Raw genomic sequence first — 115,343 nt, forward strand, 5'->3', positions numbered from 1 at the left:
CACGATCTTTCAGCAGGAATATTCTACCATAGACAACAAGTATATTCCCATCCAGAAAAAGATCGCGCAAGACAGCGCGCAAGCTGAAGCAAGCACATCTTATCCGTATATGCTCGCCAGCGATACCACCGTCCACTGCAAAACAATGTACAAGACCAAAATTGCGAAATCGACTCCTTCGAGTTTGTGCGAAACTTACTCCGAAGGATTCTATTTCAAATGCAAAGACGGCAACAACTACGAATGGGAAGAAATGCTCCGAGGCGAGAACGGACTTATTGAACGTGAAAACCCGGATGAATAATCGGCCATAAATCAAATTACTTATAAGAAAAACCGCTGGTTTAATGACCAGCGGTTTTCTTTTACACTTGTATTGGAATTAACCGAGACGGTTGTTGATGACGTTCCAATCCACAATCTGCCAGAGTCCCTTGAGGTAATCGGGGCGGCGGTTGCGGTAGTCAATGTAGTAGGCATGTTCCCACACATCGAACGTGAGGAGCGGCTTGAGACCCTTGGTGAGCGGGTTCTGAGCGTTGCCTTCTTGCGTGATGATGAGCTTGCCCAAAGCATCGGCAGAGAGCCATACCCAGCCAGAACCGAAGAGGCCTGCGCCCTTCGCCTGGAATTCTTCCTGGAACTTTTCGAAGGAGCCGAAATCGCGAGCGATGGCGTCGGCAATTTTACCCGTCGGAACGTTGCCGGCTGACGGAGCCTTGAACTGCATGAAATACATGTAGTGGTTCAAGAACTGACCTGCGTTATTGAACACGCCGCCTTCGGCCGTTTTGACGATTTCTTCGACAGTCTTGCCTTCGAAAGCGCTACCCGGAAGGGCTGCGTTCAAGTTATTGAGGTAAGTCTGCAGGTGCTTACCGTAGTGGAATTCGATGGTTTCCTGGCTGAGAACCGGAGCCAGGTCGCCTGCGGCATACGGGAGTGCCGGCATTTCAAATTTTCCGTTAGATTGTTGAATCATACTTTCCTCTTCTTTGATGGTTAAATGCTACTTTCGATAAATTCTTTGCGGAATGTGCCGTTGCCAAGCAGAATGTCGATAGGCAATTTCTTGAATTCATATTCGTAAGGCGGCTGTTTCCAGGCAAAATCCTTCGGATATTCGTTAAAGATGTACTGCAACAGCTTTACGGCCATATCAAAGCTGCGGAACTTGTCGCGGTCGAGCACATGAATCTGCGCACCGCCACAGATTTGGCCAGCACCCTTGTGGAATGTGGGCTGGAAGTAATTTTCACGGAAATACACGCCCGGAAACTTGAGGTCGTTCATGTACTTGCAAAGTTTGACAGCATCGATAAACGGAGCGCCAAAAATTTCGAAGGGACGCGTCGTGCCGCGGCCTTCGCTCACGTTGGTCGCTTCGAAAAGGCACATGCCCGGATAAACGATGGCGGTATCGAGAGTCGGCATGTTCGGGCTCGGCAAAATCCACGGAAGTCCCGTCTGATCGTACCACATCTTTTTATCGTAACCTTCCATGCCGAGCACGTAGAGTTCGCACTTGGGGAAGCGTTCTTCCTTGAACTGGACAGCAAGTTCGCCAATAGTCTTTGCATGGCGCGTACGGATGCTGTGCAGACCCACGAAACTCGTGTAGTTCAAATCCAGCACCGGGCCTTCCTCGTCTACGCAGTTGATGGGGTTCGGGCGGTCCACCACAATCACGGGGATGCCCGCCTTCTCGCAGGCTTTCATACAAAGGAACAGCGTCCAGATAAACGTGTAGTAGCGGGCGCCCACATCCTGCAAGTCCACAAGCATCATGTCTACGTGACTGAGCATTTCGGCAGTGGGTTCGCGGTGTTCGCCATAAAGGCTATAAACGGGAATGCCCAGTTCGGGGTCTGTGTAACCTTCCCATTCGATCATGTTATCCTGGGTGTGTCCCTTAATGCCGTGTTGCGGTACCGCCTGAACGAGAGCAGTGCCCCGCCCAGGTAAATCCAGACAGGCATCATGTGTAGCATCATGAACGGGATGATAAATACAGCCGCCTTGTCCGCCTGATCAGACGAAAACGCTGCCCCGATGAAAAACATATCAAAAAGGCCCCAAACAATCGCAAACGGAAGCAGCGGATTGAAGATACATTCAAAGATAAAGCACCTTTTGTCCGGCTTACCGGCATAAAGGATCTTTTCCCCCTTCCCTATCAAAAGTGTCAATTCGTTGTCCATAAGTCACACCTCTTGAAAAATGGATAAACATTTCCCGGATAAGTAGAACTTTTTTGTTGTTAATGGAATGTTGACAAGAACCGTGCTTTTAAGTGTCATTGAATCCTGTCGAATCACCAAAAGCCCTTTTAAAGTCCTTTTTGTTTAAAATTTTAAACATCAGACGGTGCTTCAACATTAAAGTTCTACATAGCCAAAATTAATTTGCCCTAATGTGCAGTATCAAGAATTTTTATATATTTGATCTGGCTTTATGGTTATAGTGAACCCAAAAGTCGTTTGCTATATATGGAATTGAATTTTAAAGAGATTGATTAATGGCAGCTACGAAATATACAGAAGACAGCATCAAATCCCTAGAGTGGCATGAACACATCCGTCTGCGCCCCGGTATGTACATCGGCAAGCTTGGCGACGGACAGAGCCCGGACGACGGCATTTACGTGCTCGTCAAGGAAATTATCGACAACTCCATCGACGAATTCGTGATGGGTGCCGGCAAGAAGATTGAAATCAACATTGACGACCATGCGGCTCGCGTGCGCGACTACGGGCGCGGCATTCCTCTCGGCAAGGTCATCGACTGCGTGTCGAAGATCAACACGGGTGGTAAGTACGATTCCGAAGCGTTCCAGAAGTCCGTCGGTTTGAACGGTGTGGGTACAAAGGCTGTGAACGCCCTTTCTACCAGATTCATCGTCAAGAGCTACCGCGACGGCCGCATGAAGCAGGCAGAATTCAGCCGCGGCGTGCTTGTGCAGGATTACAAGGAATGTGCAACAAACGAAAAGAACGGTACCGAAATTTACTTTGAACCGGATGCCGACATTTTCAAAAACTACCGCTTCCTCCCAGCCTACATGGAAGAGAAGGTCTGGAACTACGCCTACTTGAACAACGGTCTCCAGCTCGTGATGAACGACAAGGTCTATACAAGCCCGAACGGTCTTTTGGATCTTTTGAACAAGCACGTGGACGATTCCATCCGCTACCCGGTAATACACTTCAAGGGCAAGGATATCGAATGCGCCTTCACGCACGGCAACCAGTACGGCGAACATTACTACAGCTTTGTAAACGGTCAGCACACCACTCAGGGTGGTACGCACCAGCAGGCATTCCGCGAAGGCCTTGTGAAAGGCGCCCGTGACCACTTCAAAAAAGACCTGGACCCGCAAGACGTGCGCAACTGCGTCATTGGCGCCATCTCCGTACGCATCCAGGAACCGGTTTTCGAATCCCAGACAAAGACAAAGCTCGGCTCGACAACGGTCGCTCCGGGTGGCGCCCAGCTGCGCTCCTGGGTCGTGGATTACGTGGCAAGTGAATTCGACAACTTCTTGCACAAGAATCCCGAAACCGAAAAAGCGCTCCTCAACCGCATCACGCAAAACGAACGTGAACGCAAGGAAATTGCAGGCATCAAGAAGCTTGCAAACGAACGCGCCAAGAAGGCAAACTTGCACAACCGCAAGCTGCGCGACTGCAAGATCCACCTCACCGACGTGAAAAACGCGCTCAACCGCGAATCGATGATTTTCATTACAGAAGGTGACTCCGCATCCGGCTCTATCACCAAGGCCCGTAACGTGCAGACGCAGGCTGTGTTTAGCCTCCGCGGTAAGCCGCTCAACAGCTTTGGCATGACGAAGAAGGTCGTGTACGAAAACGAAGAATTCAACTTGTTGCAGCACGCGCTCGACATCGAAAACGGTCTCGAGAACTTGCGTTACGACAAAGTGATTATCGCGACCGATGCTGATGTGGACGGTATGCACATTCGCCTTTTGCTCATGACGTTCTTCTTGCAGTTCTTCCCGGAACTCGTGGAACAGAAGCACCTGTACATCTTGCAGACGCCGCTTTTCCGCGTGCGTAACAAGCAAGTGACCAAGTACTGCTACGACGAAGCGGAACGCGACAAGGCAGCCAAGGAAATCGGCAAGACCGGTCTCGAGATTACTCGATTCAAAGGTCTTGGTGAAATCAGCCCGGAAGAATTCGGACAGTTCATCAACGAGGACATGCGCCTTGAAACGGTGAGCATTCCGCCCGACGCTTCGCTCGGCAAGATGCTGGAATACTACATGGGCAACAACACGCCTATGCGCCAGGAACACATCGTGCTGAACCTGAGAGCAGAAGCCGTGGAAGAATTGTAGTTGATTCAGTAGACAGTAGGAGAAAGAAGCCCGCGAACACAAAAATCGCGAGCTTCTTCTTTTTTTAGGTCCAAAAATTAAAAAGGCAAATCTGCATCCTTATCCATCTCATCAATGTCATCGTTGAAATCGGGACAAGAATCCGGATCCATTGAGGCGAGTTCCACAAACCATTGAGGGAGACGATCTTCCAATTCCAAAACGGAATTATCAAACATATCCCTTACCTGCTTGGGATCCGTGATATTCCATTGTTCGAGATTTCCCTTAAACTGCGATTCGCAAAACATACAGTTCAAATCCGTTTTTTCAGAAACATTCCATGATGAAATATCCCCATTGAATTCGGATCGATAAAACATGTTCGACATATCCCTTGCATGCGAAACATCCCAGCCGCTAATATCGCCATTGAACTTGGAAGATGCAAACATTCCGTTAAAGTCTTCGACCTTAGAAACATCCCAACCGCTAATATTGCCATTAAACACAGAAAGATTGAACATGTAGGACATGCAAAGGACATGAGAGGTATCCCACAAACTGATATCGCCGTTAAATTGGGAACGTTCAAACATAAAGCCCATATCACTCACGTTAGAAACATCCCAATGTCCTATATCGCCATTAAATTCCGAATCACAAAACATCAAACTCATACACTGCACTTTAGATACATTCCACTGGCTGATATCGCCATTGAATTTTGTGGCAGAAAACATCATATCCATATCTACCACATTGGAAACATCCCACTGGCTAATGTCACCCATAAATTTTGAGCAATGGAATGTACCTTTCATGTACTTTACGTTGGAAACATCCCAGCCGCTAATATCGCCATTGAACTCAGAATCGCTAAACATAAATTCCATAGTTTCCACATGAGACACATCCCACTTACTAATATCACCATTGAACTTGGAATTAGAAAAAACACCGTTCATATTCCTTACGTTGGACACATCCCATTGACTGATGTCGCCATTGAAATTTTGGTTGGGATAAGAGAACAGGTCATCCAGTTCATACAAATCCGAGACATCGATAAAATTCAAATCGCAATTAGGACCAAGCTTTTCCATGTATTCATGGACGAGCTTTTTCAGATGTCCCAAATTTCTCGCTACAACTTTTTCCACTTTATAATCTCCTTTATATCCTTATTATCGTATGAACGTCTCGTATTGTAAAATCTGCGGAATTTTCGGCAAAAGAAAAAGCCCCGATTAGGGGCTTTCCTCACTTTTTTGAGATGCAACTTCGAGCTCTACACTTTGTGGAGTGTCTGCGTCTTGGGGCCTTTCACGCCGGCAGGGAGAATCATCATGACCTTTTCCATGCGGGTGCCGTCCATGCGCAGAACGCGGAACGTGTAACCCTGAATCTTGACTTCGGCGCCTGGCGACGGGATGATGCCAAGCGTTGCCTGGATGAGTCCGGAGAGCGTTTCCACGTGGGAATTCTCAGGCGGCTTGAGTTCCACATCGAGCTCGTATTCCAAATCCGAAAGCGTCATTAACGGGTCGAGAATGTAGCGTCCGTCCTTCAACTTCTGCACGTCCTCGTCTTCGTCCATGTCGTCTTCATCGCGAATTTCACCGACGATTTCTTCGAGAATATCTTCAAGCGTCACAAGTCCAGCCGTACCGCCGTATTCGTCCACGACAATCGCGAGCTGGTTACCCGTCTTGCGGAGTTCCGTCAAAAGATCATCAATCTTCTTGTGGTACGGCACATAAACCGGCGGCATCACGAGCTTCATCAAGTCAAACGGCTCGTCATGATGTTCCGTGTACCATTCCAAGAAATCGCGGTTCGAAAGGATACCGACAATGTTGTCGACCGTTTCCTTGTAAACCGGCAAACGGGAATGGCGTTCGTTGTTCAACACCTTCACCAAGTCCTCAAGCGACGTGTCCACATCAATCGCGCACATGTCCACACGCGGAGTCATGATTTCGCGCACCGGAGTTTCCACGAAGTCGAAGATGTTGAGGATCATCTGGCGTTCTTCTTTTTCGAGGCCTTCGCCTTCAGAGAGCGAAGCATCCGAGAGGTCCGCCTGCACAGCGTCACGGCGTTCTTCGGGCAAGAAGCTGAGCTTAGCGTCGTAACCCAAGGCGTTCAGCAACTTGAGGTAAATGGTATGGCAAACGCGTCCCACCGGCACAAACGGCATACGGATGAGCCTGTACAGCGGCACAAGCACCACAGACAAAGTATCCGGTTTCAAGTTGCCAATCAGGTTCGGGCAGAAGATGGTCACTATATAAATCACGGCACAGGCGCAAAGCATGTACGCCATGATTCCGAGCAGCCAGAAGTCGTGCGTCCACTGCCACGGCGCATTCGAGAACAAATAAAATCCGAACACGCCAATGCCCACGTCCGAAAAGATTCGGCCGATGGAAACGGTTTCGTTGTAGCCTCGGTTTTCGACAATCTTTGCAATCTTCGATTCGCGGTCCGTGCGGTCGTGGTCTTCACGCTTGGCATAGATGGCGGCAAAGACTGCCTTGATTAAAGTAAACGATGCCGAAACTAAAAGAAAGAAAACGAGAAGAACAATCGCAATGGTGTTCGTATCACCCATTTTCCATGCTCTCCTTGTCCTTGTACGGATCCAGTCCCAAGAACTCGCATTCGCGGGCGCGCATCACCTTGCGGTCGGCAGCCTTGATATGGTCGTACCCCGACAGGTGGAGTAGTCCGTGAACAATCACGCGCTTCATCTCGGCAAAAAAGCTATTGCCGTACTGCGGGGCCTGGCGCTTGACCTGATCCCTTGCGATGTAGATTTCGCCGAGCATCTCTTCTTCGCCCGGGATTTCTTCGTGCCATTCGAACGAAAGCACGTCCGTCACCTTGTCGAGCCCGCGGTAGTTCTTGTTCATCTCGCGAACGAACTCGTCGGTGCAGAGCACGATGTTGACGTTGTTCTCCGTGCCTTCTTCGGCAAGGAGCTTGCGGGCCATAGCTTCGAACTTATCCTTCCACGGGAAGGACTCGATATTCCCCTCGCACAGGAAATCGATAGTGTAGTCTTTCTTTTTACTAGCAGGGTCTGGCATTAAATGTTATACCACTTTTTTAAGACGTTGATAATGGCTTCGGCTTGCGCCTTGCCTGTAATCTTGAACTTGCCTTGGGGCTTGAACGTGCCTTGCATCTTGCGGTAACGGCGCAGAGAGACCTTCGGTTCGCTGAACTCGCCCGTTTTCGGGTCACGGTCCTGGTAGAAGAACATCACGGTCGGCCAGGCGCCCTTCGAAAGGACTTCCTTGCTCAATTCCTTGATGACGACTTCGCCGGTTTCTTCGTCAGTGTATTCGACGGTCAAATCTTCAACTTCTGCACTCATCTTTACCTCCAATGAAACACAAGTACTATACAATTATAACATTATTCTTTGAGGTGATATGGGCAGGAGTTAGGATTTTAAGGTTATTAGTCACTAGTCAATAGTTATTAGAAACGCCCCCATCATCCAGAACGAGAAGCGACCCCAAAGACGCAAAGCGCCGAGCCCATTCCCCATCGTTACAGTCATAAACAGATCCAAAGCCAAAAACTAATGACTAAAGACCAATGACTAATGACCAGTATGATGATGCTCGCAGCAGCCACCGTGGGTATGGTCGTGGCTCCCGAGAACACGATGCGGCACCCCGTGAGCAATCAAATCGACCTCGCAGCCATAAGTGCTATGCAACATTTCTTCGGTCAGGTTCGCCCCTTCATGGTAATGCACAGAATGGTTCACGCAAACGACGCTTTTCACCTTATGCGAAAGAGCCATCAAGTCATGCGTCACGATCACAATCGTCATCGTCTCGCTGAATTCCGCAAGCATGTTGTAAAGCGCTTCAATCCCAGCGACGTCAATATTATTGGATGGTTCATCCAAAAAGAGAATCTTCGGATTGCAGACAAGAGAACGTGCAATGAGTACGCGTTGGCGTTCACCGCCACTCAATTCGCCCAGACGACGGTCCAAATAACCACCAATATGCACGCGTTCAAGCGCTGCCTTCACTTCGTCCGACTTGGGAGAAAGCCCGGTCTTGCCAGTGGCAACGCACTCGCCCACCGTAATCGGGAAGTCGATATTCTTGTTCGTGTTCTGCGGCACATAGCCAATAGCCACCTTCTTCGTCGGGACCTTTTCGCCAAAAACGCGCACCGTCCCAGACGTCGGTTTCAAGAGCCCGACCATCAGTCTCATCAGTGTAGACTTGCCACCGCCATTCGGTCCGATAATAGCAACAAAGTCATTTTCGTCAATGGACAAGTTCACGTCCGTAAGCACGGGCGACTTTCCATAGCCAAAACTGAGATTGCTTATATCGATAGCAGACATTACTTCTTGCTAGCCTCTTTAAGAGCTTCGATGAACTTACGGGTATTGCCAATGAAATCAGCATCGAGCGGATCCGTTTCAACAACGACGGCATTCAAGTCCTTAGCAATAGTTGCAGCGGCGCGCTTGCTAAACTGCGGTTGCACAAATACTGTCTTCACGCCATTCTTGCGTCCCATCTTGATAAGTTCAGCCAAATCCTTCGGCTTGGGTTCCTTGCCATTGACCTCGATAGCGTACTGCTTGAGCTTGCAATCCTTGGCGAGATAACCGTATGACGGATGGAACACAATAAACGAACGACGGGCAATAGGCATATTGATAACGGTTTCGTTCAGCTCGCGTTCAAGCTTGCTCAAAGTTTTCTGGGTTTCCTGGATTCGGGAAATGTAGTACGTTTCATGTTCAGAATCTATCTTTTTGAGTTCCTGATAAACATTCTGCGCTAAGATTTTCACGCGATACGGAGAGGTCCAAATATGCGGATCGAGTTCTTCTTCATGATGATGACCATGAGCTTCGTGTTCATGTTCTTCCATCTTCATCCATTCCATATTTTTTGCAATATTAATGACCTGAACCTTTTTGTTGGCGCCCAGGAATCGAGGCAGCCAAGCCTTGTCCAAGCCGGAACCATCCGTGAAATAAATCTGAGCGAGCGAGAAAGCCTTGATAATCGCAGGCTTCGGTTCGTAATTGTGCGGATCAGCACCCGGAGGCAAAAGCGTCACCACATTCACGCGAGAACCACCGACCATCTTTACGAGAGTTGCATACGGCTGCAACGAAACCGCAACCGTAATGTGTTCATCGCCGGCAAATACAACGGCGGGAATCACGACGAGCAGGAACAAAAGACGTGCAATATGACGCATTATTTTTTTCCTTCTAAAAAGGCGTTGAAATCAATTTCACTAACGTTATTGACAATAAATTCGGGTTTCACATCGAGATGATCGACATCCGACATTTTCGATTCGCCACACAAGGGCAACACAAAACGGCAGCCGGAACGCTTTGCCAGTTCAAAATCCGTATAGAGGCGGTCACCCACAAACAGGATTTCTTCGGGGCGGTAAAGCTTCAAAAGTCCAGAGAGCATCGCCGGATTCGGCTTGCCAAAACTCATCTCGGGTTCGACACCGTAAGCGGTCTTGAGGAGAGCCATGAAGCTTCCGATATCGGGCACCGGACCGCGTTCGTCAGGGCAGACAAAATCCGTATGCGTGACCCAGAACGGGATACCGCGCTGCACTCGGAAAGAGAGTTCGCAAAGTTCTCGGTAATCAAAGCTGTTGTGGTAAGCGACAAGCACCAGCTCGGTTTCTTCGACCGAAGGGCGCAAATTAAGGCTCGGGTCCTGAGCCGCAAACCATTCGTACACTTCCGGGTTCGCAAAGAAAAAGACGTTCTTGATCTTGCGTTCGTGAATCGCATCGAGCGAGAGGTACAACGCCGAGATGATGGAATCATCAGCAAGCGGAAGCCCCATGACCTTGAGGCGGTTCTCGTAAAAGACCGGAGACTTGCTCGTGTTGTTGCTCAAATAATAGACCGGCACGCGCTTAGAGACGCGATTGACCGTTTCGACCGCACCCGGGTATGGGCGGCCACTCAAATAGAGAGTTCCGTCTAAATCGAAGACAACAGCTTTTACTTTTTTCACGGGATGTAATATAGAAAATTAGTTACTAGTTACTAGTTATTAGTTACTAGTCTATACAGTCTTAGAGAGTGCATAACAAACAACCAATGACTATTGACCAACAACTCACTCTTATGTTTGCTATTTTTACTGTTATGAAAACTCCTGATAGTCGTTTCTATTGCCCGCTCATTAGCGTTGGCACCATTATCTTGGACGAAAATGAAAGCAGCCATGCCGTGCGCGTTTGCCGCGCCGCAAATGGCGATACGCTACAACTCTGCGACGGCCTCGGGCATTACGCCGATGCAACAATCACCAAGGCAGACTCCAAAGCCTGCGAAGTCCGTGTAGACACAGTCGAAGACGCTCCGTTCAAGCGCCCGCGCCTGAATCTCGGTATCGCCTGCCTCAAGGATGACGCCCTCGAAGAAGTCGTTTTCCATGCGGCACAGACCGAAACGGATAGCATCATCTTTTTGCGTACGGACTATTCACAAGAGCCCAAGAACTCCGACTTGAAAAAGACGGTTCGACGCGCCGAGCTCAAATCGCTCGTGAGCCTCAAGCAATCCAAGAAGCCCTGGATGACGCGCATCGAAGGCCCGATTGAATTCGACAAGTGGCTCAAGGATTATCAGGGAGACTTGATTCTCTGCGATATCGATGGAGAACGTAAGTTGGATTTGGAAGACGGCTCCGAGAACACCGCAGACGGAACGCCAGTCAAGCCAGTTACTTTACTTGTAGGACCGGAAGGCGGATTTTCACCTCGCGAAATCGAAGCGATAAAAGCGTTCAAGAACGGGAAAGTCCATTTGCTGAACTTAGGCAACACGCGCCTTCGCGCCCGCACCGCCGCCATAATCGCATTAGGAAAAGTGCTATAACGAAAAGAGCCGCGCAACCGCGCGACTCTTTTAACATTTATCGAACATTCACGATTCTATTTCGTCCGGCAACCCGCAGGAGGTAACGACCGGACTTTGCCACTTGCAACATGACCGTAGAACCGTTTGCATAGCCGCGCTGTAACAGTCTGCCCTGCAAGTCCATGAGCGCATAAGATTCGCCCATTCGCAAACCGCTAATTTCAACCATGCGGCCCTGCGTACGGATCGCTATTGGCGATGCAACAAAAGCAGACGCAATTGAGACCTTGCCGGAACTGCTTGATTTCACAGAACTACTACTGGATTTCGGCTTGTTCGACGAGCTCGAAGATTTCACTGAACTGCTACTGGATTTCACCTTTTCGCTAGAAGACGACGACTTCACAGAACTACTACTAGACTTCGGTACGCTTGACGAGCTAGACGACTTCACAGAACTGCTGCTAGATTTCACCATTTCGCTATAAGATGACGAGGACTTCGGCTCACTCGACGAAGACACTTCCGTCGCACTTGAAGAGCTTGAAGAACTCGAAACACTCGAAGAGCTAGAACTTCTCGGAGCAGTCACGACAGCGAGCAGGCTATCGATAAACTTATCCGAAACTTTATTATTCAACACCGGATACTTATCGCTATCCGACTGCGTCCAAGCAGAACCATCCAAGCCATGATCCCTGTAAGACTGCAAACGCTTCAGAAGATTCTTGTTGGCGAAATCTTCGGCAGCAACAGCTGTACCGCCAAGTCCCTCCGGCAAACCTTCCAAATAGTAGGCAGCATCCAAATGAAGATCTACATAATTTTTCTTGAATCCGCAAATACCGCCAATAGAATCCGAGCCCGAAACATTACCCATGTTGTACGAATTGTATACAAGCGTCGAATCATTCTTAAGGTATCCGACAAGTCCACCAATTCCACCCTTTTTAGAAGACGAAACTGTAGCCACATTATAGGAATTACTCAAATGCAAGAAATCCGTTATTTCGCCTCCAATTAGCCCACCAACCGCTTGAGTTGCACTGACAGAGCCTTCATTGTAAGAATACATCATCGTAAGAGAACCTTTGGTTTCATACGAAAGTCCAATAAGTCCACCCACATCAGCAGCACCTTCAACGGGACCTCGGTGGAAACAAGAAAGTACCAAGGTCTGTGTACGATCCGTGTAGCCAATCAAGCCACCAACATCTTCGTAACCTTTTACAACACCTTCAAAATAAGAATTGGCAATAACTAAAGACTTCCCATACATCGCTCCGACAAAACCGCCAACACTGTTTCCGCCAAAGACATACGAATCAACAATTCCCAAATTCTTGATAACCAGATTTCCCGATTCAATCCTGCCAAAGAAACCACACGCAGCATGCGAAGAACTATGGCAATACAGCTCCGACAAGATCAATCCAGAAATCGTATGACCATTTCCGTCAAACACACCTTGATAGTTATTCAACGGGAACCACGGCTCAAACGAAGATATTTTCGACGAATCCAGCTTTCCATCGACAAGGACATTTTCGTTCAGAACAATATCATCAGTCAACTTTGCACAAAGAGGAGTCTTCAAACTATCCACAATGTCCCTGAACAGATTCAATTCACTTACATTTGCAATTTCATAGCAACCATCTTTCTGCAACGGGTAATGGATCCACTTTGCGTAGAAAGTCTGTGGGCCCTTCGCCTCGGCAGGAATAGCCTTCATGGCTTCGCCCGAGAAATTCGCACTAGCATACCAACCGCCAAAGACATCACCATCCTTTACAGGAATCGGAAGCGTCGTGGCAATACCCTCTTTATACTTGTTGTAATATTTTACCGTATCTTCCGGGAAGGTCACCAGTTTCAAGTCCGACAAGGCAACGCTCGCCGAAACAGAGCCACTAAAAATCGGATAACTATCGGAGCCAACTTTCTGTCCCCAAACGAGTCCGTCGCGCCCGGCAGTCCGGTAATTGTGGAGCAAAGTTGCAACAGTTCCATCAGAAAAAAGTTCAGAATCAACATTGGAAACCACAACAGAATCTACAGTACGATAAGTTTTTTCTATTTGCTTTTTAGTTGTTTCCGTGAACGTATTCTCAAATTCAGGAGCTAAACGCGTTTCAAACGAATAAATAGCAGGCCTCACCTCTAAAGACTTTTCTCTTGCATAGGGGTCTACTCCATACGAATTAACAACAAAAAGTCTATAATCCTGAGTATAACTATAACCAACGCGCCCCACCAAAAGCCCGACATAATTAGAAGAAATCAGCTTTGCAGCACTATAAGAATTTGCAATCAGAGTTTTCCCATAAGTTTGACCAATCAAGCCACCGGATAAAGAACCATTAACAATACCATCATTGTACGAAAGCTCTAGCGTCAAAGAATCTCCATGATGATGCCCCACAAGACCCAAACCGCTTCCACCAACATACGACGACGAATAGCAGTTCCTTATGTGGACTGCCTTACTTGAATCACGAACAAGCCCCACAATCGCGCCTACGCCACTAGCGCCATGGAAATACGAATCCATAACGCCTACATTTTCGATTTTCACTTCGCGTTCGGGATCCGGATTCATGACAGACCCAAACAAACCGATATAATAATATCCGTCATTGAAATAGAGACCCGATAAAACATGACCCGCACCGTCAAAATCTCCGGCAAAATTCCAGATAGGAATCCAAGGGAGGAAGTTTTTTCCATCCCCATTAAGGGTATCATTCAACAACACATTTTTATTGACAACAATATCCTTTGTCAATTTTCCACAAACGTAATTACCATTATAAGAAACTGCATTTGTAATCAAGGCAAAGCCATAAAGTTCCTCGGCAGAGCCAATCTGATAACATCCATCGGCTTTTTTAGGATACTTGACATCGAGTTTTTTCGCAGGATTTTCATACGTTCCCACGGAGCTTACCAAGACGCTACCCGTCAGATTCGGGTACAAGTCAGCCCCCAACGTCTGTCCCCACATAGAGCCTTCAACACCATTTTTATTATAGTTGCGCAACCATTCGAGGATTAGGCCAAATCTAAAGTCATCCTTTTGCAAAGCCATTCCCAACTCGATGGGTTCTCCAAATTCCGGCAACAAATAAAAGATATTATCGGCAACCAAATCATCACTCTTATACGAGCCCACAAGAGGAAGCGGGTTGTCCGTGAATCCCCGTTCAATATAACTGAATGAATTGTAAATGCTCAATTTTCCAAGTGAAGTTCCAACAAGGCCACCAGCAACATCACCAGAAGCCGAGCCTACATTATACGAATTCACTATAGTCAGATCACCGTCGTTACGACCTACAAAACCTCCACAACCTGTAGAGTCTCCTTCATAATATCGGGAAACATACCCCTTATTATAGGATTCGCTAATTTTAAGAGAACTGGCACAGCCTACCAAACCGCCTGAAACCCAACGCGATTCAACGTTGCCACTTTGGTAGCTATTCGTTATTTCTGCTGCATGAGCTTTTCCTGCAATGGCGCCGTTACAACCCGCACCAGAAAAATAGTTGCCAGCGATACCTAGGTTCTTGACAATCGCAAGTTTTTCAACGCTACCATCGGCGTTCGTAAAGCCACGGAGTTCACCAAACAACCCTACACTTGATGTAGAATCCTTTGAAAACTGGTATGCACTGTAATAAAGATTTTCAATGGTATGGTTTTGCCCATCGAAAACACCCCGGAAAAGCTCTATGGGAACCCAGTAATTCGTGTAATTCCAACTCTCCCAATCCACGTAAATATCAGCCGTCAGCTTACCACATTCGTCGTGCGTTTTGGAAGCATTTACAATATCGGCAAAGCCATAAAGCTCTTCAGCGGTCGAAATGGCGTAGCAGCCATCGGAATCAAGCTTAGGCGCCGAGGGGACAATCGGATCAGCAGCAAAAGCTACAGCCGCCAAAGCAAGAATTAAAAATCGTTCCATAAATTTCCTCCTTCTTTTCAACAAGAAAAGCACCCCGACTTAAAAGCCAGGATGCTGTATAAAATACAAATTTTTCGAAAAAATTCAGTAATTAGTCATCAGTCATTAGTCAATAGTTACTGTTAGGCACCAAAGGTGCGACTATTCAACCAAAAACTAAAGACTAGCAACTACAAACTAATTTTCACTTTTTCGCGCATAGCCATGACAGTTGCCTTGGCTTCTTCGACAGTATCGCGGCGAGCAAGGAGAACGCCCATACGGCGGTGGCCCTTGAGTTCCGGCTTTCCGAACAAGCGAAGGCCCGTATCCGGTTCTGCAAGAACTTCTTCCAAGCCGCTGAACTTCACATGGTCAGAATTGCCATCGACAACGATTGCCTTCGAGGCGCTCGGACCGTGGAATGCGATGTTCGGAATCGGGAGACCGAGAATAGCGCGTGCGTGCAATGCAAATTCGGAGAGATCCTGAGAAATGAGCGTCACCATGCCCGTATCGTGCGGACGCGGAGAGACTTCGCTGAACAAGACTTCGTCCTTGCAAACGAAAAGTTCCACACCAAAGATGCCGCGACCGCCAAGAGCGTCCGTGACCTTCTTTGCAATCACCTTTGCCTGTTCCAAGAGTTCCGGCTTCATCGGCTGCGGTTGCCAAGATTCCTGATAGTCACCGCCCACCTGGTGGTGGCCAATCGGTTCCAGGAAGCTGGTGCCGCCCACATGGCGGACCGTGAGCAAAGTAATTTCGTAATCGAATGGCACAAAGCCTTCGACAATCACGCGGCTGGCAGCACCAGTGCGACCACCCGTCTGGGAAATGTTCCAGGAATTTTCAATGTCGGCTTCGGTCTTGATGACGCTCTGACCGTGACCGGAAGAACTCATCACCGGCTTTACAACGCACGGGATGCCGATTTCCTTGACCGCAGCCTTGAAATCTTCGTAGTTATCCGCAAAGCGGTACGGGCTCGTCTTGAGTCCGAGCTCTTCGGCTGCCAAGCGGCGGATGCCTTCGCGGTTCATCGTGAGCTTCGTGGCCTTAGCGGTCGGGATGACGTTGTAGCCTTCCTTTTCAAGTTCCACGAGCGTATCCGTTGCAATCGCTTCGACTTCCGGCACGATGTAGTCCGGCTTTTCCTTTTCAATGACAGCGCGGAGTTCCTTGCCATCGAGCATGTTGATCACGTAGCTGCGATGAGCCACCTGCATGCCCGGAGCGTTAGCGTAACGGTCCACAGCAATCACTTCGACGCCAAGTCGCATCATCTCAATGATGACTTCCTTGCCCAATTCTCCAGAACCGCAAAAGAGAACCTTCGTTGCGGTAGAACTAAGAGGTGTACCGATCTCTGCCATAAAAACTCCTTGTTGTGACTACAAATATATAATTATTAGGCAACCATTAACAGAGACGCCCACGCGGTGGCGGGCATGAATTAGAACTTCAAATCAACCGGATTGAAATTGAATTTCACGCCTGAGCGGATCCAGGCGTCAGAGCCATCTTCACGCTTGTCATGAGCAAGATTGCGATACACGCGAAAGCCTCCGCCAAAGTAGAATCTAAACCAGTCTTGCACTTTTCTTTCATAAAGAACATCAACGACAAACTGTTTTTCCACAACGCCCGAAAGCGCACTTTCCGGTTTCAAAGCAACATCGTAGTCCGTATAAAGCTCCTTATCGCCTTGACGCAGCCAAGCAAGCGTAAGCGTTGCCGAATGAACGCTCCATTTCCAGTTCATGTCAAACCAGAGATCAAGTGCATCGCAGCCTCTGCGGTAACCAATGGGATAATCGACAAAGTAAGCATCGGCGTAATCAGGTTCTCCCTGCTCGCGATAATTACTGCGATAATTGCGACGACCCGTGTATTTCAAAAGCGGAAGTCGGCTGTTGTTTGCCGCCGGGTCTGTTTTCACGACATCCAAGCGCCAAGAGAACTTGCCGTAGTTGCGGGTTTCAAGTTCATGATAGTATCCGACCATGTAATTAATGATGGAGCGGTTCGTACCCTTCTTTTTATCTTCACCCACTGGGCTTGCAATATCTTCCATATTAATTTGGCTATAGAACTTAGCACCATTGGAAGTCTTGTAACCAAATTCTACAGAAGTCGCGGCAGACGTATATCCCGTAGCGTAGTTATCATGCCAATACATAAACGGATTGAAAGAGCGGAATTCTAGAGACTTGCCGCCAATGACACTTTGTTCCACAAGGTAAATCCAGAATTTCTTTGTATCGACACCGAGCCTATGGAATACCATGTTTTTCACATTTTCGGTATAAGTACGATTGCGCTGGTTACTAACCTGACGACCGAGCTGCGTACATTTTTGGACATACGCTTCGCTACCCTCCGGCGGGCAGCCTGTTTCGTGATCAATCACATCATTAAAAAGCCAGGCGTTCAACGAACTCAGCAAAAAGTCATAGCGGAAAATGCCAATATTCAATTTCCAGTGAATACCATCATGGTACGGCAAACCACCCAGAAAAACATCATTCTTGGAAACTTTCAAATCTTCGGGATTAAAACGACCAAACTGCACAAAGCCAACTTCATTATCCCACTTGGCATAGGCATTGATCGGCACATTGATATCAAGTTCACTCGGCTTGTAGGTAAAGTTCGTCTTGAGTTCGCTATTGTACCAAGCTTCCAAATCCTTGCGCAAAGGAGCTTCTATCAAGAAGTGGAAATCCTTGTAGCCCGCGCGGAAACTCAGCGTAAAGAAAGGATTGATGCGTTCCTCGTAACTACGAGCCGTTTCTAGTGGAATCCTGATACCATACCAGTTATCACCAATTTTGCTGGTTTTATAGTTTTCGAGTTTTTCAACAGAAAACATCGGGTCGGTCGGACCGCCGTTAAAGCCGAAATTGAAATCCGTCCCAATCTGGAAATAGCCAACCTTTTCCGCAGGCTTTTCAGAAACATTTTCAGTCGAGGCAAGCGCCGCCCCCGCCATCAAACAAGCAAACAATAAAGCACGAGATAACATAACATAAATGTATTAAAAAAGGTGATTCCGGCACGGAGGCCGGAATGACAAATCAGGCATGAAGCAAGCACGCCGTGAGCCCCAAGCGCCTCGTATCAACGAGGCATGGTGGCGAGAGCGTATCGCCGACGGAGCTTTTCTATTGATTCAGAGCGGAGCGGACACGATAAGGACCACCCAGGCAGGGAGACCCGGGTGATCCCTTGTGTTGTGGTGGGTGCGCACTCACGCACCCGTGTGTGTGTATTCGTTCTCGGAGGCGCACTCGAAAACATTCGAACGCACCAGGTCGAATTTCGTTATTGCAATGTAGAGCTAATCGTTATGCACGATTAGAACAAGTCTGTCATACGCATAAAGGCCGGCAATTCGTAATCGACATCGCGGTCCTTGAGAGCGTCTTCAGAAGCCTTCTGGCTACGCATGTAAGCCGGAGTAGCATAATCAACAGTGTTCACCTGTTCGGTCTGAGCCGGACGGGATTCCTGCTTGAAAGTGCTAGTGTAGTTGCCGTTAGAAAGCGGATCTGCTTCGGCGGCACCCGGAAGTTCTTCGGATTCACGAGCGTTCTTGGACGGAGCAACAGTTTCTTCCGTGTAGCTAGCCTTAGCATCGAAGCTCGGGGAAGCGAAAGAAGAAGCCGGAGCAAACATGGCAGCAGCAGCGTTCACCGGAGCAGCCTGGCGGGCTGCAGCGGGCTGAGCATAAGTGTTCTGCGGAGCCGTGTAAGACTGAGCAGAGTAAGACGGAGCAGCCGGAGCTGTTGCCGGAACAACGCGCTGAGTAACAGCCGGAGTAGCAACCGTCGGAGCGGCAGGCATAGCTGCGGTCGGCATAGCAGCAGTCGGCATGGCAGCCGTGTTACGGCCAGCAAGAGCGAGGAAGTTCGTGGTCGGACGCGGAGTAGCAGCCTGCACCGGAGCAGCCGGGGCCTGATACTGAGCCTGTGCCTGATTCATCTGGTAAGCAGCAGTACCGATACCAGCGTAATTCACTGCAGCGGCATTGTTAGAGCCACCGCAACCCGTTGCGATGATGGTGATGCAAACCTTGTCGCCAAGTTCCGGAAGAGTGATATCACCGACGATGATGTTCGGGTTGCCTTCTTCGCCCACGGCGTCGTAAATGTGTTCCATAGCTTCGTTGTGTTCGAGCAAGGAGTAGTTTTCGCCGTGAGAAACGTTGATGAGCACGCCAGAAGCACCCTGGATGTCGATATCTTCGAGAAGCGGAGAAGAGAGAGCGGCATCGGCAGCGGCAACACCGCGGCCTTCGCCTTCTGCAGTACCCGTACCCATAAGAGCGGAACCACCCTTGAGCATAACCTTGCGGATATCAGCAAAGTCAACGTGCACAAGACCGTGACGGAACATGATGCTGCAGATGCTCTGCACTGCGTTACCGAGGATTTCGTCAGCCATCTTGAAGGCTTCGTCAACAGTAGCGCTCTTGTTCGTGTTCTGGATGAGGTTCAAAAGCTTCTTGTTTTCGATAACAATGATCGTATCGGCAGCTTCGCGGAGAGCGCGAACGCCATTCTGAGCCAAGGAATTACGGACGTTACCTTCAAAGCGGAACGGCTTTGTAACAACGGCAACCGTAAGGATTCCAAGTTCACGTGCAACAGTAGCAACGATCGGAGCAGCACCCGTACCGGTACCACCGCCCATGCCTGCGGTCACGAACACGAGGTCCGCACCCATCATGGCCTTCTTCAAGTCGTCGATGTTTTCTTCGACAGCCTTGCGACCCATTTCCGGATCCATGCCAGCACCGAGATTTCTCGTGCTCTTTTCACCGATAAGGATCTTGTGGTCGGCGAGACTCTGGTCCAGAGCCATAGCATCGGTATTGATGGCATAGTATTCTACACCTTCAATATTCATCTGCTTCATACGGTTCACAGTATTGCCGCCAGCACCGCCGACGCCAAAAACTTTCACCTTGGCATTTCTGGTTGGAGTGTCATCACCCGTGATACGAGACATAGCCTCGAAATTGATATTTGCAAAGTCACTCATAGTTTATCTCCCTGATTTGAGTGGTTTATGGTTAGAAGTAAGTCTTGATGATGTCGCGAAGGCGCTGCATACCCTTCTTCACAGTTACAAGCAACTGGGTATCCGTGTCACGCTGTTTTCTTTCGCGATGTTTCTTGTTCGCGTAATACAAGAGGCCAATGCCGGTTGCATAAGACGGATTCTGGTATGCATCCTGAATGCCACTCATGCCCTTCGGCTTTCCGATATGGACTGGCTTCTTGAATATTTTAGTCGCAATTTCTTCAATGCCGGCAAGGTTGCAGCAGCCACCCGTAAGGACGATACCGCCATCGATGACCGTATCGAGGTGGTGCTTTTCCAAATCCTTAGCCAAAAGCTTGAAGATTTCTGCAACGCGAGCAGTAATAATTTGAGCCAAAAGCTTACGAGAACAAAGAACTTCTCCACGGTCGCCCACACCAGGGACCGGGAAGGTTTCATCTTCAATCAAATTGTTGAGCGAGCAGGTGCCGTACTTTTTCTTGAGTTCTTCAGCCTTCGAAAGCGAGACCGGAACCTTGAGGCACTTGCTAATGTCACTAGTAATAATGTTGCCTGCAATGTCGAGCGAAGCCGTGTAACGCACGGAATCCTTGACAAAGACAGCGACGTCGGCAGAACCGGCACCGATATCGATCAGCGCCACACCGAGTTCACGTTCGTCATTAGACAAGACTGCAGATGCAGCGGCAAGCGGTTCAAGCACAAAGCCTGCCACATTGAGGCCAGCGCGATTCACGCACTTGGCAATATCCTGGAGAGCGTTCGGGCGTGAGGTAACCACCTGAACTTCAACTCCGAGGCGACGGCCAGAATAGCCTTTCGGATTGCGAATACCCGTTTCGTCATCCAGCGTATATTCACCCGGGAAAATATGGATGATTTCGCCCGCCTTGTCCGGCAGCGTACTTGCCTGTCTCTGGACGTTGATGATATCTTCTTCACGGACTTCGTTCGTCGGAAGCGTCACAAGACCTTTGTAGCTGAACGAAGACACATGCTTACCCGCAATGCCCACATAGACATCGCGCACATCGACTCCAGCAATCGATTCCAGCGTATGAACGGCCTTCTGCAATGTTTCCACAACGGAATCGTATTCATCAGACGATTCAAGCGGAAAGTCACCGCATTCTACCACTCGGACGGAATCCCCTTCCGAGATGCCAACGAACAAATTCACTTTCGAGGCGCCAATATCAAGCCCGAAAATGTAGTCCTCTTTTTTGACTATTTGCTTATTGTCATCCATTGATACACCTCTTATCAAAGTTTTTTATATACGCAAATCCATGAAATCTCATATCTACCTCGCCAGCGCAAAGGAGGTCTCTCCGAAAGCCCTTTCCGACAGCATTGTACAAAGTAAACAAATCCTTATCCCAGTTCGATTCCGGGAACATCACACGGAACCCGGCATCCTTAAAGAACACTTCATAAGCCCTATCTTGCTCGGACCAGCCCACCTGCGATACACGATCGTAAAGGGACTTATCTTCCTTGCGCATCGCCGACAAGAACTGAGCCACCTGTTTCAACTTCCCTACAGATTCGTTTTCAAGAATCGGCAAGTGTAGTGCCGTCATCATCGACATGGGAAGCGAAAGACCTCTTTCGGAATACACAGTTCCTTTGCCATCTTCAAGCACAGAAAGAATCGGAGACGCTTCCTGGAGCTTGATGTAAAGCGACGACGGGAACTTGCTTTCCACTTCTGCCGAATGGATCAGCGGAATCTGCAAGAGAGACTTCTTTACAGAGTCAGCATCCAGTTCCGACATAAGCATGCCCGTTTCCACCTGAGCGCTCTGCACTACGTCCTCCCACGAAAGCATACGATTGCCTTCGATTTCGATGTACTGCAAGTGCCTGAGTTCAAGCGGATTGATTTGATGCAGATAGAAACGACTTTGCCACAGCGCGACAGTAGCAACGACAACGAGCAAAGCAAAAAACCAGCCCTTGCGTTTGTACCAACGAACAGTTTTAGCAACACGCATGCGCCTCATACGGGAGCGCTTGCGTCTACGCTTGCGTTCGTTGTATCCGATCCGTCGACCGAACATTGTTGTTTCTTCTAAAGTCAAATGCTCTTCTCCAAAATCGTCTGGCCAAGCTTCCAAATGTTACCGGCACCCATCAGAACAATCACGTCGTTCGGCTGGAGCAAATCCTTGCAAACCGGAATCAAGTTGTTCACATCGCCAATGAAGCGAGCATCGCGGTGACCACGGTCAGCGGCGCTGTTGGCTACCATCGCCCCGGTCACACCTTCAATCGGCTTTTCGCGGGACGGATAGATGTCGGTCACCAAGAGCACATCGCAGTTCGAGAAAGCGCTACCAAATGCTTCGTGTTGGTCGCGGGTACGCGTAAACAAGTGCGGTTGGAAAGCGACAATGATGCGCTTGTCCGGGAACGCTTCGCGGAAACCGAGGAGTGTTGCAGTCGCTTCAGTCGGGTGGTGGGCATAGTCATCAAAGACCATGACGCCATTCTTTTCGCCGATGAATTCAAAGCGGCGCTTGACGCCTTCGAACGCAGCCACAGCCTTGCGGGCAACTTCAATCGAAATACCTTCTTCGACAGCGAGGGCTACAGCAGCCGTCGCATTCAGCACGTTGTGGCGGCCAGGAATCTGAAGTTTGAACTGTCCGAGGCTCTTACCATCGCAAACAATTTCAAACTGCGGGTAACCCTTCACGAACGTGAGATTTTCAACGCGGTACTTAGCCTGGCGAGTAAAGCCGTATGTAATCACCGGCTTCTTGAGGTGCGACAGAATCTGCTGCACGTTCGGGTCGTCGAGGCATACAATTACCTGACCGTAGAACGGAATCTTGTTTGCAAACTGAGTGAATGCATCCTTGATGGCATCGATGTTCTCGTACGTATCGAGATGGTCGGCATCGATGTTCGTGATGATAGCCGAAGAAGGCATCATCGAAAGGAAGCTGCGGTCAAATTCGTCACTTTCGGCAATGAGGTAGTCGCCATGGCCCACCTTGGCACCACTGCACTTACCCTTCACAATGCCACCCACGATAATCGTCGGGTCAAGTCCGGCTTCTTCCCAAATGGCGCCAACGATAGACGTCGTCGTGGTCTTGCCATGTGTACCGGCAATGGAAAGCGTGTACTTGAGGCGCATCAGTTCACCGAGCATTTCGGCACGGCGGATCACCGGAATGCGGCGGGCACGAGCCTCAACAAGTTCCGGATTGTCAAACGGAATGGCAGAAGAATAAACGACCAAGTCCGCATCAGCAACATTCTTTGCTTCGTGCTTCGGGTCAATGCGGATGCCAAGACCTTTCAAATAGTCAATGACAGTACCCTCGCCCATATCGGAACCCGTCACCACAAATCCGTTTTCATGGAGCACTTCTGCAATACCGGACATACCGGCGCCACCGATGCCCACAAAATGAAGGCGACGAACACGTTTACAATCATTAATCTGCATTACGTTCTCTCCATATCCAGGATAATTTTTGCAATCTGGTCAGCGGCATCGGGCATGCCAAGCGATTTAGCGGCTTCGCCCATCTTCTCCAGACGTTCAGAATCGTACAGGAGAGATTCCACCTTGTTCCAAAGATCATTCGGTTCATCATCAAGTTCCACGAGGGCTGCGCCAGCCTTTTCGACTACGCGGGCATTGTGTTCCTGATGGTTTGCAGTCGCATGCGGGTACGGGAGCAAAATAGACGGCTTGCCAAAAGCAAGGATTTCTGCAAGTCCCGATGCGCCGGCGCGGCTAATAATCAAGTCGGCATGCTTCATGTAAGCATAGATGTTGTCCAAGAAGCCACGGACAGCGACATTCGGCAAAATGCCAAGGCGGTTGTTGATGTCATCGACATTCTTTACGCCCACCTGCCAAACCACGCTAATATCTTCGTGGGCGGCAATGCGGTCAATGCTTTCTTCAATCTTGTTGTTGATGCCAGAAGCGCCCTGAGAGCCACCGACAATAAACACAGCCTTACGGCCTTCACGGAATTCCACCGGACGTGCCAAGGAATCCGCAGCAGGCAAGTCACGAATCGGGTTGCCGAGAATGCGAGTTTTTTCGATCGGGAATCCCTTCATTGCTTCTTCGGAGGTCACAAAGACCGTCTTTGCATAACGGGCACCGACCTTGTTGGCAATACCAGCCACAGCGTTCTGTTCCTGCAAATAGACCGGAATACCCATAGAACCTGCAGCAAGCACAATCGGAAGCGAAACATAGCCACCCGTTGCAATCACGACATCCGGTGCAACCTTCTTTACAACGCTCTTTGCACGGATCAAGGACTTCGTCAAGTTAAACGGCAAAGCCAAATTCTTGAGGAACGGTCCACGATGCAGAGGAACTGCCGAAATGTATTCGTACGGCCAGTTCTTTGCCACAAGGCGTTCTTCCATAGAATCCTTACGACCAGCAAAAGTAATCTGGGTAACACCCATCTTCTTCAAACTCTCGGCAATAGCCACTGCCGGGAAAATATGGCCACCAGTGCCACCGCAAACAAAGAGGAACTTTTTCATATAGAACTCCTTCTTGTCCTAAAACTCATAAAGGAACTCGCATCAAACGAAACCGTGTTGTTCATATAAGGTTCACGAATGCTCCGGCCACTCGTCGGGCGAGAAATATTCAACATAATTCCAATAAAAGCAGACGACATCAACAGATTCGTACCACCAAAACTCAAGAACGGAAGCGGCTGACCCGTCGTAGGGAAAAGCCCTACACACACGCAAACGTGAATGGCAAAATTCAAGAAAAGCGAAGTCGTGAGCGCCACTGCCATGTACCTGCCAAATCGGGTCGTCGAAGCTTTTGCAATATTGTAGCCCTGCGAGAAAAGTATTGCAAAAGCGACAAGCACGAGGAACGTTACCACAAATCCAAATTCTTCACCAATGGCGGCATAAACCACGTCCTTGTGGGCTTCGGGCAAATAGCCGAGTTTCTGTTCACCCATGCCTGCACCCGTTCCAAAAAGACCGCCATTGCCAAGCGCTTCAAGAGAATGTTCCAACTGGCGCTTCGATTCCTTCATAGTTCCATCATCGCCCGAGAAGAACGCCTTAATGCGCGTGCTTGTATGCGCCTTGCAAAGCAATACGATAAGTCCCAGCGGAATAGAAGCACCCAAACCCGAAAACAAATATTTATAGTTTGCCCCTGCAATAAAGAGCAAGGTGAAAAGCAAAGCTGCAAACATAATAAGCATCGAGAAATTCGGTTGGAGCGCAAGCAAAAGTGCAGAAATCGCAAACGGAACTGCGGGCTGGACAATCGTACACTTGATGGACTTGATTTCGTCCCCTGCATTCGAAAGCTTCGCACAGACCCAGCAGATAAAGCCAAACTTCATAATCTCAGACGGCTGGATGCCGAAAATCCAGCGGGATGCACCCTTCACCTCACCACCCGAAACAATAGCAGCTAGCGTAAGGACTGCACCAACACCAAAGACAACGCGGGACATATCTTTCCAAAGCGCATAATCAATCTTGTAGAACACGCCCATGATAATGACCGATGCCACGACCTTGTAAAGGTGCTTCATGAGGAAGTATTCAGGCGGCAGGTTTTTCGCCAAAGCCACAGGCGTAGACGTCGAATAAACGACTACGATGCCAAAGCACATTAATGCTAATGCGACAAATAGCAAAAGTTTGTTCATTCCTGTGGACTGAGTGTTCGACATCTTAAATTCTAAAAACCAACCTTAAACCTTGAATACCGGCACCATGTGGAGGAGCGCTTCCACCACCTGTTCCATGTGCATACCGCGACTGCCCTTCACCAAAAGGATATCCCCTTCGGCGACAATTTCGCTCAATTCGCTGATGACTTCCGGAACCGTTTCAAAATACTGCACGTTCTTCATGCCGCGAGACTTGGCACCTTCCACGTACTTCTTTGCTTCCTTGCCGACAGCGAGGAGCATATCAAAATTCATTTCAGGCACGAGAGCTCCAATCTGCTTGTGCAAATTGCCACTTTCCTTGCCAAGTTCGAGCATGTCGCCAAGAACTGCAATGCGCTTGCCTTCAACACGCATGTTGCCAAGCGTCTGGAGAGCCATCTTCGTCGAAGACGGGTTAGCATTGTAGCAGTCCGAAATCACCTTGAAGCCGTTAGCGTTCTTGATTTCCATGCGCATGCTTGTGGAGGTAAAGCTAGCCAAAGCCTTAGCGATATCGCCCTTCGGGATGCGGAGAGCCTGACCCACAGCAATTGCTGCGAGAGCATCATAAAGGTTATGGTCACCAGGGACGTTCAACACAAAATGCGTACGACCGATGTAGAAATCAGCGCAGAGGTTTTCGGTCCACTTGAGCTTTTCAGGCTTCACGACACCACGACGCACACCGAAAGTCACGACCTTGTAATGCTTGGTCGCCTTTACCTTGCAAAGGCGTTCGTCATCGGCATTCACAATCAGCGTGCCGTTTTCCTTGAGACCTGCGACAATGTTAATTTTTTCATTGAACACGCCGTCCAAATCGCCGAGGCGTTCCAAGTGGCTTGCGCCAATGTTCGTAATCACGGCAATATCCGGTTCCGTAGCCAAGGAAAGCGGGCGGATTTCATCCGGACCACTCGTACCCATTTCGACAACGGCAGCTTCGTGGCTGTGCTTCAGCTGGAACAGTGTCATCGGGACACCGATATGGTTGTTGAAGTTACCCTTAGTCGCATGGGTGTTGTACTTCATCGAAAGTACAGCCTTCGTCATTTCCTTCGTCGTCGTCTTGCCGTTACTACCGGTAATAGCGACCTTCTTCAACTTGAAAAATTTCTGATAGCCCTTGGCAAGCTTCAAGAGAGCCTTCGTCGTATCATCGACCGGAGCGTACATCTTGAAATTCGGATCGATAGCGGTTTGGTTTACTACGCTCATCAGAGCTCCATCCTTTTCCATTTGAGGTACAAACTGGTGGGCGTCAAAACGTGCGCCCTTAATCGGCCAAAAGACAACACCTTTGGCACTTTCACGAGAATCCATGCAGAGATTCACCTTGCGTTTCAAGGTACGGGCAGGAACGCCGACAGCTTCGGTTTCCAGAATCTCAAGCATTTGTCCAATAGTCAAATCAAGCTTCAGCATCAGTCATCGCCTTCACCGCGATTTCGCGATCGTCAAAATGATGTTTGGTCTTACCAATGATCTGGTAATCCTCATGACCCTTGCCCGCAATCACAAGCCAGTCACCGCTCTTGAGTTCTGCACAAGCGCGGTTGATAGCTTCTTCGCGGTTTTCGACCACTTCAAACTTGTCCGTCGTCATGCCGGCGCGAACGTCAGCGATGATGTCAGCAGGCTTTTCGGTGCGCGGATTGTCCGATGTGAGCCAAGCCTTGTCCGCAATGCGTTCGGCAATGCCACCCATAATCGGGCGCTTCGTCTTGTCACGGTCACCACCGCAGCCAAACACGGTCGAAAGCTTGCCGCGGCAGAGGCTACGGGCCACATTCAACACGCGTTCAAGAGCATCCGGCGTGTGGGCATAGTCCACAATCACATGCTTACCGTTCTTGCTCCAGACCTTTTCAAAGCGACCCGGAACACGCACAGTTGCAATCGCCTTGCGCATGGCATCTTCAGGCACGCAGAGAGCATGAGCCCAGGCAAGCACCAGGAGCAAATTGTCCACGTTAAAGTCGCCGCAGAGCGGAGTTTCAAACTTTTCCGTCGCAATCATCGGGAGCGCAAATTCGAGACCGTCTTCGGTGCTCTTGATTTCGCCAAACGGCTTCACATCAGCCTTAGCCTTGCCAAGTCTCGATACAGCCACCTTGCGGCAGTCCAGCACGTTAAAGAGCTTTTCGCCATGAGCATCGTCAATGTTGATGACAGCCACGCCATTTTCTGCGAGGTACTTCGTAAAGAGCAACTTCTTTGCTTCGAAATAGGCGTCCATCGTCTTGTGGTAATCGAGATGGTCCTGCGTCAAGTTGCTAAAAAGACCGCTTCTGAACTTGATACCAGCAACACGACCTTGGTGGAGAGAATGCGAAGACGCTTCCATCACGAGGTCGGTGCAGCCTTCAGCCACAGCGCGAGATGCAAATTCATAAAGGTCCAAAAGACCCGGAGTCGTTAGCGAAGCCGGCACAGACTTGTCGCCAATCTTATTCTTGATGGTGCCGAGCAGAGCCGTCTTGCGGCCTTCCGCTTCGAGCATCGCATTCATAAGGAACGCACTTGTCGTCTTGCCGTTCGTGCCCGTAATGGCATGGCAAATAAGCTTGCTGAACGGATCCTTGTAGAAAATCTTAGCAGCTTCGAGGCGAGCCAGCTTCACATCTGGTACCTGGATCCACTTGGACGTCAGTCCTTCGGGAGCCATAGTCTCGCCAACAACAGCAACGGCACCCGCCGCAATGGCGCTGCGGGCAAAAGCCTCGTAGCCATCCGCCGGAATGGAGAAGAACAAATTCCCCGGTTTCACACGGCGGGAATCATCACAAAGCCCCGTCACGGACAACTTTTGCATCAGTCCTTCCGAAATCATCAGCTTTTCTCCTTTAAGGTCAGTTTGCAAATCGCACCTTTCTGCAAGGCTTCTTCTGCCTTGGGTTCCTGAGCGACAACGCGGCCTTTTCCTGTATATTCAACATTCATGCGGATGTTCCCCATCACTTCGAGAGCATCCTTCAACGATAAACCCTTCAAATCCGGCATTTTCTTTGCCACGGCATCGCCGAGCAAAAGCGTCTTGCCATTGACAAGTCCTCCGTCCATGCGTTCCGAAATCACGCGGAGTCCCTTGCCTTCAAAGCGAACCGGGCACTTATTCCTCTTTGCGAAATCCTTAGCCGCAGACACCATCATCCCGGAAAAGTCCTTATCGCACGGAGAACCAAGCTTGACCTGTTTCAAATTATGAGCGAGCGGCGAAATTGCCGGGTGGTAGTAAATCCCTTCCATGATGCGGCGGAAAATCGGACCTGCAGTAAGACCACCCACAGTCTTTCCATGCGGTTCATCCACAAGCACAAGGCATACATAACGCGTATCTTCGAACGGAGCAAGCCCGATAAACGAAGCCACCTGCAAATTGCGATCGTAAGAGCGAGTTTCCTTATTGTACTTTTCAGCCGTACCCGTCTTGCCGCCAAACAACACGTCGGTAAGTTTCTGCGAAGCCACCTTCTTTGCCGTACCGCTATTCACCACACGATAGAGCATTTTACGGATGGTTGCAGCCGTCTTTTCAGAAATCACACGGCGAAGTTCCATCGGTTCAATCTTTTTCACGACTTCACCCTTGGAGTTACGCCATTCCTTCACAATTTGCGGGCGCATGAGCTTGCCACCGTTTGCAATAGCCGAATAAGCCATCACCATCTGGATCGGCGTCACAGAAACAGCATGACCAAAGCCCATCGTCTTGAGCGTTCTATCGTCGCGAGTAAGTTCAGCCGGCTTCAAAAGTCTTCCACTTTCTTCGCCAATGTAGTTGTCAAAAGCCCTTTCGCCAATGCCAAAAGCACGAGCCATTCTGTACATACGCATAGCCCCCACTTCAGAGGCAATCTTTGCAAACACAATATTCGAGGACTGCACCATCGCTTCGCTCATGTCCATATCGCCATAGATATGGGTATCGCAAATTCTTTCGGACTTCGGGTTCCATTTCCAGCATTTGCCTTCGTTGGCATAAACCTTCTGCGGACTGACAACATGGTTTTCAAGAGCGGCCGCAGCCGTAATCACCTTGAACGTTGAACCCGGTTCATACGACAACGAAACAATTTCATTCTTTGCAGCGCGATCGACACCCTGATTCTTGGAATTCGGGTCAAATGTCGGGTAGCTCGCCATCGCAAGGATTTCGCCCGTATACGGATCCACGACAACAGCACTTGCGTTTTTCGCCGAGAATTCAGCGACACCGTCCTTCAAAGCCTTCTCTACAATTTCCTGCATGTTGCGGTCAATCGTCAGCACGAGATCCAATCCTGTCCTGGCTTCAATCACATTCTTAGAACGGTTGTAGACCTCTTTCTGGTGCGCATCCTGGACACTTACGCGAATGCCTTCGTCACCACGGAGACTATCGTTGTAAATCTGTTCCATGCCCATGCTACCCGAGCCATTATAGCCCACCTTGCCCACAATCTGCGATGCAAGGGTCCCCTGCAAGAACAAACGGCTATAGCCCAGATTATCACTCGTATCGCGCATGCTTTCGGCAAACACGACTCCGTTTCTATCCATAATAGAGCCACGTTCCGCATACAAGTTCTTTGTACGCGTCACAATCGACCTCGTAGTCGCCTGGTAAACACCACGGTTCATCACCTGGATGTCAAACGTCTGCAAAATCAGCCCGCCCACAACGCAAAGCACAAAAACCTTCAAGAAAAGCAGAGGATCCCAATTTCGCTTATTCATGCGAACCCTCCGTTATCATGATTTTTACCGGAACTTCATTCAATCCAAGTCCCGTCTTTTCTGCAAACTTTGCAAGATGGTTAATCGAAGTGAGCTTGTTGATTTCGAAATCCTTCAAAAGGATTTCACGCTTGAGCAAGCTAGACTTCTCCCTCAAGCCGTAATAATTACCATAAAGGCGGTTGATACTATTCTGCATGTACACCGGGCACATGCAAGCCACAGTCACCATGAAAACCAACAGAAGCACAAGCCCCATAATAACGTTCTTCCCGGACTTTACGGGTTCATTCTGCACATTATCGATCATACTCTTTCATAGATCCTTAACTTCGCAGAACGAGCCCGGCTGTTCCTGTTGATTTCTTCGGCCGAGGGCAAAATCGGCTTACGGTTCACTTTCTTCAAACGCTGGTGGTTGCCACCGCACATGCAAACCGGCAAGTTTTCCGGGCAAATGCATGCTTTTTCAAATTCAGCCGCCGTTTCCTTGACGCAACGGTCTTCGACGGAGTGGTAGCTCATCACGACCAAGCGACCGCCCACCTTGAGACAATTGACTGCGGCACGGAGGCTATCTTCAATCTGCTTGAGTTCGCCGTTCACTTCCATGCGGACAGCCTGGAATACGCGGGCAAGCAAACTATTGGCATCACGGCGCTTATCCGGGAATACGGCTTCGACAACAGCCTTGATATCGCTCGGGAGCACTTCGCGACCTTCGGTGGTAATTTCTCCCACTTTTTCCTTGATGCGAGTGGCAAGCTTGAACGCACGATCCATATCGGCATTTTTGCGGAGAGCGGCTGCAAAATCATCTTCGCTCACAGAGCGGAGCCATTCCTGCGCAGAGACGCTTTCACGACGGTCCATGCGGAGATCGAGCGGATTATCGCCTACAAACGTAAAACCACGGCTAGAGTCATCTACCTGATGGCTGCTGATGCCGAGATCGTAAAGGACACCGTCGAGTGTATTCGGTTCAATTTCGTTTCCGAGTTCGCTAAACGGAACCGGATGGACAATAAACTTGGGGAGAACGCCTGCAAGGCGCTTCGTTGCAAACTGGACCGCTTCATCGTCGCGGTCAAACGCGTGGAGCGTACCATCGGAATCCAGCTTTTGGGCAATAGCGTAAGAATGGCCGCCACCGCCAAGCGTGCAGTCCGAATAGGTGCCGTTCGGCTTGATATTCAAGCCTTCAAGGCATTCCTTGAGCATCACCGGATCGTGATAGAATTCTCTCCCTTGAACTCCAGCGACCGCAGCTTCCGAAATTTCATTTACATGTACTGACTTGCGGAGATTGTTATCTGCCATTATCCCCCTCCGTCAAGCCACCACCATAGAACGCGGCAGAGAAAGCATCGATTGCTTCATTTGTCTGCAAACCATACTTTTCGTTATAGCGTTCAGGATTCCATAATTCGAGAGCTTTACCGCGAGCCGTAACATAAAGAACTTCGTCTTTAAGGCCGGCATACTCCAGTAAAATTTTGGGGAGTAAAATGCGATTCTGGCCATCCATCTCCACAACTGTGGGGCAGAGGCCTCTCCGAACTAAGTCGGCTTGACGGCGGTCGGACCAGCTGTCCAAGTCCGCCATGAATTTCTCAAACTCAGGAAGGACAAACAACCGGAGGGTGCGGTCCGGGCCACGGGTGACCACGAACTCATTCCCTTCGGACGCCGAAAGCTGACGACGGAATTCCCTAGGGAAGGAGGTCCTTCCCTTTCCATCGATAGCCGTTTGGGCTTGTCCTATGAAAGAAGTGAAATTCATATTATTTGACACATTTTACCACAACACATATCACACGTGGAAAATATACCCACTTTCAACCACACTGGCAATACAAAACCGAAACCGAGATTAAAAAAAGCATACTTTTTGGCTTTGTTAAGAAAATTTTTACATAAATTTTCATTCCTCCCAGCAATTTTCAGCCGACGCAAGGTAATATTCGCGTAAGATTTTTGTTACAAGTAGTTATCGGTTAGTGATTAGTGGTTGGTGGTTAGTAGACAGTAGGAAGTAGGCGGTAGGAAGCTAACAGAGGATGACAAGGCGCTATTTTCTAAATTTTCTAGTAACTACTAACTATTAACTAGTAACTAAGTTTCCATGCTTCTCCGTGTTCCAGAATTCTACGATTCGTTCCATTGCATTGCCGGCAAATGCACCGACACCTGTTGCATCGGTTGGGAAATCGACATCGATGACGAGAGCGCCAAGCGCTACGCCAAAGTTCAAGGCGAATTCGGCAAAAGGCTCCAACAGAACATCGAAGACGGACATTTCAAACTGTTCCCCGGCGACCGTTGCCCATTTTTAAGAGAAGACGGACTCTGCGACATGATTTGCCACCTCGGTGAATCTAGTTTGTGCGACATCTGCCGTGAGCACCCTCGATTTGTGGAAGTCTACGGAGACATCATGGAAAAGGGCGTTGGACTCTGCTGCGAAGAAGCCGTACGCTTACTGCTAGAGAGCAAAGGTTCCGCCACCTCGCCCATTGCGTTTGTCGAACGCGAAATCGACGAAATTCCAGACGAGATCCCCGATGACGCCATCGAAGCTCGCGACGCTATTTTCGAAGAACGAGAACATTTATTCAAAATCCTTGCCGACCACAGCAAGCCACTGAACAAACGACTCGTCAAACTGCTCGACTACGCCATCGAAACAAGCGGTTTCGAATTTTCAGAAACACGCCCATCCGAAATCAATGCCACCGATAAAATTTCGGACAACGCCCACCAGACGTGGATCGAGATCCTCGGCAAAGGCGAAAGTTACGGCCCCGCATGGGACACCGCATACAAGCAGCTAAAAGAAAACGGTTGGGCAAAAATCGCCCGCCAAGATTCGCCCCAACCACTTTTCACAGACAGCGATGGCGAAAAAATCATCGCCTACTTGCTATTCCGCTACTATGAAAAAAGCCTGTTCGACGGCAACAGCCTCACCAAAGTCGAGTTCGCCATTTACTTCTGGGTGATGGTGCAAAAGTTCCAAGCCACCAAAATCGACGCCATCAAATTGCTCAGCAAGCAAACCGAATATTCCGAAGAAATCATGGAACTTTTCGAGCAGGAATTCATGGAAAATCCAGCATTTTTCCCCGACAGCATCAAGAAGATATTAATGGAATAGACGAGGGGCGGCAAAACCTTTCAAAAAACGCAATTTTTACATTATTTTTCCCGTTTTTTGACAGAAATCACAATCCATCCCTTTATTTTTTGGTATTTTACAACTGTTTAAAAGGGATCCCCTTCAGGATCAACGAAAAACGTTTTTAGGAGTATGTGTATGCTTAGTCGCATTTTCAGTTTGGTAGCTTTTGTAGCCGTCATGGGTTTTGCGCAGTTCGCACCGGAGCCGCAGGTTGCCGATATCAAATTGATGATGGATACCACAACGAATCAGCCCATGAAGATGGACTTTTCCAAGCATCTTTCGGGCATCAGTGATCCGGGCATTATTTTCGCCCACTTCAGCAACCGCCCGCTGCTCATCTATTACTTCAGCCCGAAGTGCCCGCACTGCCAAAAGCACTTCCCCGAGATCCAAAATCTCATCAAGGAATATGAATCCAAGGGACTCACCGGCATTGCTATTGGTTTAAACGGCGGCATCAAGAAGAACGACATCCGTTTGTTCATCGACCAGTACCACGCGGTCATTCCGGTATTCCAGGACACCGACAGCAAGTTCGGACCGGCTTACGGCACGGGCTACATCCCGGTGGTCTACCTCGTGCAGAAGGACGGCACGTTCTACCGCTACGAAACACTCAACGAAGCGAACATGAACCATTTGCGCGCTACGCTGAACAAGATTTTGAAGAAGTAACTCAAAAGCACCAAGTATGAAAAAGGCTCCCTCGCGGGAGCCTTTTTCATACCGTCGGCGGGAGTCGAACCCACGACCCGTTGCTTAGAAGGCAACTGCTCTATCCAACTGAGCTACGACGGCGTTTGTGAGCACACAATATAGTAAATAATTTGATTTTTCGTCAATTTTCGCACGAATCAAAACCCATCTCTCCAAAAAATTTACGCATTCCCCGTTGCCATTGTCGGGAATTTTATCTACATTTATGCATGAATTCAAATATTTGCATAAACAAAAAAAAAAGCGTAACATTCGACATTGCACTAAGGATCCAAAGCCCAATGCCGACCGTTGCACGGAGATACAATGAAGATTATCGACATCCTGAAGCAAGACAAGATGAGCCTCTCCTTCGAGGTGTTCCCGCCGAAGAAAGAAACGAGTTTTGAAAATGTTAAAGCAGCCACCGAAGCGATTGCAAAGCTTAACCCCGCATTCATGAGCGTCACGTACGGCGCAGGCGGCGGCGTGAGCCAGTACACGCTCGAAATTGCGAAGAATCTCAAGTACAATTTCAACATTCCGATGCTCGCCCACCTCACCTGCATTTCGAGCACCAAGGAAACCATCCACCAGCGCATCGAAGACATGAAGGCCGCCGGCATCAAGAACGTGATGGCCCTCCGTGGCGACCTCACGCCGGAACTCATTGCAAACGGTCGCGGTGATTGCGACTACCACCATGCTGTGGAACTCATCCGCGAACTCAAGGCCACTGACGCTGATTTTTGCATTGGTGCCGCCTGCTACCCGGAAAAACACCCGGAAAGCGCCAACCAAGCCGAAGATATCAAGCACCTCAAGGAAAAGGTCGATGCAGGCGCCGACTTCCTCACGACGCAGATGGTCTTTGACAATAATCTATTCTTCAGCTTCCTTTACAAGCTCCGCGATGCAGGCGTGAACTGCCCGGTGCTCCCCGGCATTATGCCCATCACGAACGCAAACCAGGTCGAACGCGCCATTAAGCTTTCGGGTTCATTCATGCCGCAGCGTTTCAAGTCGCTCGTGGACAAGTTCGGTAGCGATCCGGACGCCATGAAGCAGGCTGGCATCATCTACGCCACCGACCAGATCATCGACCTCTACGCGAATGGCATCACGAACGTCCACGTTTATTCCATGAACAAGCCGGACGTCGCCGAAGGCATCCTCAAGAACGTCTCTGCCATTCTCGGCAAGAACTTCGCAGGGTAAAAACGAGAGAAGCCCGCTTCCACGAGCCCATTTAATTCAACGAAAAAGACCTGGCTCTCAGCCAGGTCTTTTTGCAATTCTATTTTTTTAACTCTTCGACAGCCTTTTCAGCTTTTTCGCGGAGAGCTCGTATTTTCTTAGCGCCCGCCTTCGAAGCAGACCTTACCTTTTTATTCGGATCCACCTTGAGCTTTACCTTGGTTTCAGGTTTTGCTTCGGGCGCCACCTTAGCTCCCTGATTTGCTGTTCCATTCACGGCGGCACTGTCGACATTTGCCCTAGTGCTGTCGTTCAACAGAGAATCAGACGGTGCAGCCACGGTGCTATCGCCTTCGGTGTAGTAACCGAACGGGATGAGTTCCACGCGGCGGTTCTTGGCACGGCCTTCGTCCGTTACGTTATCAGCAACAGGTACGCGAGTACCAAAGCCAATGGCGCGGAGGCGTTCAGCAGCAATACCCTTCGACTGGAAGTAATCCGTCACAGAGTGGGCGCGGTCTTCAGAAAGCTTCTGGTTGTAATCTTCGGTACCCACGATATCCGTATGGCCCTGGACTTCAAGCTTCACTTCCGGAATCTTTTCCAGGAGAGCGATGATGTCGTCCAAAGTCGGGTAACTGGACGTCAAAAGCTTTGCCGAGTCGAATTCGAACTGGATGCCCTTCTTGAGGTAATCCAGGTCTTCCTTGCGGCGCAGCGGGCAGCCACGCTTGTTCACCTGAATTCCCGGGAGCGTATTCGGGCACTTGTCCTTGTAATCCGGCACGCCATCCTTATCGGTATCGAGCGGGCAGCCGTCAGCATCCACGGCGACACCTTCCGGCGTATCCGGGCACTTGTCCGGCCCATCAAAGACTCCATCCTTGTCGGTGTCGAGCGGGCAGCCAACAGAATCAACCTTGACGCCCTTCGGCGTTTCAGGGCACTGGTCCTTGTAATCTGGGACCGTGTCTTCGTCCGTATCCAGCGGGCAGCCGACAGAATCTACCTTGACGCCCTTCGGCGTTTCAGGGCACATATCCTTGTAATCCGGGACCGTATCTTCGTCCGTATCCAGCGGGCAACCGACAGAATCCACGGCGACACCCTTCGGCGTATCTGGGCACTTGTCGAGACCGTCAAAGACCTTGTCTTCGTCAGTATCGATGCCGCAGCCGTCTTCGTCCACGACTATCGGCGGGAACGTTTCCGGACACTTGTCCTTGCGGTTCTTTACGCCATCGTTGTCGTCGTCGCCGTCAAAGCCAAACGTCCACGTGAGCTTTGCGATACCGGCAATAAGCGGCTGGGCAACATAGCAGTAGCTAGCCCTGTAACCCGTTTCGCCCTTGAACTTGATCTGGAAATCCTTGCAGTTGTCCATGGCGTCTTTGCGGTCATAGCCATCCACGAGGTTTCCGATACCGATATCGATACCAGCAGCAAAGTCAATGTTGAAGAACGGAATCTTCACATTGATACCCGGCGTGAGCACCATCGGGTCGGTAATCGGGCTGAACGGATACGCATCGTTGCCAAAGCGCATTTCGCCACTGAATTCGAGGAACGGCTGGATGTAATCGTTGATTTCCAGGTTCACGCCAGTGCTATACACGAGCGTATTCGAGGCATCGCCAAAGCCGATCATCAGTCCAAGGGATGAATTCCACGTCAGCGGAACTCCCTTCTTGGTATAGTCTACGGCGACAACGCCCGTAAGGCCGAGCATCACGCTGTTTGCCGTGTAGGCATACGTCGGGCCGCCTTCGTTATCGAGGAACCAGGCGTGACGCGGGCGAATACCCACGCCCCTCCAGCCAGTCGGGACCGTCAAATCCACAACAGCGGCCGTCTTCATGTAATCCGGGCCAAAAAAGTGCGGCGTGCGGTACTTGGCATAGAACTGCAAGTCGCCGAGGCCTCCCTTGCCCATGTGAGCGCGAATCGCTTCGCCAGAGTAATCCTTTGCGTGGTCGTAGTAAATCGGGAGGCTCACGCCGATATCCAAGTCATCACGGAGGCCAAACGCAAAGTTAAAGTTACCGGCCAAAGCGCCGTCAATGCGGCCCTTTTCCATACGGGCATCCCACACATCGAGTTCCTGGGTACGACCATGTTGGTCCGTAAACAAGGCGCCACGGGTGTAACCCCAGTTATCGGTCGCAATTGTACCGCCCGTCCCTAAACGGAAGTGAAAAAATCCAAGCGTATTCGCATCTTGCTGGTGGAGGCCGGTTTTACCCCCCAGGAGGCCGGTCTGTGCAAAGACCGCCGCCTGCGCAAGTGCAAGTATAAGGGTAAGTTTTTTCATATTCTAGTACAATTTCTATCAGCGGGTCGGGCACCACCCAGCCCATTTATTTAAACCTTCGCAATAAATGTAAACTGCAAAATTAAATATGCAGGTCTTATTATGTTCCGGATTAAACGCATCGCAATATTCTTCCACAGTTTCTGCTTTCTTATAAACTTGATTTGTCTTTACGTAGTATTCCGTTTGTTCGTAATACCTAAGAGTAGACTCAGTTATATCTTCACCTACATGATTGACAAATTCACAGGCGGAACCTGTAGAATGGTCTTCGCAATATTCTGCCACAGATTGCCACATGCTCTCCAATTTGACGAAAGACTCGGTACCGACATGGCAGATTTTCTTGTCGGTTTCCGTTTGACATTCAATATATCCACCACAGTGAGACATACTAGAAGAACTACGCGGATTGTTATGATACCCACCGTAAGTCAAATTTTCACCATGAGTTTCGCAGTACTCATCAGAAGTAATCCACTGATACATGGATGATTCATCCTTGTACGCACAGACATAGGTTACGCTTTCTTTGGTAACAGTTGCTTTTTCGTTATCTCTGTTGCAAATCTTGTCGAGAGCAATGTCTGTGGAGGCGTCAACCCACTTACCATCGCCATTTACGACTTCTTTAGCTATAGAGCACTTGAAACTGAGGCTTTCACCATCCTTGAGGGTTTCGCTCTTAATGTCTGTAATATTTTTAGTATCACCTCCATCGGTATCGCAAATACCAAGCTTGGCGTTAAGGTACTCTTTTTCATCAATTACTAGCCAATCTGTGGAGGAAGAACTTGCGGGGATTCCTTCTACGTTATTATTAGAAAGACATCCATAGTATGCGTCACCGACTATAGCGACATCTTTTTCGTTCATTCGATTACTCGTGCAAATTCCAAGCGTTGCGTTTTCATCCAAATCGCTTGCTTTAACCCAAGAGTATCCGCTGGAAACTCCAGAAATGTAGTTACACTTGTATTTTTCCCCTCCGTAAACAGCTACTTTGGTTTGATTTTTCATCTTATCTTCATCGCATTCGCCATAGATATCCTCAAAGGTAGGTTCGTGCCAATCATCTCTCTTGGCACTAGCGACAAACGTCTTCGGATTTTCGCCACTCTTTAACGTTACGTTGACTTCAAAGGCAATGCCGTCGGCGTAGCCACTAGCACGCTTGTAATCGCCATAGTTGCAAAGGACATTAATCCATTTCTGTTTTTCGACTTCTGGCATATTCGAGGCAATTTTACTCTGCACGGTTTCTACAGAATCAGGCTCACAGTAGATGTTGACCCAATCGTTACAAGCGTAAATTATATTATCCTTATAACCATTCAAGAGCAAGAGGGCGCTGTTTCTTGTGCTTTCGTTGGTAAAATTACCGTAGTACACCCATTTCTTGGCCCCGCTAGCAGTATTGTTTCTCGCATAGGTAGAACCGTGGTAGCTACACTTTTCGTTGAAGGTCGATTCGCCGAGGTCTTCGTCTTCAACCTTCTGCACTGTAGCCTCGACGCGATCACCCACGCAATATTCATCAACAGTCGTTTCACGCCATTCATGGCTATGGTTACCCCAGTTGTCTGTATATTCAGAATTTTCTTCACAAACATATTCATAACCGGATTCAGTAACCAATTTTTCATTGACATAGCCATAATGGCAAGCCTTTTTAACAATATACACTTCTTGCCAATCAGCAGCGATCCATTCGTATTTTTCCTGTTTATCAAGGTAATCGCACTTATAATAATCGGAACCAGTTTCTGCCTTGACTTCGCCCTTTTCCATCGTAGTTTTTGAACATATTCCATATTTCTCATCATGATCATCTTTCTGTCTCCATTTGGAGCCATCACATACAAGGGTTATTTTGCTCGTTGTCGTGGCTAGTTCCGCATTTTTGTAGTCGAACAGCTTTTCTTTGCCTTCGTTTACTGTAGCGCTGCATTCACCGAGGTAAAGCTTGGATTCCGGATTGTTGGCCAGTTCTTCCGGAGTCATGCCACTTGCAGCGCTAGAAGAGGATGCAACAGAGTTCGAAGAGTTCGGAATACCTGGCACAAGAGCATCGCAAGTAGAAGAAGCTGATAGATCACATTCGCACTCATACTCTTGAATTTCCCCGTCAAAGAACGCCGATCCCTTATCTCCTTTATTACGGCCCAAGCATACATTTTCAGTATCTTGCCAGTAGCATTTTCCATTGTCGCATTCACAAACGGCATTTTCATCAAGACCTTCAAAGCTATAGAAGAAGGTCGAATTAACTGCGTCAGCATCGCAAACTTGTTCCACCGTTGCAACACCTACAGCCCAAAGTGTTATAGGATACCAAACTTGTTCGTTTTCGATATATTCAAAGTAACGGAAATATCCCCCTTCGACATCAGACTTATACACCTTGCTGCTATAGCCAGACGGATCATTGAAAACCTTTGCGTCTTCGACTTTAAGCTTATAGGCTTCCACAAATCCATTCTGCAAAATCTTGTAATAGACGGCATCCGTACCACTCCAGACATTCGTTTCAGCAGTATAGTCGCCATGCTGCATTTGGTTCCACTTGAAGAAGTTCGCGTCGATAAGCAAAGCGAGGTAATCAACAAAGAACATGCTGTGTTCCTTGCCTGCGTAAGTCGTATTGACGGCGGTGTTAAAGTTGCCGTTTTCAGCAAAGACATTGCGGAAAGCGTTATAGACCGAGTTAAAACCCGGAGTCTTGTCCTTTTGGTCAATGAGGGCCATCACCCACACGACGCTGTTGAAGTTTTCGGCCAGGCCAATCTGATCGGGGGCATAATGTTCGAAAGACGGATATTCTTCGCTGTTTTCCAAATAAAGGGCGTGGGCAAGGTCCTTGTTTGCCTGCTCGTTTGCAACACCAAAACCGTTACCATCGTCAACCAACTTCTTTACGCGGGCGGCCTTGTAGTCGGTCAAGAAGTCGATGACAACCGTATCGGACGCATCGGACAAGTCTGCATAGGCGTTGTAAATGACATCCGTTGCGTTCGAGCCAAATCCGCCAAAGGCGCCGAAAGCGTTGTTACTCAAGTTCAGCTTAACGCGGAGCTTCACAACCGGGGTCGTAAGGTTCGTGATGTCGAGATCCCCTTCGAGGCGTGCAACCTTGTATTCCACCGCTTTTTCGTTGGTTTCTTCGATTGTCACAAAGGATTTATTGGCAGAGGCGAACAAGTCCTGCATAAACACCTTGCCGCTCGGGGCGAACTTTTCGTCAAGATCCGTCACGGTAAGTTCTGCATTGTCGCCACCCTTGAGGTTCTTCCAGATTTCTTCATAGATGTCGTTGGTTTTTGTTTCCTTGTTGGCCTGCACCGGGAAACGCACGACAACATGCTTCTTGTACACCTTGGCGAGATTCTCGTTCACGGGCGTGAACGGGATTTCCATCTTGGTTTCGGCTTCGCCGCAACGGATTGTCACGGTGATAATAGCCTTTTCGTTGTCACGAACCGTATCGACGATGGCGCAAGACTTGTCTTCTAGTTCTGCATTCCAGCTGCTGTAGGCGTCGTTGAACTTGCTGTCGATATCTTCGCCGAACTTGTCCGTTGCAGAACTCAAGTTCTTGAGGGCGTCATCGACGTCCTTCTGGTTCTTGGCAGAAGCACTGCTCAAATTCTGGAGAGCTTCGTCAATTTCGCTCTGGCTCTTGGCAGAGGCGCTGCTGAACTTGGCGTCAATATCCTTGTTGATGGCGTCCATATCGGCATCCTTGCCATCCTTACCATTAGTGCCGTCCTTGCCGTTTTCACCCTTCAGGGATTCAAGCCATTCCTTTTCGGTACCTGTAAAACCGTTATCCTTCGCGATTTCGTAAGCGGACTTACCATTCGTTCCGCTAGATCCGTTCGTTCCGCTGGTGCCATTCGTTCCATCGACACCATCTTTACCATTCGTGCCATTGGTGCCGTTCGTACCGTTTTTGCCGTCGGCACCATCCTTACCATTCGTACCGTCCTTACCATCAGCACCATCCTTACCGTTGGCGCCATCTTTACCATTGTGGACAACACCAATCGTATCGCCACCATCGCAAACAATGGCAAAGCCGGACTTATCTTTCAGTTCCTTGGATTCGCAACGGTACTGAATAGCTTCGTGGTCGTTCATGGCGACCCATTCGCCTTCAGAGCACACGTACATCGTAGCCTCGGACTTCACAAAGGCCATGGAGCCTTCGGTCTTTTCACTACAGTCATCGTCATTCAAGGAAGAAACCGTGGTGAACTGGTTGCCATCCTGAGAATACAACAGGTCATCGCCGCAACCGGCGAAATAGAAAGCCATTGCAGAAATTGCAAGACCAAGCTTGATGGATTTATTTTTCATTTTTCTCATTTCCAATTCTTTACATTTTGAAAAACGTGGCAAAATCTAGTTTTTTTGGGCAAATTGTAAAGAGATTATTGCATAGTCCATTTGGGCGATGGCAAATCCAAAAACGGCGAAAAAAAGCGAAAAATCGACTACTTTAAGGTCTTTTTGCGTAAAACAGGTGCTTTTTCGACCCATTTGCAAAAAAGGGACGCTTTTTTAACTAAGCTTTATGTATATTCAAATCATGGGCATCAACAATGCTCGAAGTTTTTAAAAAAAGGTTAATAATGCTTTCTTATCAAGACGCCTACAAAATTGCAGAATCCGTTCACCAAGGTCAGCAAGACAAGGCCGGTGGCCCATACATCGATTTCCTCCAGAACGTCGCCGATTATCTTAAAAACAAAGGCGAATCCGAAGATGTCCAGGTTCTCGCCATTTTGCAGGATTCCATTACATCCGCCACTAAAAAGACTCCGGACGACATGATCCAGATGGGTGTTCCTGCCGATATGGTCGACCTCATCCAGAAGATGACCTACCACAAGAATCAGGCTTGGATTGACGAATACAGCTGCCACCTCATGGAAAAGGGTGTGCCGGCCGAAGACGCCACCTATGACGCCCGCGAAAAGGACTTTGTACGCTTTGTCGAAACACTCAAGGACAATCCGACTGCAGCAAAGGCAAAGAGCGCTATCTTGAACGTGCTCATGGACGACAAGTACATCCACCGCCAGGAACGCCGCGAACTCAAGACGAAGTTCCGCCTCAAGAAGTACAAGGCAGCCATCCAGGCACTTGGTGTGTAATTCAGTATAGAGAACGCCGCACGCGGCTACTGACTAGAGACGAGAGAAATCTCGTCTTTTTCTTTACCTCTCACCTATAAAAAAAATCTCGGATGTTCTCCGAGATTTTTTCGCTTGAAATCGCCAATCCTTACTTCAAAACAACGCTCTGGACAAGTCCATCAACACGCACAATATAGGTGCCCGCTTTTTCCAAAGCTATGTTCGCATTTCCAGACGCATCAACATGTTTCGACGCCACAAGATGTCCAAGAGCATCAAAGACCTGGACACGTTTGCCACGCGCTGTCGAAAGCACAATCATGCGACCCAGCACCTGAACACGGAAGGAACGCTGCACAAGAGTCTTCAAACTTGTTGCCGAACTCGAAGAGCGCTTCACAGAACTGCTCGATTTAGCCTTACTAGAGCTTGACGATTCAACAACCGAGCTACTCGATTTAGCCTTACTAGAGCTTGACGATTCAACAACCGAGCTACTCGATTTTGCCTTGCTAGAACTCGACGATTTCACAACCGAGCTACTCGACTTTGCCTTGCTAGAACTCGATGATTCAACAACCGAGCTACTCGATGCAGGCTTTGACGAACTGCTAGACGAGCTTTCAATCTTGACAGAAGAACTGCTCTTCACAGCAGAAGACGAAGATGCCACAGAACTCGACGAGAGCGGTTCATAACTAAACGACATACCCAGAGCCTCTTCGTCAAACACCGGATAAGTCTCGCTCTTTTTCCACACATGGCTATTTTCAGCCGTATTGCCAGACGTATTCAGCAAGTCCACAAAATCATCGGATTGCATATATTTTGTGCTAAGCGGACTCGTATAGACATAGAAATTTTGCAAGGTTTCATCTTCCAAAAATGTTTGAATTTGCTCGCAGCTCTTTTCGCGAGAATAAGAGGAATCATAGTAAACAAGCGCCGTAAAATCAGGATAAACCTCATCTGGGCATTTCGGAGAAACGCCTACAGGATTTGCCTTGGATGCATTGACCGGAGCAGCATTATAAACGTTCCTTATAAACTCATTGAGGTCAGAAGAATAAGGTATTCCAGACCTTTCTGGAAAGAATTCATTTATATGCCCATAAAGTCCGCCCGCTTCGCCATCCGTCGTAACCGCACCCCAGTTATAGGCATCGCGGAATTCTTCAGTTGAAAGCAAAGCCACAAGGCCACCACCAATCACCTTTTCACTTTCTCCTAGAACCGTCACCGGGGCCACATTGGCAACCATCTTCAAACGTCCACTCGCATAGCCCGCAAGACCGCCCACAGTGTTATAGTAGGTATCGTCTTTTGACTTTTTCATGGTCACACTGCCCAAATTTATAGACTTTTCAATATTATGGCATGAACCGCAAATTCCACCAGTAGAACCGTCTTTATGATTGACTCCCAAAACCTCTATACGGCCGTAATTGACGACGCGGGCAATCGAATCCTGTGAATTCGCAACAACTCCGCCGACAACGCCTAAACCATAAATGTTTCCCTTGTTGACGCAATCAAAGGTATTTCTCGAATCCGCGGCAACACCACCGACCATGAAATCTTCAACCATGCCATAATTTTTAGAAGAATCCGCTAAAACTATTTTCACGTCACCTTCGTTTCTGCTAGAAGAGACATTCGCTCGGCCAGCCACTCCACCAAGCATTATAGTTTTAAGTATCAATGATGTAGAATCAACAAACGTGATAGCACCTGTATTCAAGGAATGATCAAGCTTTACATCCTTAAACACATACGTTCCGGCCGACACACCACCTAAGATGAGCCCACCCTTGAAATCATCCATAGCAATTGCGGTAATATCACCATGGTTTTCACACGAATCAAGGTCAGCATCATCGGCGACAACGCCAGCAACATGAGAAGGAGAGAATAAAGATGCTCTAGGATCAATGCTAATGCCATCATAACTCCCAAGCAACCTGACCGTGATTTTTCCAAAATTCTTGGAACCTTTAATCATACCCCAACCATTGTCAGCCACAAGACCGCCAAGATTCATGTTTCTATAACCAACGTATTCAATATCACCTTCGTTTATGCAATTTAAAATAGAGCCCTTATCACTATTTGACGCAACAATACCAGCAACACGCGTAGACCCGTTCGCCTTTATGTTTCCAAGATTGCGGCTATTGCGAATAATCCCGTCATTGAGGCTTGCAAAACCGGCAACCACTTCATACGAGCCCGCTGGCACATCAAAATCACTGTAATTGACACAGCTATCAATAATTGAAGCATTATAATTTTGATAGACAAAGCCTGCGACCGTGCGCAAATTTTCGCCATTTTCAAGGACCGCTCTCCGAAGAGACGAATTCAGAATTTCTCCGCGATTCAACTGAGCAAAAGCCCCATGCCCTCCCTTGAGAAGAGAATTGACGAGATGCAAATTCTTGATCTGACCATAATTGTCTCTAAACAAGGAACCGTTCAATCCGTATATCTTATGGTTGTTGCCGTTAAAAACACGTTTAACATATCGGCCAAACTCGCCTAACGTTTTCAGTTCGCGCGTCATCACCGATAACGAATCCTTGCCCATGACAATATCATTGACCAAAGCCGCCCTAGTTGTATAATTAGCGCCTTTCGACAAATACCAAGCCAATTCCGACGGCGTGAAAATCGCCCAGTAGAGCGACGTGTCCAGATGCATGCGCAGTTTGGGGATGCTCAGCTCGCCATTCCAGCCAATGACAGTCGGATCAGGACGGTACACGACCAAAGAAGGATCCTTAATCGTCTTGGAATACTTGGCATAAATAGTAGCGGGACCATTGAACACGGTCGATTTCGAAACCGTTTTACCCGTAGAATCGACCCAGCCTTCAAAATAGCGACCTTTCGTAGAATATGCCGGAGGCAAGTCTACAAGATGTCCCTTGTAATCCGTAAATCCATAAGACACAAAAAGGCTATCGTCTAGATCAATCCTAAAAAGCGGCAAATGCGAAGAATCACTAAAGTGCGGATAACCGCCATCGAAACTCCAGTCCAACCTTGAATAACGGCCCTCTTCATACATAATCCGCCCCTTAGCCTCGTCTCTCAGGGCTTCGTTCAACTTGTCCACAAATTCAGCCGATTGCATTTCTTTTGTCGATAGAGCAAAGGACTCTAAAACCGATCCATCCTTTTCTTGGAGCGCCACAATTTCAACAGACGGAAGCAAAGTCGAATCGTAAGCCGAAGTGACAATCCGGCCAGGGTTGACTGCGGCAATTCCTCCAATCAAGTCCGTCGCTGAAGCGGATGCATAAGAATATGACGAAATTACCAAGTCCTTGTTTCTTCCGCAAATTCCACCGACAGAATCCCCCGCCAAAACACCGCGGTTGATTGACTGGCGAATACTGCTGGTATTCATGCCTGCGATACCGCCGACGCATTTCCCATTCACTTTACCTTCATTGACGCTAAAATAGATAGCCCCGCCATCTCCGACAATTCCACCGGCATAATTACCCTCCACGCTCCCCTTATTAGTGCACCAACTGATATCCGTACCACGTACAACGATACCCGTACCATTTCCAATAATACCCCCAGCATTTCGTCCGCCATAAATGCTCCCTGTATTTTCGCAATAGTAGGCATGTTTTCCATTCCCCGAAATGCCCCCCGCATCGCCATAATCAATTGAAACCGAACCAGAGTTACTGCAATGGACCACGAATGCCTTAGCAAATCCCACAATTCCACCAGCTTCACTTGATTGATTAGTCGATTGAGACTTAGAAACAATTTTTCCCGTATTCGAACAATAAGAAACCGAATCTACAAGTACGGTAGTCCCAGGCGACGTTATGAAACCAACAACGCCACCTATCGTCTGATCAGAATCAAAATGAACCTCAATGTCACTTGCATTAGAGCAACTGTCGATGAGCCCATCCATCCGCCCAACTACATTGCCAATAGTCACATGGTTAACACCCACAACACGTTCATCAACCATCTTCCTTGGAAGAGCCTCAAACTTAATCAAGCCTCCACGGGTATGCACATTGTGAATAATGGAAGAAGACGTAAATCCAACAAGGGCAGCCCCATAAAAAGAACTAACATAAGCGTTCGAATCAGCCCCAAAAGAAGCTCCGTAATTGGCTATCGTCACATTTTTAAAGAATCCATTATCCACAAATCCAAACAATCCAAAAACAGAATCCTTTTTAGACGCTAGATTAAGTCCATAAATTGTGTGGTTCTTGCCATCAAAGAGCAACGCGTCAATAAAGCCTTCCGCATTTCCAATAGGCTCCCAAGGAAATTCCGAGACAGAAGACATGTCACTCCCAAAAACGATGTCGTTGTCTAGCACGATACAGCCCCGCCAAGGCTCTTTGACCGTCGGTTCCTTGGCATTTTCATCCGCATCGGGATCTTCAGCAGGATCTTCGGACGGAGTTTCCACGAAATTTATCATTTTCGCAAGACCCGCCAACTGTTCCGGCGTGGAAATATGGTAAAGCGGAAATGTAACATCGATAATTTCATTATTGCCCGCTTCAATTTGTAAAACGGTATCGCGAGCCTCAGGCACCGTAGCACTACCGTCCCAGGCGGCAAATGCAAAAGAAGCCCCCAAACACGACATTGCAAAATAAAACGAGGTCAAAGAATAGACCGATTTACCTTTATCAAACACAGCATCCTCCTTTTTATGGACTAAATAATAATTTGTATTGGAAAATCTGACAACCTTTTTTGCATTTTATCACTCTATAACGACCCTTAAAATCTTTTTATGACCACCGATATAGCCGAACGGAACGGATTTTGCTATTTTTACGGCGTAATTTTTACATGGGTTCACGCCCAGGAATAACCCCTAAAAAGGAACACAACAATGGCAAATAAAGTCTATAACTTTAGCGCAGGACCGTCGGTCTTGCCGGAACAGGCACTCAAGGAAGCATCTGCTGCATGCATCGACTTCGAAAACAGCGGCATCAGTATCCTCTCCATGAGTCACCGTTCAAAGCCGATTGAAAACATGTTCGCCCAGACGGAACAGTACCTCCGTGAATTGATGGGCATCCCGGAAGATTACGACATCGTGTTCCTCGGTGGTGGTTGCTCACTTTTGTTCTGCATGCTCCCGATGAACTTCTTGGACCAGAACGCTACGGCCGACTATGCTTTGACCGGCGTTTGGGCAAACAAGGCTTACAAGGAAGCTAAGCAGTTCGGTAACGCTCTCGCCGCTTGCGATACCAAGTCTGAAACTTACAGCCGCATCGACAAGAACTTGAAGCTCAGCGACAACGCTAGCTACCTCCACGTGACCGCCAACAACACGATCTACGGTACGGAATGGCACAACTTCCCGAAGCCGAAGTCCGGCTTCCTCATGGCTGACGTGAGCTCCGACTTCCTCGCCCGCAAGATCAACGTGTCTGACTTCGGTGTCGTCTATGGCGGCGCTCAGAAGAACATCAGCTGCGCTGGCGTGACCGTGACGATCATCAAGAAGGGCCTCCTCGGCAAGGTAAACCGCACCATCCCGACCATGCTCAACTTCCAGACCCACATCGACGCAGCCAACATGTTCAACACTCCTCCGGTCTTTGCCGTGTACGTGATGAACCGCACCCTCAAGTGGCTCAAGGACTTCGGTGGCGTGGACGCTATCGAAAAGGTGAACCGCAGCAAGGCCGCTCTCCTCTACAGCGCACTCGACAACTCCAAGGTGTTCGTCGGTACGGCTGCTAAGGAAGACCGTTCCATCATGAACGTTCCGTTCGTATTCAACAAGGACGTCGTCGCAGCTGACAAGGCTGACGATCTCGCCAAGGAATTCCTTGAATTCGCTAAGGCTCGTGGCCTCCAGCAGCTCAAGGGTCACCGTTCTGTCGGCGGCTTCCGCGCTTCTATCTACAACGCCATGCCGGTCGAAGGCGTGCAGGCTCTCGTTGACTGCCTCGGCGACTTCGAAAAGAAAGTTCTCGGTTAAGAACTGCGCCGCGCCCCGCGCGGTATAACGCATTTGGGAAAGTCCCGACCATAGGTCGGGGCTTTTTCGTTTACAATCGTCATCCCGTCGCAAACGTAGTTACGAGAAATAATGGATCCCCTACGCTTCGCTTCGAGGATGACTGGTCATGACAAAAGAAGAACCTCCTCATGGAGTATGAGGAGGTCCTATTTTTTGTGTTAGGAGTACGCCATTACGGCGCCTTGGAGGAGGATTTCGTGGCACGTATGTCCCCGTGCCGGGTGTTTCACAAGGTCCCAACAACCAAACACGACCTTGCAAAACTTGCGAGATAAGTTTAGAACCTTCTTTTTGTTCTCAAAATTACTAACCCATATACACCCAAAGGCTTTCACTTTCTCGTTTTTACATGAATAAAGATACTCTTTTAAATAGCGAATGTCAATAGAAAACCCCATTTTTAAACATAATTTTGCAAAATATCACATTCAGTCCGCTCCCAAAATGTTCTCAAATTTTCAGCAAAGTTTTCAAAAGTACAAAAACAGAGAAAAAGACCAATAAAATTCTATTTTCAACCAAAGTACAAGACGGAAATTCCCGGTCAAGCCGGGAACGACACGCAAGGCGGGAACAGCCACACAAAAAAAAGCCGGAACAAGTCCGGCATGATAAAATCGAGAACAGCGATTTAGAAAGGGCGGTTAATTGTCCACAGGCTTCTTTGCAAATTTATTTGTAATATCAGGTACGATATCCATAATCTTAGAGACGAGCGAGCTATCCTTGGTAATCGGCATGATGCGCACGTCGTCGCCCTTGATAACGAGGAATGCGACCGGATCGACCGAAGCGCCACCGCCAGATGCAGATGTATCGCCCTTATTCTGGTGACCTCCAAAGCCAAAGCCAACGGACACGCGGCTTACCGGCACAACTGTTGTTTCGCCCGCCTGGATGGGTTCACCAATGACGGTTTCCGCCTTCGTGATGAAGCGGAGCTTTTCTAAAAGAGTTTCAGCAAGTTTTTCAATAGCCATGTTTTGAATATAGTAATTAATATCTTGCGCCGTAAACGCGGTCGCTCGCGGTAAAGAACTTACGTTCCAAATCCGTCCAATCGAGGTAACCCCACACCGCCACAACGCGCCCACCCGGGAGCCTTGTTGCCATGCCGTTCACACCCTCGCCCGCATTAAAATAAAGCGTCGAAGTCTCGCGATAAATGCCTTTAGGCTGCACAATGTTCAACTGGCGCCCCCAAGCGATAAAGTCATTTTCTTCCACGAGATCCCAACTGCGGGCGACATTCCACTGCAAGTCGGCGTCTCTATAGACCTGTGCCAGCACCGGGAAATAAGCTTTCACGCCAATGAAATACTTCGTCAATACGGACGTATGTCCCGGTTCGCGATGTTCAAACGGAAGGCTAAGGAATTCCTGAGGGAACCCACCATGCCTTGCGTTCGGGAACTGGTGAACATAACTTTCCAGATCGCTTCGTTCATAACGGCGGAAGCTATCGTGCTTAAAGATGAAGATTCGCGAAGCAGAACGGATACTTTGTTCTAGGAAAGAGCCGCGCAGAATCGGCACAATTCCCTGAAAACGCCCACTATTCATGTAATAATCAAGCGCATACACATCGCTCTTGAATTCAAGAATAGTCACATCCAGCGTATCCCCCGTCATATTCATCGGGTAACGCAAATCGACACGTTTCACAAGAGCCTTGATGTTTTCGTTCGGATTATCGTCGATACGAATATCATCCATCGGCCACCTGTCGTTGTAGCACAGCTCCGTATAATCAACAGTTTCTTCTTCTTTCGGTTCGCATGCGCACAAAACAAGCGCCGCAGCGCAAAAGCAGACAAACTTAGGCAACACCGAAAGGAAACGATTCATACTCATAAAATTTAGCATACATCAATCGCGTTTGCGGACTTCGGCATAATTACAATACTCATAAAGCGGGCACTTCGCGCAATGCGATGTCAGCTCGCGGCAAATAAAGCCCTCGCTCCCATTCTCCAAAAAGAACTGGAGGGAATGCGCAGCGAAATACGGGTTCTCCGGAGCAAGTGCGATAAAATATTCATTCGCGAGTTTTTGTTTTTGAGCGGGTTCCAGTTCCGCAAAGCTAGATTCCTTCGCGGGCCCAAGCATCGCAAGGAACCGGCGAGCGCCCATCGTGAGCGGCAAGTGAGGCATTCTAGAACTGTCACGACACGCAAGGCCAAGGCCAAGCGGTTGCGGGGCAAGCAAGCGGTAAATTGCGGCACACGCTTTAGGGCGCGGATTCGAACGGCCCATAAAATAGATTTCGCCCAAGTCCCGCCACATCTCTTCGGGAGTCCGTTCACGCATCCAAGCGACCAAATCCGGATGATGGCGCACAAAAAGTCCGACGCTCCAAAAAATCCCGGAGACATGCTCAAAGACCGTCCAGTTGCGACTATTGAACGTCTGCTCGACAACATCTTCGATTTCGCCACCTTTCGGCACGGGGAGCGACCAAAGCTTATCACCCGGGAAACGCTCGTGCAACTTCACGAGGAGGCGCAAGATATCGGGGTAAGAACGATCCTGGAATAAGACCGTACCAAGCAATGTCCACGCAATTTGTTCATTTGCCGTGGGCATTTTTTGAGCAACATAAACTACGGGATCAGCGCACTTGAAAAGAAGCGCTACAAAAGCTTTCGAAGCCTTGAATAGCGCTGGTTCATCGTGAATAAAACGCTTTACCGAGACCAACTAGAGAGCCTCGCCCACCTTCACCGCCTGTCCAAGACGAGACTTGAACAAGTCCGGATGGCGTTCGCGAATTTTCTTGTCGACCACGAGAATCACGGTACTGCCCATTTCAAAGCGGCCAAGTTCATCGCCACGGTCAAACGAGTACTGCTGATTCGGAATCCAGTCCAAGCGCTTTTTGTCGCGCGGGAGCTTGCCTGCGTTCGTCAAGATGGAATCGTTATACACGACGCCAATGCGGCCGACGTTTGTCGCACCGACCTTGACCACGAGCACTTCGGAACCGTCCGCCAAGCGGAGTTCACTCGTCAAGCGTTCGTTGATGCTGAAAAGACCTTCGACACGTTCTACACTACCTGCGTTGACCGGCCAGAGCGTGCCCGGGCAATAGCTCGAAAGCACGAGGTCGCCCTTGACGGGGCTGTGGATGCGGTGGTAGTTGAACGGAGCCAAGTAAATCGTCGCAAAGGCGCCGCCCTTGAAACGTTCTGCAAGTTCTTCGCTACGCAAAAGGCTCTTGAGCGTGTAAGTTTTGCCCTTCGCCTGAATCAAGTTCTGGTCATCGCCATCGAACGTTCCCGTCTGCGAAAGCACGCCATCGACCGGGCTTACGATTTCGGCACCATCGGCAACAGGGCGCATACCCGGCTTGAGCTTGCGGATAAAAAGTTCACCGATGTTCTTGTAATGGCTGAGCGGGTATTCCGATTCAGACATATCGAGCTTGTAATAGCTAGCAAAGGCGTTGCGAGCAATTTTGCTCAGGAACGGGATGCGCAAACGCGTAAAGGCACCGAAAATGCGGCTTGCGGCATTCTTCGGCAAAAGCTTCATAAAAACGTAGAAAGGAGTGTTCATAACTTAAAAAGTAGTAATTAGTCTTTAGTCAATGGTCTGTAGTTATTTATAATTGCGCCGAAGGCGCCAAAAATTAATCTAATAACAAATGACTAAGAACTAGTAACTAAATCAGTGGTTTTCGAAATGCGCGACGTCGGTGTTAAGCAGTTTCCAGAGTCTAGCGGCAAAAGGCGTTGCCCATTCCTTTTCAGGCGCCACGCGGGTCGTCGTTGCGGCGGTAAATTTGGAGTAAGTGAGGGCGACAAGTTCACCGTAGCGGGCATCCCACATGCTCCACACAATTTGCCATGTGAAGCCACCTTTTTTGCCCAAATCAGGGTCCATTTCCACATTCAACACTAACGGAATCGTCAAATAACGGAGTTCATAGCGGCTAGCAATTCCGTTCAACAAGTCCTTTAGCTTAAACGGCAACTGGCGAGCAATCGTCTGTTCCACACCATCGCGCTCTTCCCACGGAGTCACGTCATCCAAGCGTTTGCCTTCCACGAATTTTTCAGCAAGAAGTTTTGCAGACAAAGAATCGACGTAAGCGGAATCCGTTTCCGGCACACGCATGCCAACAATCATCAAGTCTCGTTGCATTTTCGGGAACGCTTTTGCGAACAAAGAATCTTCGATGCGGGCAAGATCAAAGTCGAGGGCATCGGCACTAAAGCTATGGCACATTTTGCAGTTTTCGGGGCGAGTCGCCGTTACCTTGAGCGAAGGGAAAACGCCCACAACAGCATTGGAATCGATACGGCTAAATGCGACCTGGTTCCATTCGCGGTAGAACTTTTCGTCTGTGATTTTCAGCACGATATCACCTTGCGTGCCGCATTCCGTGCACGGAGCGTCCGCCATGTCGCCGCCTTCGGGAGCGCTATCGCGCGAACCCGCACAAGCGATGAACAGCGTTGAAACGCACAACAACAAAAATTGCAAAACTTTCATATAAAGCTCCAAAACATTTTGCAGAACAAGACTTAACTGGATGGGGCTACGTCCCAATGCGCAAGGCTTTATTCTAGCATTATAGTAAATGGACCGTCGTTGACGAGGCTCACTTGCATATCGGCACCGAATTTTCCGGTTTCTACGACAGCGACTTCTTTTTTGCACTGTTCAATAATGTACTCGTATAGTTCATTGGCGAGTGTCGGGTTGCCAGCACCATTGAATGTCGGGCGATTGCCCTTATTGCAATTGGCATACAACGTAAATTGGGAAACAAGCAAAAGCGAACCGCCAACATCCTTGATGGAGAGGTTCGTCTTTCCGTTTTCGTCGGCAAAGATACGGAGCGCAAGCATTTTCTTGATGAAGCGGTCGGCGATTTCGCGGGTATCGCCCTCGCCTACGCCAATCAGCACAAGGAATCCCTTGTTATCAATTTTACCGACAGTTTGACCTTCAATATCGACTTGAGCCTTAGTGACTCGCTGTATTAAAAATTTCATAATGTTAATACTCTAGAAAAAAACTTTTGAATGGCCGCAGGGTCATTCGTGATGGTTAATGCAAGGCGCAATAACACGGCTGCTTTAGCGGGAGGCAAATCGTAAGCGGCAATCGTTCCTGGCACAAGGAGCTGTTCTGGGACAATGCGACCGCGATTAATTCGCGTAGAAATCACGACGGGGATATTCTTATCTGCGACAGCATCTGCAATCGCACTAGCCCATGCACAAGAAAATTCACCAGCGCCAGCACCTGCAATGACAAGCCCCGCCGAGCGTTCTGCAGCAAAGCGCACGAGTTCTGCATCAGCATCAGCGTTAAAGTAAAGGACGGAAACGCGAGGCAATTCGCGCAAGTTCGAGATGTCGAACGATTTTACGAGAGGGAGATGTCCGCTTCCTTCGACTTCGCTCAGGGCAGGCTCTGGCGGGCAAGACAGTTCATGAGGCGGGCATGACAATTCAGCAAATGCATCCAAATCGTTCGCGTGAATCTTTTGCACCGAGCGAGCGTTCATTAATTTGCCTGCAAAGGCAACGTAAACAGCACTGGATCCTATCGCCTTCGGCTCCAGGATGACATTCGGGCATGACACTGCGCTTTTCACGGCAAAGAGGAGGTTTGCGGGACCGTCCGGTTCTGCAGCGGTAGCGGGTCGCATCGAACCAGTCAAAATCACAGGCTTCGCGGCAGTCTCAGCAGCATTTAAAACTAAGCTCAAGAAGAAAGCGGTTTCTTCCATCGTATCAGTCCCGTGCATAACCACGATGCCGTCAACATCCTTGCGCAGCAAAAGCTCTTGAATCCGCTTCGCCAAATCAATCCAAATTTCAGAGGTGATATCATCCGAATTGATATTGCAAAATTGCTCCACGCAAATGTTTGCCACATTCTTCAATTCCGGGATTGCATCAATCAGCGTTTGCGCCTTGATTGAGCCCGACTTGTAACCAATATCCTTACCTTGCTCGCCCGCGCCAGCAATTGTACCGCCCGTCGCGAGAATCACAATATTTTTCATTTTACAGACTCCAACAAATCCCGTGCGGTCATTCCATAATGCTTTTTCAAAGCGCCATCTGTTCCAAGTTCATGCAAATCCTGCAAACACTTTGCAAAATTGCGGAACGCATCTGCTCCACCGCCATCACGCCACAAAAGTTCTTGGACCATTTTCTTCGAGAACCAGTAAAGTTTCTTTGCCTTTTCTGTGTCCGATTCGTTCACAAAAGGTTCTGTAAGTGATTTAAGACTCGGGTACGACCCAATCGGGCGAGGCTCATCGTTATGCGAGCCGTCAACCACCATCGCAATGCCCTCGTTCATCCACAGCGGCACCTGCGCACGCGTCATAGAACGAACAAATGAATGCGTCAGTTCATGGAACAACACCGGGCGATAAACTTCACGGTAAGCCATCAAGTTCACAGGCACACGCAACTTGCCATCAAAAACAGCAGCCACCCAGTCCGGGCGCGGTCCCACACCTTGATATTCCTTCTCCTGGTACAGTACCAAACTCATCTTATTTTCGGGCAAGAAATCGAACAAATTACTAATCGAATCGTACGCCACTTCCAAAACGGCAAGAGCTTCCATCACATCTTTTTTAGAGGGACTACCATCAAATTCCAAACGAAAATGCATCGACTTTTCGACGCCAAGATTTTCCATTTCCTGTTCTAGGCGCTTCGCTTTTTCGATAAAATAATCCAGCTTTTCGCTCTTAAAATCCAAAGATTCAATGTAACTTACACATTCCTTATAGCGTTCCTGCTCAAGCAGGAGCCCCGCCAAATGCATTCGCAAGTTCGTATCGTTCGGTTCTGCCTTTAAAAGCTCACGGACATTGCGTTCGGCACATTTCCAGTCACCCGCCGCAAGGCAATCATTCGTCTCCTTAACCATCGCTTCACGCTCTTCAAATTCGGCATTTTTCTTGCTATAGGTGATAAAAACGAACGCAACAAAGATAAAGAGTACCAAAAGTACCACAAATAACGATCCCTTTGGGGATTGACTTCTGTTTTTTCGCATGGTAAGATTAATCTAATAATTTTCCGAAAAGAATTTAAAGTATATTTAGCATAGGTTTGGTTATGGCAGAAATCTTTGATTACGATGACTACCGGGATATGATCAAGGATTATTACTTGGAGCATAAGAAACACAACTCCTTGTATTCCTTCAGCACTCTCGGCAAGACGCTTGGCTTGGATTCAAGTCACGCTTACTACATTGTTCAGAAAAAACGCAATCTCCCCGTCCACGCAGTCCCCGCCGCAAAAAAAATGCTCGGGCTCGACGGTCGCGGAGCCGCATACTTCGACTTATTGATTGTCGCATCGCGCACGAAATCCGAAAAGACAAAGGCTGAAATCCTGCAAAAGGCGTTCCAGCTGCGCGACGTGAAGCGCCATTTGCTCAAGGACAACGAGCTCAAGTATTTAAGCGCCTGGTGGACAATCGTCGTAAGAGCGCTTATCGAAGTGAAACACGGCAACGTGGACATCCCGGAAATCGCAAACAGCGTGATTCCGCCTATTACCGAAGAACAGGCGCAAGAAAGCATCGAAATTTTAAAGTCGCTCGGCTTTATCCAGCCTATCAACAACAACAGCAAAGTCCGCCTCGCCGACCCGCACATCACGGTCCAAGGCGCAGAAAAGGCCGAAGCCATCCGCAGTTTCCATTCGAAGGTTATGCAGTTTGGCATCCGCTCGCTCAATGAAATTCCGCCAGAGAACCGCGACATTTCGACAATCACCATGGCAGTCGATTCCAAGGGATTCGAAGACCTGAAAAAGATGCTCAAGGAATTCCGCAAAGAAATCCAGATTCGCGTTGACAAGTGCATTGTCCCTGATCGCGTTATGCAGTTGAACCTCGCTTTATTCCCCGTCGCACTCAATAAGAAGAAGGAAAAATAAAATGAAAAATTTTAACAAGCTTCTTTATTTGGTACCCTTTGGTCTCCTCGCTGCCTGCACAGCAAGCAACGACACGGCAGGGAATACGACGGAAATTGAAAACGCCATCGCCATCCGTGTTTTTGACGACGGTGCACCGGCTGCCAAAGTACGCTACCAGGTGCTCCCCTCTTGGTACGTAGCCGACACTGCCGAAACAAGCGCCGTAAAGTACACCTACGAAGGCGAAACCGATACAAACGGTTGGGTGCATATCGACGGCCACCAGAACGGATCTTACACCATCAATTTCACTAAGGGCGATTCTTCTATCGTCTTGCAGTACACGCTCAACAACTTGAACCACGAATACACGCTCGACAGCGCATCGCTCGAAGCGGTCGGCACGGTCAAGGGTCTTGTGGACTTGCCGGACTCCGCCAACTACGCCTGGGTTGCCGTCCAGGGCGTGAACACCATTGTCAAGACCGATACGCTCGGACAGTTCGTCATCCAGAAGGCTCCGTGCGGAAACGTCACCGTGAGCGCATGGGATTCCGAAGACCTCAGCTCCATTGGCGGAACCTCCGCAGTTGTGACCTCGAACGACACGACGGATCTCGGCCTCATCGAGAACCCGAACAAGGTCGTCCCCGAGAACGCCATCCGCTTTATGCCTTCCGACTTGATTTCGGACTGGATGCGCCCGCTCAGCTTCCCGACCGTACTCGTCCTGCGCCTGACTGAAGAGAACTTCGACTTCTCGAAGGCCGAAAAGGACGGAAGTGACATTCGCCTCTACGACGGAAGCAACAACCTCATTCCGTTTGAAATCGACGGCTGGGATACGAGCATCAATAGCGCCACGCTCAACATCCGCGTCGAAAGCGCAGCTGATACCGTCAGACCGTGGATGCTCATGTGGGGCGACAAAAAGGCCAAGAAGATTGAAGATGTCAAAGTCTGGGAAGGTCTCAGCGATTCTCTCGTGAAGGCTCTCAACAGCGTTGAGGTTTTGAATTTCGAAGCAGGCACCGACTTAAACGCACTGCCCGCGCCACTTAACTACAACTGGTACGTACAACCGCACGATAGTGCAACGGTCAAGAACAACCTTGACCAGAAGCCGACCAACGGCATCGAAAAGGCAGACAGCACCATCTTCGGCAAGAACATGCTGCATGTGCAGTACCAGGCGAACAAGCTCGGACGCTACGTTGTCATCGGGACGCGCATAGCCGCGCACCAGCACGACTTGAGCAGACTCGACTCCGTGGAAGTTTGGCTCAAGGGCAGCGGGGATTTCGAAGTATTCCTCGAGACGATTGTAGAATCCGATACAAACTACAAGACCTCGTATAAAGGAAGTGTCAACGAAGAATGGACTCGTGTCGCCATCAAGCCATCCGATTTCACAAATCCGGACAAAAAAAGCTACCACGGCTGGGACGTGACACGCAACAAGATTACGCGCTTTACCATCTTTGTGTACAACGGCACGGATATCTGGATTGATAACGTCAGAATGTACGGCATCAACCTCGACGACTTGCTGTAATAACCCACTCTAAGGCAATTAAAAAGCCCCCTGTAAGGGGGCAAAAAAAAAAAATGCCGGTTGGGATTAGAAGCTCTGTTCGGCAACTATCGAATCACGTCATTTTCGGTGAAAATCGATCAGAAGTCTCCATCCGATTACAGAAGCATCAGTTCTCCAACACTAACTGACGCTTTTTGCATCTAATCCCAAATCGGCTATTTGAACACTCGTAAATTACGTTTATTTAAGCCCCTTATCTCAAGAGGGCTTTTTTCGTCCGTTGACAAAATGTCAAATTTTTGGCAATAGCGCCCGTATGGGCTAATCAGAAAACAAACATTTACATTAAAAACGGGTATTTTTCACCCGGTAAATGTATATCCCCGCCAAGACCATGATGGTAATAATCCAGCTCACCGGGTACACCACCATCAGCGACGCAAAGGAACGGTACTGCGGGAATACAAAAATAACCCAGAGGATTCGTATACCGCAGACACCCACCACGCAAGTCAGCGCCGGAGCCAAAGACTGCCCCATGCCACGTAGTGCACCAGAGAAAACATCCAAAAAGACGTTGATGAACAGCACGCCAACCACGACGTACATGCGGATAGAACCCGTCGCAATAATTTCAGGATCGGACGTATACAACGAAAGCAAAGGCTTTGCAAAGTAGCAGCAAAGCATGCTCAACGCAAACGTAGAAGTCGTCGCAAGCAAAATGGTCCACCGGACTGCACTACGGCAGCGCTCCAGATTTTTCGCCCCGTAATTTTGCCCCACGAATGTCACGCACGCATGCGAGAACGAATTGAGCCAGTAATAGACAATGAACTCGTAAGTGAGCGCCGCAGCAGAAGCCGCCACAGTTGCAGAACCAAGACTGTTGATCGCCGACTGGAGGCAGACATTGCTAAACGAGAATACCACTCCCTGAAGCCCCGCCGGGAGCCCCACGCGCATAATGCGCCCGAGGAACACAGGCGTAATTCTCAACTTCCAAAATTCGAGTTTGAACGGTCCGACTTCGTGAAGCAAGAAGTAGAACAATGTTCCCGCACTCAGTGCATTCGCAATCACGGTCGCAAGCGCAACACCCGTAACGCTCATGCCAAAACCTGCGACAAAGAGGACGTTCAGCAACACGTTGATAGCACCCGTCGCAAGGAGCACGTAAAGCGGGCGTTTTGTATCGCCTTTGCCACGCAGAATTGCCGCCACAAAGTTATAAAGCATAACGAACGGAATCCCTGCAAAATAAACTTGCAGATAGCGCACCGCCAAATCTAGGACATCTGTAGGCGTAGAAATCGCCGAAAGGATCGGACGCGCAAAAAAGACTCCGATAAACGAGAGCAAAATTCCGCTTATGAACGAGACAATCACAGACGTGTGGACACTGCGGGTAATGGCACGATAGCTCTGCGCACCGATGGAATTAGCGACGACAACATTCACGCCGACAGAGATGCCTACGAACAAGTTTATCAGCATATTGATGACGAACGTATTCGCACCGACCGCCGCAAGCGCCTTGTCGCCAGCGAACTGTCCGACCACGGCAATATCTGCCGCATTGAACAACTGTTGCAAAATGCTTGTCGCCGCAAGCGGAACGGCAAACCTCAGAATCTTACGACCGAGAGGTCCGTTCAACATATCCATATTCGTCTTTAACGCATCCGTTGCCATACAGCACCTTAAAACCGCGGCAAATTTAGATTTTTACGCTTTAAGCTTAAAGGGCAATTTTCTACCTTTACATCGCAAAAACAGGTGACTAGAATCGCTATAGGATAAAACGATTACAAGCGCCACAAATCGGAGATTATCATGGGTTTTAAATGCGGCATCGTAGGCCTCCCGAACGTAGGCAAGAGCACAATCTTCAACGCAATCACTAACGCAGGCGCAGAATCCGCCAACTATCCGTTCTGCACCATCGACCCGAACGTCGGCATGGTCAGCGTCCCGGATGCCCGCCTCGATGAACTTGTGAAGGTCTACAACCCGAAATCCATCGTCCCGGCTGTTACAGAATTCGTGGACATTGCAGGCCTTGTAAAGGGTGCTTCTAAGGGCGAAGGTCTCGGCAACCAGTTCCTCACCCACATCCGCGAATGCGAAGCCATCATGGAAGTGGTGCGCTGCTTTGATGATGAAAACATCATCCATGTGAACGGTTCCGTGGACCCGATCCGCGACGTCGAAGTGATTGAAACGGAACTTATCCTCAAGGACTTGGACTCTGTCGAAAAGCGCCTCGCTACCGAAGCAAAGTCTGCACGTACCGGTAACGCCGAAGCCAAGGCTCGCCTCGCCGCTTGCGAACTTTTGAAGACGACGATGGAAGAAGGCCGCGCCGCCCGCACCGTGATGCACGACAGCGAAGAGATGGAAGGCATCGTTAAGGACCTCGGACTTCTTACCGCAAAGCCGCTCTTCTACTGCGCAAACGTCAAAGAAGACGACATCCTTACCGGTAACGCTTACGTGGACCAGCTCAAGGAATATGCCTCCAAGCATGGCCACGACGTGATTGTCATCAGCGGCAAGATCGAAGAAGAACTTTCCGCCATGGAACCGGCAGACAAGATTGAATTCCTCAAGGAACTCGGCATGAAGGAATCCGGACTCGATTCCGTTGTCCGCAAGGGTTACGAAATCCTCGGTCTCCGCACGTTTTTCACCGCAGGCGAAAAGGAATGCCGCGCATGGACGTTCCACGCAGGCTTCAAGGCACCGCAGTGCGCAGGCGTCATCCACACGGACTTCGAACGTGGCTTTATCCGCGCCGAAACTTTGAGCTACGCCGACTTCCTCAAGCACGGCAGCTGGAACGCCGCCAAGGAAGCTGGTCTCGTCCGTACGGAAGGCAAGGAATACCTCGTACAGGATGGCGACATCATGTACTTCCTGTTCAACGTGTAATTAGACGAGAGAACGCTGCTTCTCCACAAAGTGGATAACAGCAACTAAGGCAACAAGTTGCCAAGTTTTGTATAGCGGCTACAGACGACAAATGCCAAAGGCGAATGTTGCAGGGCTGCTTGCAGACCTATAACTGAGCCAAGCATTTGGGACTTGTCCAAAGACGAAAGTAAAAGGTCGCGAGCAATCGCGACCTTCTTTATTATCAAGACTTAACCTTTCTTCGCTTTCTTCCGTTCGCGGCGGGCAATCACCATCGGGCGAACGAGCGTTGCGATGTTCATCGCCGTTCCAATCAAAATCAGGAAGCTTGCGCAGTATAGCCCAACGCCACCCTCAACTTTTAATAGCGGAATTCCAAGAGTAGCCCCGATTTGCGAAAGCTTCATCAGCAGCGACCACAACGAAATCATGGACAAAAGTCCCATCACGATTGACGCTAGCGGAACAATCCAAGCAAACACAGCCGCCAAAACAATTGCAGCCACAATACCGTACAAATGATGGACAGGCTCCATCTTCGGGTAATTCGGCATTTGCGTCTTGAAATGATCCAAGATCTTCGGATTTTCCTTGACCATGCGATTCATCTGGTTCAAAGCCGAGGATTTAACAGTTTCATCCAAATTAACGCCCGATGCAATCTGGTAAAACGTCATCTGAGCAATCGGCTTGCTATCGTCTTTTGCCGAGCAAGAAACATTTGCCAAAGGCATCAACAAAGCAAGCAACACGAGCAAATACGGGAATGCCGTCAGTTTCTTGAAAATGCTTTTTTCCTTATTAGAATTATCACTCATTATCTTTTTTCCTGAAGAATTCTTTCAAGCGGGAACACACAGCGGAAGCCAATGAAATCAGACCAGTAGCGAGGATCTTCATCGTCACGCACAGTCATGTTCAACTCTTTCGCCCTATCCTTCCAAGAACCACCCTTCAAAACCTTGCTTGTACCCCAATAAGAACCTGTTGGATTCGAGTCTTCAATAGAGAAGGTAATCGCAAAGTAGTTGTCACGAGTCCACTCCGCAACGTTACCGGACATATCGTAAAGTCCCCAAGCATTCGGAGATTTCGTAGCGACATCGTGCGGACCATAAGCATCATTGCCCTTGCCCATCTTCAAAGAGTTTTCGGCAAAAACGGCATACGTGCCGACACTCATGACATCATCTGCTGTCCAGAGAACACCATCGTTGCTACCGGCACGACCTGCAAATTCCCACTGGGCTTCAGTCGGCAAATCACCGCCAAGCACCTTGCAAGCGTACTGAGCATTATCCCACGTGATATTCTGCACCGGTTTCTTTTCACCCTTGAACACAGACTTGTCCGGATAACGCTTTGCAGAATCCAAGCGAGCCATGATCTTCTGGAAAAATTCCTGAGTCACTTCAGTTGTATGGATTGCAAATGGGGACATGGACACGACCTTACCACGGAAGCGGAACGAGCCAGAATCAATGATTGCAACCGTTCCACGAGTCGCGTGTTCGACAATATTTGCGCCCGGAGCAGTCTTAACCGTATCCACCGGAGCAGAAGACGAAGAGCTTACGATTGCAGATGACGAAGAAGACTCCAGTCCCTTTCTGAGCCATTCTACCACTTCTTTTTCCATAGCGATATGTCTCGGCAAAGTAAACTTGCCCTTGCCCACGTAAAGGGAATCGCCAAGGCGGAAGCCAAGCTTTTCATAACGGTACTGGTAGCGACCGACAAGATTTCCTTCCTTGAACACCCATACCGGCTTGTTGTTCACAAGGAACAATGTCGTCACGAGATTGGAGTTTCCAGCGGCAAGCATCTCGACGAGTGAATCCATCGAAATACCATCGACAACGCCCTTCCACGATACCTGGACACGACCTCGGTCAGCACCAAAGCTCAAGTTCAAGGAATCGACCTTAGTAACGACAACCGTTTTCTTTGTGGTATCTACCGCAGCCTTTTTAGCCTTGCCCTTCGTCACTTTCTTAGTCGATTCTACAGGAACCGTAATGGTATCCGTTCTCACGATTTTTTCGATGGCAACAGGCTTTATGTTAATCTGAGCCGGGAGCGCCTGGAGACTATCAAGCTTTTCGTGGAAAGCCTTGTATATATTGCTCACATCCCCGAGCTTTTTATTGCGCCACATGGTCTGCGCTTCTTTGCGCTTGAGGTTGTAGTGAGTAACATAGTTGCGATAATCCTTATCCGATTCTGCAAGTCCTAGAGAATCCGCAGACTTGATAGCCGGATAGAATTTCGAAAATTCCATCGTATCCACGCGGTTCACATTCTTATCGACATCTGCAGAGAATACGTCATAAAGGGTTTCTGTTTCTTCGAGCGTTTGAAGGGCGTACACCTTATCAAGCGTGACAGACGTTTTCGCCGGAGCAGAAGTACTAGAAGAAGATCCGCCAGAAACAGGAACAGCGCTTGAACTAGAAACACCAGCGTCAAAGCTAGGAATAACAATTCCCGAACTAGAGCTAGAACCTGCAATAACAACAGCCGGAACGGATTCGCTTGAACTCGAACTTTCTACAACAGCAACCGGAGTTGCCTCGCTTGAACCAGAAGCAACAGAATCAGGGCTTGGGAACTTCACATTGAATGTGAGCACGTTCCCCGGCTTAAGCACACCCGCATCCACGTATGGAAGCTTGTCCGGAGTACCGAACGAAAAGACGTAAACACCATCCTCTGCTGGGAAAAGGGCACGGGTTCCCGGTTTCATTTTTGAATTCAGAGGCAGAACATCCAAGTGCTTTTCATCGGACTGGATTTGCACCATCCCCGGATGATTGCTTTCGTTCAAAACCTGCCACTTGCCATTCTTCATGAACAGAAGCTTCGATACACGAGGGGAATAAACATATTCCGCATCGAAATAAATGTCGGCTTCGTCCTGGAACGCTTTATACTGGCGAGAGGCGTACAAGCGGAGTCCGATAACTTCACGAGCGCCTAAATGATTATCCTTGAGATTAAAGGCATGGAGATTCTTGTATTCTTCCGGTTTTGCCTCACCCGAGAACCACAAGTATTCTTTCGCCGATTTTTTATGACGGAGATAGAGACGATTGGGATGCAACGGGAACACCGGTTCCTGGGAAATAGCAACAGAGCTATCCAATGCGATAGCCTTATCCGTTGCATGTTCTAGAACATTACCAACCTTGAAATGACTCGGATTCAATTTAAAGTTGCGATCTTCATCTGCCATGGTTATTGCTGGCACCAGCAATAAAAGCGGAAGCAATCGGGAAATGTTCATAAGCGCTCCTGTCTTATTAAGGCTCTTCTTCTCAAAAAAAATAATTTCTTCTAATCAAATTAGTTCCATTATTTTGTAGAATTAGCCCCCATTTCAAGCAAATAACCGCCATTTGAACCACCGACAGGACCCAATTCAACTTTCCAGTCAGCCAAACGGATAATATCGGGGTGGTGTTCAATGACAATGACCGTATCGCCACGCGCCGAGAGTCTGCGCAAAAGATTCCAGAGGATTTGAATGTCCTTCAAATGGAGACCAGTTGTCGGCTCATCGAGGAGGTAAACCATTTCTGTTGCCGGACGGCGGCAGAGTTCAGCTGCAAGCTTCAAGCGCTGGGATTCGCCACCCGAAAGCGTTGTGACCGGCTGACCGAGTTTCACGTACGGGAGGCCCACATCGCGGAGGCATTCGAGCTTCGGCAAAATTTTCGGCTGATCCTTGAAGAACTCGCAAGCTTCAACCACACGCATATCAAGTACATCGGCAATGTTCTTGCCCTTGAACGTGACTGTAAGCGTTTCCTGATTGTAGCGCTTGCCACCGCAGACTTCGCAAGTTTCCCAGATGTCCGAGAGGAAGTGCATTTCGACAGCAACGGCACCACGGCCCTCGCAAGCGGGGCAACGGCCTCGCGCAAGGTTATAGCTAAAGCGACCGTAATCGAAGCCCTTCATCTTGGACTGTTCGAGTTTCGCAAACAGTTTGCGGATATCGTCAAAGACGCCCGTAAAGCTCGCCGGCGTACTGCGTGGCGTTCCCGAAATCGGGCTCTGGTCCACCAACAAGACTTCGCCGCTCTGCTTTTTGCGGCCACGCGCCTGGAACTGCTTTTTGAGCGCAGGGAAAATTTCATCGACAACGAGAGAACTCTTGCCCGAACCCGAAACGCCACAGACAACGCTCACAGCCTTCTTTGGGAATTTTACAGACAAGTTCTTAAGGTTATTCGCCTTGAGGTTCTTGAATTCGTAAAATTCAGTATCATCCGTAATCTGCACGGGCTCCAGCTGGTTTGCCACCGGCGTGGAATACGTGAGGAACTTGACGGTTTCGCTACGCGGGAACTGTTGCAGAGCATAAGGCTTCGCAAGTTCTGCTGGAGAGCCTTCGGCTACGACTTCACCACCAAAGTCGCCCGCCCCCGGACCCATATCGATAATGTGGTCTGCGGCTTGCATCATCTTGAGATCGTGTTCCACGACCACAAGCGTATTGCCCAAGTCACGCAAACGATAAAGCGTATCCAAAAGTTTTGCAGTATCGCTTTCGTGGAGGCCGACGGTCGGTTCATCAAGCACGTACAAGACGCCTTCGAGACCGCTACCAATCTGGCTTGCCAAGCGGATGCGCTGGGATTCACCGCCCGAAAGCGTATCGCCCGCACGGTCAAGGCCAATGTAGCCAAGTCCCACACTAATCAAGAAGTCCAAGCGGCCAATGATTTCACGGAGGAGCGGAGCGGCAATTGTCGTCTTGCTTTGGATGGATGCAGAAGTTGCATTTTCTTCGTTCGCAAAATCGACTTTGGCAAACCAGTCGCGAGCTTCGGCAATGCTCATGTGATGCACATCCATGATATTCTTGCCCAAAATGCGCACCGCAAGATATTCTGGCTTCAAGCGTTCGCCATGGCAATCGGGGCATTCTTCGCCATCCTTGAAATGCCCAAGACCGAGGCAAGTTTCGCAAGCGCCCCAATGCGTGTTGAAACTGAAATGTTTCGGGTTGAGCGCCGAATCCATGTACCAGCCACATTCCGGGCAACCCGGCTTTTCACTAGCAGAAAGGCGTTCTTCACCATCGCAATCCACATAAAGGATTCCGTTACCATCGCGGTAGCCACGTTCAAACGCTTCAACAAGGCGAGCGCGGTTTTCTTCCTTGACCACCACGGAATCGACCACGGCGAGCAACTGTTTTTCGCGAATGGGGATTTTTGGCAACGGAAGTTCCACGAGCTTTTTACCGAGATATGCCTTGCGGTAACCCTTCTCCGTCAAAATCTTGGACAACTTAATTTCGTCCTTGATTTCGAACGGAGCAAGAACCGTCACCATTTTGTTGATGTCTCGGTCAAAAGCAAACTGCATCAAGTCGCCAGCGGCATAAGAGCTGACCGGCTTTCCGCATTTCAAACAATGCGCCGTGCCTACGCGAGCCCACAAAATGCGGAAGTAGTCGTAAATTTCCGTGAGTGTTGCGACCGTACTGCGCGGGCTCTTGCTTGCGCTCTTTTGGTCAATCGCAATCGCAGGCGCCAAGCCCGAAATAGAATCAATGCTACCGCGATCGGGGCGTCCCAAGAAGCGGCGAGCGTACGTGCTGAGCGTTTCTACAAAGCGGCGCTGACCTTCACTAAAGAGCGTATGGAATGCAAGGCTCGACTTGCCCGAGCCCGAAACGCCCGTAATCACCGTGAGTTTGTGGCGCGGAATCGTGACATCGATGTTCTTGAGATTGTGCTTGCGAGCGCCATGCACTTCGATATCGAGCGAGTAATCCTCGCCCTTTTCATCTGTGCGTTCAAAATGCTTGTTTTCGCCATGCTTTTTAGCCAAGACCGGAGCCAAGTAACGCCCCGTCTCCGACTTTTTGCACTTGGCAATTTGTTCGGGAGTTCCCGTCGCGATAATGCGACCGCCATTCACGCCCGCATCTGGGCCAAGGTCGATAATCCAGTCCGCGCACTTGATTACATCGAGGTTGTGTTCAATCACCACAACGCTGTTGCCGAGACTACGCAAGCGATTCAAGCATTCGAGCAATCGACGGATATCTTCAAAATGCAAACCGGTTGTCGGTTCGTCGAGCAAGTAAAGCGTCTTACCCGTCCCCGGACGGCGCAGTTCCGAAGCAATCTTCACACGCTGCGCTTCGCCACCGCTCAAAGTCGTCGAAGGCTGACCGAGCGTCAAATAGCCAAGGCCCACTTCGCAAAGGAGCTTGAGCGGTTCTACAATTTTCGGAATGTCCTTGAAAAATTCAGCGGCTTCGGCAATGCTCATGTCAAGAACTTCAGAAATATTCTTGCCCTTGAAATAAACTTCACGGGTCGCTTCGTTAAAGCGCTTGCCATCGCACACATCGCAAGTAACTTGCACGCTCGGCAAAATGTGCATGTCGATGACCTTCACGCCCGCACCTTCGCAAGCGTCACAACGGCCACCCTTCACATTAAAGCTGAAGCGGCTCTTCGTGTACCCGCGCACTTTGCTTTCTTCCATGCCCGCAAACAAGTCGCGGATATCGTCCCAAATTTTAGTATAAGTTGCCGGGTTACTGCGCGGAGTGCGTCCAATCGGCGTCTGGTCAATTTCGATGACCTTGTCGATGTTTTCGAGACCTTCCAAATGATCAAACTTGCCAACCGGTTCTTCGGAATTGTAGAACACGCGAGCGAGTTCACGGCGCAAAATCTGGTTCACAAGAGTGCTCTTGCCCGAGCCCGAAACGCCCGTGACTACCGTAAATGCACCGCCGAGCGGGATTTCCACGTCGATGTTCTTGAGGTTGTTTTCGCAAGCTCCGCAAATCTTAAGCTTCGGCGTCTTCGCATCAATCTTCAAACGCTGCGACGGAATTTCTATAGCCTTGCGACCGCTCAAGTACGCGCCCGTAAGTGACGACTTGTTCTTTTCGAGTTCGTCGACTGTGCCAGCCGCCAAAATGCGACCGCCCTCGACACCCGCGCCAGGGCCCACGTCAATCACGCAGTCCGCATGACGCATCGTATCCTCGTCGTGTTCCACGATGAGAAGGCTGTTGCCTTGGGCTCGCAAGCGTTCGAGCATTTCGAGCAACTTATCGTTGTCACGTGGGTGCAGCCCAATACTCGGTTCATCAAGCACATAAAGCACGCCCTGCAAGCCCGCACCCACGGCGCTTGCGAGCCTGATACGCTGCGCCTCACCGCCCGAAAGCGTCGAAGCCTTGCGGCTAATGTCCAAATAGCCAAGGCCCACTGCCTTCAAAAATCCAAGGCGCCCACGAATTTCCTTGAGCACTTCGCGACCGATGCGCTGCTCCTTCGGGCTCAACTTGAGCTTATCAAAAAACTCGACAGACTTTTCGACGGACCATTCCGTCATCTCGCAAATGTTATGACCGTGGAAATCGACTGCCGCCGCAATGCGGTTGATTCGCGTTCCGTGACATTCCGGACAAACGCCAATCTGCATATACTTTCGGAAGTGGTAAATATGCCACATGTCCCAAAGTTCCTGCATAATCGTCACCACACCGCGTTCGCTCCCGCTCGGAGTCCCATAAAGCACAGCATCCTGTTGCGCCTTCTTGAGCTTATTCCACGGCGTATCCAGCGAAAAGTGCATTTCGTTTGCAATCGTGCGCAAATTGCGCCAGCCAAAATCACTAAAGATGATGCAGCCATCATCCTTCTTTTGCGGGGCAAGGCACCCCTCTTTCAACGACAAATTCGGATTCGGCACAATCAAGTTAATGTCAAATTCGCAACTTTCGCCAAGACCCTTGCAGGCGGGGCATTGACCCTTCGGGTCATTAAAGCTAAAGAATCGCGGTTCAAGTTCCGGGATAGAAATTCCGCACTTCGGGCAAGCGAGCTGCGTACCCTGCAAGCGGTATTCTTCCTTCGCGGCACCATCCGCGCCCGCCTCTTGCGATGTCAGCAAGAACGACACGAGCTTTCCGTCCGTGAGCTTGAGCGCACCTTCAATCGCCTCGCGCAAACGGCTCATGTTCTTGCGTTCAAGCGTCAAGCGGTCAATCACCACTTCAATCGTGTGCTTTTCGTAACGCACCAACAGCGGCACGTCTTCGAGCCTGTAAATCGTCCCGTCCACACGCACGCGGACAAATCCATTTTCCTTGAGCTCCGCGAGTTCCTTGCGGTATTCACCCTTGCGCTCCTGCACAATCGGCGCCATCACCAAGATCTTTTTATTCTCGTCGCTAGCGTACAGATTATCAACAATCTGGTCGACCGACTGCGCCTGAATCACTTTGCCGCACTTGGGGCAATGCGGAACACCGAGGCGCGCAAACATCAAACGATAATGGTCCAAAATCTCGACCACCGTACCCACCGTACTGCGCGGGTTACGGTTCACCGTCTTCTGATCAATCGAAATCGTCGGAGAAATTCCGCGAACACTTTCCACATCCGGGTGCTTCATACGCCCGATGAACTGGCGTGCATACGCCGAAAGCGACTCCACAAAACGGCGCTGCCCTTCCTGGAACACCGTATCAAAAGCAAGGCTCGACTTGCCCGAGCCCGAAACGCCTGTGACCACGACAATCGAGTCGCGGGGAATCGTCAAATCAACATGGCGGAGGTTGTGTTCATGCGCATCACGGATTTCAATAGATTTCGTCATGGACGCAAATATAGAAAAAGAGGCCCCAAATGTCTAAAAATTAGTGAACATTTGAACAGAAATTAGATAGAAATAGCCACGATTTCTCGTGGCTATTCTTTCCTCCTAACAATACAACTCTCAGACTTCTTTACTTACCGCATTGGTCGTAAGACCCGAACTTATCGACAACAAATTCGCCATCCACAGGGAACTGAAGACGAACCGACGTAATTTTTCCGATGGCATCTTCAATCTTTTCACTAGATTCCTCGTCAATATTCTTGAAAGCCTTCCAAGAAACCTTGCCCCACGTCATGTCGTCGGAATATTCAACTTCAGCATACCAGTATTTATTTGCAGAAGCATCAGTAACGAGCGCGATTCTAACAAAGCTGTCAGTACTATAATGAATGCAGAAGCCATCCCACGCACTGATGTCAGCGGTTTCTTGTTTCGAACTGACCGTATTAAAGCCAATCGTTGCAACCTTATCCAAATCATAGATACCGTCATCCGACTTCACGTATCCCGTAAACTTGTGATACTTGCTTACCAAGGATTCAGTGACATAGCCATCATCATCAGCTTCGACATCATCGGGGAAGCCGAAACTATACGTATCCATTTCATCTGGAGAATTCGTCCAAACGCCGCCAGCTGCTGCACCAGAGATGCCGAGATCCACGTGGTCACCATCTTTAGAGCCATCCCACAAGAAGCTCTTTCCAGACTTGTAGCTAGAAGATTCCGTAGGCTTCACTTCCTTGAATTCGCCAGATTCCTTGACAGAAAGATTTTCCGGCACCAAGGCGCTAATACGTCTGATTCCGACCATCGTTCCGGCCTTGTTTTCCTTTGCGAACTTGAAGCGAATCTTTGCCAGATGCTTAAGAATATCGCTATCGGAACCCTGCAGGGCATCGGCAAATACCACACAGTTCTTTTCCATATCGTTGTTCTTGGTAAAAGTCATTGTCTTGCTCTTCTTTTCAAGGGTGCCCGCCGAGGAATCCCCAGGAACAAGTTCCATTACAATATCCATTTGCGATTCATATTCCAAGCACATGCCCTTCCACAAACCAGACACGTCTGCCGTATAAATGAAATCCTTGTTCTTTTTAGTGGTTTTCCCTGCAACAAGGAATTCAAAACCGACATCCGGATTGGAGTTAACATCATTAAAGATAACATGGCCATAATAACCTTCATGACTTTCAATTCTTTTGTCCAGCTCCGTATAATCTTCGGGAAAGACGCCGAATTCGGGGAGATCATACATCCATTCATAATAGGCATGGGAAGAATCTTCAAAGAAAGTCATCGTACCAGAAGTTCCTTCATCGCCTTTAGCATAACCTGTCTTTACGCGAGCGCCGTCTGATTTACCAATCCACAAATCCGAGCGAACATAAGGAGACAGACGTTGAATGCTAAATTCACCCGTCGAACCCGACTCGCCCACAAAAACGATTTGCACAGAACGCACCTTCTTGACAACATCGGAACCATCCGTTTTATCCGATTTTTTCATCTTGAAATCTTCCCAAGATGCGCAATGGCTTTCGGATCCGGAATCCTTCATATTCAGACTGACGAAAGGCACATCCTTATCCACAGAAGAACTTGCGTAGTCAGCCGTATCGAGGCGGACCTCCACGGTAAAGTCAGACTTGTACGAGACGCACAAACCATCGCTCCCCTGAGAAAGATCGGTCGGAGAACCATCCTCGTTGGAAACGTCATAGGCGATACCGGCACGTGCAAGGTCATCACCGGACTTTTTCAGCGAAACACGACCGAGCAAAGCGCTCTTGCCATTTTCCAGCTTAATGTCCGATCCCTTCATGACGTTCCAATCCTTAAGATTGGCGGATTCATTCCAGAATGCGTTTTTTTCTTCGGTAGTTCCAAAATTTTTGGAAACCCCGGATTCGTCTGAACACGCCGTTAATGCAAGGGCCCCTAACAACCCCAAACACAAAACGTTAGTTCCAATGTATTTATTCATATCAGCCCTCATTATTTTTATGTGTATTTTTAGACAAAGGGAACATCTGCAAGTTCAATCGATAAACTTGACACGGTTCCTTACTCATGTTGGCAATCGCCACAATCTTTCTGCGACAGGAATCCAGTTCCCGCACAATCTGTTCGTAAGTTTCTCGGTCAATCCCCATGGTCACACCGGAAACATCACGCTCATGAATATCATACTCGTCAATAGCCTTCTGCGCAAAGCCAGCCATTTCACGGTGCATGGAGCGAACCACCAAAGGCATCACTTCGGAATTACCGACCAAAGCCTTATCCGTCTGCACATAGACATTTTTGGACTTGCGCTGCAAAATTCCAACACTGACCATAAAGTCCAAGGATTTACGCACTTCATCCGCAGTGATCGGCTGCCAGCACATTTCGGCAACATCTTCGGGAGTTGCCCCCGGCATCATCGCCACCAGTTCGCGCAAAACAGGATTTTTCCAAGACTCAAAATAAGTGAAGGCATCTCCATCAACTACACGAATCTTGTTTGCTTCCGCAATATCCTTCATGCTTGCAAAAGCGTTCTTTTTCGTTTCGTCATCCTTCGCCTGGTTGTAGCGCACCAAACTGCGGAAATAGGCATACTCGAAGCCGCCCAGGTTCATGGCAGATGCCACCCTTTCAATACCTAGTTCGCTAAGGCTACTTTTCCCTTCGCACACCAACTTCAGGTAAGTCGGCGATGTGAAGCCAGCCAGACGAGCGAACTCGCGCCACGTAAACGAGCAAGTCCTCTTACGTTCATCGTAAAAATCCTGCATGCAGCAGCGATAGTCACGATATTCTGTTACCGGTTTCATAAGATCTCCCTATACGAATCATTTCCCTTCATGACTTTAATATAACATTTTTTGTATCATTAGACAAGTTTTGAATGATACAAAATTAAAAAAAATGATTTTTTTTACAAAAAGGACTTGACTGAATCAAAACAAGTTTTTAAATATGGTCTACCGATTGAGAAATCAGTCGAACCACTTGGGGTGGTAGCTCAATTTTGGTTAGAGCACCGGCCTGTCACGCCGGAGGTTGCGAGTTCAAGCCTCGTCTATCCCGCGAAAAAGCACTTCTCCTTGAGAAGCGCTTTTCGTTTTTTGACGCTTTTTGCCGTTTTCGTCCTCCAAAAGCCATTTTAAACTATAGTCGCAATTGGAAGAGCGCATTTTTCCTCCTTCTCCAAAAAATGTTTATATTAAAAATTAAGAAGGAGTTTTTATGAAGAATATTCATAAATATATACTCATCGCCATTATTTGCGGGCTTATATTCTTTGTTCTCGGATTCCCCTGCCGAGAACTTTTCAAGATTTCCGACACAACTGAAGTCCGCATTGTGGCGGCCCTCCCCCTGCTTTTCGGTATTTCCTTTGGATTTGCAGGCGTCCTCGGCTGCGCGATTGCAAACCTCATCGCCGACATCATGTCAGGCTATGACGCGATTATCTTCATCCCAGGATTTTTCGTCCAGATTATTTACGGTTACGTCCCCGCCGTGATTTGGAACAGGCTCCGCAAAAACGACAAGAACAAGTTCAAGCTCGACAAGGTTTACAAGAATGTGCAATACATGCTCATCGTCATCCTAGATTCACTTGCGGCAGCGTTCATGGTCGTAAGCGTCATCAAACTAAAATTTGACGAACACTATTTTTCGATGCTCTCGGCAAACATTTTCTTCAATCAATTTATCACAATGGTGATTATAGGGTTTCCGTATCTAATCTGCGCCTCGCTCATTTGCCAGAACAACATACGCAGAAAGCAGAAAAAAAATGCTAAGTTCATCTTTTCATTCTCGCTCAACGAAAAATTCATCTTGTTTTTTCTAGTCACGAGTATCGTTATTTCCGTAGCGATCGGTATTACAAGCTACCCAAGCATTGCGCTTAAATACGGCGAGAACAACCTTAACCTCTGGAACTACGTTTACTTTTACATCGGCGCCATACTGAACATCGCCATCTGGGTTTCACTCGGGTTCCTCTACTACATGGAACGCACCGTCACAAAGCCTATCGAAAGCATGAGCGAAATCGCAAAGACTTTTGGGCAGAACAAAGATATTTACGAAAGAATCCATAAGACTCTGAAAAAATGCCAAAAATACGTCTACTTTACCTCCGAAGTCGGCAAGCTCGCCCGCTCGTACCAGGAAATGGCAACGGAACTGGACGATTACGTGAAGCACTTGACCGAGGCAACAGCCAAGCAACAGAAAGTCCATACGGAGCTTTCCATTGCAACGACAATCCAGCGCGCATCGCTATCAAAGCCCGTTAATGTTGAAGGTTTTGACAATTACGCTATGATGCGCCCCGCGCTTGAAGTTGGCGGCGACTTTTACGACAACCTCATGATAGACGACGACCACCTCGCCCTTGTGATCGCTGACGTTTCAGGCAAAGGCGTCCCAGCAGCACTCTTTATGATGGTCTCCAAGATCGTGTTGAGACACAACTTGCAACACGGACTCTCGCCCGCCGAAGCCCTCAACCGCGCAAACGATGAACTCGCCGAACACAACGTTCACGACATGTTTGTCACATGCCTTTGCGGTGTGCTGAATATCAAGACGGGGCACCTCGTCTATGCCAATGCAGGTCACGAAAAACCGTTCATCAAGCATGAGAACGGAGAATTCGAGGTCGCCACCCTCAAAAGCGGTTTTGTCCTCGCCGGCATGGAAGGCTACAGGTACAAGGAATTCGAAGTGCAGCTCAAGCCGGGCGATACGATTTTCACCTATACCGACGGCGTTCCCGAAGCCACAAACGAAAAGGACGAAGAATTCGGCATGGAACGTTTGCAGAAAATTTTGAACGAATCCAAAGACGATTCTATCCGCCTCCTGTGCCGCAAAGTCCGCATGGCAGTCAAGGAATTTGCAGGGAACGCCCCGCAATTCGACGACATCACGATGCTAGCGTTCAAGATGAAATAGATTACGCTATTCCAATTTAGACCAAGACTTTATTATTTATTTGACACATTTTAAGTTATTTTCTTATTACAAGACAAGGAGAAAATAACTATGAATACCATTAAGCTTACCGCAATGGCTTTTGGCCTTGCCGCTGCAAACGTTTTTGCGCAAGAAGCCTCAACAGCCCAAACAGCAAATCAGCCAGCAGTCGAACCTACAAAAGCTACAGACGTAGCAGTCGAAAAGAAAGGTCCTGAATTCAAAGTATCCGGAAAAGCGGAGTTCGACGCATACGCACATGCATCAACAGCACAAGATCAAAGAATTTATCATAGCTACGCCTCCACCATCGACGTAGACTTCAATGTCAAATTCAACGAAAACTGGTCTGCCTTTGCAGAAATTGAAGCCGATGGAAATTCCGAAGATCCATTCGTCACCTACAAAAAGGCATACATTCAATACAACAGAGGCGACAACTTCACACTCCGTGTGGGTGATTTGACATTCTCCGAAGGCGCATTCTCATTCTACAATTATGACGATGCAGGGATCTATGCCGCAGGCATGAGAGAACACGACATTCGTGGTCTAGACATGCAGCTATACGGATTTCAATTTGGTTTAGGCTTTGGTCGTGGCAGCAACGACTTTTCATGCAGCAAAAACATATCTTGCTATGGCGAAGCCAACAAAAGCTACGATATCCACTTAGCCTACCAATTTGATATTGCGGGTCAATCATTCCGTCCGTTTTTCCACTATAAAAGCTGGCAAACAAAAGATGAAAACGAGCTTCACGCCGGCTTGCATACCGATCTTTTATTAGGACCTTTTGACATCCACGCCGTTTATGGCTTGCATGCAGACCGCATGAAAAAGTCCTACCCTAACGCCTCGCACGCGTTGTTAGCCGAACCCACGTTGAACCTTGGCCGCGTGCTCATCAAAACAGGCATATTCTTCGCTTTCTTTGATGACGACATGGACAAGGCAACAATCCATGAATCCGGCGATGCTTATGAAATTCCTGAATACAAGTTTGCCTACGGCGAAATCGATTTCAAGGCAACCGACATCTTTACCGCAGGTTTTGTGGGTGAATGGCATACAAACACTATCGATAACACGAAGGAACTCGGTTCTGTCAACTTCGGTCCGCGTCTTTACTTCAGCCCAGTCGAGAATCTCAATATGAAAGGTTTTGTAAAGGTCGTTGTCCCCGTGGGAGATGACTGGAAAAAGGATGAACACGACAAATGGGTATCCACCACCGATTACGGCAAAGACGCATCGTTCTACTTCGGCCTCGAAACGGTATTCAACTTCTAATCCACCCCAGAAATCCACAAAAATCCTCGGTAAAACACCGAGGATTTTTCTTATATTATCCCTAAAAAGGAGAGCTTATGACCGTCCGTGCCGACGTTACCCCAGATAATCCATCCCGTGCAGAAGTTGATTTTTCCCGCATAGCCAACTTACTCGACGACAAATGGCTCGTCTGGATGGACAGATCCTGGTATTTCGACATCGATAGCACGGGCTCCGTCCTGCGTGAAGTCGACGCAGTCCTATACCACCGCAAGCACGGTCTCCTCCTTGTTGAATGCAAATCCGGGAAAATTTCCGCCCGATCCCAAACTCAAACAGGCAATGTTGTCTGGATGCAGAGCGGAAAGTCCATGGCAAAGCCCCCTCACATTCAAGTAGCATCACTAATTGCCCCGTTACACGAGCACATGAAAAAACTGCTCAAGGCACCCCTGAATAAAGAATTCTACAGAGTGCGTGTACAATGGGCGGTATGCTTCAGCGACATGGAAAACATGGAAGGCATTCCTCTCTCGGAAATTCCGAGAAAGCGCGCGTTATTGAAGCCCGACATGCAAGACGTGAACAAGTTTGAAGAACGTTTAATTGAAATTCTCCAGACTCCCGAAGAATCCCATGGCGGGAACCCATATCCAAACGAATACCTTGACGAAGACGCATTCTTTGCACTCCGCAACTTTTTCGACGGCATCGGTGACATACAAACTGTTGCAGACACGTTGCGCGAAGACAATTACTATTCCGAGCAAGCGACAGAAATGCAGCAGATGATGATGGAATCCATTTCCAGGAACAACCGCGTGAGAATTGAAGGCGTGGCAGGTTCCGGAAAATCCCGCATGGTCATCTGGGAAGCGCTCCGACTTTCGAAAATCGGTAAAAGCGTCGCCATCGCTTGCTACAACGACTTGCTCGCCGAAGAGCTCCGCGAAGACGTGGAGAACGCGCTCGCCAAAGAACGCAAAATCGTGACCGACAAATACGGACGCGACGGAGGTGTCGGCTTCGGGAAAATCGAAGTCAACGTTTACGCCGACTGGTGCAAAAAATACGCCAAGGCAGTAAAGGAACTGCCTAAAATGGGCGCTGACAAATCGCAGTATTACGACAAAGAATTACCGCACGCATTTTCAAATGCGCAAGTCAAGCTCTTCAAAGACAAGAAACTGCGAGAAAAGATGTTCTTTGACGCCGTCATTATCGACGAGGCTCAAGACTTCGCCAGCGAATGGATTGATACACTCATCGGACTCCTGCGCGATAAGGAACGCGGGTTTGCACGTGTTTTCTACGACCCGGCGCAACGACTTTACGCCAATCGTGACGGCATCGAAAACGTCCAGGTAAAAGCCATGCCGGTCATGGTTCTCAAGCGCGGTTTCCGCAACACCAAGAAAATCCTGGAATGGATTTACAAGAACACCAACATCCGCTTGCAGAGCTACAACAACACGCCACAAGGGACGTCCGTCAAGGAATACCGCTACAAGGATGTTTCAGAAGAAGAGCAGCTGCTCATCAACAGCTACAACGAACTTGAGCGAAAGTACAGCGTCAAGCCTTCCGAAGTTCTCGTCGTCTCCATGCGTAGCGAAGCAAGATCCGGCATCAAAAACATCAAGGATGACCGTTTCGTGTGGAACAAGGTCGGCGGCAAAAAGCTCATTCAGGACAAAGTGAACATCGTGAGCGCCTACCGCATCAAAGGACTCGACACGATGGCAGTAATCCTCGTCGATGTGGAAGAACCGACCGAGACAAGCAAGCGCGAAGACTGGAAACGCCTTCTGCTCGTTGGCGCCACCCGCGCCAAGAAATTGTTGACCGTCATCCGAAAGAAAGTGTAAAATTAAGGGCTTTGATTAGTCGCCCCGCCTCTTGACAGGCTAATAGTTATTAGCTATTTTGGCTAACACATATTAGCCGTAAAAGTCGTGAACTTCAAAAACAAGAGGCGCCATGTCCACTAAAGAAAAAATTCTAGAAACCGCATTAACGCTATTTGCTCAAAACGGGTACGACGGCACCAGCGTGGAGCAAATCGCTCAGAATGTCGGCATCAAGGCGCCGTCGCTTTACAAGCACTTCAAGGGCAAAGAAGACATTCTGAATTCGCTAATCGATATCGCCGAAGCGCGTTATGAGGAATCGTTCGGCTCCGCGAAAAAAATCGGCACAGTTCCCGAAAATATCGACGGTTTTATTCGCGAGATGTTAAAGCGCATCCGCTTTACGATGACCGACCCGATTATCAAGAAGATGCGTATTTTCTTGGTGCAGGAACAGTTCCGCAGCGAGCGCCTCGCCGAAATCACGACAAGGCATCAAGTGGATGGACTTTTACAAATGTACAAGAAGGTTCTCGAAATGCTAATGACCGCAGGCATAATCATCAGGGACGACCCGGAAATGCTCGCGACAGAGATTACTGCACCCGTTGCACTCTGGATTTCAAAAGTCGATCGCCAGCCGAAATGCGAAAAAGAAGCGCTCAAATTCATCGAGAAGCACTTACAACATTTTTTCAAGACATACAAAAAATGAATCGTCCCATCACAACATTGTTCATGCTGACGTCCGTTGACGGTAAAATCAGCACAGGCTCTACGGATGCTTTGGACGTAGATCAGGACTTTCCGCATATTGAAGGAGTAAAAGAAGGTCTGCACCAATATTACGAAATTGAGCAGACAACCGATCTTTGGTCATTCAACACGGGCCGAGTCCAGCAAAAGATGGGCTGCAACGAAAAGGAAATGCCCGCCAAGTCGCCAGTATCGTTTGTTCTTTTGGACAATACGCACCTGACGGAGCACGGTGTGCGCTATTTTTGTGCAAAGTCCAAGACGTTTGTTCTGATTACATCCAATCCGAAACACCCCGCGTTTTCAATTAACGAAGAAAACTTGCACATCATCTACCAGAAAGAATTAAACTTGCCGAGTGTGCTTATCCGCCTGAAAAACGAATTTAGTTGCGATAGGCTGACCGTGCAATCAGGCGGAACAGTCAATAGCCTGTTTTTACGAGAAAAGCTATTCGACTTTATTGACATCGTGGTAGCGCCAACGCTCATCGGCGGAAAAGATACCCCGACTCTAATTGACGGAGTCTCGCTACAATCTGTAACAGAACTCAACAAAATCAGCGCCTTGAAACTCATTGAATGCGCGACACTACAAGACTCTTATTTAAGATTACGTTATCAGGTTATTAAATGATGGAAACAGATAGATTTTTACTGCGCCCGTGGCGCGAATGTGATGCCGAAGCTTTGTTCAAATATGCAAGTGACCCAGATGTCGGACCGCGCGCCGGCTGGGAACCGCACAAATCCGTAGAAGAAAGCCAGCAAATCATCCGCACAATTTTCGGCGGTGATCACATGTGGGCCATCGAACTGAAAGAGACGGGAGAATCCATCGGTTGTATAGGTTACCTGCTCAAAGGCGAAAGCAACATCGACATTGGCGAAAACGAAGCTGAAGCTGGTTACTGGATTGCAAAGCCTTACTGGAACAAAGGAATTTGTACTGAAGCGTTAAAGCTGATGATAGACTATTGCTTCAACGAAAAACACATTGACGTTCTCTGGAGCGACTTTTTCATCGACAATCCCGCCTCCGGTCGCGTGATGGAAAAATGCGGGTTCCGCGAAACTGGAGAAATGCGCTACTGCGAAAATCTTTATGGCGGCAGCAAGCGCCCCGTGAAAGTGATGAAACTCCGTCGAAACGGATAAAGTCATCGGCGAACATATTTAAAGGCAAAAAATGGCAAAAGAAATCGATCCGAAAAGCACAACGAGAGCGAAGGCGTTTGAGTTTTGGATGCAAGCTCCAAATCCGATGGTAACATTTTTCAAAACGCTTAACGTCACAAGACTCGTGAAGGTGAGCAAGAAACGCGGTTTGAAATTCAACATGCTTATGGATTACTGCATCGGCAAGGCCGCGGCAAACGTTAAGGAATTTTACATGCTCCCGGTCAACGGCAAGCTCATGCAATACGATTCAATTGCGGTGAATACAATCGTGAAAAACGACGAAGGCGAAGTCAGCTCTTGCGACATCCCGTATTCCGAAGATTTGGCGACATTCAACCGCGATTACCTCAAGTACACAAAAATCGTGGCGGAAAGTTGCCAGGATTGGGACTTGTCCGAAAACAGTATGGTCATCGGCACATCGGCTATTATCGATACGGAAATTGACGGCGCGGTCGGCATGAATTCCGGCATTTTCAACAACCCGTTTATGATTTGGGGACGTTACAGGAAACATCTTTTCCGCTATGAATTGCCGATTTCGTTCCAGTTCCACCACACGCAAATGGACGGGGCTCATGCCGGGAAGTTCCTAGCGAACTTGCAAAAAGCAATCGACGAACTTCGATAAAATTTAGTGACACTTTTAAAGACCTTAAGTGTTATATACAAAAAGGAGATTCTCGAAGCAGCGAGAATGACAATAAAAATGACTTTAGTTTTGAATACGTTGGAATCGGGCGATTGCTCGGAACAGATTAAAGCACTTTTTGCGGACAAGAACGAAGAAATAGAAATCATCAATACTGCTGATTTAAAAATTATGCATTGCATGGGATGCAACAACTGCTGGCTGAAAACTCCCGGCATTTGCAGCATCAAAGACGATTACGAAATCATCCTCAAAAAACTTGTCAATGCCGAGAACTTCTGGGTTGTGGCAGACACGAAATTTGGCTTTATTGACTACCGTGGCAAGCGAGTCTTGGACCGAGTCGTCCCGATGCTAAACATGTACATCGAAATCCGCGATGGATGGGAACGTCATCAGTTGCGTTATCACCCACTGAATTTCGGTTTCATTTACAAGGGCAACGGTAACCGCGAACTGCTTGAAGAATGGAGTATGCGAGTCGCCAGAAATTTGGCAGGGCGTTCGCTCGGCGTAATCTCGCTAGACAAGGATGAGGCTTGCGAAAACGCCGCAGTTCCTTCTGCAAAATGCGTCGCGCCCACTTCTGCCGAACACGTCATCATAATTAACGGAAGCCCGCGCGTCAAAAAGAACAGCAACACGAATAAGATTATCCAAGCTTTTGCCGAAGGGCTCGAACAAGAGGGATTCACGCACAAGCTTTATTCACTCTCGAACCATGCCGAATGGGACGAAGCCCGCGAAGCATTCATAACAAACAACAACATCATCATCGCTGTGCCACTCTTTGTAGAATGTCTGCCGAGTTTGTTGCTTGAATTCCTAAGTACACTCCCCACAGAACGCAAGCAACCAGCAAAACTCTCGTTCATTCTCCACGGCGGATTTGACGAAGGACATCAGCTGCGCTTGGGCGAAAAGTTTTTGCAGTCGCTCCCAGCGCAACTCAGCTGCACATGCGGCGGCGTACTCGTGAAAGGCGGCAGCTTCTTGCTCCGCAACCGCGAAAACAGCTACATCAAAAAGATGACCGACAAGATGCTCGCCTCTTACACAGCCATGGGACAATCTTTTGCGCAAAACGGCAATTTCATGACGCCCGAAGCAAAGAAATTTACAGGCTTCGAAAAGAATCCAAAAATAGGAATCCTGCTTTTCAACCTCATTTTCAAGCGCATCGTCAAGAAGAACTTCGAGCGGATCGCGCAGGAATGGGGCTGCACAGAACCGCTAGACCATAAACCATATTAAAACAAAGAATCAACTTAATGAAACTAAAGAAATTGGAATCAAACTAACCGTCTGTAAAGTAGCGGACATTAAAGATATTGATACGGGCAAGGATTTCTATTTCGTTGGAAAAACCGACGAAGAAATATCCCTCGTATGCAAAACAGATGATACTCCCCCAAATACAACTGAACGAGATGATGGATGGCGAGGTTTCCGCATTCAGGGAGTACTTGATTTTTCTCTTATAGGCATTCTTTCAAAGTTGTCAGCTATTCTTGCTGAAAATGACATCGGAATTTTTGCGATATCCACTTTCAATACGGATTATATTCTTGTGAAAGCGGAGAATTTTGAGAAGGCGCTGAAAGTGTTGTCAGATGCGGGGTATGATGTAGTGTGATTACCAGAATTTTCCTTGTGGCGCATAACAGAAGCACGAAAGGAATATGGAGATCGATACTAACAAATTCTGAAAAAAAAGAGCGAATAGGACTTGACGAGAATTACTAAATAGTATACATTTGTACACGTGTTATAAGAAGGAAATTTCATGCCTTTTGACTTTAAAAAAGAATATAAAGAATTCTACATGCCGAAAGGCAAACCCGAGATCGTCACAGTCCCAAAGATGAACTACATCGCAGTACGTGGCAAAGGCAACCCGAATGAAGAAGATGGCGAATACAAAAAGTCCATCGAACTTCTGTACGGCATAGCCTACACCATCAAGATGAGCAAGAAAGGGGATTACAAAATCGAAGGCTACTTTGATTACGTGGTTCCGCCGCTAGAAGGATTCTGGTGGCAAGAAAATGTTGACGGAATCGATTACAGCCACAAGGAAAATTTCCAGTGGATTTCAGTCATTCGACTCCCAGACTTCGTCACCAAAGCCGATTTCGATTGGGCTGTTGTTGAAGCATCCCGCAAAAAGAAAATGGACTTTTCGAAAGTCGAATTTCTAGAAATCGAAGAAGGGCTTTGCGTGCAGTGCATGCATTCTGGCTCATACGATGACGAGCCAGCAACTGTTGCCGCAATGGATAAGTTCATTGCCGACAACGGTTACGAAAACGACATCTCGGACACGAGGCGTCACCACGAGATTTACCTTTCCGACGCACGCAAAGTCGCTCCGGAAAAGTTGAAAACAGTCATCCGCCACCCGATAAAGAAAAAGTAAAGGAGAAATCATGGAATTAAAATTTTGTCAGAGCTGCGGAATGCCGCTCACACCAGAAATCCTCGGCACAAACGCCGACGGCAGTAAGAACGATGAATACTGCATCTACTGCTACAAAGACGGTGCATTCACCGGTGATTTCACGATGGAACAGATGGTCGAATTCTGCTCGCAGTTCGTCGATGAATTCAACAAGAATACAGGCAAGAATTTTACCCGCGAAGAGTACAAGGCAGAACTCCGCAAGTACTACCCCACGCTCAAGCGCTGGAAATCAAGCGACGCAGAGCTCCCGCATGCCAATTCGCCCATCAAGCAAAAGCTGATTGAAGAAGTCAACGCACTTAACATCAAAGACATGCCAACCATCGACAATCTCTTCGTTCTGCAGGGCTCGTTCATCAATCAGGAATACAAGATCAACGGCAACAGCGTCAAGCTTTTGGACGATAATGCAAGCTACTGGGGCAACCAGGTCGAAAAGCAAAATGCTGAAGGCCGTTGCTATGGTATCGCTTGCGATGAACATTACATTCTCGTGAGCGAATACGGCAAGAACGGAGCTGATGCAGAAATCGTCGTGTTCAAGAAGAGGTAAAGGCCACCCACCTCCAGTAGAAGTCCGCCCATCCTAGCCCATTCACTTGCCAAATAGTCTTACTTTAGCTATATTCAGCCCACCATCCAATTATGGGGATATAGCTCAGTTGGTAGAGCGACAGGTTCGCAATCTGTAGGTCATGGGTTCGACTCCCACTATCTCCACGTAAAAGAGGCAAGTTTTCGCTTGCCTCTTTTTTTGACTCCATATTACCAAATTCAATGAACGGCAAAGCCGCCTAAATATCCCATTTTACACCAAGCTTAAGCTGCGTGAGCACAGTGCTTTCGCGGTACAATCCCTTGTAGAAATTGGGCAAATCCATGTGTTTGTAGTTGCGTTCGAGCCCTAAATAAAAAGTCATCATCTTGTATTTCCACGAAGCTGAACCGCCCCAAGTGCCATTGAACTTCTTGATTTTTTTGAAATCCTCGTCCGGTCCGCCAACAGCGAATCCATAGAACAAATTCATTTTCGCTTCAACGGAAAAGCGGTTCTTAAACTTATACGAAATTCTAGAACGGAAAACCGGACCAAACCATTTGCCCATCGTCTGGCGGTAGACAATACTTTCTACAGAAGGTTCCGCAGGAGAATTCGCCTCATACATTTCATATTCATCATCGGTCATTTCGGCGCCATGGTCACTCAAATACTGCCAGTATTCATTATAAGCACTAACAGATTGTTTGTAGATCGCATAAGATTCCATAAACGATTTGTAGTCAAAAGCGGAATCCGCTTCAAATTTCGCCCCGACATAGACCGTTCCGTTCAAGCCCTCCGAAACAGTCCTGTGCCACGACGCATAAGCTGCAAGAGACATCGGACCTGACGTTTGGTAATATGCCCAAGCCACCGCACCGACACGTTGCTTTTCAAAGCGGAACAAATCTTTTTCGAACCAGAGATAAAAATCCGAAGAAAGTTCCTTGCCCTCGATATTGAAATCGTAACCCGCATCCAGAAGCATCCCATGCCCCATCAGCGTGTATTCCAAGCCCAGCACAAGGTTCCAGTCGTTCGTATCAAGAACCGACATTTCATCGTTATTCAAGAAATAATCGCCCTGCACCGAAGCGGCAAACGTATGCGACCAGGTCGCCGTTGTATAATCAAAGTACGGGTTCACATTCAAGAAGAGATCGCCGCCTTTTTCAGCTTCGTCCAGACCCGTTTCCTTGTAGTGCATGCCATAAAGCCCAAGTTCGCCAGCCACATGGAATTCCCACGGACTTGCCTCACTTGCAGCACTAGAATTTTCGCCATCCGCTAAGCCAAGTGCCGATTTGTAATCGCGAATAATTCCCTGAATTTCATCCGTGTACTCGCCTGGCAACGCAACCGCCTCTTCAAAAGCCTTGAGAGCCGATGTAATATCACCAGCCTCCTCAAGCTTCATCGCTCGGTAATACGCTTCCTCCTGCGTCTCAGCATAGAGCGCAGTTGCAAGCACAAACATTATCAAACCAAACCAACGGATCATCTACTTTTTCGGGAAAGGTCCCTTCTCCCATTCATGCGGGTTCTGCTTTTCCCAGGGATTTCGTTCAATCGGACGAGGACCGAACGGGCGCATCGGTTCCATGCGACCAGGACCGAACGGATTCATAACTCCCTGCGGTTCCTTCGGCTGTTCCTTCTCATCCAATTTCTTTTCACGAACAAGTTCGTCCTTGGGCTTTTCCATATTCTTTTCATGCGGTTTCTCAGGAATCGCTGGCTTTGCAGCGACACTCGGCATTTCCTTCTTTTCTGCAGCCGAATTATTCCTCAAGTCCTTGAGAATTTGTTCGCGGGCAATGCGGCGTTCTTCACGCATTTTCTGCCAGTCCACATTTTCCTTTTCAGACATTTTCGGAGCTTTATCCAAAGTTTCACGAGCCTCGACAGGAGTCGGGACGCTTGCTTCTGGGCGAGAATCTATTTCGCCAGCCATGGCGGTCGCCGCCATCACAGCGGATGCCATTACAATCTTCTTCATGGTGAGTCTCCTTAAATTGAGCTTCAGCATTTTACAAAACATCCCTATACCTTAAAGTCTTCTTTTTTCAAGCCCAGGCGTTCCATGATTTCACGCAACACCTTGCGGTCGATACCAAGAATCGTAGAAGCGAGCGTGAGGTTTGCATTCGTGTCCTTGAGTGCGCGAGAGATGACTTCGCGTTCGACCGCTTCGCGGGCTTCCTTGAGCGTGCGCGGCGATTCCTTCGCCTGCCCCTGCATATCATCAAGTCCTAAATCCTTGGGCTGGATGACGCCATGCACGGCCTGCACCAAACCTTTCTGCACGCGGTTTTCGAGTTCGCGCACATTGCCCGGCCAGTGGTATCCGAGCAGCGCCTTCTCGGCATTACGGCTCAGGTGGAATTTTCCACGGCCATATTCTGCACCAAAGCGCTGGATAAAATTCTCCGCCAAAAGCACCACATCCTGACCGCGATCGCGCAGCGGCGGGAGTTCAAGCGGCAACACCTGAATGCGGAAATACAAATCCTCGCGGAATCGCTTTTCGCGCACCGCCTCTTCCAAGTCCACATGCGTTGCACTGATTACACGCACGTTCACCGGGATTTCGCGGTTGTCGCCTACACGCGTGATGTGCTTTTCTTGCAACACGCGCAAAAGCTTCACCTGCATATTGAGCGGGAGCTCGCCGATTTCGTCAAGGAAAATCGTACCGCCATCGGCTTCTTCGAAAAAGCCCTTCTTATTTTCAATCGCCCCCGTGAACGAGCCCTTGGCATGCCCAAACATGAGCGATTCCATCAAGTGCTCCGGAATGGCACCGCAGTTCACCGCAATAAACGGCTTTTCGGCACGCGGGCTATGCTTGTGGATGTAACGCGCCATCACTTCCTTGCCCGTACCCGTCTCGCCACGGATAATCACCGGGAGCGGTAGCGGAGAAAGTTTATCGGCCATCGCAATCACATCGACCATCGCCTTCGAAGAATAGACAATCCCATCCTTGCGGACAACATTCTTAAGCGTATCAAGCGATTCCTTGTCGCGCAAACGATCATAAGCGGCAAACGCAAACTTTTCACAGACCGCCACAAACGAATCAAACAGAGCGCTATCTTCGTCGGTGAACGGTTCCTTGCGGGCGGCACGCTGCAAATAGAGATACCCGGCCTCAGATTCCGGCGTCCTAAACGGCGACACCATAATGCTTGTGAGCTGGTTCTGCACAATCGACTTGGACAAATCCGCCGACTCGTCATCGAGCTGGTTCCACACCACGGCGCGCTTTTCGTTTTTCGCAAGTCGAACCGCCGAAATCGAAATCGAGACCTTCTCCGGATTCGAGAAATGAAGCGGTTCTTCGCCACCAATATCCAACACAGCGGCATCGGCATGCAAAACGCCTTTTGCCACTTCGAGAATTTTCGGGAAAAGAGCCTCCGGCTGTTCCTCATCTAAAAGAGTCTTGACCACATCAAGCATCTTTTCTGTGGCGAGCATGGATTCCGATTTCATAACAAAGCCCTTTTGCGGTTTTGCTGCTATTCGGCAGAGGGCACCGGGAGCTCCATAAGCAAGCTATCCACCTTCAAATCCGGGGCTTTCTCGCTTTCTACAGACGGCTCAATGTTCCTCGACCGCTTTAACAGCCGGTCCCCTGTCGCATCGATACCGAAACTCATTGTTCCACTCGTAAGCAACAGCACTATCAAGAGTAATATAAGTCCCGAAACGCCTAAAACGGCCCATTTTAGCCAATTATTTTTCTTGCAAACGACAAACGGAAGCCCCTTTTCGAGGGTGTCTGGAACCTTTTGTACCGCATTCTTTTTGCCATCCGGGCAATTAATGGACTTGGCATATTGGGTAACGCAAGTCGAAAGCGCAATCTCACCATGCGACACTTTATCAAGTACAATTTCCAAGATTTCATCAAGCTCGTCAAAGTCTTCGACACGGTCCGAGATGTCCGCACAGAGAAGCCCTGACCAAAGCGGCTCCAGCGCAGAAAGCTGTTGCGCACCTTCGGGCGAATCAAAGGCGCCCGTCGCATAAAGCTTTTCCGAGATATTCAAGTCCTGCACATTCGCCATCTGCTCGGCAAACTGCTCATAGCCATCAGCAGTAATCAGGTCCTCGCCCGCAATCCAGCGGTACAGCAAAAGTCCAAGGCTGAACAAGTCGCTCTTTTCATCGGCAGGTTTGCCCTGGAAGCGCTCCGGAGCCGCATACGCAAGCGCGCCCGGCCCCACAATGCCGCAGTCAATCAATACCGTCCGGAGTCCAAGACCCGCATTTCCGCCACCATCGCCATCCATCGCAAATATCACATTAGCGGGGCTCAAGTCGCCATGCGACACCCCCTGTTTGCGCAACGCCGCAAGCGCCGAAGAGACTTGCCTCAGCGCCACAAGCGCAACCGGCACCATCATACGCCCAAGCGTTTCCGAAGATTCGCCATTTATATAATCGTAAATCAGGTAAGGCGTTCCATCGCGATTGCCCCATTCTTCAATGCGGTACAGCCCCGGCTCACGCACCTTATACGCACGTTCCACAACGTTTTCATCAAACGAGAATCCTTCATTATACCACTTGAGCACATACGGTGCGCCGCCCACATTCAACAGGTAAATCGAGGCTTCGCCACCACGATGCAGCAAGGCGGCTCCCTTCACGGAGTCCAAGAGCGTTTTTTCGAATTTCTTCATGGCTCGCCCGCTCACAGTTTACCTGAATAAACCATCGCCTTGAGCGAGTCTTCGGCTATGCGCGTCCACTTGGCAAGTACCGCATCTTGCGGCAACGCTTCACGCCCCATCGACCAGATATCCCATGCGGATTCATAGTCATGAGCGTTCCAGTAGAGGTTTCCGAGGTTCACATATGCCGATGCAAATTTCGGTTCCTTGGTCACGATGTACGCATAAATTTTCTTGGCACCATCGGTGTCGCCATGCCCAGCCATGATTAGCGCCTTCAGATTATAGCTAAAGTAATTTTCTGGGTCCAACTGAATAGACTGATCCAATAAGTGTAAGACCTTCGCCTGGGCATTCTCGGCAAGCATGGCGCGGGCTAGGTAAAAAAGCGATGTCGAATACATAGGCTTCGACTTTTCGCTCGAATCCACCACAGACAAAATTTTGAATTCGCGAACAGTGCGTTCCCAGAGCGCAAGCGTACTTTCTTTTAGGCGTTCCTTGTCTTCGGCAATGGCGTAATAGGCAATTGCAAGCCCATAGCGGGCATCGCGATTGGCAGGCTCTGCATCCAACACTTTCGAGAAGTTCGCTACAGCACGGTCGTAATCGCCAATGCGGAGAGCTTCGTCACCACGTTTCAGGTCATTCCCGTTGCAAGCACAAAGAACCGCCGCAACAAAAATTGCAAGCATTGCCCCAACGGCATTATACAAACGATTATGGACAACCCGACATTGCATGCTAGAAGTATATATAAAATTTTAGTTATTAGTTACTAGTTATTAGTGAGTAGCATTGTTTATTTGTCAGCAGCTTACCGTTGACTATTGACCTATGACCATTGACTAATGACCAAACAAAAAACGCCCTCCGGGATTTCCAGAGAGCGTCCAATGACCAAATTTATTTGTCGATTACTTTTCGATTTCGTACTGAGCAACGAGGTTGCCTTCAGCATCGAGAGCACGAACGACGTTTTCATCGCGCTGGAGAGTGAGGCTCGTGGTTTCGCCCTTAACAGTGGTGTACTGCACAGAGAGAGTACCATCTTCGTTCTTCACAGCGGCAACGGAGTTGCCCTGTTCGTCCTTCTGGTAGTAGGAGTCGTCTGCAGCAAGCGGATTGGAACCGGTCCAGAATTCAACAGTGTTGAGGACGAGCCAGTCCACGAGACCGATACTGATCGGGTAAACCGGAACAACCCACATCAAGAAATGGACGCAGGAATTGAGCCACTTATTGCCCAAAGTGCCGTTCCAGCGGAGGAGCTTCTTGGTAAGGCCATAGCTACCATGGCAGCCGGAGAGAACGAGAACGCTTGCGCAAAGAAGAGCGGCAATAGCTTTTTTCATGATTATAAACTCCTTATATTTAAGTGTTTTGTTTTTGCAAAAAAATATAAGAAACAATAATACAATTTGCTAGTGCAACACTCTTTATCCCACAGTAAAATTACAATTACCTTTACTTATTCCGTGAGTAAGCTCACATGTGGCTCAAGGATACGCAAGTGCTTCAAATCACGATATTTGACCCAGCGGAAGTCGTCGTATCCATATATATGGACAAAATTCCGGCAAAGTTCCACCTCGTAACCTAAAATCCGTCCCCCGTCTCCATAGCTAAAATCGACCGCTCCGAGAGGGTGCATTTTCTGCGAATTTACCGTTAAACGCTCAAAAAAAGCCCTTTCCAGGGTATCTTCTGCAGTTTCGCCATCTTCCAAAATTTCGGTCGGGAGTTCCCAATAGCCCGGGAAAAGCATTCCACCACCTCTTTTACACATCAATACCCGTCCATTTCGCCGAACAATCCCGCAAACAGCCAGCATTTTAACCCCTCCTGAGATACCTATCACAACTTTTTGCTTGCATTTCTTTTATTTTTTTAATAAATCTACAAATATCATACAAAGACGATACAATCTATGTTTTGGAAATTTAGGAGGTGAATCATGAATGCGATAACTAAAGTGACTAGTATTATTACAGCTATTGCAGTTTCATCCATTTTTGCAGCCAAGGCACCCGTAGCTAAACCCGCCGCCAAAAAGCAGGAAGCTCTGACCGTCTGGATTATGCCAAACGGCGCATCGCCACAAGAAAAACTTGAACAGAGATTAAACCTCTTTACCAAGAAAACAGGAATCAAGACAAAAGTCACCGTTCTGGACTGGGGTGTAGCCTGGAACCGCATCACGACGGCACTTGCCACCGGCGTTGACGCTCCGGACGTATTGCAGCTCGGCACCACCTGGATCCCATACTTTGCTTCCCGTGGTGAAATCAAGGCTTTGAACGAATGGCTTCCGCAAATCGACTCCTCCCGATTTGTCCCTGTCAGCTGGAACACGACCCGTATCGATTCCGACACAACCATTTATTCCGTGCCGTGGTTTATTGATATCCGCCCGATTCTCGCCAACAAGCGTGTTCTCAAAAAACACAATATCCAACCTGAAGACGTCGCCACATTCGACGGTTTCGAGAAGGCCGTCCGCAAGGTCAACAACGCCCACGAAGTACTCGATGACGGCACCAAGGTCCGCGCATTTGCATTCCCGGGAAAGAACGACTGGAATATCCCGCACAACTTCGCCCCGTGGATCTGGAGCAATGGCGGCAATTTCATCGAAAAAGACGCTAATGGCAAATGGAAAGCGAGTATCCTCACCCCAAAGACCATTTACGGTATCGCAAAGTACTTGAGCTTTGTGCTTGATACGCTTGTAAGTACAGATGCTTTGCAGATGAATACGGCCCAGATTGTGCAACACTTTAATGCGGGTGAACTCGCCTTTATCGTAAACACATCCGAAGTCATCATGCAGACGCGAATCGAAGGCGAAAAAGGCGGCCTTTTGAACACGAGAATCGGTAAGGATAGCGTGATGGCACTCCCCATCCCGACAGGCACGGAAGGTTCTGTCAGCTTTATCGGCGGAAGTAACCTCGCCATCCCGACAGGCAACAAAAAGCAAGAATCTTTGGATCTTTTACTTTATCTCACCAACGATGAAAACTTGGATGCATATACAAAGCAAATAGGCATGCTCCCCGCATCGAAGAAGGTTCTTGCCAACTGGTCCAAGGACGACGACTACAAGACGCTTGTTCCTATGCTCGGCACAGGGCGTGCCTACACAGCCATTCCAGAATGGGGCGATATTGAACAGATTCTCGGATCCATGTTCAGCGCCATTTGGGACCATCTCGAAATCCCGGCGCTTTACTCCGAAGAAAAGATTTATGAAATCCTCACGACCTACTCCAAGGAAATCAATAAGCGCCTGAACCACTCCAATTCTGGTGACCTCACATTCGCAGAATTCCGCCAAACCTGGCATAAGGCATTGGGCATCAAGGACGGTGGTCCGAACAGACATATCACTGAACAACCGAAACCGACCGAAGAAATCGACACTGGTTTCAGCCGCACCCCGTGGATTTTTGCCATCGCCGTGCTCCTCGGGTTCGTTTTTGCGTTCACTCGCAGAAAGAAACACTAACCAATTATCAATCCGTTAGTTATATTTCTAATAAAAGACGTTAATAACTATGGGTTTAAAAGTTTCCAGTCTCACGAATAGCATCATCATCAAGAGTTTGTTGCTCTTGATTGTTTCGATGCTTGTCATCGTGATGATTGGAAATTATGTTTTTACCCAAAGACAAATGAAAACGACGCTTAAGCTGAGTTACGATACAAACGAAACCCAGCTACAGCAGCTCGCCAATACCGCCAACAACGAAATGGAGCAATTCGCCAGTCGCCTCTCGCTTTTGGCGAAGACTTCCGAAATTCAAAGCATGGACAAGCTCATAGCGGCCGGTTACCTCAAAAGCTTCAACATATCGTCGCTATTCATTTCGGGCGAATCCATATCGCTCTTTGACCGTAGCTACAATCTTGTCTGCAACAACTCCATGCTAGGCACAACCAAGATAACCTACCCTATCGAGTTCAATAGAATTTCTCCTCACAGGCCGACCATTTCTCCATGGTTCCGCGACACCGACGGCACTCCCAAGCGAGCCTTTGGCGTTGTCGTTTCGGATAGAGCCATGGGTGATGGAAGACTGGTATCAAACTTTTCGATTCGCCGACTCTGGAAATACTTTTCGGAATACAAAGTCGGGCAAAACGGCATTCTCATCGCATGCAATGGCCAAGGCGAAATCCTTTACCACCCGGATATGAGAACTTGGCTTGACGGAGTCCACAAGATTACGGAACTCGGACTTGGCGACATGAACATCAAGCAGGATAGCGATAATTCCATTCGTTTCGTAAAGCTGGACAACGGAAAGTCCTACCTCATCAACAGGACTTTCAACCCGACTTACGACCTTGGTCTTATCGCCTTACAGCCTAAGACAGAAATTGATGCAATGGTTTCGTCGGTTCACCATGTCAGCCAAATCATTTTATTCAGTTCGATTATCGCCATCTTGCTCGTGTCTCTTTGGCAAATCCTGATTGTCTGTAAGCCGCTGAACAACTTGATTGACCACATTTCCCAGATTACCGAAGGGAACCTCAACATCGAGGAATTCAAGGCAAAGAGCAGCCAGGACGAAATCGGCAGACTCGCCAAGGTGTTCAACCAAATGCATGCAACCATCAAGCGGCAGATTCAGGAACTGAACGCGCATAGGGACATGCTTGAGAAAGAAGTCAAGGAACGCACATACGAGCTTGAACAAGCTAACAAGAAACTGGATTTGATTTCTAGAACGGATGAACTGACGCAGTTGCCGAACCGCCGCGACATGCACAGGACGATTGAAAAGGAAGTCGACCGCGCCAACCGCTTCAGAAAGGCATTCAGCATTATCTTTATCGATATTGACCATTTCAAGGATGTGAACGACACCTACGGACATGCCGCAGGCGACGCCGTACTCAAGTCTGTAGCAAGCACCATCCGCAGTCTGTTGCGCAAATACGATGTGCTCGCACGCTATGGTGGCGAAGAATTCTTGACTTTGTTGCCGGAAACGGAATTGAAGGACGCCTCACACGTTGCCGAACGTTTCCGCAAGCAAATCGAAAACCAAACCATCTTCTTTGGCGGTCAGGAAATCAAAGTTACCATTACACTTGGTGTTGCCCAGTTCGATAGCAGCCAGGGCGCAGAAAAGTGCATCCAGCTTGCCGACAAGGCGCTTTACGAAGGCAAGGAACACGGTCGAAACAGGGTTATCCTCTGGACAGACGATAAAGCCGTAGAAAGCACCGAAAAGCAACAAGCATAAATAAGATTCGCAAAATTTCTATTTTTGCGTTCATGAACATCGACTTCAACCGTAGACTTTCCATCGCTCCGATGCTCGACTGCACGGACCGCCACGAACGTTATTTTTTGCGTTTGCTTTCCAAGCACATTTTGCTTTACAGCGAGATGGTAGTCTCTACGGGGCTTCTGCATTGCGAGAACAAGGACTTGTTCCTCGGACACGAACCGTTTGAACACCCGGCTGTGTTGCAGCTCGGCGGTAGCAATCCGGCGGATCTTGCCGCCGCATCAAAGCTCGTGGAAGCGGCAGGCTTTAGCGAAGTCAACTTGAATTGCGGTTGCCCATCGGACCGTGTGCAGAACGGGAACTTCGGCGCTTGCCTCATGAAAGAGAAAAACGTCGTTGCCGATTGCTTCAAGGCAATGCAGGATGCCGTTTCGATTCCGGTCTCTATCAAGTGCCGCATTGGAGTCGATGATCTGGACAGCTGGGAATTTTTCACAGACTTCATCCAGACCGTGCGTGATGCGGGCTGCAAAATTTTCATCGTGCATGCGCGCAAGGCTTGGCTCAAGGGACTTTCGCCTAAGGAAAACCGCGAAGTGCCGCCACTCCATTACGAGTTCGTCCACCGCCTCAAGGCGGAGATGCCGGAGCTGAACTTGAGCATCAATGGCGGCATCAAGACGCTCGACCAGGTCGAAGAACAGCTGAAGGATTTGGACGGCGTGATGGTCGGTCGCGAAGCGTACGAGAATCCGTGGTTCCTGCACGACGCCGATGCAAGAATCTTCGGGGATGTCCGCCCTGAAAGCAACGACCCAGCTGAGATTATTGCCGGAAACGCTCGCCCCGCCACAAGAAAGGCGCTCCTCGAAGCGTACCTCCCTTACGTCGAGAAGCAGACTGCCGAAGGCTGCCCCGCGACGATTCTCGTGAAGCACCTCTACGGACTTTTTGCAGGACTCCCAGGCGCACGCAAATTCCGCGCCACGCTCAGCAACGAGAGCCCGCGCGCCCACCTTTACGGAGGCGCCGCCGCCCTCATCCGAAAAGCGATGGAACTCGTTTCAGAAGAGTCGTAATAATTACCACTAATAGCGAGACTATCAACTAATTTTAGTCTTATAAAAAACGTTGAGAGAATAAAGCGTCGGCCAAGGATGGGGAGGGTGCAGGGAGGGGCCCGTGCGGCCTTCGCAACTCCGAGCTGGGGCCCCGCCCGCATGACGTACATTATTACATTTTCAATGCTTTTTAAAAGCCTTAAGTTTAGTGTTAAAACTTAAGACTCACCCCTTGACAACCGAATAAAATTTTTCTCTATTTGGTGGCGTATTTTTAAGTTTAACCTTTAACGGAGATACAACATGCCTTGCGGAAAGAAAAGAAAGCGCAGGAAGATTGCGACTCACAAGCGTAAGAAGCGCCGTCGTCGTGACCGTCACAAAAAGAAACTTCGCTAATATCCGTTAGCATTTTCTTGTGATTTCCTGTAAAAGACGGAGTGTAAAAGCTCCGTTTTTTCGTTTTTCATTTAGAAAAGTGACCATTTTTAGCGACAAAAAGACATCTGTTGATTCACAAATCAAACGATAAATAGGGATAGCCCCAAAGGAAACCAAATGATAGATCGCAACAAACACTTCCTCCGCCTCATGGACTGGAGTGAAGAAAAAGTTCTCGAAACCATCGAGATTGCCTCGCGTCTCAAGGCTGAAGTTCACGCTGGTAAGGTTTCTGACCGACTCCACGGCCAGAACATCGCCATGTTCTTCGAAAAACCGTCGCTGCGAACTATTACGACTTTCCAGGTGGGCATGAACCAGCTCGGCGGTCACGCCGTGCTCCTCTCCCCGGATTCTATCGGTCTTGGCAAGCGCGAAAGCGTCAAGGATGTCGCCCGCTGCCTCAGCCGCTGGGTGAACGCCATCGTGGTCCGTTGCTTCAAGCAGCAGCTCGTCGAAGAACTCGCTGAATACGGTTCCATTCCGGTTGTGAACGCATTGACTGACGATTACCATCCGTGCCAGGCAATCGCTTTTGCCCAGATGATCAACGAAAACCTCGGCGGATTCAAGAACGCCGATGGCAAGCCGAAGACGGTCGCCTTCATCGGTGACGGCAACAACGTCGCGAACTCCTTCCTCGCCCTTGCAGCAAAGGTCGGCATGAACTTTACGCTCGCTTGCCCGAAGGGCTTTGAACAGCCCTCTAAGGTTGTCGAAGAAGCTCAGGATGGTTTGAAGAAGCACGGCTGTCAGTACCGCGTATTCCACGACCCGAAGGAAGCTGTCAAGGACGCCGACATTCTCTATAGCGACGTTTGGGTTTCTATGGGTCAGGAAGGCGAAAAGGCTACAAAGCAGAGCCACTTCTTGCCGTTCCAGATCAACGACGAACTCTTGAAGCTTGCACCGGCCCACTGCAAGGTCAGCCACTGCTTGCCGGCTCACCGCGGCGAAGAAATCACAGACTCTGTGATGGACAATCTCGACGTGAACATGAGCTTTGAAGAAGCAGAAAACCGCTTGCACGCTCATAAGGCTGTTTTGTGGCAAGTGATGACTCCGTTCAACAAGTAAGAGTCAAGTCTTGATGAAATTCGCCCGGCCTCATCGCCGGGCTTTTTTATTGTCAACGCACCCCTAAATAGCTATATTTGGACTCGTTTTAAAAGGAGTTGCGAATGTCCTTCATTCAGGATCTTAAGGAAAAAGTTCTCGGCGGTTACGAAATCACGCGTGATGAGGCAATTCAGCTTTTGAGCGAAGACCTCGACGAACTCACGAAAGCCGCTGACGAAATCCGCGAAAAATTCCACGGCGACGACTTTGATTTTTGTTCCATCGTGAACGCCCGCAGCGGTCGCTGCTCCGAAAACTGCAAGTACTGCGCCCAGAGCAGTTACTACCACACCGGCGCTCCCGAATACAAGTTGCTCAGCGCCGACGAGATTGTCGCCGACGCCAAGAAGAAAGAAGCGGCAGGTATCCCGCGTTACTCCATCGTGACTTCGGGCCGTACGCTTTCAAACCGCGATGTGGAGCAGATTAGCGAAGCACTCCGCCGCCTGAAAAAAGAGACGAAGCTTTCGATTTGCCTTTCGGCAGGCCTCTTGAACAGGGAACAGTTCGACAAGCTCAAGGAAGCAGGCCTCACCCGCTTCCACAACAACCTGGAAACATACCGCCGTCACTTCGCGGACGTTTGCACGACGCACACTTACGACGACAAGATTGAAGCTCTCGAAAACGCTCTTGCGGCGGGGCTCGAAATTTGCAGTGGCGGCATCATGGGCCTTGGCGAAACAATGGAAGACCGCATCGACATGTGCCTGGATTTGCGCAAGCTTGGTGTCAAGTCCACTCCGGTAAACGTGTTGAACGCGATTCCCGGAACACCGTACGAGAATCTCCCCAAGCTCACGAACGACGAATTCTGCCGCATCGTGGCAATTTACCGATTTATCAACCCGAAGGCATTTATCCGTCTTGCAGGCGGTCGTGGCGTACTCGGCGACGACGGCAAGCGAGCATTCAAGAGCGGTGCAAATGCAGCGATTACGGACGACATGCTCACCACCGCTGGCGTAAACAGCTGCAAGGATTTCGAACTTGTGAAAGGCCTCGGATTCAAGCCGCATGGATTTATTGACTAAAAAAACAAAAAAGCGTTTTCGCAGATTCCCTTTTCTGCAAAGACGCTTCCGGATTCTATAATTTAAATTCTAAGCTGCTTTTACCGGATTCAAGAAGAGATATTCTACCGTTTCCGTTTTTATCTTTATGCCCTTTTCGTGAGCGTAGAGATAAAGCAGTGCTGTACCGACACCAGCCGCGCCATCGTAAAGCCCCGTGTAGGTTTCTACGAAACCCGGCAATTTGCGAGTCCAAGCCGCAAACCAGCGACGTCCCTTGTCATCGTTCCAAGAATCACCGAGAAGCTTGTCTGCAGTGAGCTTAGCCTGTTCGATGTAGGATTCATCATTCAATACTTCTGCCGTCTTCACGAAATGAGCGAGAACGCCAGGGGCTCCGCAGCAAAGGCAATAACTATTCCAATAACCCGGAGTATGCTTGAGTGGAGCGCCGGTCTTGAGGATTCCCTTAGTGAGCAAGTCCACCCATTCCAAGTTTTCTTTGTTCTGAGTCACATCGAAAAGTTTGCGGAACAAAAGTGTTGTACCCACGGGACCATGGCAAGTCGAAAGGTAATAGAAGTCATGGAAACGCCCCTTTTCCGGATTGTAGAGATACGGAATCAAAGCTCCATTTTCATCGCCTTCAACGATTGCCGAGAGAAACTTGACAACTTCATTCGCCTTGTCAAGATAAGCCTTTTCCTTAGTTTCTTCGTACAAGAGAACATTCAAGAAAGCGGATCCAGCAGCACCATGGCTAAAGTTAGGGAACACAGATTCCTTGGATTTCCAGCCAACAAGCGTCAAGTCCACGTTCTTGTAGTAAATGCCGCCTTCCTTGGCATGGACAATTCTCGTGTCTGTAAAAGCGACAACTTTTTTGGCCGCATCCAGATACTTCTTGTCTTTAGTCTTACGATAGACGTAAAGGAAGAAAAACGCGTAAGATCCATCGGCCATCAAGTCGGCTTCGGTGCTCCAGTGGAGCGTGTTACCGTCATCAATGCCTGCAGCGATGGAATCGTCAGCCGTGCGGATCAGGAATTCGCGGTAACGCGGATCGCCCGTATGTTCGTAAAGCTGTTCCACGAAAATTGCCTGCCCCGCCGGTGACGCATAGACACTCGTTCCCCAGCCCTTGACCGGCCAAATACCGCCGTCGTTTCCGTTTAACACATTATCAAAGAACTGTTTGCCTTCGTACGTGTTGAGGATGTATTCTGCGGCATCCTTAGCTTCTTGCAAATACACTTCGTCCTGAGTGACATCGTAAAGTTGCAAGAAGAATTGGCCAATGCCTGCCGAGCCGGCATAAAGGCCCTTAGGCGTAATCATCAAGTCGCCCTTGTACTCATTTCCCGGTTCCGGGCTTGCTTTCCAGTACTTGCCTTGCGGCGTGACGACCTCGTTTGTCTTGAGATACTTGACAATCTGCAAGACCGCTTCGAGATAATTTCCATTTTTGGAGGCACTAAAATCTAGATTCTGAACAAAGTTTAATTTCATTACACAGCCTCACTTTTCTTCTTTCTCTTGTACAAATCCGTGGAGAGATACTTGTAACCGTTATCGGCGTAAATCACCACAATGTTCTTGCCTGCCGCTTCGGGGCGTTTTGCGATTTGGATTGCAGCCGTGAGAGCTGCAGCCGCCGAAGTTCCAAGGAAGAGACCATCAGTCTTTGCGGTTTCCTGAGCGGTCTCGTAAGCTTCTTCGGCCTTGATGTCAATGATTTCATCAAATTCAAAACCGTTATTGCGGTTGTCCTTGATAATCGTCGGCACCAAAGATTCATCGACACGGCCAAGCGGGAGCGTACCATCGACGATGTGGCCCGTAAAATCAGGATTGTCCGGTCGAGAAGTCGGAGCCGCCTGCACGCCAATGATTTTCACGTTGGGATTCTTTTCGCGGAGGTAGCGGCCCGTACCTACGATAGTACCCGCAGTACCGCCCATAGCAACAAAGTAATCCACATGACCATCCGTATCGTTCCAGATTTCAGGACCAGTTGTCTGGTAATGATATTCCTGGTTGGCGTTGTTCAGAGTCTGGCCCGTATAATACTGGCCCTTTTCCTTGGCGAGGCGTTCCATACCCGCAATCAGATCGTCGAGCACAAGGCCCTTCTTTTCAAAGTCGGCCACTTCCTTAATGTCATAGAAAGATTGCAAATCGAGACCGTAACCTTCAAAAATCTGGACGCGTTCAATCGTCGTACCGGGTTCAAGATAAGGGACATATTCGTAACCAAGAGCGTGACCAATACCCGCAAGCGCAATACCTGTATTTCCACTCGTCACGTCAATCAACGTATCACCTTTCTTGATAGCGCCCTTCTTTTCGCCATCACGGATAAGGGCAAGCGCAAGGCGGTCTTTCACAGAGCCAGTCGGATTCAAGAATTCGAGTTTACCGATAATGTGCGCTTTGAGGCCGTACTTAGATTCGTAATTAGTCAGTTCAACAAGGGGAGTGTTACCAACGAGTTCAGCAATAGACTTATGAATTTTAGACATGTTTGAGAATCCTTTTTTGTTAAAATTTTAATTTGTTAATGGATTAGATTATTTTATTCAGCATCACCGTAAATATTGACCTTGTTGTCTTCCTTGGTGGCGGTATAACCAGCATCTACAGGGAGCTTGATGCCTGTAATTGCAGAAGCCTGATCGCTCGTGAGGAAAAATACCGCATTTGCAATTTCTTCAGGTTCAATCCAACGGTTTAAAATGCTACGGTCTTCAGCGGCCTTACGGAGTTTCGGATCCGAATAGTCATGTTTGATAGCCATCTCGGTCTTGGTAAAGCCCGGAGCTACAGAGTTCACGCGAATGCCATAGCGCCCTAGATGGAACGCTGCAGCACGTGTAAGCCCATCGACCGCGGTCTTCGAAATGCCATAAGCAAACGGAGTCCATTCTGCAAAGGAGGCGACAAACGAAGAAACGTTCACAATAGCGCCCTTGATGCCCTTTTCAATAAAGACACGACCTACATGCTGAATCAAATAAAGGCTCCCCCAGAGGTTCACATTTTCGGCCTGTTTGATTTCTTCCGGGTCAAAGCTAAGCACGTTTTTGCGATGGCCAACAATGCCTGCGTCATTGAACAAGGCATCAATGCGTCCGTACTTTTTAACGACTTCGGCAATAACATTTTGACCTTGTTTGTAATTAGCGACATCCAGCTCATACGCGGTCACATCGGCACCTTGAGCGGTGAGCTTCGCTACTTCGCCATCGAGCTGTTCTTTTTTGATATCCGTTGCGGCAACAGCCCAACCTTCCTTGACATACTTCTTGACAGCGGCAAGGCCAATTCCCTGTGCGGCACCTGTAATAACGATAACTTTCTTTTCACTCATTCTGAAATTCCTTTTTGATTTTTGCGGATACACCGGTAAAAGCGGTTTCATTCGAAACCTTGACACATGTTATCCTGATTTGTTGTGATTCCTTTGACTTCTTTTCTATAACCGTTGAAGCCCAAAGGATAATTGGCTTCTGGTTAGTTTATTTTCAGAATGCCTTCCGGCATTCGACAGTCGCTACACATATATGCTCCTTCGAAAGCCAAGGTGAAGTGAAATACCTTTTCAATTCCCTATCGTTCTTGTGTGTTATAAAATTAGAATATACCTTCTGCAATGTCAAGGCATAGAGATATACTATTTTATCATAGGTAGCTATAAAATATAGCTATAACCATAAATACCAGATTATTGAAGGGAACGCGCGCACAAATGCTATCCTAGACTATGATATTTATTACACATTCCGTCAAAACACCTTTAAAATCTGTTCTTGAAAGGTGTAATTAATTAAATTTCCATCGATGGCTTTCAAAAACCGCCTCATTACGGGAATTCTGGTTGTATGCAGTTTGGTGTTACTCGCCAACTGCGCTTTTCCCGTACGCCCAGGATACGACAGAAAGAGCGGAACCTACAAACGATACAGGGTGGACACCTCAACACCAGAGCAAGTCGATACTACCGCCGTAGACCCGCAAGAAGAGTTGGTGCAAGAAGAAAGACTTGCCATCGCTTCAACAACAAGTACTGACTCAATTGCTCCCGCCGTTGAAAAAAAGACAAACTCGTCGGACTCCGCATCACGTGCTCCAAATTCGCAAAGCAAGTCTGACACGGCTGTAGTTCGGAAAGACGCAACAGCAAAAGTTGACACCACGAAAAAGGATTCTGTCAAAAAGCAACCCGCCAAAAAAGCTGAAGTCGCATCAAAAGCCAAGAAACAAACAAAGCGCGCCTCAAAGCCCACAAACCTTGAAAAATACGCCAAGGAATGGCTAGGCGCCAAGTACGTTTATGGCGCAGCAAGCAAAAAGAAGACGGACTGCTCCGGCTACGTGATGCAAGTCTATAAAGGCTTTTACGGGATATCACTCGATCATAGCGCACAACATATTTATGACGATGGACGCGGCTATTCCATCAAGCGTACAAAATTGCAAGAAGGCGATCTCGTGTTTTTCGGGAACTTCTGGAAAATCAGCCACGTCGGTATTTACTTGAAGGGCAACCGGTTCATTCACGCCAGTACGAGTAAGGGCGTGGTGATTACCTCCATGGACGATAACTATTGGTCGTCAAAATACAAAGGTGCAAGACGGTTTAAGTAGGAGTTAGTTTTTAGTCAATGGCTCTTAGTCATTCGTTTTAAATGAGGCGCCGATGGCGCGATTACAATAACTAGAAACAATTAACCAACAACCAATGACTATTGACTAATGACCAACTACTAAATTCCATATTCTTTTTTCCTCCTACTTCTTACTTCTAACTTCCTACTTTTTATATTTCATCTCATGAAGAAAATAGCATTCCAGGGCCGTCGCGGGGCCTATAGCGAAAGTGCCGCCTACCACCTGTTCGGAAACGATATCGAAGTCGTGCCGATGGACACGTTCGAACAAATTTTCCAAGGCATTGAAACAGGTGTCGTTGATGGAGGCGCCATCCCTATAGAAAACTCGACAGCGGGTTCCATTTACGACAACTACGACTTGCTTTACAAGTGGCGCCATCCGATTGTCGCCGAAGTCAAGCTGCAGATTGAACATACGCTCTGCGCTTTGCCGGGCACAAAGCTCGAAGACCTTACCGAAGTCCTGAGCCACCCGCAGGGACTCGCCCAGTGTAGCCGCTTTTTCGGACAGCACCCGAACATCAAGAGTACCGCTTTTTACGATACCGCAGGCAGCGCCGAAGAAATCGCGAAGCGCGGCGACAAGCACATCGGTGCAATTGCAAGCGCATACGCCGCCAAGTTCTACGGTCTTGACATTTTGAAGCAAGGGCTCGAAAACTTGCCGGGCGTGAACTTCACGCGTTTTTATGCCATTCAAAAAACGGCCATTGAATTGCCGGACTTCAAGGCAAACGAAACAGGCAAGCCGCCCATCAAGACAACACTCCTGTTGATGTTGAGCGATTCCAGCAAGTCTGGCGCTTTGTACGAAGCGCTCGGTTGCTTTGCCAAGCGCAAGCTGAACCTCACGCGTATCGAGAGCCGCCCGCATCCGGACCGCCCGTGGGAATACATTTTCCACCTTTCATTCGAAGGCAATCCGAAAGATCCGAATGTCGTTGAAGCGCTCAAGGAATTGCAGCAGTACACCGACTTCATCTACCGCCTCGGAAGCTTCCGCGAAGGAACAACGGAAAAGTTGAGTTATTAAAGGAAACGCAAAATGGCATACGAACGTACTGATAGAAAACCTGAAGAATTTCGCAATCTCAAGATGACCACGGGCTTTATCTCTAGCGCCGATGGTTCCGTACTCATCGAAATGGGACGCACCCGCGTCATCTGCAACGCAACGCTCCTCCCGAAAGTTCCGGACTGGCTTGCCGGTCGCGGCACGGGCTGGATCACGGCTGAATACAGCCTGCTCCCGCAGAGCACGGGCAAGCGCGTAGAACGCGAGCGCAAGGGCGCGAGCGGTCGCACGCAGGAAATCCAGCGCTTGGTGGGCCGTTCGCTGCGCGGCGCAGCCGATCTCGCCGCACTCGGCGAGAACGCCATCGTCGTGGACTGCGATGTGATTGAAGCCGATGGCGGCACGCGAACGGCTAGCATTATCGGTGGCTTTGTCGCACTCGCGATTGCAGTGAAGAAAATCAAGGAACGTCTCGGCATCACGCAGCAAATCTTGAAGCATGGCATCACCGCGATTTCCGTGGGCGTTGTGAGCGGCAACCCGCTTTGCGACCTCTGCTATGTCGAAGATTCCGCCGCCGACGTCGATATGAACGTCGTGATGCAGGATGCAAAGAATTTCATCGAAGTGCAAGGCACGGGCGAACACGCCAGCTTTGACCGCAACATGCTCAACACGCTCCTCGACCTCGGCGAGAACGCCTGCAAGGAAATCTACAAGAAGCAGATGGAATTGATTGGCGGCGAATTGCCGTAATTTAGAGAGAAGATGGCGGATCTAGTCCGCCATGGCGTTGCCCAGTTGGCGACCCCGCAACAATGTGCGGGGTGACAAAGTAAGACAAATGTCCAGTGAACACCCGCCGCGATTGCGACGGGCTTCATATTATTTGATAACTAGGCCCTTTTTCCCAGAGACGAACGGGTCTTCGCCCGTCGAACAGAAATTCGTTTTTTCGGAGTACTTGCCAAGCCCTCTTATATTAATTCGGCTCTTAGCATTCGCTTCACCTTGGACTGCAAAGAGAATCGATGTCATAAATGTCGTACTGACTTCACTAAACACCGTCATAAAATTATCCCAATCGGCACATGCCGTCTTTAGCTCAATGGACTTGGGCAATGTCATCTTAGGCATTCTAGAAAGATTTCCAAATCCACCTTCTTGAGTATAAGCCAAAATAACTTCCAAATCAGTGTCCGAAGCATACGTTACACACAAACCTCCCCAACTTGAGATATTTGCCTTAGCAGCCGGCGAATTACCTTCAGACGGATCAACAATACCCGCGACATGGAAACCAACGCCCAAATAACCTTCCTTTGAAAATTCTAATTCACCACAAACGCCCATACAGTAATCATAAATTTCATCGCCCGTCGTATATTCAATCCCAAGCGGTTGCGGTAATTTTACAGAACCAACACCGGACATATCATCGCCAAAGCTGAACCAATATCCTGAAGTTTCGGTACCATTATCTAATCCCGTCTCAACGGTCGTCAGAGGAGCAGCAAATCCATTCCACATTTCGCTAACGGACTCAGGCGAGACGCAATCGCCACTGCTAGAAGGCATGGAAGACGAACTATTCGGATTTGAAGCAACGACTTTGCACGATCCGCCTGCAACGTACTTACCGATCGAAACAATCTTAAACGGTCCAATCATAGACTCACCGCTTCTTTTCCCGAATTTAATGTTCCGGACTTTCTTGGCTGCCTCAGCACCGGGGATTGGATTTTCTGCATCGTCATAATCAAAATCATTCCAAGTAAAGCATTCTTCTACCAAATCATCTGATTGGCCCAATTCAACAATCACTTCCGTATTTTCGTCAACGCCAAGTTTCATGAACAAATTCAGGCTCGAAGCAAACGTAACGCAAATGCCGCCCCAATCGCTAATATCGACAGACTTTGGAACTTCTACACTTTCACCAGGGTTTTCAAAACCGGCCACATTGAACGCCACGCCCACATTAGCTTCACGTGCAGTACCTTTTTTGACATACATCTTTCCACAAAGGCCACCGCAATGATCCACAATGTACTGCATACAATCCGTACCATCATTAGGGCAATCTGCATCCCATACAATATGAGACAAGCCACCGTCATCGGAATCATCATAAGAATACCAATACCCGGCACCACTCTCAGCACTTAAGCCAAAACCCGTATTTACGACAGATTCGCCCTTTTTGCCATTCCACAAACATGCGGCGGGATCCACGGGAGCATTAGCACTGCTTGACGATACGCCAGCAACACTACTGCTTGAGGCGTCATCCGCAGTTCCACTACTTCCTGGAGCAGTTTCAACAGACGAACTGCTTTCGCCAGCATTCGGCTCGGCAAACGGAACCGACGGATTGTCATCGGAACAGGCTACAAAGCCAAGTAACAAGGCTGAAGATGCGACTCCCAGGAATTTCTTAAACATACCTTTCTCCTTCACTTTGTCTATAAATTGTAATATATAATATTTCATTAAAAAAGGTGATCCCGGCACAAGGCCGGGAAGACATAAAGGGAATTACTAGCAAGCTGTCTAGTTATTCAGTGACGAAATGTTCTTCTATAGGGCACTTTAAACTGTAATCGTATTCCGCATAAGTCGAATACTTGCCGAGTCCGTGAATATTGATTTTTTTCCGAGTTCCTTTTTCCCCATAAACAACAAAGTTCACAGTCGTCAAATTTTTCGGATTAACGAGTTTGCCATCGTCTGATTTAAATTCGTCCCACGTTAAGCAACTCGTTACCGATTCAGAACTCTTGGGAAGCGTCGCCTTAGGCAACTTGGGCAACTGACTAATATCATGAACACCAGTGCTATTCATCACGACATCGATATCAGCTTCACTAGCATAAGTCACGCAAATGCCGCCCCATAATTTATCCGCATCGCCACTAAGCAAGGTGCCATCATTGTGATCAATTCCGGCAACATAAAAACCGAATCCGGCAAAATAATCATCCTTAAATACGGCAGTTCCGCAAACGCCACCTTCATACAGATTGCGATGGCTCCTACCACATGAATCAGGGAATTCAACTCCACCATCATCAATCAAATTAGCCTTTTCTTCATCAGTCAAAGGCTGAGTAAAACTTGACTTATTCTCATCACTTGTATCTTCAATTGTATACCAATGTCCAGCGTTATCATCCTCAGACCTATTACAACCTGTAAACACCGCTCCAAAGAAAGACCACAGATCCGACAGCAAAGTGCACTGTTCTTCAACATAAAGTTTATGGTGCTTGGTCGTATCGACACTTGAACTGCTACGGATCCATGCCGAAGACGAGCTTTTCGGGGTGATAACAGGCGTTTCAATAGAGCACGCGCCATTAACGGAATACTTCCCTATACCCGCCAAATTAAATCTGAATTTTTCATAATCTACAGTACCCTTTATAGCAAACTGGATTGCACCCACCGCACGCCCCATATTGGGATCATTCGGTGCGATTTCATTCCAGGTAAAGCACCTTTCGACAAGTTCATTGGACTTCGGCAATGCGACCTTAGGAGAATTCTCGTAAGGAACATCTTTTACAACAAAGTTCAGGTAAGCATCCTTTTCGGAAAAATAAGTGACACAAACGCCGCCCCAATCCTGAATATTTTCAAAAACATAATCATCAGTATAGCCTGCAATGTTAAATGAAATACCGCCAACAGCGTAATCAGAGCCATCCAGATTAATATCCATCGTTCCACAAAAACCAGCACACTCCCAAATAACGCTTTCATACATATAAGGGTCATACTCCATCGACGGATACGCAGGGAACTCAATATGAGCATAAGAGTTAGCAGGAGACTCATCAAAAGGCACCAGCATACCCGCGTATTCATCACGGTCATTATAACCCGTTTTCACATGGGTATCGCCCAAGCCCCCTTTCCATAGGCAGGTCAAAGAATCGTCTTCAGGAAACTTTACAAGATTTCCATCATCAGGATGCCTCCAATCATACTTAAAATAGTTCGGATCGTAAGTACTGATTCCCCTAATATTGAAAGTTTTCTTATCGTCATCACCATGGCTTTGAATTACAAACATGATGGACTGAATTTTCTTTGCAGCTTCTTCGCCCGTAAGAACCATACTCACCTTTGAAGAACCGCTATAATCTGTCCAACTGGCTTCAGCGAAACTGCTCCATTTTGCACATACAGTTTCAACATCATCAGTATCGTACATATTACGAAGCGTAGGGGAAGGAGAATCCCCAAGCGTCGTTCTACTTAGAAAGCCTATAGGATATGCATCAAACGGAGTCCTAATGCTATTTGAATCAAACCCATCAACTTGAACCCTTAAATAAATGCTTATCAAATAATCAGATTCGTAAGTGACACAGATACCTCCCCAAGACGTGACATCAGCCGTAGCGCCGTCCTTGGCAAGCGGGATTTCAACACCCGCCCAGGGACCGATCATTAAGTAATCGGGTTCAATCGACCCACAAAGGCCATCGCAATGTTTAAAGACAGAAGCAAGCGGCGTCGACGAATTTTCAAGTTCGACCGGGAAAATAATCTTCGATTCGCCCTGAAGCCCAAACAAGTTATCGCCAAAGGTTCGCCAAAAGCCCGTGCTATCGTCACCCGTATTGACCTTGTAGTCTACAGCAGGGTCCCACAAGTTGTAGCGAGCCGTTTTTACCGCACCACTCGAAGACGACTCAATTACACTATCATCACTCGAAAGAGCTTCTATAGACGAGCAGCTATCGCCCTCCGAAATAGAGTCATCGATACCGCCCGACGGATTGTCATCGGAACAGGCGACAACACCAAGCAGCAAGGCAGAAATCACGCCACCAAAAATTCCCCTAAACATACAACACTCCTTTATTTTGTTTATACTCTATTTAAAGAACAGCTGGTTCCTGGCATTTTAAATAAGATGTGCCATCCAGTTCTTGATACGGGGCAATTCCCAAGATATTGAACGAACTACTGGCATTATTCTTGGCATAATCATAGAATAAAATTGACGATATCTTGGAAGGATCGATAGGTGCCCTTGTTTCGCTGTCAACAAATTCATTCCAAGATTTACATTCAATCTTGGCATAACCATCTGTCTGTGGCAACGTCACGCCCGGCAATTTAGATACGTTTGCAAAATCATTTTGCTCTGCATCATTTATAGCAATATGCAAATCATATTCCGATGCATAAACAACACACATGCCGCCCCAATATTTGAGACTTTTAGCCTGCAACTTGCCATTTTCATCTTTATCAGCAATGTTAAATCCGAAGCCAGCATTCCCTGCGCCTTTATGCGTTACACAAAGTCCCTGACAGCGGTTTAGAACAGGTTGCAACGAATCCTGACCTAACTCGCTATTCACTTGTACAGGATAAGTCTCATTGACTTCGTCGTTGTCCTTGAATGCATACCAATGTCCACCATCACCTGTCGCTGTCGAATACCCCGTTTTCACACTCAAATAACCATCCGGACCATACCAAACTGGACTAAGATTTTTGAAAGAGCACTCATCTTTATACACCTTGCTACTGCTGGAACTGCGCGGAGTTCGGCTCGAAGAACTTATCGGCGTGTAAGAGGTTTTGGGGATAGAGCAAGCCCCATTAGCAGAATATTTTCCAATACCCGCTATATTAAACTGATTTCTATCGCCGTTTTCATAGCTCTTTACAATAAACAGCACCGTACTCACTGCCGTTCCCAGATTCGGGACACTCGGTTGAAAATCATCCCAGGCAACACACTTTTCGATAAGCCCTCCCGATGCAGGGAGAGAGGCTTTCGGAGAATTTTCGTACGGGACATCTTTTACAACAACATTTAAGTAAGCATCCTTTTCGGAATAGTAAGTGATGCAAATGCCACCCCAATCCTTGATATCGGCAAATTTAGGCGTTCCATAGCAAGTGTTTCCTTCACAAGAAGTCAATGTATCTTCAGCAATATTGAACACTACAGCAGATGCGGCATAATCCGCTTTTTCCAAAGTAAACTCCATCGTTCCACAAAAGCCTTTACATTCAACGATAATCGGCTCATACATATAGGGTTCATATTCCATCCCCCTATACGCAGGGAATTCTATTCTAGTATACGCCCCCTCGGGAGAAACATCGAAATCATACAGCATTCCGACAAATTCATCACGGTCATTATAGCCCGTATTGACTATTCCTGATCCATCCAAGCCTTTCCACAGGCAAGTCAAGGAATCGTCGTTTGTAGTAACCAGGCCTAAATCCCGTTCATTCGTACCGCCATCGCGATTCCATTGCGGAAGATTTTCATCGTAAGTACTGATACCTAAGATATTGAATTCTCCCGAGCCATCGGAATTACCCATAAATACAAAGTTGATTGCCTTGACTTCTTTAGCAGCCTCTTCGCCTGAATAGATCTTGCTCAATTTTGCCTTATTGTATTCCGCCCAGCTAGACACCTTAAAGTCGCTCCATTTGGCACAACGCGTAATGGCTTCATCAGAACCAAGCATATTCATAAGCGTTGGAGTATTCGTTAAAGTTTTCGGAAGCGTAATGCCCGGATAAGCTATACCCGGATACACATAATCAATCGTATCTAAACCACCAACATTCACATTGAGATAGACACTCACCGGGTATTCAGAGGCATACGTCACACAGATACCGCCCCACGCAGAAATATCCACCGTCGAATTTTCTTCGGCAAGCGTAAAGCCAAGAGCCACCCAAGGCTTTGATTCCATGCTTTGCAACTCAGCGCTTCCGCATACGCCTCCACAATAATCAATAACAGGATCTAAATTACTTTCAGAATATTCATTGCCCATTTCCACAGGCCAAGTGATGGTTGACCGGCCCCCTTCCGCATCATCGCTAAAGCTGAACCAATATCCCGTATTTTCATTACCGGTATTGATTTTGTAGTCCGTTTTGCCATTCCACACGTCAAACTTAGGAACAGCCACTACACTGCTAGAGGACTGGACTGCAGAAGAACTTTCAACAGCAGAAGAGCCGCCCACAACAGACGAACTGCTACCGTCATAAACAGACGAGCAGCTTTCACCATAGGCAATCGGATTACCATCTTCCGTGACACCCGCCGTATTGTCGTCCGAGCACGCCATAAAGCCGAACGCGAACGCACATGCAGAAACGCATGCCGATATGTTAAGAAGATTCTTAAGCATGATTTTTTCCCTCCTCCCACGTCAGCGGGAACAACTGTAAATTCAACCTGTAGACACGACCGACGCCACGGCCCTTCAAAGCGATTTGAGCGATGCGCTTGCGGCAAGCATCAATTTCTTGCACAATTTGCTCGTAATCCTCGTCCGAAATTCCCATGGTAAGCCCAGAATAATTGCGTTCCGTCGACGAGAATTTTTCAAGAGCTTCATCTGCAAAATGGATCATTTCGTGATGCAAAGAGCGCATCGCCACCGACATAATTTCAGGAGACCCCGTCAGATGTCTATCGACCTGTTCGTAGGCACCCCCGTTTTTCTTCAACAGTCCTGCATCTACCATAAAATTGAGCGACTCGCGGACTTCCCCCGCTGAGGCATCCAAACAACAACGCCTCGCAATTTCACCCGGAGTCGCTCCTGGCATCACCGGTGCTAGCTCTCTCACCACCGGATGAATCCATGTTTCAAAATACTTATACGCATCGCCATCGACAACTTTCACAGCATTGTCTTTCGCAATCTTCAGCATTGATTCAAAAATGACTTTGCGGTCCGCATCCGTTTTGGCATGGCAGCATTCCACCATCAACTTAAAATAGTCTAGCTCGTAACCCACCAAATGCATTGCGGCACCGACTTTTTCTGCACCAACGGATGAAAGGCGCGTTTTGCCTTCACAGACAAGCTTCAAGTAAGTCGGCGACGTAAAACCAGCCGCACGTGCAAATTCACGCCAGGAAAACGATGATACGCGTTTGCGTTCATCGTAATAGTCCTGCACATAGCAGCGATAGTCCTGATAATCCGTAATCGGTTTCATAACAATAAATATACTTTGTTCTTTACAAAAATGCAATAATCTATGATACTTTTTATCTAATTTTAGTCGATTTTAACGATTTTTGTTTAAAATCACAAAAACACAATGTATTTTCATGATACGCAAAAGGCAAAAAAGAAGCCCACTCGAACGAGCGGGCCCAACATGCTAGGAAAAAGCAAACCTAGAAAGAAGTCACTTTCGAGGTATCAATAGAGCAAACGCCTTTGGCATCATACCTGCCAACAGCAATGATATTGAAGTGGATTTGATTAAATACATTTTCACTCGAATGAACTTCAAACTTAATGTCGGTCGCTTTTTCCGCCAACCCTGAGCCAGAGAAATCGTCCCAAGTGACGCATTTCTCAACAGGAGTCGTAGACGCTGCCAGAGTATAATCTTTTTCAAGAGAATCAGAGGCTAGTACCATACGCATATCTTTTTCAGCCATGTAGTACACACAAATTCCACCCCAATCGCTAATATCCGTTGCAGTCACAACAGTATCACCGGAGTCCTCTTTAACAGCCATTTTGATTCCTACCCCCGCATACGCACGGGACGCGCTGCCCATATCCAAAGCGACACTCGCCGAGAGTCCACCTTCGAACAATTCTTCATCAGTCAGCAATTCGATAGAGTTCTTGTAGCTCGGAGCTTCGGCAGACCAATACAACAGAGAAGCGCCACCATCGTTACGGTCATTGTAAGAATACCACAAACCACCTTTTATCTTCGGCGAGCCTTCCCAGACAAAGCTACTAGGATTACTCGAAGTTCCATTCCACAGGCAGGGTTCTTGCTCCACGTTGTCATCTTGTACTTCAGTAGCTTTTACCGTTTCGACAGAGTCCAGATTCTCAACACCATGCTTGTAAGAGCTCACACCCTTGATATTGAAATAGCCCGATTCCTTCGCCTTGCCGATAAACTTAAACACAAGCGACGTCGCTTTCTTAGAAGCTTCAGCACCGGAATCATCCGACGAATTACGCTTGAAATCAGCCCACTTGGCACAGCGGGCAGCAACAGCGCCCTTCTCCGTCTTATCAAAATTGACGGAGAGCATATCGTCCGAAGCATCGGAGCCATTTTTATAGCCCAGCTCGCCTCTCATGGCAAGTTCAGATTCATAAGAGACGCAAACGCCGTCCCATTCAGAAATATCTACCGTCGTATCTTTTTCAGTCAGCGCGATACCCACGCCCGCGCTCGGAGCAGAAGCATCGCCAAGTTCTACAGTTCCGCAAAGACCGCCGCAATGCGAGACCAGCGATTCCATGTTATCCGAAGTAAGTTCATGCCCATCGAGCGTCGGGAAATCGATCTGCGACGAACCGCCTTCATCTTCATCATCCACGCTAAACCAGTAACCGGAGCCACCGTTGATATTGACGCGAGCCATACCGTTTGCGCCATTCCACAAGTCAAAAGCAATAGAATTGCCTTCTTCCGTAATTCCCGCAGTATTTGAGTCCTTGGAGCACGCGACCGCCCCAATCAAAATTGTAAGCACAGACAAGTGAAGTACTTTACTGAGCATTGGACTTATCCTCTTTCCACGTCAATGGAAACAACTGTAAATTCAACCTATAAACCCTTTCGGTCCCGTGACTGTTCAGGGCAATTTGCGCCACTTTTTTACGGCAAACATCGAGTTCCTGCAAAATCTTGTTATAGTCTTCTGCAGAAATCCCCATAGTGAGCCCCGTAAAGTTTCTCTCCGAGGGTGCAAAGCGATTGATGGATTCTTCTGCAAAGTGAGCCATTTCGCGATGCATGTAACGCAGAGCGAGCGACACCGCCGAAGTCAAGCCTTTCAAGTGTTTGTCCGCCTGCTCGTAAGTGTCACCATTCTTTTTCAGGAGCCCAACTCGTACCATAAATTCGAGCGACTCACGGACTTCCGCTGCAGAGACTCCCTGGCAGCAGCGCCTTGCGATATCACTCGGAGTTGCCCCAGGCATGACTGGAGCAAGCTCTCTTACCACCGGATGTACCCAAGATTGAAAATACTTGAATGCATCGCCATCAACAATTTTGACCTTATTGTTTGATGCCAACTCGAGCATCGCTTCGTAAGCGATTTTGCGTTCCTGGTCTGTTTTAGCATGGCAGTAAGTGACCATCGACTTGAAATACTCAAGTTCGAACCCAGCCAGCTCCATTGCCATCCCCACCTTTTCTGCCCCTTGAGGAGAAAGACGGGTTTTGCCTTCACAAACCAGTTTCAGATAAGTCGGAGACGTAAAGCCCGAAGCGCGTGTAAATTCTCGCCACGAAAACGACGAAATTCGCTTGCGCTCGTTGTAAAAGTCCTGCATATAAATGCGGTAGTCTTCGTATTCCGTTACCGACTTCATAAGCGCAAATATATATTATTTTATCATGTAAAACAACATCTCATGATACTACAATGCGTTTTTCAATCAAAAATAAGGAATTTTTCACAAAATTTTACAAATAGCAAATTTCATGATACTAGAAGTTGGTTGTTAGTCATTGGTCATTGGTCATTGGTCATTGGTCATTGGTCATTAGTCATTAGTCATTAGTTATTAGTTATTGGTTTATGGATTGCTTTGGGTAAAAGAAAAAAGGCGGGCAAACGCCCGCACCTTCTATAGTTCACTTTATAAAGCCTACTAAATATTCCAGTCGCAGAAATTCTTAAGCATGGCAAGGCCGACCTCGCCACTCTTTTCCTGATGGAACTGGCTTGCGATTAAGTTATCCTTGCCCAAGAGTCCAGTGAAAGTCTGCGTGCCGTAGGTTGTTTCGGCAAAGGAGTATTCAGCCGGAACTTGCGGGTAGTAGGAATGCACGTAGTAAAAGTCGCAACCACTGCGGATGCCCTTCATAATCGGGTGTTCGCGTGTAAAGTTTACCTGATTCCACCCCATGTGTGGAATCTTGAGGCCCGGTTCATCCTTGAAACGCACAGCACGACCCGGAATGAGACCAAGCGTCTTGACGCCACCGTCTTCTTCGCTTTCTTCGAGGATAATCTGGCAGCCGATGCAGATGCCAAGCACCGGGTTACCCGCTTTGACCACAGCCTTGATGGCTTCGCCAATTCCGGTCTTGGTCAAGGTTTCCATAGCCGAGGCTGCAGCGCCCACGCCCGGGAAAATCAGTCGCGTTGCTTTTGCAATTTCGTCTGGATCGCGGCTCACCTTGGCGTCAGCACCAATAAACTTGAGCGCGTTCATCACCGATGTCAAGTTGCCAGCATTGTAATCCACAACAGTAATAGCCATAAAGACCTCATTAACTTTTACACGTACAAAGATAGAAAAAAGAACCGCCGAAGCGGTTCCCTTAAATAGTTTGGATTTGATTCTAAATTAGAACCAGCGCCAGGTCACACCGACGAGAATCGTGTTCTTGTGCTGAGCATCTTCATCCAAGTCCTTGTCGTATGCGATATCGTAGCCGACCTGGAATTCAAACAGCGGAGAAAGAGACACGGCGAGGAGGTTTTCCCACTTGCCATCGATTTCGTCAAAACCCTTGAAGTTCACGAATGCCCAGAGGCGGCTCTTGAAATTCACGATGTCCGAGAAAGCGTACTTGAATTCCGTGATGCTTTCGAGACCCGGTTCATCCTTGAACTTTTCGAATTTCTTAGTATCGCCATCATCAGCGTAGCCGTAACCGTGAGAAATGGTCATACGGTTTGCAAAGCCAAGACGAGTGGAGAAGTTGTCGTTCGGGAAGTAACCGACACCGGCCATCTGCGTGACGTAAGCCGGATCCATGAAGCAAGAAATAGCCTTCTTGACTTCGTTTCCGTCGTCATCTTCACTATACTCGTAACCCTTAGCAAACTGGCTTTCATAGCGGGCGCCAATATAGGGCTTGACCTGTTCAGAGACATTGAAGTCAAGCATGGTTTCGAGGAAGATCTTATCCGAAGACTTGCGCTTGCCGTAACCGTCTGTCCAGGTGTAACCAAGAGCGAGGTTCACCTTGTTACGCCAGTCCGCAACGTTCCAGTGGTTTTTAAGGTCAGCATCATAGCTGAAGAGCCATGTGTAAGAGGAAGTACCGTCTTCGAACTTCCAGTTGCTGAACTGCATACGGGTGAACTTAACAGCAG

At 48.5% G+C, this 115,343-nt stretch carries 90 protein-coding genes and 3 tRNA genes (2 of these 93 cut by a window edge); 32 read left to right on the plus strand and 61 right to left on the minus strand.

The annotated features are described in order from the left end of the window. Window positions 1-304, plus strand: partial view of a hypothetical protein gene (locus tag BUC30_RS11920; protein ID WP_073425073.1) — the end only. Its footprint begins 518 nt before the window's first position; 304 of the gene's 822 nt are visible here — the last part of the coding sequence; its start codon lies off the left edge, out of view; the stop codon is at window positions 302-304. A gap of 78 nt (window positions 305-382) precedes the next feature. Here the strand turns inward: BUC30_RS11920 and BUC30_RS11925 are convergent, their stop codons facing one another. From BUC30_RS11925 to BUC30_RS11935, 3 genes are read right to left on the minus strand one after another with little or no spacing between them, the layout of a single operon-like run. Further along, window positions 383-982, minus strand: coding sequence for a superoxide dismutase (locus tag BUC30_RS11925; RefSeq protein ID WP_073425074.1), 600 nt, complete (start codon window positions 980-982; stop codon window positions 383-385). Window positions 983-1,002: 20 nt separating this feature from the next. After that, on the minus strand, window positions 1,003-1,893 hold the full coding sequence (locus BUC30_RS11930; RefSeq protein WP_244536616.1) for an exo-beta-N-acetylmuramidase NamZ family protein: 891 nt from the start codon (window positions 1,891-1,893) through the stop codon (window positions 1,003-1,005). Further along, window positions 1,890-2,201 (minus strand): hypothetical protein, encoded by a 312-nt coding sequence (locus BUC30_RS11935; protein ID WP_073425075.1) that lies wholly within the window; start codon window positions 2,199-2,201, stop codon window positions 1,890-1,892. Before BUC30_RS11935 ends, BUC30_RS11930 begins: the two co-directional genes overlap by 4 nt. 317 nt (window positions 2,202-2,518) lie before the next feature. Here BUC30_RS11935 and BUC30_RS11940 point away from each other — a divergent pair, with 317 nt between their 5' ends. Then, window positions 2,519-4,363 (plus strand): DNA topoisomerase IV subunit B, encoded by a 1,845-nt coding sequence (locus tag BUC30_RS11940; protein WP_073425076.1) that lies wholly within the window; start codon window positions 2,519-2,521, stop codon window positions 4,361-4,363. Window positions 4,364-4,440: 77 nt separating this feature from the next. On the opposite strand, the gene BUC30_RS11945 is transcribed toward BUC30_RS11940, so the two are convergent. The 7 genes from BUC30_RS11945 to BUC30_RS11975 form a co-directional block, all read right to left on the minus strand. Further along, window positions 4,441-5,505 (minus strand): BspA family leucine-rich repeat surface protein, encoded by a 1,065-nt coding sequence (locus BUC30_RS11945; RefSeq protein ID WP_073425077.1) that lies wholly within the window; start codon window positions 5,503-5,505, stop codon window positions 4,441-4,443. A 128-nt stretch (window positions 5,506-5,633) separates the two neighbouring features. Then, entirely contained in the window at window positions 5,634-6,959 is a 1,326-nt protein-coding gene (locus BUC30_RS11950; protein ID WP_073425078.1) for a hemolysin family protein, read from the minus strand. Continuing rightward, window positions 6,952-7,437 carry an rRNA maturation RNase YbeY gene (gene ybeY / locus BUC30_RS11955; protein WP_012820391.1) on the minus strand — a complete coding sequence of 162 codons (486 nt, stop codon included), beginning with the start codon at window positions 7,435-7,437 and terminating at the stop codon, window positions 6,952-6,954. The genes BUC30_RS11950 and ybeY overlap by 8 nt, the downstream gene beginning before the upstream one ends. After that, window positions 7,437-7,727 carry a hypothetical protein gene (locus tag BUC30_RS11960; RefSeq protein ID WP_012820392.1) on the minus strand — a complete coding sequence of 97 codons (291 nt, stop codon included), beginning with the start codon at window positions 7,725-7,727 and terminating at the stop codon, window positions 7,437-7,439. The genes ybeY and BUC30_RS11960 overlap by 1 nt, the downstream gene beginning before the upstream one ends. Window positions 7,728-7,958: 231 nt before the next feature. After that, complete coding sequence (locus BUC30_RS11965; RefSeq protein WP_073425079.1) at window positions 7,959-8,726, minus strand: metal ABC transporter ATP-binding protein; 768 nt, start codon at window positions 8,724-8,726, stop codon at window positions 7,959-7,961. Further along, a complete protein-coding gene (locus tag BUC30_RS11970; RefSeq protein ID WP_073425080.1) occupies window positions 8,726-9,601 on the minus strand; it encodes a metal ABC transporter solute-binding protein, Zn/Mn family in 876 nt (291 codons plus the stop codon). The genes BUC30_RS11965 and BUC30_RS11970 overlap by 1 nt, the downstream gene beginning before the upstream one ends. After that, entirely contained in the window at window positions 9,601-10,392 is a 792-nt protein-coding gene (locus BUC30_RS11975; RefSeq protein ID WP_073425081.1) for an HAD-IIA family hydrolase, read from the minus strand. The genes BUC30_RS11970 and BUC30_RS11975 overlap by 1 nt, the downstream gene beginning before the upstream one ends. A 134-nt stretch (window positions 10,393-10,526) precedes the next feature. Between BUC30_RS11975 and BUC30_RS11980 the strand changes: the two genes are divergently transcribed. Further along, complete coding sequence (locus tag BUC30_RS11980; protein ID WP_073425210.1) at window positions 10,527-11,261, plus strand: RsmE family RNA methyltransferase; 735 nt, start codon at window positions 10,527-10,529, stop codon at window positions 11,259-11,261. 37 nt (window positions 11,262-11,298) lie between these two features. On the opposite strand, the gene BUC30_RS11985 is transcribed toward BUC30_RS11980, so the two are convergent. The 15 genes from BUC30_RS11985 to BUC30_RS12055 all read right to left on the minus strand — a co-directional run bounded on the left by BUC30_RS11985 (window position 11,299) and on the right by BUC30_RS12055 (window position 32,457). Then, the gene (locus tag BUC30_RS11985) at window positions 11,299-15,216 is read right to left on the minus strand and encodes a cell wall-binding protein (RefSeq protein WP_073425082.1); all 3,918 of its coding nucleotides are present in this window, start codon (window positions 15,214-15,216) and stop codon (window positions 11,299-11,301) included. Window positions 15,217-15,386: 170 nt separating this feature from the next. Next, a complete protein-coding gene (purT, locus tag BUC30_RS11990) occupies window positions 15,387-16,571 on the minus strand; it encodes a formate-dependent phosphoribosylglycinamide formyltransferase (RefSeq protein WP_073425083.1) in 1,185 nt (394 codons plus the stop codon). Between the two features lie 80 nt (window positions 16,572-16,651). Then, window positions 16,652-18,223 (minus strand): hypothetical protein, encoded by a 1,572-nt coding sequence (locus tag BUC30_RS11995; RefSeq protein WP_244536617.1) that lies wholly within the window; start codon window positions 18,221-18,223, stop codon window positions 16,652-16,654. A gap of 332 nt (window positions 18,224-18,555) precedes the next feature. Further along, the gene (ftsZ, locus tag BUC30_RS12000; protein ID WP_073425085.1) at window positions 18,556-20,244 is read right to left on the minus strand and encodes a cell division protein FtsZ; all 1,689 of its coding nucleotides are present in this window, start codon (window positions 20,242-20,244) and stop codon (window positions 18,556-18,558) included. Between the two features lie 31 nt (window positions 20,245-20,275). Next, window positions 20,276-21,517: a cell division protein FtsA gene (ftsA, locus tag BUC30_RS12005; RefSeq protein ID WP_073425086.1), complete on the minus strand. Its 1,242-nt coding sequence runs from the start codon at window positions 21,515-21,517 to the stop codon at window positions 20,276-20,278. Continuing rightward, window positions 21,510-22,265: a cell division protein FtsQ/DivIB gene (locus BUC30_RS12010; protein WP_244536618.1), complete on the minus strand. Its 756-nt coding sequence runs from the start codon at window positions 22,263-22,265 to the stop codon at window positions 21,510-21,512. The genes ftsA and BUC30_RS12010 overlap by 8 nt, the downstream gene beginning before the upstream one ends. Window positions 22,266-22,348: 83 nt before the next feature. Further along, entirely contained in the window at window positions 22,349-23,731 is a 1,383-nt protein-coding gene (murC, locus tag BUC30_RS12015) for a UDP-N-acetylmuramate--L-alanine ligase (RefSeq protein WP_073425087.1), read from the minus strand. After that, window positions 23,731-24,801 carry an undecaprenyldiphospho-muramoylpentapeptide beta-N-acetylglucosaminyltransferase gene (murG, locus tag BUC30_RS12020; RefSeq protein WP_073425088.1) on the minus strand — a complete coding sequence of 357 codons (1,071 nt, stop codon included), beginning with the start codon at window positions 24,799-24,801 and terminating at the stop codon, window positions 23,731-23,733. The genes murC and murG overlap by 1 nt, the downstream gene beginning before the upstream one ends. Continuing rightward, the gene (locus BUC30_RS12025) at window positions 24,798-25,973 is read right to left on the minus strand and encodes a peptidoglycan glycosyltransferase FtsW (RefSeq protein WP_073425089.1); all 1,176 of its coding nucleotides are present in this window, start codon (window positions 25,971-25,973) and stop codon (window positions 24,798-24,800) included. Before BUC30_RS12025 ends, murG begins: the two co-directional genes overlap by 4 nt. Window positions 25,974-25,994: 21 nt before the next feature. Next, window positions 25,995-27,380, minus strand: coding sequence for a UDP-N-acetylmuramoyl-tripeptide--D-alanyl-D-alanine ligase (gene murF, locus BUC30_RS12030; protein ID WP_073425090.1), 1,386 nt, complete (start codon window positions 27,378-27,380; stop codon window positions 25,995-25,997). Next, window positions 27,367-28,770: a UDP-N-acetylmuramoyl-L-alanyl-D-glutamate--2,6-diaminopimelate ligase gene (locus tag BUC30_RS12035; RefSeq protein ID WP_244536619.1), complete on the minus strand. Its 1,404-nt coding sequence runs from the start codon at window positions 28,768-28,770 to the stop codon at window positions 27,367-27,369. The genes murF and BUC30_RS12035 overlap by 14 nt, the downstream gene beginning before the upstream one ends. A 17-nt stretch (window positions 28,771-28,787) precedes the next feature. Beyond that, window positions 28,788-30,674, minus strand: coding sequence for a penicillin-binding protein (locus BUC30_RS12040; protein WP_073425092.1), 1,887 nt, complete (start codon window positions 30,672-30,674; stop codon window positions 28,788-28,790). Then, window positions 30,667-30,984, minus strand: a complete 318-nt coding sequence (locus BUC30_RS12045; protein WP_073425093.1) for a hypothetical protein — start codon at window positions 30,982-30,984, stop codon at window positions 30,667-30,669. Before BUC30_RS12045 ends, BUC30_RS12040 begins: the two co-directional genes overlap by 8 nt. Beyond that, the gene (gene rsmH / locus BUC30_RS12050; protein WP_073425094.1) at window positions 30,981-31,994 is read right to left on the minus strand and encodes a 16S rRNA (cytosine(1402)-N(4))-methyltransferase RsmH; all 1,014 of its coding nucleotides are present in this window, start codon (window positions 31,992-31,994) and stop codon (window positions 30,981-30,983) included. Before rsmH ends, BUC30_RS12045 begins: the two co-directional genes overlap by 4 nt. After that, window positions 31,984-32,457 (minus strand): division/cell wall cluster transcriptional repressor MraZ, encoded by a 474-nt coding sequence (locus tag BUC30_RS12055; RefSeq protein WP_073425095.1) that lies wholly within the window; start codon window positions 32,455-32,457, stop codon window positions 31,984-31,986. The genes rsmH and BUC30_RS12055 overlap by 11 nt, the downstream gene beginning before the upstream one ends. 342 nt (window positions 32,458-32,799) lie before the next feature. Between BUC30_RS12055 and fliB the strand changes: the two genes are divergently transcribed. Next, window positions 32,800-33,831 carry a flagellin lysine-N-methylase gene (gene fliB / locus BUC30_RS12060; RefSeq protein ID WP_073425096.1) on the plus strand — a complete coding sequence of 344 codons (1,032 nt, stop codon included), beginning with the start codon at window positions 32,800-32,802 and terminating at the stop codon, window positions 33,829-33,831. Between the two features lie 159 nt (window positions 33,832-33,990). Further along, a complete protein-coding gene (locus tag BUC30_RS12065; protein WP_073425097.1) occupies window positions 33,991-34,533 on the plus strand; it encodes a TlpA disulfide reductase family protein in 543 nt (180 codons plus the stop codon). A 49-nt stretch (window positions 34,534-34,582) separates the two neighbouring features. Here BUC30_RS12065 and BUC30_RS12070 read toward each other — a convergent pair. Then, window positions 34,583-34,656: transfer RNA gene (locus tag BUC30_RS12070), tRNA-Arg, on the minus strand. Between the two features lie 225 nt (window positions 34,657-34,881). On the opposite strand from BUC30_RS12070, the gene metF reads away from it, so the two are divergent. Then, window positions 34,882-35,772 (plus strand): methylenetetrahydrofolate reductase [NAD(P)H], encoded by an 891-nt coding sequence (metF, locus tag BUC30_RS12075; RefSeq protein ID WP_073425098.1) that lies wholly within the window; start codon window positions 34,882-34,884, stop codon window positions 35,770-35,772. Window positions 35,773-35,851: 79 nt separating this feature from the next. Here the strand turns inward: metF and BUC30_RS12080 are convergent, their stop codons facing one another. Together BUC30_RS12080 and BUC30_RS12090 are read right to left on the minus strand one after the other, a co-directional pair. Then, window positions 35,852-38,062, minus strand: a complete 2,211-nt coding sequence (locus BUC30_RS12080) for an OmpA family protein (protein WP_244536620.1) — start codon at window positions 38,060-38,062, stop codon at window positions 35,852-35,854. Between the two features lie 18 nt (window positions 38,063-38,080). Further along, a complete protein-coding gene (locus BUC30_RS12090) occupies window positions 38,081-42,421 on the minus strand; it encodes a hypothetical protein (protein ID WP_244536621.1) in 4,341 nt (1,446 codons plus the stop codon). 275 nt (window positions 42,422-42,696) lie between these two features. Here BUC30_RS12090 and BUC30_RS12095 point away from each other — a divergent pair, with 275 nt between their 5' ends. Further along, complete coding sequence (locus tag BUC30_RS12095) at window positions 42,697-43,221, plus strand: hypothetical protein (protein WP_244536622.1); 525 nt, start codon at window positions 42,697-42,699, stop codon at window positions 43,219-43,221. Between the two features lie 130 nt (window positions 43,222-43,351). On the opposite strand, the gene BUC30_RS12100 is transcribed toward BUC30_RS12095, so the two are convergent. Then, window positions 43,352-47,896, minus strand: coding sequence for a T9SS type A sorting domain-containing protein (locus BUC30_RS12100; RefSeq protein WP_073425101.1), 4,545 nt, complete (start codon window positions 47,894-47,896; stop codon window positions 43,352-43,354). 201 nt (window positions 47,897-48,097) lie between these two features. On the opposite strand from BUC30_RS12100, the gene serC reads away from it, so the two are divergent. Then, a complete protein-coding gene (serC, locus tag BUC30_RS12105) occupies window positions 48,098-49,204 on the plus strand; it encodes a 3-phosphoserine/phosphohydroxythreonine transaminase (protein WP_073425102.1) in 1,107 nt (368 codons plus the stop codon). A gap of 686 nt (window positions 49,205-49,890) precedes the next feature. On the opposite strand, the gene BUC30_RS12110 is transcribed toward serC, so the two are convergent. From BUC30_RS12110 to BUC30_RS12145, 8 genes are all read right to left on the minus strand, one after another. Then, entirely contained in the window at window positions 49,891-50,226 is a 336-nt protein-coding gene (locus tag BUC30_RS12110) for a GerW family sporulation protein (protein ID WP_073425103.1), read from the minus strand. Between the two features lie 16 nt (window positions 50,227-50,242). Continuing rightward, window positions 50,243-51,094, minus strand: coding sequence for a hypothetical protein (locus BUC30_RS12115; protein WP_244536623.1), 852 nt, complete (start codon window positions 51,092-51,094; stop codon window positions 50,243-50,245). Window positions 51,095-51,115: 21 nt separating this feature from the next. Beyond that, a complete protein-coding gene (locus BUC30_RS12120) occupies window positions 51,116-51,946 on the minus strand; it encodes a hypothetical protein (RefSeq protein WP_073425105.1) in 831 nt (276 codons plus the stop codon). Next, a complete protein-coding gene (asd, locus tag BUC30_RS12125; RefSeq protein ID WP_073425106.1) occupies window positions 51,947-52,804 on the minus strand; it encodes an archaetidylserine decarboxylase in 858 nt (285 codons plus the stop codon). Window positions 52,805-52,915: 111 nt separating this feature from the next. After that, complete coding sequence (locus tag BUC30_RS12130) at window positions 52,916-53,743, minus strand: hypothetical protein (protein ID WP_073425107.1); 828 nt, start codon at window positions 53,741-53,743, stop codon at window positions 52,916-52,918. Window positions 53,744-53,811: 68 nt separating this feature from the next. Then, on the minus strand, window positions 53,812-54,249 hold the full coding sequence (gene dtd, locus BUC30_RS12135; protein ID WP_073425108.1) for a D-aminoacyl-tRNA deacylase: 438 nt from the start codon (window positions 54,247-54,249) through the stop codon (window positions 53,812-53,814). Continuing rightward, window positions 54,246-55,271 carry an asparaginase gene (locus tag BUC30_RS12140; RefSeq protein ID WP_073425109.1) on the minus strand — a complete coding sequence of 342 codons (1,026 nt, stop codon included), beginning with the start codon at window positions 55,269-55,271 and terminating at the stop codon, window positions 54,246-54,248. Before BUC30_RS12140 ends, dtd begins: the two co-directional genes overlap by 4 nt. Further along, window positions 55,268-56,245 (minus strand): gluzincin family metallopeptidase, encoded by a 978-nt coding sequence (locus BUC30_RS12145; protein WP_139260845.1) that lies wholly within the window; start codon window positions 56,243-56,245, stop codon window positions 55,268-55,270. The genes BUC30_RS12140 and BUC30_RS12145 overlap by 4 nt, the downstream gene beginning before the upstream one ends. A gap of 104 nt (window positions 56,246-56,349) precedes the next feature. Between BUC30_RS12145 and BUC30_RS12150 the strand changes: the two genes are divergently transcribed. Continuing rightward, the gene (locus tag BUC30_RS12150) at window positions 56,350-57,180 is read left to right on the plus strand and encodes a DUF4423 domain-containing protein (protein WP_073425111.1); all 831 of its coding nucleotides are present in this window, start codon (window positions 56,350-56,352) and stop codon (window positions 57,178-57,180) included. Window position 57,181: 1 nt separating this feature from the next. Beyond that, window positions 57,182-58,717 carry a hypothetical protein gene (locus tag BUC30_RS12155; RefSeq protein WP_073425112.1) on the plus strand — a complete coding sequence of 512 codons (1,536 nt, stop codon included), beginning with the start codon at window positions 57,182-57,184 and terminating at the stop codon, window positions 58,715-58,717. A 327-nt stretch (window positions 58,718-59,044) separates the two neighbouring features. Here BUC30_RS12155 and BUC30_RS12160 read toward each other — a convergent pair whose 3' ends face one another. Continuing rightward, window positions 59,045-60,394, minus strand: a complete 1,350-nt coding sequence (locus tag BUC30_RS12160; RefSeq protein ID WP_073425113.1) for an MATE family efflux transporter — start codon at window positions 60,392-60,394, stop codon at window positions 59,045-59,047. A 141-nt stretch (window positions 60,395-60,535) separates the two neighbouring features. On the opposite strand from BUC30_RS12160, the gene ychF reads away from it, so the two are divergent. Beyond that, on the plus strand, window positions 60,536-61,633 hold the full coding sequence (ychF, locus tag BUC30_RS12165; protein ID WP_073425114.1) for a redox-regulated ATPase YchF: 1,098 nt from the start codon (window positions 60,536-60,538) through the stop codon (window positions 61,631-61,633). A gap of 212 nt (window positions 61,634-61,845) precedes the next feature. Here ychF and BUC30_RS12170 read toward each other — a convergent pair whose 3' ends face one another. From BUC30_RS12170 to BUC30_RS12190, 5 genes are all read right to left on the minus strand, one after another. Further along, entirely contained in the window at window positions 61,846-62,433 is a 588-nt protein-coding gene (locus tag BUC30_RS12170) for a hypothetical protein (RefSeq protein WP_073425115.1), read from the minus strand. After that, window positions 62,433-64,901, minus strand: coding sequence for a formylglycine-generating enzyme family protein (locus BUC30_RS12175; protein WP_073425116.1), 2,469 nt, complete (start codon window positions 64,899-64,901; stop codon window positions 62,433-62,435). Before BUC30_RS12175 ends, BUC30_RS12170 begins: the two co-directional genes overlap by 1 nt. Before the next feature lie 68 nt (window positions 64,902-64,969). Beyond that, complete coding sequence (gene uvrA, locus BUC30_RS12180) at window positions 64,970-70,261, minus strand: excinuclease ABC subunit UvrA (RefSeq protein ID WP_073425117.1); 5,292 nt, start codon at window positions 70,259-70,261, stop codon at window positions 64,970-64,972. A 130-nt stretch (window positions 70,262-70,391) separates the two neighbouring features. Further along, window positions 70,392-72,251 (minus strand): hypothetical protein, encoded by a 1,860-nt coding sequence (locus tag BUC30_RS12185; RefSeq protein WP_244536624.1) that lies wholly within the window; start codon window positions 72,249-72,251, stop codon window positions 70,392-70,394. A 1-nt stretch (window position 72,252) separates the two neighbouring features. Continuing rightward, a complete protein-coding gene (locus tag BUC30_RS12190; protein WP_073425118.1) occupies window positions 72,253-73,086 on the minus strand; it encodes a TIGR02147 family protein in 834 nt (277 codons plus the stop codon). Window positions 73,087-73,266: 180 nt separating this feature from the next. Here BUC30_RS12190 and BUC30_RS12195 point away from each other — a divergent pair. The 13 genes from BUC30_RS12195 (at window position 73,267) to BUC30_RS12255 (ending at window position 84,145) form a co-directional block, all read left to right on the plus strand. Next, window positions 73,267-73,342: transfer RNA gene (locus BUC30_RS12195), tRNA-Asp, on the plus strand. Window positions 73,343-73,501: 159 nt separating this feature from the next. Beyond that, window positions 73,502-75,226, plus strand: a complete 1,725-nt coding sequence (locus tag BUC30_RS12200; protein WP_073425119.1) for a SpoIIE family protein phosphatase — start codon at window positions 73,502-73,504, stop codon at window positions 75,224-75,226. Between the two features lie 90 nt (window positions 75,227-75,316). After that, window positions 75,317-76,540 (plus strand): hypothetical protein, encoded by a 1,224-nt coding sequence (locus tag BUC30_RS12205; protein WP_073425120.1) that lies wholly within the window; start codon window positions 75,317-75,319, stop codon window positions 76,538-76,540. A gap of 77 nt (window positions 76,541-76,617) precedes the next feature. After that, complete coding sequence (locus BUC30_RS12210; RefSeq protein WP_073425121.1) at window positions 76,618-78,390, plus strand: nuclease-related domain-containing DEAD/DEAH box helicase; 1,773 nt, start codon at window positions 76,618-76,620, stop codon at window positions 78,388-78,390. Between the two features lie 112 nt (window positions 78,391-78,502). Then, complete coding sequence (locus BUC30_RS12215) at window positions 78,503-79,087, plus strand: TetR/AcrR family transcriptional regulator (RefSeq protein ID WP_073425122.1); 585 nt, start codon at window positions 78,503-78,505, stop codon at window positions 79,085-79,087. Then, window positions 79,084-79,764: a dihydrofolate reductase family protein gene (locus BUC30_RS12220; RefSeq protein WP_073425123.1), complete on the plus strand. Its 681-nt coding sequence runs from the start codon at window positions 79,084-79,086 to the stop codon at window positions 79,762-79,764. Before BUC30_RS12215 ends, BUC30_RS12220 begins: the two co-directional genes overlap by 4 nt. Then, window positions 79,761-80,285 (plus strand): GNAT family N-acetyltransferase, encoded by a 525-nt coding sequence (locus BUC30_RS12225; protein ID WP_244536625.1) that lies wholly within the window; start codon window positions 79,761-79,763, stop codon window positions 80,283-80,285. The genes BUC30_RS12220 and BUC30_RS12225 overlap by 4 nt, the downstream gene beginning before the upstream one ends. A gap of 31 nt (window positions 80,286-80,316) precedes the next feature. Further along, on the plus strand, window positions 80,317-80,940 hold the full coding sequence (locus BUC30_RS12230) for a CatA-like O-acetyltransferase, family 2 (RefSeq protein ID WP_073425124.1): 624 nt from the start codon (window positions 80,317-80,319) through the stop codon (window positions 80,938-80,940). Window positions 80,941-81,006: 66 nt separating this feature from the next. After that, window positions 81,007-82,215, plus strand: a complete 1,209-nt coding sequence (locus BUC30_RS12235) for a flavodoxin family protein (RefSeq protein WP_073425125.1) — start codon at window positions 81,007-81,009, stop codon at window positions 82,213-82,215. Between the two features lie 31 nt (window positions 82,216-82,246). Then, window positions 82,247-82,597 carry an ACT domain-containing protein gene (locus BUC30_RS16530; RefSeq protein WP_348536640.1) on the plus strand — a complete coding sequence of 117 codons (351 nt, stop codon included), beginning with the start codon at window positions 82,247-82,249 and terminating at the stop codon, window positions 82,595-82,597. A 150-nt stretch (window positions 82,598-82,747) separates the two neighbouring features. After that, on the plus strand, window positions 82,748-83,380 hold the full coding sequence (locus tag BUC30_RS12245) for a GyrI-like domain-containing protein (RefSeq protein ID WP_073425127.1): 633 nt from the start codon (window positions 82,748-82,750) through the stop codon (window positions 83,378-83,380). A 10-nt stretch (window positions 83,381-83,390) separates the two neighbouring features. Then, window positions 83,391-83,978: a zinc ribbon domain-containing protein gene (locus tag BUC30_RS12250; protein ID WP_073425128.1), complete on the plus strand. Its 588-nt coding sequence runs from the start codon at window positions 83,391-83,393 to the stop codon at window positions 83,976-83,978. A gap of 94 nt (window positions 83,979-84,072) precedes the next feature. Beyond that, window positions 84,073-84,145: transfer RNA gene (locus tag BUC30_RS12255), tRNA-Ala, on the plus strand. A gap of 74 nt (window positions 84,146-84,219) precedes the next feature. On the opposite strand, the gene BUC30_RS12260 is transcribed toward BUC30_RS12255, so the two are convergent. The 7 genes from BUC30_RS12260 to BUC30_RS12290 all read right to left on the minus strand — a co-directional run bounded on the left by BUC30_RS12260 (window position 84,220) and on the right by BUC30_RS12290 (window position 90,485). Further along, window positions 84,220-85,443 carry a hypothetical protein gene (locus BUC30_RS12260; RefSeq protein ID WP_244536626.1) on the minus strand — a complete coding sequence of 408 codons (1,224 nt, stop codon included), beginning with the start codon at window positions 85,441-85,443 and terminating at the stop codon, window positions 84,220-84,222. 24 nt (window positions 85,444-85,467) lie between these two features. Next, complete coding sequence (locus BUC30_RS12265) at window positions 85,468-85,965, minus strand: hypothetical protein (protein ID WP_244536627.1); 498 nt, start codon at window positions 85,963-85,965, stop codon at window positions 85,468-85,470. A 44-nt stretch (window positions 85,966-86,009) separates the two neighbouring features. Continuing rightward, window positions 86,010-87,464, minus strand: a complete 1,455-nt coding sequence (locus BUC30_RS12270; protein WP_073425131.1) for a sigma-54 interaction domain-containing protein — start codon at window positions 87,462-87,464, stop codon at window positions 86,010-86,012. A 26-nt stretch (window positions 87,465-87,490) separates the two neighbouring features. Then, window positions 87,491-88,660, minus strand: coding sequence for a serine/threonine protein kinase (locus BUC30_RS12275; protein ID WP_073425217.1), 1,170 nt, complete (start codon window positions 88,658-88,660; stop codon window positions 87,491-87,493). A gap of 11 nt (window positions 88,661-88,671) precedes the next feature. Beyond that, entirely contained in the window at window positions 88,672-89,346 is a 675-nt protein-coding gene (locus BUC30_RS12280) for a tetratricopeptide repeat protein (protein ID WP_244536628.1), read from the minus strand. Between the two features lie 222 nt (window positions 89,347-89,568). Next, window positions 89,569-90,006: a DUF3332 family protein gene (locus BUC30_RS12285; protein ID WP_073425133.1), complete on the minus strand. Its 438-nt coding sequence runs from the start codon at window positions 90,004-90,006 to the stop codon at window positions 89,569-89,571. Between the two features lie 116 nt (window positions 90,007-90,122). Continuing rightward, entirely contained in the window at window positions 90,123-90,485 is a 363-nt protein-coding gene (locus tag BUC30_RS12290; protein ID WP_073425134.1) for an NUDIX domain-containing protein, read from the minus strand. A gap of 123 nt (window positions 90,486-90,608) precedes the next feature. On the opposite strand from BUC30_RS12290, the gene BUC30_RS12295 reads away from it, so the two are divergent. The 5 genes from BUC30_RS12295 (at window position 90,609) to bioB (ending at window position 97,555) form a co-directional block, all read left to right on the plus strand. Then, a complete protein-coding gene (locus BUC30_RS12295) occupies window positions 90,609-92,162 on the plus strand; it encodes a sugar ABC transporter substrate-binding protein (protein WP_073425135.1) in 1,554 nt (517 codons plus the stop codon). A 49-nt stretch (window positions 92,163-92,211) separates the two neighbouring features. After that, window positions 92,212-93,912, plus strand: coding sequence for a sensor domain-containing diguanylate cyclase (locus BUC30_RS12300; protein WP_073425136.1), 1,701 nt, complete (start codon window positions 92,212-92,214; stop codon window positions 93,910-93,912). Window positions 93,913-93,944: 32 nt separating this feature from the next. After that, on the plus strand, window positions 93,945-94,979 hold the full coding sequence (dusA, locus tag BUC30_RS12305) for a tRNA dihydrouridine(20/20a) synthase DusA (protein WP_073425137.1): 1,035 nt from the start codon (window positions 93,945-93,947) through the stop codon (window positions 94,977-94,979). Between the two features lie 540 nt (window positions 94,980-95,519). Then, window positions 95,520-96,479 (plus strand): ornithine carbamoyltransferase, encoded by a 960-nt coding sequence (argF, locus tag BUC30_RS12310; RefSeq protein ID WP_073425138.1) that lies wholly within the window; start codon window positions 95,520-95,522, stop codon window positions 96,477-96,479. Between the two features lie 104 nt (window positions 96,480-96,583). Then, window positions 96,584-97,555 carry a biotin synthase BioB gene (gene bioB / locus BUC30_RS12315; RefSeq protein ID WP_073425139.1) on the plus strand — a complete coding sequence of 324 codons (972 nt, stop codon included), beginning with the start codon at window positions 96,584-96,586 and terminating at the stop codon, window positions 97,553-97,555. 69 nt (window positions 97,556-97,624) lie between these two features. On the opposite strand, the gene BUC30_RS12320 is transcribed toward bioB, so the two are convergent. The 3 genes from BUC30_RS12320 to BUC30_RS12330 are packed head-to-tail and all read right to left on the minus strand — an operon-like array spanning window position 97,625 to window position 100,904. Beyond that, on the minus strand, window positions 97,625-99,043 hold the full coding sequence (locus BUC30_RS12320; RefSeq protein ID WP_073425140.1) for a lanthionine synthetase LanC family protein: 1,419 nt from the start codon (window positions 99,041-99,043) through the stop codon (window positions 97,625-97,627). Further along, complete coding sequence (locus BUC30_RS12325) at window positions 99,043-100,056, minus strand: PLP-dependent cysteine synthase family protein (protein WP_014545402.1); 1,014 nt, start codon at window positions 100,054-100,056, stop codon at window positions 99,043-99,045. The genes BUC30_RS12320 and BUC30_RS12325 overlap by 1 nt, the downstream gene beginning before the upstream one ends. A 53-nt stretch (window positions 100,057-100,109) precedes the next feature. Next, window positions 100,110-100,904 (minus strand): SDR family NAD(P)-dependent oxidoreductase, encoded by a 795-nt coding sequence (locus tag BUC30_RS12330; protein ID WP_073425141.1) that lies wholly within the window; start codon window positions 100,902-100,904, stop codon window positions 100,110-100,112. Window positions 100,905-101,374: 470 nt separating this feature from the next. Between BUC30_RS12330 and BUC30_RS12335 the strand changes: the two genes are divergently transcribed. From BUC30_RS12335 to rph, 3 genes are all read left to right on the plus strand, one after another. Next, window positions 101,375-102,181, plus strand: coding sequence for a C40 family peptidase (locus tag BUC30_RS12335; RefSeq protein WP_073425142.1), 807 nt, complete (start codon window positions 101,375-101,377; stop codon window positions 102,179-102,181). A 186-nt stretch (window positions 102,182-102,367) separates the two neighbouring features. Further along, complete coding sequence (locus BUC30_RS12340; protein WP_073425143.1) at window positions 102,368-103,240, plus strand: prephenate dehydratase; 873 nt, start codon at window positions 102,368-102,370, stop codon at window positions 103,238-103,240. A 12-nt stretch (window positions 103,241-103,252) separates the two neighbouring features. Then, window positions 103,253-103,978 carry a ribonuclease PH gene (gene rph, locus BUC30_RS12345; protein ID WP_073425144.1) on the plus strand — a complete coding sequence of 242 codons (726 nt, stop codon included), beginning with the start codon at window positions 103,253-103,255 and terminating at the stop codon, window positions 103,976-103,978. A gap of 129 nt (window positions 103,979-104,107) precedes the next feature. Here the strand turns inward: rph and BUC30_RS12350 are convergent, their stop codons facing one another. The 8 genes from BUC30_RS12350 to BUC30_RS12385 form a co-directional block, all read right to left on the minus strand. Beyond that, entirely contained in the window at window positions 104,108-105,667 is a 1,560-nt protein-coding gene (locus BUC30_RS12350) for a hypothetical protein (RefSeq protein ID WP_073425145.1), read from the minus strand. Window positions 105,668-105,779: 112 nt separating this feature from the next. Beyond that, complete coding sequence (locus BUC30_RS12355; protein WP_244536629.1) at window positions 105,780-108,083, minus strand: hypothetical protein; 2,304 nt, start codon at window positions 108,081-108,083, stop codon at window positions 105,780-105,782. Between the two features lie 31 nt (window positions 108,084-108,114). Further along, a complete protein-coding gene (locus BUC30_RS12360) occupies window positions 108,115-110,418 on the minus strand; it encodes a hypothetical protein (protein ID WP_073425146.1) in 2,304 nt (767 codons plus the stop codon). Beyond that, on the minus strand, window positions 110,411-111,238 hold the full coding sequence (locus BUC30_RS12365) for a TIGR02147 family protein (protein ID WP_073425147.1): 828 nt from the start codon (window positions 111,236-111,238) through the stop codon (window positions 110,411-110,413). The genes BUC30_RS12360 and BUC30_RS12365 overlap by 8 nt, the downstream gene beginning before the upstream one ends. A 184-nt stretch (window positions 111,239-111,422) precedes the next feature. Beyond that, window positions 111,423-112,784, minus strand: coding sequence for a hypothetical protein (locus BUC30_RS12370; protein ID WP_073425148.1), 1,362 nt, complete (start codon window positions 112,782-112,784; stop codon window positions 111,423-111,425). Then, window positions 112,774-113,604: a TIGR02147 family protein gene (locus BUC30_RS12375; protein ID WP_073425149.1), complete on the minus strand. Its 831-nt coding sequence runs from the start codon at window positions 113,602-113,604 to the stop codon at window positions 112,774-112,776. Before BUC30_RS12375 ends, BUC30_RS12370 begins: the two co-directional genes overlap by 11 nt. Window positions 113,605-113,886: 282 nt before the next feature. Further along, on the minus strand, window positions 113,887-114,501 hold the full coding sequence (gene hisH / locus BUC30_RS12380; protein ID WP_073425150.1) for an imidazole glycerol phosphate synthase subunit HisH: 615 nt from the start codon (window positions 114,499-114,501) through the stop codon (window positions 113,887-113,889). 87 nt (window positions 114,502-114,588) lie between these two features. Next, window positions 114,589-115,343, minus strand: the 3' portion of a protein-coding gene (locus BUC30_RS12385) for a DUF3078 domain-containing protein (RefSeq protein WP_244536630.1). The gene runs 118 nt beyond the window's last position; only the last 755 of its 873 coding nucleotides appear in the window; the start codon falls outside the window, past its right edge; it ends in the stop codon at window positions 114,589-114,591.

Source organism: Fibrobacter sp. UWB7, from assembly GCF_900142945.1.
In the GTDB taxonomy this organism is placed as follows: Bacteria; Fibrobacterota; Fibrobacteria; order Fibrobacterales; family Fibrobacteraceae; genus Fibrobacter.

What these genes read in the sequence shown, in the direction of transcription:
- BUC30_RS11925 (WP_073425074.1), bottom strand. Translation starts at nt 982, where the DNA reads ATGATTCAACAATCTAACGGAAAATTTGAAATGCCGGCACTCCCGTAT.
- BUC30_RS11930 (WP_244536616.1), bottom strand. Translation starts at nt 1,893, where the DNA reads ATGATCGAATGGGAAGGTTACACAGACCCCGAACTGGGCATTCCCGTT.
- BUC30_RS11935 (WP_073425075.1), bottom strand. Translation starts at nt 2,201, where the DNA reads ATGGACAACGAATTGACACTTTTGATAGGGAAGGGGGAAAAGATCCTT.
- BUC30_RS11940 (WP_073425076.1), top strand. Translation starts at nt 2,519, where the DNA reads ATGGCAGCTACGAAATATACAGAAGACAGCATCAAATCCCTAGAGTGG.
- BUC30_RS11950 (WP_073425078.1), bottom strand. Translation starts at nt 6,959, where the DNA reads ATGGGTGATACGAACACCATTGCGATTGTTCTTCTCGTTTTCTTTCTT.
- ybeY (WP_012820391.1), bottom strand. Translation starts at nt 7,437, where the DNA reads ATGCCAGACCCTGCTAGTAAAAAGAAAGACTACACTATCGATTTCCTG.
- BUC30_RS11960 (WP_012820392.1), bottom strand. Translation starts at nt 7,727, where the DNA reads ATGAGTGCAGAAGTTGAAGATTTGACCGTCGAATACACTGACGAAGAA.
- BUC30_RS11965 (WP_073425079.1), bottom strand. Translation starts at nt 8,726, where the DNA reads ATGTCTGCTATCGATATAAGCAATCTCAGTTTTGGCTATGGAAAGTCG.
- BUC30_RS11970 (WP_073425080.1), bottom strand. Translation starts at nt 9,601, where the DNA reads ATGCGTCATATTGCACGTCTTTTGTTCCTGCTCGTCGTGATTCCCGCC.
- BUC30_RS11980 (WP_073425210.1), top strand. Translation starts at nt 10,527, where the DNA reads ATGAAAACTCCTGATAGTCGTTTCTATTGCCCGCTCATTAGCGTTGGC.
- BUC30_RS11985 (WP_073425082.1), bottom strand. Translation starts at nt 15,216, where the DNA reads ATGGAACGATTTTTAATTCTTGCTTTGGCGGCTGTAGCTTTTGCTGCT.
- purT (WP_073425083.1), bottom strand. Translation starts at nt 16,571, where the DNA reads ATGGCAGAGATCGGTACACCTCTTAGTTCTACCGCAACGAAGGTTCTC.
- BUC30_RS11995 (WP_244536617.1), bottom strand. Translation starts at nt 18,223, where the DNA reads ATGTTATCTCGTGCTTTATTGTTTGCTTGTTTGATGGCGGGGGCGGCG.
- ftsZ (WP_073425085.1), bottom strand. Translation starts at nt 20,244, where the DNA reads ATGAGTGACTTTGCAAATATCAATTTCGAGGCTATGTCTCGTATCACG.
- ftsA (WP_073425086.1), bottom strand. Translation starts at nt 21,517, where the DNA reads ATGGATGACAATAAGCAAATAGTCAAAAAAGAGGACTACATTTTCGGG.
- BUC30_RS12010 (WP_244536618.1), bottom strand. Translation starts at nt 22,265, where the DNA reads ATGCGTGTTGCTAAAACTGTTCGTTGGTACAAACGCAAGGGCTGGTTT.
- murC (WP_073425087.1), bottom strand. Translation starts at nt 23,731, where the DNA reads ATGCAGATTAATGATTGTAAACGTGTTCGTCGCCTTCATTTTGTGGGC.
- murG (WP_073425088.1), bottom strand. Translation starts at nt 24,801, where the DNA reads ATGAAAAAGTTCCTCTTTGTTTGCGGTGGCACTGGTGGCCATATTTTC.
- BUC30_RS12025 (WP_073425089.1), bottom strand. Translation starts at nt 25,973, where the DNA reads ATGTCGAACACTCAGTCCACAGGAATGAACAAACTTTTGCTATTTGTC.
- murF (WP_073425090.1), bottom strand. Translation starts at nt 27,380, where the DNA reads ATGCTGAAGCTTGATTTGACTATTGGACAAATGCTTGAGATTCTGGAA.
- BUC30_RS12035 (WP_244536619.1), bottom strand. Translation starts at nt 28,770, where the DNA reads ATGCAAAAGTTGTCCGTGACGGGGCTTTGTGATGATTCCCGCCGTGTG.
- BUC30_RS12040 (WP_073425092.1), bottom strand. Translation starts at nt 30,674, where the DNA reads ATGAATAAGCGAAATTGGGATCCTCTGCTTTTCTTGAAGGTTTTTGTG.
- BUC30_RS12045 (WP_073425093.1), bottom strand. Translation starts at nt 30,984, where the DNA reads ATGATCGATAATGTGCAGAATGAACCCGTAAAGTCCGGGAAGAACGTT.
- rsmH (WP_073425094.1), bottom strand. Translation starts at nt 31,994, where the DNA reads ATGGCAGATAACAATCTCCGCAAGTCAGTACATGTAAATGAAATTTCG.
- BUC30_RS12055 (WP_073425095.1), bottom strand. Translation starts at nt 32,457, where the DNA reads ATGAATTTCACTTCTTTCATAGGACAAGCCCAAACGGCTATCGATGGA.
- fliB (WP_073425096.1), top strand. Translation starts at nt 32,800, where the DNA reads ATGCTTCTCCGTGTTCCAGAATTCTACGATTCGTTCCATTGCATTGCC.
- BUC30_RS12065 (WP_073425097.1), top strand. Translation starts at nt 33,991, where the DNA reads ATGCTTAGTCGCATTTTCAGTTTGGTAGCTTTTGTAGCCGTCATGGGT.
- metF (WP_073425098.1), top strand. Translation starts at nt 34,882, where the DNA reads ATGAAGATTATCGACATCCTGAAGCAAGACAAGATGAGCCTCTCCTTC.
- BUC30_RS12080 (WP_244536620.1), bottom strand. Translation starts at nt 38,062, where the DNA reads ATGAAAAAACTTACCCTTATACTTGCACTTGCGCAGGCGGCGGTCTTT.
- BUC30_RS12090 (WP_244536621.1), bottom strand. Translation starts at nt 42,421, where the DNA reads ATGAAAAATAAATCCATCAAGCTTGGTCTTGCAATTTCTGCAATGGCT.
- BUC30_RS12095 (WP_244536622.1), top strand. Translation starts at nt 42,697, where the DNA reads ATGCTTTCTTATCAAGACGCCTACAAAATTGCAGAATCCGTTCACCAA.
- serC (WP_073425102.1), top strand. Translation starts at nt 48,098, where the DNA reads ATGGCAAATAAAGTCTATAACTTTAGCGCAGGACCGTCGGTCTTGCCG.
- BUC30_RS12110 (WP_073425103.1), bottom strand. Translation starts at nt 50,226, where the DNA reads ATGGCTATTGAAAAACTTGCTGAAACTCTTTTAGAAAAGCTCCGCTTC.
- BUC30_RS12115 (WP_244536623.1), bottom strand. Translation starts at nt 51,094, where the DNA reads ATGAATCGTTTCCTTTCGGTGTTGCCTAAGTTTGTCTGCTTTTGCGCT.
- asd (WP_073425106.1), bottom strand. Translation starts at nt 52,804, where the DNA reads ATGAACACTCCTTTCTACGTTTTTATGAAGCTTTTGCCGAAGAATGCC.
- BUC30_RS12130 (WP_073425107.1), bottom strand. Translation starts at nt 53,743, where the DNA reads ATGAAAGTTTTGCAATTTTTGTTGTTGTGCGTTTCAACGCTGTTCATC.
- dtd (WP_073425108.1), bottom strand. Translation starts at nt 54,249, where the DNA reads ATGAAATTTTTAATACAGCGAGTCACTAAGGCTCAAGTCGATATTGAA.
- BUC30_RS12140 (WP_073425109.1), bottom strand. Translation starts at nt 55,271, where the DNA reads ATGAAAAATATTGTGATTCTCGCGACGGGCGGTACAATTGCTGGCGCG.
- BUC30_RS12150 (WP_073425111.1), top strand. Translation starts at nt 56,350, where the DNA reads ATGGCAGAAATCTTTGATTACGATGACTACCGGGATATGATCAAGGAT.
- BUC30_RS12155 (WP_073425112.1), top strand. Translation starts at nt 57,182, where the DNA reads ATGAAAAATTTTAACAAGCTTCTTTATTTGGTACCCTTTGGTCTCCTC.
- BUC30_RS12160 (WP_073425113.1), bottom strand. Translation starts at nt 60,394, where the DNA reads ATGGCAACGGATGCGTTAAAGACGAATATGGATATGTTGAACGGACCT.
- ychF (WP_073425114.1), top strand. Translation starts at nt 60,536, where the DNA reads ATGGGTTTTAAATGCGGCATCGTAGGCCTCCCGAACGTAGGCAAGAGC.
- BUC30_RS12170 (WP_073425115.1), bottom strand. Translation starts at nt 62,433, where the DNA reads ATGAGTGATAATTCTAATAAGGAAAAAAGCATTTTCAAGAAACTGACG.
- BUC30_RS12175 (WP_073425116.1), bottom strand. Translation starts at nt 64,901, where the DNA reads ATGAACATTTCCCGATTGCTTCCGCTTTTATTGCTGGTGCCAGCAATA.
- uvrA (WP_073425117.1), bottom strand. Translation starts at nt 70,261, where the DNA reads ATGACGAAATCTATTGAAATCCGTGATGCGCATGAACACAACCTCCGC.
- BUC30_RS12185 (WP_244536624.1), bottom strand. Translation starts at nt 72,251, where the DNA reads ATGAATAAATACATTGGAACTAACGTTTTGTGTTTGGGGTTGTTAGGG.
- BUC30_RS12190 (WP_073425118.1), bottom strand. Translation starts at nt 73,086, where the DNA reads ATGAAACCGGTAACAGAATATCGTGACTATCGCTGCTGCATGCAGGAT.
- BUC30_RS12200 (WP_073425119.1), top strand. Translation starts at nt 73,502, where the DNA reads ATGAAGAATATTCATAAATATATACTCATCGCCATTATTTGCGGGCTT.
- BUC30_RS12205 (WP_073425120.1), top strand. Translation starts at nt 75,317, where the DNA reads ATGAATACCATTAAGCTTACCGCAATGGCTTTTGGCCTTGCCGCTGCA.
- BUC30_RS12210 (WP_073425121.1), top strand. Translation starts at nt 76,618, where the DNA reads ATGACCGTCCGTGCCGACGTTACCCCAGATAATCCATCCCGTGCAGAA.
- BUC30_RS12215 (WP_073425122.1), top strand. Translation starts at nt 78,503, where the DNA reads ATGTCCACTAAAGAAAAAATTCTAGAAACCGCATTAACGCTATTTGCT.
- BUC30_RS12220 (WP_073425123.1), top strand. Translation starts at nt 79,084, where the DNA reads ATGAATCGTCCCATCACAACATTGTTCATGCTGACGTCCGTTGACGGT.
- BUC30_RS12225 (WP_244536625.1), top strand. Translation starts at nt 79,761, where the DNA reads ATGATGGAAACAGATAGATTTTTACTGCGCCCGTGGCGCGAATGTGAT.
- BUC30_RS12230 (WP_073425124.1), top strand. Translation starts at nt 80,317, where the DNA reads ATGGCAAAAGAAATCGATCCGAAAAGCACAACGAGAGCGAAGGCGTTT.
- BUC30_RS12235 (WP_073425125.1), top strand. Translation starts at nt 81,007, where the DNA reads ATGACAATAAAAATGACTTTAGTTTTGAATACGTTGGAATCGGGCGAT.
- BUC30_RS12245 (WP_073425127.1), top strand. Translation starts at nt 82,748, where the DNA reads ATGCCTTTTGACTTTAAAAAAGAATATAAAGAATTCTACATGCCGAAA.
- BUC30_RS12250 (WP_073425128.1), top strand. Translation starts at nt 83,391, where the DNA reads ATGGAATTAAAATTTTGTCAGAGCTGCGGAATGCCGCTCACACCAGAA.
- BUC30_RS12260 (WP_244536626.1), bottom strand. Translation starts at nt 85,443, where the DNA reads ATGTTTGTGCTTGCAACTGCGCTCTATGCTGAGACGCAGGAGGAAGCG.
- BUC30_RS12265 (WP_244536627.1), bottom strand. Translation starts at nt 85,965, where the DNA reads ATGAAGAAGATTGTAATGGCATCCGCTGTGATGGCGGCGACCGCCATG.
- BUC30_RS12270 (WP_073425131.1), bottom strand. Translation starts at nt 87,464, where the DNA reads ATGAAATCGGAATCCATGCTCGCCACAGAAAAGATGCTTGATGTGGTC.
- BUC30_RS12275 (WP_073425217.1), bottom strand. Translation starts at nt 88,660, where the DNA reads ATGAAGAAATTCGAAAAAACGCTCTTGGACTCCGTGAAGGGAGCCGCC.
- BUC30_RS12280 (WP_244536628.1), bottom strand. Translation starts at nt 89,346, where the DNA reads ATGCTTGCAATTTTTGTTGCGGCGGTTCTTTGTGCTTGCAACGGGAAT.
- BUC30_RS12285 (WP_073425133.1), bottom strand. Translation starts at nt 90,006, where the DNA reads ATGAAAAAAGCTATTGCCGCTCTTCTTTGCGCAAGCGTTCTCGTTCTC.
- BUC30_RS12290 (WP_073425134.1), bottom strand. Translation starts at nt 90,485, where the DNA reads ATGCTGGCTGTTTGCGGGATTGTTCGGCGAAATGGACGGGTATTGATG.
- BUC30_RS12295 (WP_073425135.1), top strand. Translation starts at nt 90,609, where the DNA reads ATGAATGCGATAACTAAAGTGACTAGTATTATTACAGCTATTGCAGTT.
- BUC30_RS12300 (WP_073425136.1), top strand. Translation starts at nt 92,212, where the DNA reads ATGGGTTTAAAAGTTTCCAGTCTCACGAATAGCATCATCATCAAGAGT.
- dusA (WP_073425137.1), top strand. Translation starts at nt 93,945, where the DNA reads ATGAACATCGACTTCAACCGTAGACTTTCCATCGCTCCGATGCTCGAC.
- argF (WP_073425138.1), top strand. Translation starts at nt 95,520, where the DNA reads ATGATAGATCGCAACAAACACTTCCTCCGCCTCATGGACTGGAGTGAA.
- bioB (WP_073425139.1), top strand. Translation starts at nt 96,584, where the DNA reads ATGTCCTTCATTCAGGATCTTAAGGAAAAAGTTCTCGGCGGTTACGAA.
- BUC30_RS12320 (WP_073425140.1), bottom strand. Translation starts at nt 99,043, where the DNA reads ATGAAATTAAACTTTGTTCAGAATCTAGATTTTAGTGCCTCCAAAAAT.
- BUC30_RS12325 (WP_014545402.1), bottom strand. Translation starts at nt 100,056, where the DNA reads ATGTCTAAAATTCATAAGTCTATTGCTGAACTCGTTGGTAACACTCCC.
- BUC30_RS12330 (WP_073425141.1), bottom strand. Translation starts at nt 100,904, where the DNA reads ATGAGTGAAAAGAAAGTTATCGTTATTACAGGTGCCGCACAGGGAATT.
- BUC30_RS12335 (WP_073425142.1), top strand. Translation starts at nt 101,375, where the DNA reads ATGGCTTTCAAAAACCGCCTCATTACGGGAATTCTGGTTGTATGCAGT.
- BUC30_RS12340 (WP_073425143.1), top strand. Translation starts at nt 102,368, where the DNA reads ATGAAGAAAATAGCATTCCAGGGCCGTCGCGGGGCCTATAGCGAAAGT.
- rph (WP_073425144.1), top strand. Translation starts at nt 103,253, where the DNA reads ATGGCATACGAACGTACTGATAGAAAACCTGAAGAATTTCGCAATCTC.
- BUC30_RS12350 (WP_073425145.1), bottom strand. Translation starts at nt 105,667, where the DNA reads ATGTTTAAGAAATTCCTGGGAGTCGCATCTTCAGCCTTGTTACTTGGC.
- BUC30_RS12355 (WP_244536629.1), bottom strand. Translation starts at nt 108,083, where the DNA reads ATGTTTAGGGGAATTTTTGGTGGCGTGATTTCTGCCTTGCTGCTTGGT.
- BUC30_RS12360 (WP_073425146.1), bottom strand. Translation starts at nt 110,418, where the DNA reads ATGCTTAAGAATCTTCTTAACATATCGGCATGCGTTTCTGCATGTGCG.
- BUC30_RS12365 (WP_073425147.1), bottom strand. Translation starts at nt 111,238, where the DNA reads ATGAAACCGATTACGGATTATCAGGACTATCGCTGCTATGTGCAGGAC.
- BUC30_RS12370 (WP_073425148.1), bottom strand. Translation starts at nt 112,784, where the DNA reads ATGCTCAGTAAAGTACTTCACTTGTCTGTGCTTACAATTTTGATTGGG.
- BUC30_RS12375 (WP_073425149.1), bottom strand. Translation starts at nt 113,604, where the DNA reads ATGAAGTCGGTAACGGAATACGAAGACTACCGCATTTATATGCAGGAC.
- hisH (WP_073425150.1), bottom strand. Translation starts at nt 114,501, where the DNA reads ATGGCTATTACTGTTGTGGATTACAATGCTGGCAACTTGACATCGGTG.